114 protein-coding genes, 3 pseudogenes and 1 other annotated feature (1 of these 118 only partly in view) are annotated in these 115,343 nt (G+C 48.8%); of the genes and pseudogenes, 88 read left to right on the forward strand and 29 right to left on the reverse strand.

Annotated features, from left to right (window positions below):
* Nucleotides 1-127 precede the first annotated feature (127 nt).
* From HI950_RS20415 to HI950_RS20485, 15 genes are all read left to right on the forward strand, one after another.
* Nucleotides 128-1,003, forward strand: a complete 876-nt coding sequence (locus HI950_RS20415; protein WP_411268117.1) for an NAD(P)-dependent oxidoreductase — start codon at nucleotides 128-130, stop codon at nucleotides 1,001-1,003.
* 126 nt (nucleotides 1,004-1,129) lie between these two features.
* The gene (locus HI950_RS20420; protein WP_169086649.1) at nucleotides 1,130-1,765 is read left to right on the forward strand and encodes a CBS domain-containing protein; all 636 of its coding nucleotides are present in this window, start codon (nucleotides 1,130-1,132) and stop codon (nucleotides 1,763-1,765) included.
* Complete coding sequence (locus tag HI950_RS20425) at nucleotides 1,762-2,562, forward strand: pyruvate, water dikinase regulatory protein (RefSeq protein ID WP_169086519.1); 801 nt, start codon at nucleotides 1,762-1,764, stop codon at nucleotides 2,560-2,562. The genes HI950_RS20420 and HI950_RS20425 overlap by 4 nt, the downstream gene beginning before the upstream one ends.
* Before the next feature lie 34 nt (nucleotides 2,563-2,596).
* Nucleotides 2,597-2,995, forward strand: a complete 399-nt coding sequence (gene ndk, locus HI950_RS20430) for a nucleoside-diphosphate kinase (protein ID WP_169086517.1) — start codon at nucleotides 2,597-2,599, stop codon at nucleotides 2,993-2,995.
* Nucleotides 2,996-3,014: 19 nt separating this feature from the next.
* Entirely contained in the window at nucleotides 3,015-3,656 is a 642-nt protein-coding gene (fsa, locus tag HI950_RS20435) for a fructose-6-phosphate aldolase (RefSeq protein ID WP_169086515.1), read from the forward strand.
* Nucleotides 3,657-3,803: 147 nt separating this feature from the next.
* On the forward strand, nucleotides 3,804-4,958 hold the full coding sequence (locus HI950_RS20440; protein WP_169086513.1) for a P-loop NTPase family protein: 1,155 nt from the start codon (nucleotides 3,804-3,806) through the stop codon (nucleotides 4,956-4,958).
* A 2-nt stretch (nucleotides 4,959-4,960) separates the two neighbouring features.
* Nucleotides 4,961-6,196, forward strand: coding sequence for a TadA family conjugal transfer-associated ATPase (locus HI950_RS20445; RefSeq protein ID WP_169086647.1), 1,236 nt, complete (start codon nucleotides 4,961-4,963; stop codon nucleotides 6,194-6,196).
* Nucleotides 6,193-7,065 (forward strand): type II secretion system F family protein, encoded by an 873-nt coding sequence (locus tag HI950_RS20450; RefSeq protein ID WP_169086511.1) that lies wholly within the window; start codon nucleotides 6,193-6,195, stop codon nucleotides 7,063-7,065. Before HI950_RS20445 ends, HI950_RS20450 begins: the two co-directional genes overlap by 4 nt.
* 18 nt (nucleotides 7,066-7,083) lie before the next feature.
* A complete protein-coding gene (locus HI950_RS20455) occupies nucleotides 7,084-7,968 on the forward strand; it encodes a type II secretion system F family protein (RefSeq protein WP_169086509.1) in 885 nt (294 codons plus the stop codon).
* 31 nt (nucleotides 7,969-7,999) lie between these two features.
* On the forward strand, nucleotides 8,000-8,185 hold the full coding sequence (locus tag HI950_RS20460) for a Flp1 family type IVb pilin (RefSeq protein ID WP_169086507.1): 186 nt from the start codon (nucleotides 8,000-8,002) through the stop codon (nucleotides 8,183-8,185).
* Between the two features lie 12 nt (nucleotides 8,186-8,197).
* Nucleotides 8,198-8,920, forward strand: a complete 723-nt coding sequence (locus HI950_RS20465; RefSeq protein WP_169086505.1) for a TadE/TadG family type IV pilus assembly protein — start codon at nucleotides 8,198-8,200, stop codon at nucleotides 8,918-8,920.
* A gap of 125 nt (nucleotides 8,921-9,045) precedes the next feature.
* Entirely contained in the window at nucleotides 9,046-11,235 is a 2,190-nt protein-coding gene (locus HI950_RS20470) for a hypothetical protein (protein WP_187768135.1), read from the forward strand.
* 55 nt (nucleotides 11,236-11,290) lie between these two features.
* Nucleotides 11,291-12,172: a hypothetical protein gene (locus HI950_RS20475; protein ID WP_169086501.1), complete on the forward strand. Its 882-nt coding sequence runs from the start codon at nucleotides 11,291-11,293 to the stop codon at nucleotides 12,170-12,172.
* Nucleotides 12,173-12,201: 29 nt separating this feature from the next.
* The gene (locus HI950_RS20480; protein WP_169086499.1) at nucleotides 12,202-12,714 is read left to right on the forward strand and encodes an A24 family peptidase; all 513 of its coding nucleotides are present in this window, start codon (nucleotides 12,202-12,204) and stop codon (nucleotides 12,712-12,714) included.
* Between the two features lie 31 nt (nucleotides 12,715-12,745).
* Nucleotides 12,746-14,452 carry a DUF6382 and FHA domain-containing protein gene (locus HI950_RS20485; protein ID WP_169086497.1) on the forward strand — a complete coding sequence of 569 codons (1,707 nt, stop codon included), beginning with the start codon at nucleotides 12,746-12,748 and terminating at the stop codon, nucleotides 14,450-14,452.
* Nucleotides 14,453-14,463: 11 nt separating this feature from the next.
* Here the strand turns inward: HI950_RS20485 and HI950_RS20490 are convergent, their stop codons facing one another.
* From HI950_RS20490 to HI950_RS20500, 3 genes are all read right to left on the reverse strand, one after another.
* Nucleotides 14,464-15,369, reverse strand: coding sequence for a TIGR01777 family oxidoreductase (locus HI950_RS20490; protein WP_169086495.1), 906 nt, complete (start codon nucleotides 15,367-15,369; stop codon nucleotides 14,464-14,466).
* A gap of 32 nt (nucleotides 15,370-15,401) precedes the next feature.
* Nucleotides 15,402-15,893 (reverse strand): hypothetical protein, encoded by a 492-nt coding sequence (locus HI950_RS20495; protein ID WP_169086493.1) that lies wholly within the window; start codon nucleotides 15,891-15,893, stop codon nucleotides 15,402-15,404.
* A gap of 156 nt (nucleotides 15,894-16,049) precedes the next feature.
* The gene (locus HI950_RS20500) at nucleotides 16,050-16,487 is read right to left on the reverse strand and encodes a DUF2621 domain-containing protein (RefSeq protein WP_169086491.1); all 438 of its coding nucleotides are present in this window, start codon (nucleotides 16,485-16,487) and stop codon (nucleotides 16,050-16,052) included.
* A 101-nt stretch (nucleotides 16,488-16,588) separates the two neighbouring features.
* On the opposite strand from HI950_RS20500, the gene HI950_RS20505 reads away from it, so the two are divergent.
* From HI950_RS20505 to HI950_RS20555, 11 genes are all read left to right on the forward strand, one after another.
* Nucleotides 16,589-17,719 (forward strand): deoxyribonuclease IV, encoded by a 1,131-nt coding sequence (locus tag HI950_RS20505; protein WP_169086489.1) that lies wholly within the window; start codon nucleotides 16,589-16,591, stop codon nucleotides 17,717-17,719.
* Nucleotides 17,720-17,770: 51 nt separating this feature from the next.
* Nucleotides 17,771-18,673, forward strand: a complete 903-nt coding sequence (gene purU / locus HI950_RS20510) for a formyltetrahydrofolate deformylase (protein ID WP_169086487.1) — start codon at nucleotides 17,771-17,773, stop codon at nucleotides 18,671-18,673.
* A 163-nt stretch (nucleotides 18,674-18,836) separates the two neighbouring features.
* Nucleotides 18,837-20,855, forward strand: a complete 2,019-nt coding sequence (gene tkt / locus HI950_RS20515) for a transketolase (RefSeq protein ID WP_169086485.1) — start codon at nucleotides 18,837-18,839, stop codon at nucleotides 20,853-20,855.
* 49 nt (nucleotides 20,856-20,904) lie between these two features.
* Nucleotides 20,905-21,222: a pyrimidine/purine nucleoside phosphorylase gene (gene ppnP / locus HI950_RS20520; RefSeq protein WP_169086483.1), complete on the forward strand. Its 318-nt coding sequence runs from the start codon at nucleotides 20,905-20,907 to the stop codon at nucleotides 21,220-21,222.
* 264 nt (nucleotides 21,223-21,486) lie between these two features.
* Entirely contained in the window at nucleotides 21,487-22,344 is an 858-nt protein-coding gene (locus HI950_RS20525) for an ABC transporter permease (RefSeq protein ID WP_169086645.1), read from the forward strand.
* A gap of 15 nt (nucleotides 22,345-22,359) precedes the next feature.
* Nucleotides 22,360-23,241, forward strand: a complete 882-nt coding sequence (locus HI950_RS20530) for a carbohydrate ABC transporter permease (protein ID WP_169086481.1) — start codon at nucleotides 22,360-22,362, stop codon at nucleotides 23,239-23,241.
* Between the two features lie 39 nt (nucleotides 23,242-23,280).
* Entirely contained in the window at nucleotides 23,281-24,990 is a 1,710-nt protein-coding gene (locus HI950_RS20535; protein ID WP_169086480.1) for an extracellular solute-binding protein, read from the forward strand.
* A gap of 82 nt (nucleotides 24,991-25,072) precedes the next feature.
* Nucleotides 25,073-26,821 (forward strand): histidine kinase, encoded by a 1,749-nt coding sequence (locus tag HI950_RS36790; protein WP_169086478.1) that lies wholly within the window; start codon nucleotides 25,073-25,075, stop codon nucleotides 26,819-26,821.
* Complete coding sequence (locus HI950_RS20545) at nucleotides 26,814-28,445, forward strand: response regulator (RefSeq protein WP_169086476.1); 1,632 nt, start codon at nucleotides 26,814-26,816, stop codon at nucleotides 28,443-28,445. The genes HI950_RS36790 and HI950_RS20545 overlap by 8 nt, the downstream gene beginning before the upstream one ends.
* Before the next feature lie 19 nt (nucleotides 28,446-28,464).
* A complete protein-coding gene (locus HI950_RS20550; protein WP_169086474.1) occupies nucleotides 28,465-29,916 on the forward strand; it encodes a family 43 glycosylhydrolase in 1,452 nt (483 codons plus the stop codon).
* 208 nt (nucleotides 29,917-30,124) lie between these two features.
* On the forward strand, nucleotides 30,125-30,652 hold the full coding sequence (locus HI950_RS20555) for a DUF420 domain-containing protein (RefSeq protein ID WP_169086472.1): 528 nt from the start codon (nucleotides 30,125-30,127) through the stop codon (nucleotides 30,650-30,652).
* Between the two features lie 56 nt (nucleotides 30,653-30,708).
* Here HI950_RS20555 and tatC read toward each other — a convergent pair whose 3' ends face one another.
* A complete protein-coding gene (gene tatC / locus HI950_RS20560; protein ID WP_169086470.1) occupies nucleotides 30,709-31,458 on the reverse strand; it encodes a twin-arginine translocase subunit TatC in 750 nt (249 codons plus the stop codon).
* A 24-nt stretch (nucleotides 31,459-31,482) separates the two neighbouring features.
* Entirely contained in the window at nucleotides 31,483-31,719 is a 237-nt protein-coding gene (locus HI950_RS20565) for a MerR family transcriptional regulator (RefSeq protein WP_169086468.1), read from the reverse strand.
* 339 nt (nucleotides 31,720-32,058) lie between these two features.
* Here HI950_RS20565 and HI950_RS20570 point away from each other — a divergent pair, with 339 nt between their 5' ends.
* From HI950_RS20570 to HI950_RS20580, 3 genes are read left to right on the forward strand one after another with little or no spacing between them, the layout of a single operon-like run.
* On the forward strand, nucleotides 32,059-33,663 hold the full coding sequence (locus tag HI950_RS20570) for a flavin monoamine oxidase family protein (protein WP_169086466.1): 1,605 nt from the start codon (nucleotides 32,059-32,061) through the stop codon (nucleotides 33,661-33,663).
* A 47-nt stretch (nucleotides 33,664-33,710) separates the two neighbouring features.
* On the forward strand, nucleotides 33,711-34,274 hold the full coding sequence (locus HI950_RS20575) for a RidA family protein (RefSeq protein WP_169086464.1): 564 nt from the start codon (nucleotides 33,711-33,713) through the stop codon (nucleotides 34,272-34,274).
* Nucleotides 34,275-34,321: 47 nt separating this feature from the next.
* A complete protein-coding gene (locus HI950_RS20580) occupies nucleotides 34,322-34,513 on the forward strand; it encodes a twin-arginine translocase TatA/TatE family subunit (protein ID WP_114383389.1) in 192 nt (63 codons plus the stop codon).
* Between the two features lie 141 nt (nucleotides 34,514-34,654).
* Here HI950_RS20580 and HI950_RS20585 read toward each other — a convergent pair whose 3' ends face one another.
* Nucleotides 34,655-35,605: an NAD(P)-dependent oxidoreductase gene (locus tag HI950_RS20585; protein ID WP_317618420.1), complete on the reverse strand. Its 951-nt coding sequence runs from the start codon at nucleotides 35,603-35,605 to the stop codon at nucleotides 34,655-34,657.
* A 112-nt stretch (nucleotides 35,606-35,717) separates the two neighbouring features.
* On the opposite strand from HI950_RS20585, the gene HI950_RS20590 reads away from it, so the two are divergent.
* From HI950_RS20590 to HI950_RS20630, 9 genes are all read left to right on the forward strand, one after another.
* The gene (locus HI950_RS20590) at nucleotides 35,718-37,067 is read left to right on the forward strand and encodes a glucose-6-phosphate isomerase (protein ID WP_169086460.1); all 1,350 of its coding nucleotides are present in this window, start codon (nucleotides 35,718-35,720) and stop codon (nucleotides 37,065-37,067) included.
* A gap of 36 nt (nucleotides 37,068-37,103) precedes the next feature.
* A complete protein-coding gene (locus HI950_RS20595) occupies nucleotides 37,104-37,736 on the forward strand; it encodes a YigZ family protein (protein ID WP_169086458.1) in 633 nt (210 codons plus the stop codon).
* Nucleotides 37,737-37,980: 244 nt separating this feature from the next.
* Nucleotides 37,981-38,787 (forward strand): sulfate ABC transporter permease subunit CysT, encoded by an 807-nt coding sequence (gene cysT, locus HI950_RS20600; RefSeq protein ID WP_169086643.1) that lies wholly within the window; start codon nucleotides 37,981-37,983, stop codon nucleotides 38,785-38,787.
* Nucleotides 38,787-39,584 (forward strand): sulfate ABC transporter permease, encoded by a 798-nt coding sequence (locus tag HI950_RS20605; protein ID WP_169086641.1) that lies wholly within the window; start codon nucleotides 38,787-38,789, stop codon nucleotides 39,582-39,584. The genes cysT and HI950_RS20605 overlap by 1 nt, the downstream gene beginning before the upstream one ends.
* A gap of 3 nt (nucleotides 39,585-39,587) precedes the next feature.
* Nucleotides 39,588-40,652 carry a sulfate/molybdate ABC transporter ATP-binding protein gene (locus HI950_RS20610; RefSeq protein ID WP_169086456.1) on the forward strand — a complete coding sequence of 355 codons (1,065 nt, stop codon included), beginning with the start codon at nucleotides 39,588-39,590 and terminating at the stop codon, nucleotides 40,650-40,652.
* A 34-nt stretch (nucleotides 40,653-40,686) separates the two neighbouring features.
* Nucleotides 40,687-41,757 carry a sulfate ABC transporter substrate-binding protein gene (locus HI950_RS20615; protein ID WP_169086454.1) on the forward strand — a complete coding sequence of 357 codons (1,071 nt, stop codon included), beginning with the start codon at nucleotides 40,687-40,689 and terminating at the stop codon, nucleotides 41,755-41,757.
* A 332-nt stretch (nucleotides 41,758-42,089) separates the two neighbouring features.
* A complete protein-coding gene (locus HI950_RS20620) occupies nucleotides 42,090-42,548 on the forward strand; it encodes a DinB family protein (RefSeq protein WP_169086452.1) in 459 nt (152 codons plus the stop codon).
* 36 nt (nucleotides 42,549-42,584) lie between these two features.
* Nucleotides 42,585-42,896, forward strand: coding sequence for a DUF1806 family protein (locus tag HI950_RS20625; RefSeq protein ID WP_169086449.1), 312 nt, complete (start codon nucleotides 42,585-42,587; stop codon nucleotides 42,894-42,896).
* On the forward strand, nucleotides 42,893-43,621 hold the full coding sequence (locus HI950_RS20630) for a PIG-L family deacetylase (protein WP_169086447.1): 729 nt from the start codon (nucleotides 42,893-42,895) through the stop codon (nucleotides 43,619-43,621). Before HI950_RS20625 ends, HI950_RS20630 begins: the two co-directional genes overlap by 4 nt.
* A gap of 4 nt (nucleotides 43,622-43,625) precedes the next feature.
* Here the strand turns inward: HI950_RS20630 and HI950_RS20635 are convergent, their stop codons facing one another.
* Together HI950_RS20635 and HI950_RS20640 are read right to left on the reverse strand one after the other, a co-directional pair.
* Nucleotides 43,626-44,783, reverse strand: coding sequence for an acyl-CoA dehydrogenase family protein (locus HI950_RS20635; protein WP_169086445.1), 1,158 nt, complete (start codon nucleotides 44,781-44,783; stop codon nucleotides 43,626-43,628).
* Between the two features lie 557 nt (nucleotides 44,784-45,340).
* Nucleotides 45,341-45,502: a hypothetical protein gene (locus tag HI950_RS20640; protein ID WP_169086443.1), complete on the reverse strand. Its 162-nt coding sequence runs from the start codon at nucleotides 45,500-45,502 to the stop codon at nucleotides 45,341-45,343.
* A gap of 213 nt (nucleotides 45,503-45,715) precedes the next feature.
* Here HI950_RS20640 and wrbA point away from each other — a divergent pair, with 213 nt between their 5' ends.
* Nucleotides 45,716-46,312, forward strand: coding sequence for an NAD(P)H:quinone oxidoreductase (gene wrbA / locus HI950_RS20645; protein ID WP_169086441.1), 597 nt, complete (start codon nucleotides 45,716-45,718; stop codon nucleotides 46,310-46,312).
* A gap of 355 nt (nucleotides 46,313-46,667) precedes the next feature.
* Here wrbA and HI950_RS20650 read toward each other — a convergent pair whose 3' ends face one another.
* Nucleotides 46,668-46,997: a hypothetical protein gene (locus HI950_RS20650; protein ID WP_169086439.1), complete on the reverse strand. Its 330-nt coding sequence runs from the start codon at nucleotides 46,995-46,997 to the stop codon at nucleotides 46,668-46,670.
* 2 nt (nucleotides 46,998-46,999) lie between these two features.
* Nucleotides 47,000-49,084 (reverse strand): PrsW family intramembrane metalloprotease, encoded by a 2,085-nt coding sequence (locus HI950_RS20655; protein WP_317618416.1) that lies wholly within the window; start codon nucleotides 49,082-49,084, stop codon nucleotides 47,000-47,002.
* Between the two features lie 151 nt (nucleotides 49,085-49,235).
* Between HI950_RS20655 and HI950_RS20660 the strand changes: the two genes are divergently transcribed.
* The 7 genes and pseudogenes from HI950_RS20660 to HI950_RS20690 all read left to right on the forward strand — a co-directional run bounded on the left by HI950_RS20660 (nucleotide 49,236) and on the right by HI950_RS20690 (nucleotide 55,203).
* A complete protein-coding gene (locus HI950_RS20660) occupies nucleotides 49,236-49,481 on the forward strand; it encodes a hypothetical protein (protein WP_187768136.1) in 246 nt (81 codons plus the stop codon).
* A 67-nt stretch (nucleotides 49,482-49,548) separates the two neighbouring features.
* The gene (locus tag HI950_RS20665; RefSeq protein WP_169086437.1) at nucleotides 49,549-49,815 is read left to right on the forward strand and encodes a hypothetical protein; all 267 of its coding nucleotides are present in this window, start codon (nucleotides 49,549-49,551) and stop codon (nucleotides 49,813-49,815) included.
* 172 nt (nucleotides 49,816-49,987) lie between these two features.
* Nucleotides 49,988-51,036, forward strand: a pseudogene (locus tag HI950_RS20670) (LLM class flavin-dependent oxidoreductase).
* A gap of 251 nt (nucleotides 51,037-51,287) precedes the next feature.
* A complete protein-coding gene (locus HI950_RS20675; protein WP_169086435.1) occupies nucleotides 51,288-51,800 on the forward strand; it encodes a GyrI-like domain-containing protein in 513 nt (170 codons plus the stop codon).
* A 28-nt stretch (nucleotides 51,801-51,828) separates the two neighbouring features.
* Nucleotides 51,829-52,341: a GyrI-like domain-containing protein gene (locus tag HI950_RS20680; protein ID WP_169086433.1), complete on the forward strand. Its 513-nt coding sequence runs from the start codon at nucleotides 51,829-51,831 to the stop codon at nucleotides 52,339-52,341.
* A 305-nt stretch (nucleotides 52,342-52,646) separates the two neighbouring features.
* Entirely contained in the window at nucleotides 52,647-52,880 is a 234-nt protein-coding gene (locus tag HI950_RS20685) for a hypothetical protein (RefSeq protein ID WP_169086431.1), read from the forward strand.
* Between the two features lie 229 nt (nucleotides 52,881-53,109).
* Complete coding sequence (locus tag HI950_RS20690; RefSeq protein ID WP_223285406.1) at nucleotides 53,110-55,203, forward strand: transglycosylase domain-containing protein; 2,094 nt, start codon at nucleotides 53,110-53,112, stop codon at nucleotides 55,201-55,203.
* 107 nt (nucleotides 55,204-55,310) lie between these two features.
* Here HI950_RS20690 and HI950_RS20695 read toward each other — a convergent pair whose 3' ends face one another.
* Complete coding sequence (locus tag HI950_RS20695; RefSeq protein WP_169086429.1) at nucleotides 55,311-55,658, reverse strand: hypothetical protein; 348 nt, start codon at nucleotides 55,656-55,658, stop codon at nucleotides 55,311-55,313.
* Between the two features lie 305 nt (nucleotides 55,659-55,963).
* Here HI950_RS20695 and HI950_RS20700 point away from each other — a divergent pair, with 305 nt between their 5' ends.
* The 9 genes from HI950_RS20700 (at nucleotide 55,964) to HI950_RS20740 (ending at nucleotide 64,931) form a co-directional block, all read left to right on the forward strand.
* A complete protein-coding gene (locus tag HI950_RS20700; protein ID WP_411268118.1) occupies nucleotides 55,964-57,820 on the forward strand; it encodes an IucA/IucC family protein in 1,857 nt (618 codons plus the stop codon).
* Nucleotides 57,821-57,838: 18 nt separating this feature from the next.
* Nucleotides 57,839-59,749 (forward strand): IucA/IucC family protein, encoded by a 1,911-nt coding sequence (locus HI950_RS20705; RefSeq protein ID WP_169086427.1) that lies wholly within the window; start codon nucleotides 57,839-57,841, stop codon nucleotides 59,747-59,749.
* The gene (locus HI950_RS20710; protein ID WP_169086425.1) at nucleotides 59,727-60,986 is read left to right on the forward strand and encodes an AMP-binding protein; all 1,260 of its coding nucleotides are present in this window, start codon (nucleotides 59,727-59,729) and stop codon (nucleotides 60,984-60,986) included. Before HI950_RS20705 ends, HI950_RS20710 begins: the two co-directional genes overlap by 23 nt.
* A gap of 38 nt (nucleotides 60,987-61,024) precedes the next feature.
* Nucleotides 61,025-61,276, forward strand: a complete 252-nt coding sequence (locus HI950_RS20715) for an acyl carrier protein (protein ID WP_411268119.1) — start codon at nucleotides 61,025-61,027, stop codon at nucleotides 61,274-61,276.
* Nucleotides 61,273-62,280 carry a DUF6005 family protein gene (locus HI950_RS20720; protein ID WP_223285407.1) on the forward strand — a complete coding sequence of 336 codons (1,008 nt, stop codon included), beginning with the start codon at nucleotides 61,273-61,275 and terminating at the stop codon, nucleotides 62,278-62,280. The genes HI950_RS20715 and HI950_RS20720 overlap by 4 nt, the downstream gene beginning before the upstream one ends.
* Complete coding sequence (locus HI950_RS20725) at nucleotides 62,277-63,143, forward strand: sugar phosphate isomerase/epimerase family protein (RefSeq protein ID WP_169086421.1); 867 nt, start codon at nucleotides 62,277-62,279, stop codon at nucleotides 63,141-63,143. The genes HI950_RS20720 and HI950_RS20725 overlap by 4 nt, the downstream gene beginning before the upstream one ends.
* 231 nt (nucleotides 63,144-63,374) lie before the next feature.
* Nucleotides 63,375-63,671: an antibiotic biosynthesis monooxygenase family protein gene (locus HI950_RS20730; RefSeq protein ID WP_169086419.1), complete on the forward strand. Its 297-nt coding sequence runs from the start codon at nucleotides 63,375-63,377 to the stop codon at nucleotides 63,669-63,671.
* A 36-nt stretch (nucleotides 63,672-63,707) separates the two neighbouring features.
* On the forward strand, nucleotides 63,708-64,118 hold the full coding sequence (locus tag HI950_RS20735; protein WP_169086417.1) for a DUF4265 domain-containing protein: 411 nt from the start codon (nucleotides 63,708-63,710) through the stop codon (nucleotides 64,116-64,118).
* 30 nt (nucleotides 64,119-64,148) lie between these two features.
* Entirely contained in the window at nucleotides 64,149-64,931 is a 783-nt protein-coding gene (locus tag HI950_RS20740; protein ID WP_169086415.1) for an SDR family NAD(P)-dependent oxidoreductase, read from the forward strand.
* 86 nt (nucleotides 64,932-65,017) lie between these two features.
* Here the strand turns inward: HI950_RS20740 and HI950_RS20745 are convergent, their stop codons facing one another.
* Entirely contained in the window at nucleotides 65,018-65,266 is a 249-nt protein-coding gene (locus HI950_RS20745; protein ID WP_053377646.1) for a type B 50S ribosomal protein L31, read from the reverse strand.
* Between the two features lie 230 nt (nucleotides 65,267-65,496).
* Here HI950_RS20745 and fur point away from each other — a divergent pair, with 230 nt between their 5' ends.
* On the forward strand, nucleotides 65,497-65,976 hold the full coding sequence (gene fur / locus HI950_RS20750) for a ferric iron uptake transcriptional regulator (protein WP_169086413.1): 480 nt from the start codon (nucleotides 65,497-65,499) through the stop codon (nucleotides 65,974-65,976).
* Nucleotides 65,977-66,197: 221 nt separating this feature from the next.
* Nucleotides 66,198-66,680, forward strand: coding sequence for an SRPBCC family protein (locus HI950_RS20755; RefSeq protein WP_169086410.1), 483 nt, complete (start codon nucleotides 66,198-66,200; stop codon nucleotides 66,678-66,680).
* A gap of 160 nt (nucleotides 66,681-66,840) precedes the next feature.
* On the opposite strand, the gene HI950_RS20760 is transcribed toward HI950_RS20755, so the two are convergent.
* Nucleotides 66,841-67,251: an MFS transporter gene (locus tag HI950_RS20760; protein WP_187768141.1), complete on the reverse strand. Its 411-nt coding sequence runs from the start codon at nucleotides 67,249-67,251 to the stop codon at nucleotides 66,841-66,843.
* Nucleotides 67,188-68,104, reverse strand: a pseudogene (locus tag HI950_RS37050) (MFS transporter). The gene HI950_RS20760 and the pseudogene HI950_RS37050 overlap by 64 nt, the downstream one beginning before the upstream one ends.
* A 319-nt stretch (nucleotides 68,105-68,423) precedes the next feature.
* Here HI950_RS37050 and HI950_RS20775 point away from each other — a divergent pair.
* On the forward strand, nucleotides 68,424-70,862 hold the full coding sequence (locus HI950_RS20775) for an EAL domain-containing protein (protein ID WP_169086404.1): 2,439 nt from the start codon (nucleotides 68,424-68,426) through the stop codon (nucleotides 70,860-70,862).
* A gap of 13 nt (nucleotides 70,863-70,875) precedes the next feature.
* A pseudogene (locus tag HI950_RS35985) lies at nucleotides 70,876-70,980 on the forward strand (phage tail protein); the annotation flags it as partial.
* On the opposite strand, the gene HI950_RS20780 reads toward HI950_RS35985, so the two are convergent.
* Together HI950_RS20780 and HI950_RS20785 are read right to left on the reverse strand one after the other, a co-directional pair.
* Entirely contained in the window at nucleotides 70,970-71,161 is a 192-nt protein-coding gene (locus HI950_RS20780; RefSeq protein ID WP_169086402.1) for a cysteine-rich CWC family protein, read from the reverse strand. The pseudogene HI950_RS35985 and the gene HI950_RS20780 overlap by 11 nt on opposite strands.
* Before the next feature lie 81 nt (nucleotides 71,162-71,242).
* On the reverse strand, nucleotides 71,243-72,049 hold the full coding sequence (locus HI950_RS20785; protein WP_169086400.1) for a Cof-type HAD-IIB family hydrolase: 807 nt from the start codon (nucleotides 72,047-72,049) through the stop codon (nucleotides 71,243-71,245).
* A 137-nt stretch (nucleotides 72,050-72,186) separates the two neighbouring features.
* On the opposite strand from HI950_RS20785, the gene HI950_RS20790 reads away from it, so the two are divergent.
* From HI950_RS20790 to HI950_RS20800, 3 genes are all read left to right on the forward strand, one after another.
* Complete coding sequence (locus tag HI950_RS20790) at nucleotides 72,187-73,611, forward strand: S41 family peptidase (protein WP_169086399.1); 1,425 nt, start codon at nucleotides 72,187-72,189, stop codon at nucleotides 73,609-73,611.
* Nucleotides 73,612-73,679: 68 nt separating this feature from the next.
* Nucleotides 73,680-73,901: a DUF1450 domain-containing protein gene (locus tag HI950_RS20795; RefSeq protein ID WP_169086397.1), complete on the forward strand. Its 222-nt coding sequence runs from the start codon at nucleotides 73,680-73,682 to the stop codon at nucleotides 73,899-73,901.
* Nucleotides 73,902-73,996: 95 nt separating this feature from the next.
* Nucleotides 73,997-74,500: a ferritin gene (locus HI950_RS20800; RefSeq protein ID WP_169086394.1), complete on the forward strand. Its 504-nt coding sequence runs from the start codon at nucleotides 73,997-73,999 to the stop codon at nucleotides 74,498-74,500.
* Between the two features lie 113 nt (nucleotides 74,501-74,613).
* Here HI950_RS20800 and HI950_RS20805 read toward each other — a convergent pair whose 3' ends face one another.
* Both HI950_RS20805 and HI950_RS20810 read right to left on the reverse strand, forming a co-directional pair.
* The gene (locus HI950_RS20805; RefSeq protein WP_169086392.1) at nucleotides 74,614-75,786 is read right to left on the reverse strand and encodes an MFS transporter; all 1,173 of its coding nucleotides are present in this window, start codon (nucleotides 75,784-75,786) and stop codon (nucleotides 74,614-74,616) included.
* Between the two features lie 261 nt (nucleotides 75,787-76,047).
* A complete protein-coding gene (locus HI950_RS20810; protein ID WP_169086390.1) occupies nucleotides 76,048-76,422 on the reverse strand; it encodes a winged helix-turn-helix transcriptional regulator in 375 nt (124 codons plus the stop codon).
* A gap of 188 nt (nucleotides 76,423-76,610) precedes the next feature.
* Between HI950_RS20810 and HI950_RS20815 the strand changes: the two genes are divergently transcribed.
* Genes HI950_RS20815 through HI950_RS20830 form a run of 4 tightly spaced genes read left to right on the forward strand, consistent with a single transcriptional unit; the run spans nucleotide 76,611 to nucleotide 78,328 of the window.
* A complete protein-coding gene (locus HI950_RS20815) occupies nucleotides 76,611-76,943 on the forward strand; it encodes a pyrophosphohydrolase domain-containing protein (protein ID WP_169086388.1) in 333 nt (110 codons plus the stop codon).
* A gap of 25 nt (nucleotides 76,944-76,968) precedes the next feature.
* Nucleotides 76,969-77,499, forward strand: coding sequence for a GrpB family protein (locus HI950_RS20820; RefSeq protein WP_169086386.1), 531 nt, complete (start codon nucleotides 76,969-76,971; stop codon nucleotides 77,497-77,499).
* A 13-nt stretch (nucleotides 77,500-77,512) separates the two neighbouring features.
* The gene (locus HI950_RS20825) at nucleotides 77,513-77,791 is read left to right on the forward strand and encodes a DUF2277 domain-containing protein (protein WP_169086384.1); all 279 of its coding nucleotides are present in this window, start codon (nucleotides 77,513-77,515) and stop codon (nucleotides 77,789-77,791) included.
* 33 nt (nucleotides 77,792-77,824) lie between these two features.
* Complete coding sequence (locus HI950_RS20830) at nucleotides 77,825-78,328, forward strand: GNAT family N-acetyltransferase (RefSeq protein ID WP_169086382.1); 504 nt, start codon at nucleotides 77,825-77,827, stop codon at nucleotides 78,326-78,328.
* Nucleotides 78,329-78,447: 119 nt separating this feature from the next.
* Here HI950_RS20830 and HI950_RS20835 read toward each other — a convergent pair whose 3' ends face one another.
* Nucleotides 78,448-79,341, reverse strand: a complete 894-nt coding sequence (locus tag HI950_RS20835; protein WP_169086380.1) for a copper amine oxidase N-terminal domain-containing protein — start codon at nucleotides 79,339-79,341, stop codon at nucleotides 78,448-78,450.
* 126 nt (nucleotides 79,342-79,467) lie between these two features.
* Between HI950_RS20835 and HI950_RS20840 the strand changes: the two genes are divergently transcribed.
* Both HI950_RS20840 and HI950_RS20845 read left to right on the forward strand, forming a co-directional pair.
* Nucleotides 79,468-79,650: a DUF4177 domain-containing protein gene (locus HI950_RS20840; RefSeq protein WP_169086378.1), complete on the forward strand. Its 183-nt coding sequence runs from the start codon at nucleotides 79,468-79,470 to the stop codon at nucleotides 79,648-79,650.
* Between the two features lie 63 nt (nucleotides 79,651-79,713).
* Nucleotides 79,714-80,661 (forward strand): hypothetical protein, encoded by a 948-nt coding sequence (locus HI950_RS20845; protein WP_169086376.1) that lies wholly within the window; start codon nucleotides 79,714-79,716, stop codon nucleotides 80,659-80,661.
* A 227-nt stretch (nucleotides 80,662-80,888) separates the two neighbouring features.
* On the opposite strand, the gene HI950_RS20850 is transcribed toward HI950_RS20845, so the two are convergent.
* Entirely contained in the window at nucleotides 80,889-82,934 is a 2,046-nt protein-coding gene (locus HI950_RS20850) for an RICIN domain-containing protein (protein ID WP_169086374.1), read from the reverse strand.
* A 459-nt stretch (nucleotides 82,935-83,393) separates the two neighbouring features.
* Here HI950_RS20850 and HI950_RS20855 point away from each other — a divergent pair, with 459 nt between their 5' ends.
* The 8 genes from HI950_RS20855 to HI950_RS20890 all read left to right on the forward strand — a co-directional run bounded on the left by HI950_RS20855 (nucleotide 83,394) and on the right by HI950_RS20890 (nucleotide 93,614).
* Nucleotides 83,394-84,767 carry an ABC transporter substrate-binding protein gene (locus HI950_RS20855; RefSeq protein WP_169086372.1) on the forward strand — a complete coding sequence of 458 codons (1,374 nt, stop codon included), beginning with the start codon at nucleotides 83,394-83,396 and terminating at the stop codon, nucleotides 84,765-84,767.
* A 148-nt stretch (nucleotides 84,768-84,915) separates the two neighbouring features.
* On the forward strand, nucleotides 84,916-85,974 hold the full coding sequence (locus HI950_RS20860) for a GntR family transcriptional regulator (RefSeq protein ID WP_169086370.1): 1,059 nt from the start codon (nucleotides 84,916-84,918) through the stop codon (nucleotides 85,972-85,974).
* A gap of 253 nt (nucleotides 85,975-86,227) precedes the next feature.
* The gene (locus HI950_RS20865; RefSeq protein WP_169086368.1) at nucleotides 86,228-87,121 is read left to right on the forward strand and encodes a carbohydrate ABC transporter permease; all 894 of its coding nucleotides are present in this window, start codon (nucleotides 86,228-86,230) and stop codon (nucleotides 87,119-87,121) included.
* A 40-nt stretch (nucleotides 87,122-87,161) separates the two neighbouring features.
* Nucleotides 87,162-87,998 carry a carbohydrate ABC transporter permease gene (locus HI950_RS20870; RefSeq protein ID WP_169086366.1) on the forward strand — a complete coding sequence of 279 codons (837 nt, stop codon included), beginning with the start codon at nucleotides 87,162-87,164 and terminating at the stop codon, nucleotides 87,996-87,998.
* Nucleotides 87,999-88,002: 4 nt separating this feature from the next.
* The gene (locus tag HI950_RS20875; RefSeq protein WP_169086364.1) at nucleotides 88,003-90,462 is read left to right on the forward strand and encodes a family 43 glycosylhydrolase; all 2,460 of its coding nucleotides are present in this window, start codon (nucleotides 88,003-88,005) and stop codon (nucleotides 90,460-90,462) included.
* Between the two features lie 35 nt (nucleotides 90,463-90,497).
* Nucleotides 90,498-92,264, forward strand: a complete 1,767-nt coding sequence (locus tag HI950_RS20880; RefSeq protein ID WP_169086362.1) for a glycoside hydrolase family 2 protein — start codon at nucleotides 90,498-90,500, stop codon at nucleotides 92,262-92,264.
* 243 nt (nucleotides 92,265-92,507) lie between these two features.
* Complete coding sequence (locus tag HI950_RS20885) at nucleotides 92,508-92,993, forward strand: DinB family protein (protein ID WP_169086360.1); 486 nt, start codon at nucleotides 92,508-92,510, stop codon at nucleotides 92,991-92,993.
* 54 nt (nucleotides 92,994-93,047) lie between these two features.
* Complete coding sequence (locus HI950_RS20890) at nucleotides 93,048-93,614, forward strand: GNAT family N-acetyltransferase (protein WP_317618417.1); 567 nt, start codon at nucleotides 93,048-93,050, stop codon at nucleotides 93,612-93,614.
* Nucleotides 93,615-93,679: 65 nt separating this feature from the next.
* Here the strand turns inward: HI950_RS20890 and HI950_RS20895 are convergent, their stop codons facing one another.
* Together HI950_RS20895 and HI950_RS20900 are read right to left on the reverse strand one after the other, a co-directional pair.
* Nucleotides 93,680-93,820, reverse strand: coding sequence for a hypothetical protein (locus HI950_RS20895; RefSeq protein WP_169086359.1), 141 nt, complete (start codon nucleotides 93,818-93,820; stop codon nucleotides 93,680-93,682).
* Between the two features lie 19 nt (nucleotides 93,821-93,839).
* Nucleotides 93,840-96,065 carry a UvrD-helicase domain-containing protein gene (locus HI950_RS20900; protein WP_169086358.1) on the reverse strand — a complete coding sequence of 742 codons (2,226 nt, stop codon included), beginning with the start codon at nucleotides 96,063-96,065 and terminating at the stop codon, nucleotides 93,840-93,842.
* Between the two features lie 69 nt (nucleotides 96,066-96,134).
* Here HI950_RS20900 and HI950_RS20905 point away from each other — a divergent pair, with 69 nt between their 5' ends.
* From HI950_RS20905 to HI950_RS20915, 3 genes are all read left to right on the forward strand, one after another.
* Nucleotides 96,135-96,695, forward strand: coding sequence for a GNAT family N-acetyltransferase (locus HI950_RS20905; RefSeq protein ID WP_169086357.1), 561 nt, complete (start codon nucleotides 96,135-96,137; stop codon nucleotides 96,693-96,695).
* A gap of 108 nt (nucleotides 96,696-96,803) precedes the next feature.
* Entirely contained in the window at nucleotides 96,804-98,087 is a 1,284-nt protein-coding gene (locus HI950_RS20910) for an MFS transporter (RefSeq protein WP_169086355.1), read from the forward strand.
* Nucleotides 98,088-98,096: 9 nt separating this feature from the next.
* A complete protein-coding gene (locus HI950_RS20915; RefSeq protein ID WP_169086352.1) occupies nucleotides 98,097-100,061 on the forward strand; it encodes a glycosyltransferase family 39 protein in 1,965 nt (654 codons plus the stop codon).
* A 31-nt stretch (nucleotides 100,062-100,092) separates the two neighbouring features.
* Here HI950_RS20915 and HI950_RS20920 read toward each other — a convergent pair whose 3' ends face one another.
* Together HI950_RS20920 and HI950_RS20925 are read right to left on the reverse strand one after the other, a co-directional pair.
* Entirely contained in the window at nucleotides 100,093-100,428 is a 336-nt protein-coding gene (locus HI950_RS20920; protein ID WP_169086350.1) for a DUF1904 family protein, read from the reverse strand.
* 81 nt (nucleotides 100,429-100,509) lie between these two features.
* Nucleotides 100,510-101,436, reverse strand: coding sequence for an RluA family pseudouridine synthase (locus HI950_RS20925; RefSeq protein WP_169086348.1), 927 nt, complete (start codon nucleotides 101,434-101,436; stop codon nucleotides 100,510-100,512).
* Nucleotides 101,437-101,625: 189 nt separating this feature from the next.
* Here HI950_RS20925 and HI950_RS20930 point away from each other — a divergent pair, with 189 nt between their 5' ends.
* Nucleotides 101,626-103,176 carry a stalk domain-containing protein gene (locus HI950_RS20930; RefSeq protein WP_169086346.1) on the forward strand — a complete coding sequence of 517 codons (1,551 nt, stop codon included), beginning with the start codon at nucleotides 101,626-101,628 and terminating at the stop codon, nucleotides 103,174-103,176.
* A 156-nt stretch (nucleotides 103,177-103,332) separates the two neighbouring features.
* Entirely contained in the window at nucleotides 103,333-105,225 is a 1,893-nt protein-coding gene (locus tag HI950_RS20935) for a B12-binding domain-containing radical SAM protein (RefSeq protein ID WP_169086344.1), read from the forward strand.
* 105 nt (nucleotides 105,226-105,330) lie between these two features.
* Here HI950_RS20935 and HI950_RS20940 read toward each other — a convergent pair whose 3' ends face one another.
* A complete protein-coding gene (locus HI950_RS20940) occupies nucleotides 105,331-106,215 on the reverse strand; it encodes a LysR family transcriptional regulator (protein WP_169086342.1) in 885 nt (294 codons plus the stop codon).
* 205 nt (nucleotides 106,216-106,420) lie between these two features.
* Between HI950_RS20940 and HI950_RS20945 the strand changes: the two genes are divergently transcribed.
* Together HI950_RS20945 and HI950_RS20950 are read left to right on the forward strand one after the other, a co-directional pair.
* A complete protein-coding gene (locus HI950_RS20945) occupies nucleotides 106,421-106,654 on the forward strand; it encodes a DUF1330 domain-containing protein (RefSeq protein ID WP_223285418.1) in 234 nt (77 codons plus the stop codon).
* Between the two features lie 65 nt (nucleotides 106,655-106,719).
* Entirely contained in the window at nucleotides 106,720-107,514 is a 795-nt protein-coding gene (locus tag HI950_RS20950) for an SDR family oxidoreductase (protein ID WP_169086340.1), read from the forward strand.
* Nucleotides 107,515-107,670: 156 nt separating this feature from the next.
* On the opposite strand, the gene HI950_RS20955 is transcribed toward HI950_RS20950, so the two are convergent.
* The 3 genes from HI950_RS20955 to mnmL form a co-directional block, all read right to left on the reverse strand.
* Nucleotides 107,671-108,645 (reverse strand): type I phosphomannose isomerase catalytic subunit, encoded by a 975-nt coding sequence (locus tag HI950_RS20955; RefSeq protein WP_169086338.1) that lies wholly within the window; start codon nucleotides 108,643-108,645, stop codon nucleotides 107,671-107,673.
* A 289-nt stretch (nucleotides 108,646-108,934) separates the two neighbouring features.
* Nucleotides 108,935-109,531: a tRNA 5-(aminomethyl)-2-thiouridylate-methyltransferase MnmM gene (gene mnmM, locus HI950_RS20960; protein WP_169086630.1), complete on the reverse strand. Its 597-nt coding sequence runs from the start codon at nucleotides 109,529-109,531 to the stop codon at nucleotides 108,935-108,937.
* 69 nt (nucleotides 109,532-109,600) lie between these two features.
* On the reverse strand, nucleotides 109,601-110,575 hold the full coding sequence (gene mnmL, locus HI950_RS20965) for a tRNA modification radical SAM protein MnmL/YtqA (protein ID WP_169086336.1): 975 nt from the start codon (nucleotides 110,573-110,575) through the stop codon (nucleotides 109,601-109,603).
* 281 nt (nucleotides 110,576-110,856) lie between these two features.
* Between mnmL and HI950_RS20970 the strand changes: the two genes are divergently transcribed.
* Together HI950_RS20970 and trmB are read left to right on the forward strand one after the other, a co-directional pair.
* Nucleotides 110,857-111,066, forward strand: coding sequence for a hypothetical protein (locus HI950_RS20970; protein ID WP_169086334.1), 210 nt, complete (start codon nucleotides 110,857-110,859; stop codon nucleotides 111,064-111,066).
* Nucleotides 111,067-111,261: 195 nt separating this feature from the next.
* On the forward strand, nucleotides 111,262-112,029 hold the full coding sequence (trmB, locus tag HI950_RS20975) for a tRNA (guanosine(46)-N7)-methyltransferase TrmB (RefSeq protein WP_169086332.1): 768 nt from the start codon (nucleotides 111,262-111,264) through the stop codon (nucleotides 112,027-112,029).
* Here trmB and HI950_RS20980 read toward each other — a convergent pair.
* Entirely contained in the window at nucleotides 112,026-112,598 is a 573-nt protein-coding gene (locus HI950_RS20980) for a phosphatase PAP2 family protein (protein WP_169086330.1), read from the reverse strand. The two genes, trmB and HI950_RS20980, sit on opposite strands and share 4 nt — an antisense overlap.
* Nucleotides 112,599-113,223: 625 nt before the next feature.
* Here HI950_RS20980 and HI950_RS20985 point away from each other — a divergent pair.
* The 3 genes from HI950_RS20985 to rpmI form a co-directional block, all read left to right on the forward strand.
* A complete protein-coding gene (locus HI950_RS20985; protein WP_169086328.1) occupies nucleotides 113,224-114,459 on the forward strand; it encodes a glycosyltransferase family 2 protein in 1,236 nt (411 codons plus the stop codon).
* Between the two features lie 107 nt (nucleotides 114,460-114,566).
* Nucleotides 114,567-114,725: a sequence feature (ribosomal protein L20 leader region), on the forward strand.
* A 56-nt stretch (nucleotides 114,726-114,781) separates the two neighbouring features.
* Entirely contained in the window at nucleotides 114,782-115,279 is a 498-nt protein-coding gene (gene infC, locus HI950_RS20990; RefSeq protein ID WP_169086628.1) for a translation initiation factor IF-3, read from the forward strand.
* Between the two features lie 34 nt (nucleotides 115,280-115,313).
* Nucleotides 115,314-115,343: the 5' end (the start) of a 50S ribosomal protein L35 gene (gene rpmI, locus HI950_RS20995; protein WP_053374531.1), read on the forward strand. It continues 168 nt past the right edge of the window; only the first 30 of its 198 coding nucleotides appear in the window; its start codon is at nucleotides 115,314-115,316; its stop codon lies beyond the right edge, outside the window.

Raw genomic sequence — 115,343 nt, forward strand, 5'->3', positions numbered from 1 at the left:
TCATTACACCGACCGGACAGCCGGAGACAAGTGCAAGAACCCTTGTCTCTGGCTATTTTTTTTCACGCAATATTATAATAAGAATAACCATTCATAGAGAGGCGGAATGAAATTGACAGAATATGCAATCAATCAGGAGAGCGTTATCGGATTTATTGGGACAGGCATTATGGGAGAGAGTATGGCGGGTCATTTGCTCGCAGCAGGGTTTAAAGTAAATGTATATAATCGCACGCGGTCAAGAGCAGATCTCTTAGTTTCAAAAGGTGCCGTGTGGCAGGAGACGCCTAAGGCGGTAGCCGAGCAATCGGATGTCATCATTACGATGCTTGGCTATCCTTCCGATGTTGAAGAGGTGTATTTAGGAGCTTCGGGCTTATTGCAGCATGCAAGGCCTAATAGTCTGCTCATAGATATGACGACCTCAAGTCCATCCCTAGCTAAGCGCATTGAACTGGAAGCTAGAAATAGAGGACTCGCGGCGCTTGATGCACCCATCTCTGGCGGAGATATAGGGGCAAAGGAAGCTAGGCTTTCGATTATGGTCGGCGGTTCGGAGGAAGCCTTTGAAGCGGTGTTGCCGCTGTTTCAGCTTATGGGCAAAAATATTGTGCACCAGGGCGCTGCGGGAGCTGGCCAATTTACTAAAATGTGCAATCAAATTGCGATCGCCTCCAATATGATAGGGGTAAGCGAAGCGCTCGCATATGCGAGTCGTGCGGGTCTGGAGCCAAGCAAGGTGCTGAAGAGCATTGAAGCTGGCGCGGCGGGCAGCTGGTCGTTGTCTAATCTCGGTCCACGCATCATAAACGGAGATTTTGCCCCGGGGTTTTACGTAAAGCATTTTATGAAAGATATTAAAATCGCGATAGAGTCGGCTGATGAGCTCGGATTGCCCTTGCCTGGATTAGCGCTGGCACGCTCCTTATACGAGCAGGTGATTGCGCTTGGCGAAGAAAACAGCGGGACTCAAGCGTTGTACAAAGTAATATTCGCGGAGTAAGGCTACTATTTATTGTGCGTTATACGTTAATATGATATATTATTTATCGAATAATGGTACTATATCAAACAAATATGACTCATATACAGATTGGAGGAGAGTACGATTCAGTTATCATCACGGCAATTGGAGCTTCTTGAGCTCGTGAAGAGGCATGCGCCGATTACCGGTGAACAGCTAGCGGAATATCTAGGTGTCAGCAGACCGACGCTGCGCTCGGATTTATCGCTTCTCGTCATGCTTGGTTTGCTTGATGCGAAGCCAAAGGTCGGTTATTTCCTCGGCAACACCTATCGTTCAAGCAGCGAGCCTTTGCAGCAATTCAACAATATGAAGGTAAGAGAGGTACAAGGGGTTCCTGTCAACGTGCCTGATTCATTGTCGGTGCATGATGCCGTCATTACGTTGTTCACCGAGAATGCAGATACCCTTATAGTCGTGAATGAACAGAAGCGGTTCGTTGGAATCGTAACTCCTAAGGATTTGCTGAAAATAACGCTTGGTAACGCTGGTGCTGCATCCATACCCGTCAGTATGGTGATGACCCGCTATCCGAATATTGTGACGCTTATGCCCGATGAATCCGTAATGGAGGCGATACGCAAAATGTCGCTCCATCAGGTGGATTGTCTGCCAGTCATTGTTCCTCGCGAGGAGCAAGCGGCAGATCCGGAAGTAACCGGCTGGGTATCGAAGTCGAACATTATACGTCTGATGGCGGACATCGCGATGGATGGGGAATTGGGGGAGCCAGAGTTATGAAACAGCAAATCATTTATGTATGCTCCGATGCTGTCGGCGAAACGGCGGAAGCGGTAGCCAAGGCAACCTTGCGTCAATTTGCATCGGAGCATGTAAAAATTAAGCGCTACGGGCATATCAAGTCCGAGGATGAGATATTGCGCATCATAGCCGAAGCGCTCAGCACAGGAGGCTTCATCAGCTACACGCTCGTACAGCCGGAGCTTCGAGAGCTTATGAAGGAAGAGTCGCTTAGAGCCGGCGTTCGAGCAGTAGATGTGATGGGGCCGATGATGCAGGCTTATGTGGACACGTTCGGCACCTTTCCGAAGCGGCAGCCTGGTCTGCTTCATTCCATTGACGATGCCTATCATCGCCGGATGGATGCCATTGAGTTTGCGGTCAAATACGATGACGGCAAGGATGCGCGAGGCTTTGTACAGGCGCAGGTCGTATTAATTGGCGTATCGCGGACGTCGAAGACGCCACTCAGCATATTTTTGTCACACAAAGGCATTAAGACAGCCAACCTGCCGCTTATGCCGGAGGTTAACCCGCCCGAGGAATTAAAGCCTGCTCCTGGACGGCTGATCATTGGACTTACGATGCAAGCAGAGCATCTGCTTGAAATTCGTTCTGAGCGGCTGAAGACGCTAGGGCTTCCTGCATCTGCGCAATATGCGACGACAGAGCGGATTCAAGAGGAGCTGGATTATGCGAAAGCCGTCATGGAATCATTGAATTGTCCCGTAATTGATGTCACAAATCGCGCAATTGAGGAAACAGCCGGAATTATAACTGAATGGCTTAACAAATAAATGGCTATACCGATAGAGACAAGGGGGAATCTTAATGGATAGAACGTTTGTAATGGTGAAGCCGGATGGATATGCTCGAGGTTTGGTTGGTCGTGTTGTTAGTCGATTTGAAGAAAAGGGCTTTACACTTGTAGATGCAAAGGTCATGCAACTATCAAGAGAGCATGCCGAGCACCATTATGAGCATTTGCGCTCTAAGGTGTTTTTTGACGAGTTGGTCGATTTCATTGTTTCGGGCCCAATATTCGCCATGATCTGGGAAGGCAAGGATGCTGTCAAAAACGCGAGAGCGCTAATTGGCGCGACGAATCCGTCAGACGCGCTTTCGGGGACGATTCGCGGAGACTTTGCAATCGATGTAGCTAGCAATATCATCCATGGGTCAGACTCGCCCGAGAGCGCAGAACGGGAAATCAAACTATTTTTCCAATAGGAAAAGGAGATGACCGGACATGAAATTTTTCTTGGATACAGCAAACGTAGATGAAATTAAACGGATTGCCAAGCTTGGACTCGTTGATGGGGTTACGACTAACCCTTCGCTCATTGCGAAGGAGGGACGCGATTTTAAACAAGTCATCCAAGAAATTTGCAGCATCGTATCCGGTCCTGTCAGCGCTGAGGTGATCGGCACAAGTGCCGATGATATGCTGAAGGAAGCATTTGAAATTGCAGAATGGGCTCCAAACGTCGTCATAAAGCTGCCTTTGACGGAGGACGGGCTGTACGCGGCGCACGCTCTTTCGGAGAAAGGCATTCAAACGAACGTAACGCTTGTGTTCTCCGCAGCGCAGGGACTGATGGCGGCAAAAGCCGGCGCCACCTTTATTAGTCCATTCGTTGGTAGACTGGATGATATCGGCGTAGAAGGCTTGAAGCTGGTTCGTGATTTGAATACCATTATTCGCAACTATGGATATTCAACCGAAATCATTGTCGCAAGCATCCGCCATATCGGGCATCTAGAGCAGGCCGCTATCGCTGGGGCGCATATTGCGACCATTCCAGGCTCGCTTCTGCCATCGCTTTGGAAGCACCCGCTTACCGATATCGGTATTGAAAAGTTTTTAAGCGACTGGGGCAAACAGAAGTAAATTGCTAGGTTGACGGATGGAATCAGATTATGGTAAATTTTATACAAAGTTAATGAGTTAACACGGAAGCACCGTAAAAGGCCGCAGCTATCTGCGCCTTCTATGGTGCTTTTTTTGTGTTTTCTTGACCGAAAAGGAGGGAAGAGGTTGAGTAAATATCAGCTGGCAGTTGCAGTGAGAGAGCAAGAATACTTGAGGCGCTTGGCTGATTATATCCGCGACAGCAAGCTTGGCGAGCAATGGCAGGTTACCGCGTTCACAAGCGCGGATGCATGCAGGCGGTATATGAAGCAGGGCTACAAAATTGACCTGCTGGCCGCACAGCCCGAGCTGATTGACGAGATGAAGAATGAGCTGCCAAGTATCCCTATTGTCGCGCTCGTATTGAAGCTGGGAGAAAGCAACAGCGAGAATGAGCTGCATCAATATCAGCCGCTGCCGCTGCTGCAGCAGCGATTAGTAGAGATACATGCCCGCACCGCCGTCCTTCCTGCCCTTACAGGAGGAGCCATTGAATCAGCTGCAGGCGTGAGAGTTATTTCGGTTTACTCGGCGGCAGGCGGGACAGGGAAGACCGCTTTGGCGCTTCACTTGGCACATGCTGCAAGCACGCACCGCTGCCGAACATTTTACCTGAACCTTGAGAGGTGGAATACGTCAGAGAGCTGGCTTGGATCACGGCGTAATGGGGATGGGGGCAACGAAGCGGGGGTACAAGGCGAAGGCTTGTCTGAGTTCTTGTATGGCCTCAAGTCTCAGCCGGATCAAGCGGTGAATTGGCTTCTGGAGCATCGGAAACGTGACTCACTGCTGCAGGCAGATTATTTGGCGGCTTGTACGAATATGGAGGATCGAATGACGCTAAGCGAGGATGATGCTTTAGGCTTAGTGGACGTTATCGTCCGAAGCGGGCAATACGATCTTATCGTTATCGATTTGGAGAGCGGCTTGGAGGAGCTGCATGCCGCCGTTTTCGAAAGGTCGAATCAGGTGCTTTGGGTGTTGAATGAGGAGGCATCGGTGCGGAATAAACATGCAATGGCCCTCCGCTACGGGGTACAGAAGTGGGGAAATCGTTTTAACCGAATATCCTCTAAATTCATCCATGTAAAAAATCATGCCGCACAGGCTGAGATTCACACTAGCGGAGAAATGCATGGTTTAGCCTTTGCTCAGGTTCAGCTTCCGGAAATTTCGCAGTGGAGGGGTACAAGCAGTGCAGCGCTGCTCTCATCTCCGCAATACCGGGCAGCGGTAGCCAAGCTGTTCAGGCAGCTTAGCCCGGAAGGTGGAGAGGACTGATGCTGAGCGAGGAGAAGGTGCTTGCGCTGCGCGACAAGGTACGGGCGAAAATCGATTTCAGCGGCGCGCTGTCTGATGACAGCCTGATGAGAATAGCGGAAGAAATCGTATTCGAATGGTGCGAGAGCCATCCGCTTACAGCGTCAGGGAAGGTGCAGCTGGTACGCAGGCTGTTCCATTCATTCAGAGGGCTTGATATTTTGCAGCCTTTGATGGAGGACCCGTCTATCAGCGAAATCATGATCAACCATCATGCTGAAATCTTTGTTGAACGTAGGGGGCAGATGACGCTGCTGCCAGTTTCGTTCGAGAGCAGAGAACGGCTGGAGGACTTGATTCAGACGGTCGTAGCCAGCGTGAACCGTGTCGTTAATGAGTCTTCTCCCATCGTTGACGCTCGGTTGAAGGACGGTTCAAGGGTACATGTCGTGCTCCCGCCAGTTGCGCTGAAGGGGCCATGCATGACGATTCGAAAGTTTCCTGAGCAGCCGCTTACGATGGAACAGCTTGTTTCGTTAGGTTCCATATCAGACGAGGCTGCATCATTTTTGAAAGTGATGATTGCATCGCAATACAACATCTTCATAAGCGGCGGTACAGGAACAGGCAAGACAACCTTTCTAAATGCGTTGTCGCAGTTTATCGGAGCGGATGAGCGAATCGTGACCATTGAAGATTCCGCGGAGCTGCAAATACGTACCGTTCCGAATTTGGTCTCGATGGAGACGCGGAATGCCAATACAGAGGGCAAAGGCGAAATAACGATTCGTGACCTCATTCGCGCATCTCTAAGGATGCGTCCCAACCGAATTATCGTTGGCGAGGTGCGAGGCGGAGAGGCGCTGGATATGCTGCAAGCCCTTAACACTGGCCATTCCGGAAGCATGTCTACGGGCCACAGTAATGGGGCAAAGGATATGATGGCACGCCTTGAGACGATGGCGCTTAGTGCGGCGGAATTGCCTGTGCAGGTGATCCGCCAGCAAATTGCATCCGCAATCGATATTGTGATTCATATCTCAAGGTTCCGGGATCGAACGCGGAGAGTAACAGAAATTTGCGAGGTCGTAGGCATAGAGGCAGGCGAAGTGCTGCTTAATCCGCTTTTCCTCTATGAGGAGGAGGGGGAACGTAACGGTCAGGTGGCAGGCAAGCTAAAGAGAACAGCCAATCCACTCGTGCAAATGGACAAGCTGATGATGGCTGGTAAGAGCAAAAAGGGAGGAATGGCGATATGAACAGCCCTAGAGGAGCGAGTGCATTAAATAGCCCGCCGCGTTTGCAAGGAAGACGCTTGCAGCGAGCCTTTGAATGGTGCGGCTGGGAGAGTAGCGCTGCAATGGCGCATATCAGGGCTGGCAGATCTTTAACGGATTATAGGCAGTACCACTTGACCCGCAAGCAGTTTATCGTCGCTGCAATAGCCGGAGCGCTGCTGATCCTTGGAGCAGCATATTTATTTTATCATTCGATTTTCGTTTCAATTGCGCTTTCTGGTTTTGGGATAATTGCCCCTAGGTTTAGACGCAGAACGCTGCTGCAGCAGCGTAAAGAGCGATTGAAGCTGCAATTTAAGGAGGCATTGTTTTCCCTTACCTCCTCCCTTGCGGCAGGTCGCTCGCTTGAAAATGCATTTTTATCCACGCTTGACGATTTGTTGCTGCTTTATCTAGATCCGCGTACTGAGCTATTGGTTGAGTTCCAGATCGTCCGCTTCCGATTGGAGAACGCTGAGCCGCTTGAGTATGCGCTTCGCAACTTTGCAGATCGTGCGGGTATCGATGAGATCACACAGTTTGTTGATGCTTTGGCAGCTTGCAAACGCTCGGGCGGGGATCTATTGGAGGTGATGAAACGAACCTCCGTTATTATCGGGGAAAAGCTCGGAATTGAGCAGGAGATTGCTGTCATGATCGCTCAGAAAAGGTTCGAAGGACGAATTATGATGGCGGTGCCTTTTGTTTTTCTTGCTTTTCTTGGCCTCGCTGCCCCCGATTATATGGCTCCCTTATATGGAGGAATCGGTTATTTATTGCTAACAGCAGCGCTGCTGCTTTTAATGACCTGCTTCTGGGTGATGGCCAAAATAATGAACATTCAGATGTAGATGATGGGAGGGAGGAGAATGGCTGCAGCCTTTGCCGCTGTTGCTTTTACCGCAATATGGCTTTACTTGGCTGGAGGAGCGGCACTGCGTTCGATTTGGCTTCGCCTTACGAGCAGGAAGCGGAATGAAAATCAAGCGGAGCAGTATCTGAAGCAGCTTTGCTTAATCCATCCATTTATGCGCCTGCTTGAGCGGCTCCGCTTGTTCGATTCCCTGCAGCTGCCGATAAGCAGCTACCATATGAAGCTGCTTGTATTGATGGAAAGCGATTGGACGATAGAGCGAACGAAGGCAGAAGCGGCAGCTGCATTCGGTACAGGCTATGCGTCCCTAACGGTTTGCGCATGGCTCAGCGTGCTCGGTCAAGAGCCTGTGCTGCTAGCGATGGGTGCCGTATTCGGCATTGTGCTGACGTTGCGCCCATTCGTAGAAGCAGGGAGGCGCGTAGAGCGGCGTAAGCAGCAGATGATCTCCGAGCTTCCGGATATGCTGAGCAAGCTGATGCTGCTGGTAGGTGCAGGGGAAACCGTACAGCAAGCATTAACAAGATGTCTGGAAGGGAAGGATCCCAAGGAGCACCCGCTTTATAAAGAATGGGGTGCTGCGGTGATTTCGCTTCGGAATGGTCAAGCCTTCAGTGCGGCGATTGAGAGATTTAATCGACGCTGTTCCGTTCAGGAAGTATCGATTTTCACGACAGTGCTGCTCCTGAATTATCGGCGAGGCGGGGAGCACTTTGTGCTCGCTCTGCGTGAGCTGTCCTATTCACTGTGGGAGAAGCGAAAGGCAATCGCGAGATCGCGTGGAGAGGAAGCATCGTCCAAGCTGGTGTTCCCCCTCGTAGGCATATTGCTTGTGCTCATGGTTTTAGTAGCTGCACCAGCAGTTCTGCTTATGTCTTAATCAACCAAAAAACAGAGAGGAAGATAAAAAAATGAAAAATCTAGGTCAAGCAGTGCGGTCGTTCTGGTCGGAGGAAGAAGGTCTTGGCACATTGGAAATTATTTTGATTATTGCGGTCGTCATCATTATTGCGCTGCTGTTCAAGGATTGGATTATTGAGCTGATTGAAAGGCTAATGGGCAAAGCGGATGACGAAGCGGACAAAATTTTTAGTTAGCGGGTGATGCTTGTGAGCGGGACAAGGATGAAGGCGCGGCTGCTTCAATGGCTGAAGAAGGAGCAAGGCAGCTTTACGTTAGAGTCGACTATCGTTTTTCCAATGCTTCTTGGGCTTATCTTGCTTTTTATCCTGTTCGGCATGTACATGTATCAGAAGGTGGTTCTGTATTATGCGGCTTCGGCATCCGCGGAACGTGCCGCATTTGGTTGGGATAACAGCTTTCGCGAGGCAAGGAGCGGGATGCTTACAGAGTCTAAGTATGACGGCTTGTACTGGCGGATAGGCGAGGATGAGATGCTTGGCCGCTTGTTCGGACTGGGCGGAGAGAAGCATGCAGCAGCAGTCGCGATTCCTCTAGCTAGGGCAGGCGAAGCTGAGGCAGCATTACCCCTGCGAAAATTGGAGCAGGCGGTAAGGTGGATCGGACAAGCGGGTCTTGCATACGAAGGCCAGATCAGCTATTCGGGCGGCGCCTTAAAGAGAGAGATCGAGGTAAAGCTGAAGTCGCCATTATCTAATCGATCTGTTGAGAAAAGCTGGTTGCGGAGAGAGCCAATGTCGGTATCGACTGCCGCCGTTGTTGATCCGGTAGAGTTTATACGGAGCGTTGATCTTGTCCGCTATTATACAACGAAGTTTGCCAATCGGACAGGCGGAGCAGGCCAGGCAAGGTCTCAGGCAGGTCAAGCGCTGGCTCCCTACAAAGACGCAACAGAAGTGAGGAAGCCATGATTTAAGGTTGTGCCTTACAGAGGATTCAAGATGAGAGGGGCAGAGCAGCTGTGGTCGTGAAGAAGGACAGGAGATACAGGCGAGAATATGGAAAAAGCAGACTGCTGTTTCATGAGGACGGTGCAGTGACGACATTTTCGGTCATCGTATTATCCGCGCTGCTGCTATTTTTCTCTTTGCTCATTGATTATGCCCGGATTGCAGCCTTGCATAAGCTTACTGAAGATGCTGTCCGCTCCAGCGTTCGTTCCGTGCTCTCTGCCTACGATTCTGTTCTTTATGAGAGATATGGGCTGTTCGGGCGCGGCGGAACAGAAGGGAAAATGCTCTTCGCAGAGGCGATGAAAGCTAATGCAGAAGGAGCTATTGATTCGAATAAACAAGGCATGAAGCTGGTTCGCTCGAAGCTAGAGTCCTCTGAGCTGCATGCTGCGTCGTTTCTAGGCAGGCATGATGTGTTTGGCAGGCAGGTGCTTGAGGAGATGAAGTATAAGGCGCCTATTGATTTTACGCTGGAGCTTGCTGCGAGGTTTGTGCCCATGGCAGGGGCGATGAAGGAAGCTTCCGTTGCAGTCAATCTGCTTGAGAAAATGCGCAGGCTTTACGAGAAGCGGGAAGCTCACCTTGCCAGAGTGCTGGTGCTGCAGGAGCAATCCGCTGTAACGGTAGGAGAAAGCGGCATAGCAGCGATGATTCCCGTCCAGACGGGAGGAGTAGCGTTGGCTGGTGAAACCGCTCTTGGCATCGCTAGCGAATACGAAGACTATGCTGAAATGGTTATGCATGATCAATCGCTGCCTCCTGGAGAGAAAGCAAAGTATACGAGTGAGATTGCGGAATATGAGAATAAAGTCAGAGCGTTCGTCATTGAACTTCGCCGTGTGAGCGGAGGGATGCTGAAGCAGCATGTAAAGCTGCATGGAAATGCTATTAAGGAGCTGGAAGCCGCACGATTACTGAATGAGGATATGCTGAGGCTCGTTCAACAAGCGAATCAGCAGTCAAATCTAGCTGATTATGATGCGGTGTCAAGGCGCAGCGTAACAGGCTCGGAGCAGCACTTTGTTCCGGCAAGCGCCGCATCTGATATTAAGCAGGTGAAGGAAGCTGCAACGGAGCTTGTAAAGCCTGATGGTTGGTTTAACGACTATAGGCAGGAGCTAGAGGCGCAAGGAACAGCTGCATCAGCCGTCGATATGGAGGCGGGAGGTTTTCAATCTAGCAGCTTGGCATCCTTGGTGAAGCCGATTAAAAGTAAGGCTCCGGATAGATTGCTGGAAAGTGCGGCTAGCTTGCGATTGGCATACGGTACGTATGAAGAGAAATATATCCTTCCCGCTGGCGTCATTGTTAGTCGCAAGCAGGCGCTTGAGCAAGGCAATATCAAAGCGCAGCTTAAGCAGCAGGAGGAGCAAGCCGGATCGCTGTGGAAGCGGGCGCGCGGCATGCTTCACGGCTTGACAGCCATCCCTCAGACGGAAGAGCATATGCAAACTTTTGAGCAGGTTAAGATGCGTTATAACGAAAACTTAATGTTTAATCAGCAGTCAGACAACACGGCGGCGGCGGCCGGGGCAGGACAAGCGGTCGATGCACATGAGGCTGCCGAACAATCAACTGCCTTGATGGACGGTTTATTTTCGGGTATGTCCGGAATGCTGGAGCGGGCAAGGGATTCGGTTTATTATGGCGAGTACGTGATTAGTCGTTACTCTCATTTTGCTCCGCAGTATTTGCGGTCGATGATGACGGATGGAAATGTATCAGAGCTTTCGCAAGCAGTCTCTTTTAATAATCAGGAGGCGGAGTATATCATCTATGGCTTTCATAATCCAATCGGTAATATTGCAGCGGCATACGGAGAGCTGTTTGCGGCTCGACTTGCTATAAGGACGATGGAAGGTTTGATTGAAAGCAGATCGCTGGGCCATCCGTTACTTATTTTGTCAGCGGCACTTATTTACGGCTTGGAGAAGACGATAGAGGATATGCTTGCCTTCACTGAACGAGGTTCAGCGCCTTTGTCTAAATATGTGAGAGTTGAGCTGTCGTATACGGACTATTTACGGTTGTTCATTCTTATGCATGGCGCGGAGAATGGAGCAAGCCTAGCCCGCATGATTGCGGTCATCGAGCAAAATAGCGGAACGACGCTTTCAGCCGTTCCGAGCGGAGTGACGGGAGAGGGTAAGGTTTCTGCGCAGCTATGGTTTGTGCCTGGCATGATGCAAGTGCTCGGTAAGTTCGGACTTTTGGAAGGAAAGGTTGTCGGCAATCGCTATGAGACGACACAAACGATTGGCTGGTCCTATTAGATGCCGATGCCGCAGAAATGAACAAGGCTCAATCGTTTTAGAAGCTGCGTTAGTTATGCCTATGATAATGATTATACTGCTTGTGTTTGTTATGCTCATTCGTCTATGTGCTGTACAGATGGCACTGCACTCCGCGGCATCTCAGACGGTAAGGCAAATGGCAACAAATATTCATCCTGTAGAGCTGGCATGGCAGCAGGCGGCAGCCCAGATTCCAGTGCCTGTACAAGCGCGATTTCCTTTGTCCTCATGGAGCGAGATTGCGGCAGAAGCGTCGGAGTGGCTTCCATCGCCGGCTGGGGAGATGGTATCGTCCGCGCTGCGTGGTGATTTTAGGCCTCTTCAAAATATGGCCGCAACGGAAATAGGACGAGCCGTCATTGAACCGTTACTAAGAGAATTTGCGGATGCTGCCATTATCGATCCGAAGCGGCTAAGGCTGGACTGGCTAACGCTGCCTGATCTAGGGAAGAAAGATGAGCCTTATTTAGCTATTTCGGTGGAGTATGATTTCCCGTTAAAGCTTCCTTTCTACGGGAGGCCAATCGTGCTTAAGGAGCAAGCCTCCGAGCGTGTTTGGATAAGTGATTCTGCTCCTGCCAGATATGGAATGGAAAGCGTTGAACAAGAAAATATCCCGATCCAAATCGTGGCTATCGAACCGACGCCGCTGCGGCCTGGAAGGAAGGCGACCGTTACGGTCAAGACGGAGCCGAATGCTGCTATATCGCTTGATGTCGCCTACAAAAGCGGCTCAAGCAAAGCGAAGCATCTGGGAGCAGCCGTTGCCGATGCCAATGGCTATGTGACGTGGACTTGGCATGTATCCGGAAATACAACACCCGGCATTTGGGAGCTTACAGCTTCAGAAACGAGCAAGCAGGCCAATCAAGTATCAATGCATTTTGAAGTGAAAAAAAGCAGCGGTGGCAGTTGAAAAAAAACAGAAACGGAGAGGGAGTTAGCATGAGTTTCATGATGACGGCTGCTACAGCCGTGTTGTTGATTATTGCTTTCGTGACGGATTTGAAGGCGCAGATTATTCCGAATCGGCTAACGGTCAGTTTTTTTGCTGCTGCATTTATCTATCATGCTGCCTATAGCGGAATAGATGGATTGGCAAAAGCAGCTGTCGGCGCAGCCGCAGGCTTCGTTCCATTGCTGCTGCTTCACTTGGCGAGAGGGATTGGCGCCGGCGACGTGAAGCTGTTTGGTGCGCTGGGAGCTTGGGTAGGAGTATGTGTCGTGCTGCAAATGATGCTATATGCCATTTTGTACGCAGGGGCGATCGGGGTATGTCTTGTTGTTGTGAATCGTGCTTTCGGCAAGAAAATGACGGCAGGCGTAACTGCCATCCTCGCTCCAGCAGCAGGATGGAAAAGGAGCCAGTGGCTGCAGTGGGCGGACTCAGGCAAGAAGTTTCCGTTTATGCTGGCGGTTGCGCCTGCAGCTATTACGGTATGGTCAATGATCAGCTAAGCTAGCAGATTTGAAGGGAGATGAAGGTGGCGTGCAAAGCTATCGCGTTGATTTTACTATGAATCAAGGGCATGAGATGACGCTTGATCGAGAAGGCGGCATATATAGGAGCGAGCTTGATGAAATCGAAATTCAAATGCTGCAGAGCGAGCGGATTCCTTTTCTGCTGCCAGTTGATTGGTTTGAGCTGGATGGCAAGCTAATCTTTCGATATAAGCTGTCGGGCATGAAAATGCTCCTTCACCGTCTGCAGCAGCAGAAGCTTACGATGGAGCAGTACTATTCGCTAATATTAGCCGTTACGGATGCTCTTTTTGAGTGCAAGCACTATATGCTGCGGCCGGAAGGCTGCTTGCTCGACGAGCAATTTATTTTTTTCGGGCATCATTTGCATGACATTCGCTTAGCATACGTGCCTATGAAAGGAGATGCTGCTGACCAAGCTGTCGGTACAGGCGACCTCTTGTCGTTGATTGTTCGTTTCACCTCGTATATCGATCAAATCGACGGAGAGGGATTAAAGCAGGTTCTGCATCATTTAACGGGTACAAGATGGCCGCTAGCTGAGCTGCGGGCTACGCTTCTGAAGCTGATAGGAGAACCTCCTTCCGTGCAGCATAATGGAGCAGTTCAAACGGTACATAGGCAGCAAGCACAACATTTTCGGCAAGAACATGAGTACCAGCAATCCCAGAACTCTAAGAAAGCGCAAGAGTCCCAGCAATCCCAGCGTTCCCGGCTAGCCGACGAGTCCCAGCAAACTCAGCAAGCCCGGCAAGTGCAAGAAGAATCCCAGCAAGCACAGCATTCCCGACATTCCTTTCAGTCTGTACATACAGAGACCTATTCATGGAAAAGCGATAATCAACAAGCTGAGCCGCCAAGCTTCCAAGACTTGCAGCAGCCACAGCAGACTTTTTCCTCCCAGTTGGAAGCATATACTGACATAAATACTTCCTCTAACGATATTCTGGAGGATTGGGATGATAGCTTTGAAGAGACAACGTCAGATAAAAAGAAAAAATGGCTTCTATCAGCTGGTTTCATCATCGTGATAGCATGCGTATGGCGGTTTGTTTATTTTGTTGCTGAAACGAGGCAAAGCCTGCTGATCAGCTTGGGCATCACTCTGCTGCTTCTAGCTGGTATGCTGCTAGTTTGGAGGAAAACGCATGCCGCCTCATTGGATGCCGAATTTGATATGGACCAATATGAGCCAGACTTGAGAATGTTCCCAGAGCTTGCGAATATATACGATGAACAAAATAAGAGTACGACAGGTTCGAAGCCATCACCGGAAGACCATTATGAAGAGAGCAAGCCCCATTCTAAAGCTTCGCTGCATGTGGTCGCTGCGAATTCGATGTTTCCTATTGTTGAACCAACAGTTCAACTTGCGAGGGAGCAGCAAAAAGAGACTTCTGGCGAGCTTACTGAATGGCTCCAAAGAAGCTGGGAGGGCCAAGCTACGAGACTGGAATTAGTTGAGGGATGCTTTAAAATAGGCCGGATGGGCGAGCAGGTAAGCTATGCGGATATTGCCAGTGGAGTATCGCGCCTTCACTTGGAGATTGAGCGCTTGAAGGGGGAGTTTAAAGCAAAGGATCTGGGGTCCAGGAATGGCAGCCTGCTAAATGGACAAGCGATGATTCCTTACAAAAGCTATAAGCTTTCACTAGGCGACGTTATCCAATTAGCAGGCGAGAAAGGCCCTTCCTACGAGCTTAAATCGGTTTGAAGAGATCTATCTTATCGATGACTGCCTACTAATTCATTCATGGCAGCATCCACGGTCGGATATTTGAAGGTAAATCCGTGCTCAAGCGCCTTGCGAGGCAGCGCCCGCTGCCCGTCTAGTAGCAGCGTTGACATTTCGCCAAACAATACCCGCATTAGTGCGGCTGGCACTGGAAACCAATGCGGCCTTCCCATTGCCTTTCCAATTGCGCGGCCAAAAGCATCATTAGTGACTGGGTCGGGCGAGGAGCCGTTAACAGGTCCGCTTATGTCCTCATTGTCTAATATAAACAAAATAAGCTGGATCATATCCTCGAGATGAATCCAAGAAAGCCACTGCTTTCCGCTGCCGATTTTGCCGCCTCCAAACAAGCGATAGGGCATGGCCATTAACGGGAAGGCGCCCTCCTTCTTGTCCAATACGACGCCAACACGGAGCTTGACCAGCCGCTTGGCAGGAATTGTGTCAGCGGCCTGCTCCCATTTTTGCACGACCTCCGATAAGAAATCAGTCACCTTAGTCGGGCTGGATTCATCGAAAATACCGTCTGGCGAAATGCCGTATGCAGAAATGCCTGAGGCATTCACGACAAGAGGAGGCTTGTACTTGAGCGATTGCATAAGCTTAGCGATGCGGGCTGCTGCTGTCATTCTTGATTGCATGACACGCTGCTTTGCAGCCGAAGTCCAGCGCTGATTAATCGATTCACCTGTAAGATTTACGATTGCGTCGATACCTTCAAGCAGTGCTGGAACAGCTTCAAGCTCGCTCCAGGTAAATCGGGTAACGCCAGAGGGCTCTGAACGCCCACTCGAACTCTGCCGAGAAATAATATAAACCTCATCGTTTCTCTCCAGTAAAGCTTTGGTTAGCGCACGCCCGATAAAGCCAGTTCCACCAGCAATTGCAACCCGCATCCCTGTCCGCTCCTTCATTCACATCTACCTTATTACTTGATTTCCTCGATTTTAACGAGCCAATTTTGTTTGAGGGTCGCTTCGCCTTCAATCGCTTTTTCTTTATATTCGAATTTTACTTTTGCTTGATCAGGCAAAGCTTCAATCGTGCTCTTTTGCTCTTCCGTTATTTGCATCGGAATGGTCCCAGTCGCCGTTTCGATTTCTATGGAGTGCGAGTCGCTCAGACCGCTGTACGTTCCTTCACTAACTTTGACTGGGTCTGCCGGCTCCTCGATTCCACCGTTGTTGGCTGGAGCTTCAGTCGGCTCAGGCGTGGATACATCAGGCTCAAGCACCCCGCTTTCCTCAGGCAATTCGCTGACTGCCGGTCCTTCCTCTATCGTTCCTTGTTGTTCGTTTCCTTTATTTTCATTGTTTGCGTTCGTACCGCTACAAGCTGATGTGGCAAGCATAACAGCTAGAAGAACTGCTCCTGCTGCAACTGCTTTTTTGCTTCTTCTTCGCTTCGATGAGTTCATCATTAGAACCACCTCCTGTATGTAATAACGAAATTAACGCTGGATAGGTTACATTTATATATAACCGAATATGAAAGCTGTGAAGCAAATGGCATACTCAACCTGCCTGCTTCTGCAGAAAGTAATAAATGAGCTTAAGCCGCACGGAGCGGCTCAAACTCATTTATTAAGTAAATGCTTATAGGGTCCGTAGTCAATGCCTTGACGCTCAAGGAAGGTAACTAGGCTGCGGTAATCACGTTTTGGAGTTGCTCGTATGTAGCCTTCGATGCAGTGCTCGCGCGTTACGGTCGATGCGCCGTATTCAATCGCCACCTGGCCGATTTTGGCCGCGATGGAATGTTTAGCTATATCGCGAAAAGCGCTTGGCACTGGAGATACAAGCTCATCCAGCAGCTCTTTGGAATCGTCGTTCCACATGCTGCGGCTGCGCTCTACCCAGTAATTTTGCCAATCGAGCTTAGACTTGCCGTCTCGCATCGGAAGCACCTTGAGAAATTTTCGAAACATGAAAAATCCGCCAATCGACATAGCCCCAACCATGACGATCGCCCAAAAAACGATAAAATACATAAACCAATCGGGCGCAACTTTCATACGTGTCTTTCACCTCAATAATGAATTATACCGTATTCCTAGATTTATTTCGACATTCCTTGTAAAATAAGGTTTGATCAACCGAAAGGGGCGAAAGATTCATGTTGAAAATAGGTTCCCATGTATCATTTTCGGACAAGGGGCTGCTGACTGCAGCGCAAGAAGCATTATCCTATGGCTCAGGTACGTTCATGATCTACACCGGCGCACCGCAGAATACAAGACGGAAGCCGGTCGACACGTTATATATTGAAGAAGGCAAGGCGCTAATGGAGCAATCCGGCATCAATGAAATAGTCGTACATGCTCCGTATATCGTTAACTTAGGCTCGTACAAGGATTCAACGTATGAGCTCGCGGTTTCTTTCTTGCAGGAAGAAATTCGTCGTACAGACTATATCGGTGTTCGTAATATTGTCCTTCATCCGGGCGCTTATACGGATAAGGATGCCGAATATGGCATTGTCCGTATTGCAGAGGGCTTAAATGAAGTGCTTGCCGGTACCAAGGAAACGAATGTGAACATCGCGCTTGAGACGATGGCGGGCAAAGGCACCGAAATCGGCCGCAGCTTTGAAGAGATTGCAGCGATTATCGACAAGGTACAGGATAATCATCGCCTGACCGTATGTATGGACACCTGCCATATGCATGATGCTGGCTATGATCTCGTTAATGATCTGGACGGCGTGCTGGAGCAGTTTGACCGTATAGTTGGTCTTGACCGCGTAGCGGTCGTTCACGTGAATGACAGCAAAAATTCGCGCGGCGCAGGCAAGGACAGGCATGCTCCGGTCGGCGCAGGCTGGCTTGGACATGAAGCAATCCAAAGGATCGTTAGTCATGAAGGGCTAAAAGGTCGTCCTTTCATTTTGGAAACGCCATGGATCGGCAAGGAAGACAAGACGGAGCGGCCAATGTATGAAGCGGAAATCGCCTTGTTAAACGGCAATGGCAGAAGCCGCTTAGGTGAAACGTTCTTCGAGGACGTAGAGCGTCTGCACCATTTCTTCGGCAAGCAAGAAATTGATCCTAGAGTTTTTGTACTGTCCACATGGGATTTGCTGAAAAATGATGCGAAAGCGAAAAAAGCAGACCCGCGCGAGCCAATGGAGCGTCTATACGACCTTGTGATCGCAGGCCAGCCGCTATCTTCCGAATTGACGGAGGAACAAATCAATCAGCGGATTACCGCTTGGTTTGGCGGCAAGGAGCTGCTCGCTAAGGTTTAATATCGATTTAATCATTCATTTTATATCGTTGTGAAAGGAAGTTTGAAGTCCATGTCATCCCAATCCACCCCGTCCGATATCAGCAATGCGTTCGGCGGAAAAAGCGGCCGTGCCCGCATGCTGATTTCTTGCCCGGATCGTTCGGGCATCGTTGCGGCCGTATCGCATTTCCTATATGAGCACGGAGCGAATATCGTACAATCGGATCAATATACGATGGATCCGGAAGGCGGCATGTTTTTTATCCGCTTCGAATTTGATTTGCTTGATTTAGATAAGGAGCTTCCTATTCTCGTAGAGGATTTCGCAAGAGTAGCGGATCGTTTCGATATGAAATGGCATACCTTCCGTGCGAGCCGCAAGAAGCGTCTTGCCGTATTTGTATCCAAGGAGGATCATTGCTTGCTTGAGCTGCTGTGGCAGTGGAAGGCAGGAGATCTCGATGCCGATATCTCAATGGTTATCAGCAATCATCCGGATATGCGGGAGCTTGTCGAATCCTTCGGCATTGCCTACCACCATATCCCGGTCACGGCTGCTACGAAGGCTGAGGCGGAGCGCAAGCAAATGGAGGTTGTCGCGGATAAGGCGGATATCGTCGTATTGGCGCGCTACATGCAAATTATTTCGCCGAAGTTTATCGAGCAGTTTCCGAATCGCATCATTAATATTCACCATTCGTTCCTTCCGGCATTCGTGGGCGGCAAGCCCTATGCACAGGCGTATACGCGCGGCGTGAAAATCATTGGAGCAACAGCACATTACGTGACGGAGGAGCTAGACGGCGGACCAATTATCGAGCAGGACGTTCAGCGCGTCAGCCACCGCGACAATGTGGACGATTTGAAACGTATTGGGCGGACGATTGAGCGTGTTGTGCTTGCTCGGGCTGTAAAATGGCATATTGAAGATCGCGTAATCGTGCATAATAACAAAACGGTTGTATTCAACTAGCTGTATAATTATGCGGGTGTTCTTTTATTTATGATGGAAAACAAGCACCCAGAGTGATACAATATTCAAAGTTATTGCGTACTGGTATGACGCTGCAATCGTTATTGAGAAACCATATGACGAGACGAAATTAGACTAGAGTAGACCATAGGAGGCAAATGGAATGACTGTTACACAAAAATCAATTGAACAGCTATCAATCGATACGATCCGTACACTGGCGATCGACTCCATCGAGAAAGCGAAATCAGGCCACCCTGGTATGCCAATGGGCGCTGCGCCAATGGGCTATCAGCTGTTTGCAAAAAATATGAAGCACAACCCATCGAACCCGACATGGATTAACCGCGACCGCTTTGTTTTGTCAGCTGGCCACGGCTCTATGCTGCTTTACAGCCTTCTTCACCTTTCCGGCTATGACTTGCCGCTTGAAGAGCTGAAAAACTTCCGTCAATGGGGCTCCCTGACACCAGGACACCCTGAGTTTGGCCACACAGCCGGCGTTGATGCAACGACTGGTCCGCTTGGACAAGGTATTGCAATGGCAGTTGGTATGGCGATTGCGGAAGCACAGCTTGGCGCTACTTACAACAAAGAAGGCCACGATCTAATCAACCACTTCACATATTCCATTTGCGGCGACGGCGATTTGATGGAGGGCGTATCCCACGAGGCTGCTTCCTTCGCAGGCCACTTGCAGCTTGGCAAATTGGTTGTTCTATATGATTCCAACGATATCTCGCTTGATGGCGAGCTGAGCCTTTCCTATTCCGAGAGCGTTCAAAAGCGTTTTGAAGGCTACGGCTGGCAAGTGCTTCGCGTAGAAGACGGCAACGACCTTGCTGCCCTTTCCAAAGCGGTTGCTGATGCGCAGGAAGATCTTTCCAAACCGACTTTGATCGAAGTAAAAACGGTTATCGGCTACGGCAGCCCGAACAAAGGCGGCAAAGGCGGACATGCAGGTCCTCACGGATCACCGCTTGGCGCTGATGAAACCAAATTGACGAAGCAAGCTTACGGTTGGTCGGAAGATCTTCAGTTCCATGTGCCTGACGAGGTTCGCGCTCATTTCGCAGATGTGAAAAGCAGCGGCGAGCAAGCCAATGCAGAGTGGGATGCAAGCTTTGCAGCATATAAAGCAGCTTTCCCTGAGCTAGCGGCTCAGTTCGAGCTTGCAATCTCCGGCGCATTGCCAGAGGGCTGGGATGCCGACCTTCCTGCATACACAACGGCAGACAACGCGGTATCGACTCGCGTAGCTTCAGGCAACGCGCTTAACGGTCTTGCGAAAAACGTACCTACGATTTTCGGCGGATCCGCTGACCTTGAGAGCTCGACAATGACTCACTTAAAAGGTTTGACGCAGTTCAAACCAGGCAGCTACGATGGCCGCAATCTGTACTACGGTGTTCGTGAATTCGGTATGGCTGCTGCAATGAACGGTATTGCGCTGCACTCCGGCTTGAAAGTATTCGGCGGTACGTTCTTCGTATTTACGGATTACCTTCGTCCTGCTGTCCGTCTTGCTGCATTGATGAAGCTTCCTGTCGTTTATGTATTGACGCATGACAGTATCGCAGTTGGCGAAGACGGCCCTACGCATGAGCCGATCGAGCAGCTTGCTTCGATCCGCATCATCCCTGACCTTACGGTTATTCGTCCGGCTGATGCTAACGAAACTTCAGCAGCTTGGGCATATGCCGTTGAGAATACAGGCAACCCGGTAGCACTTGTGCTTACTCGTCAAAACCTGCCTATCCTTGAAGGCACAGTGAGCGATGTTCACGCCAACCTTCGCCGCGGAGCATACGTGGTATCCGATGCTGCAAACGGCAAGCCGCAAGCGCAAATTCTTGCAACAGGCTCTGAGGTGCAACTAGCTGTAGCTGCTCAAAAAGCTTTGGCAGAAGAGGGCATTCAAGTGCGTGTCGTCAGCATGCCGAGCTGGGATTTGTTCGAGAAGCAATCGAAGGAATACAAAAACTCTGTCATTCTTCCTGAGGTTAAAGCCCGCCTTGCAATCGAAATGGCTCATCCATTCGGCTGGGATCGTTACACAGGAGACCAAGGCGATATTCTTGCTATCGACCGTTTCGGCGCATCCGCACCTGGCGATCGCGTAATCAAAGAATATGGCTTTACGGTTGAAAATGTTGTTAGCAAAGTAAAAGCAATGCTGTAATAGCGTTTCAAGCTTTAGCATCCGATATATAAGGGAGATCACAGCTACCATGTCTCAATTCGATAACGTATCGATCGTCAAGAAGGCTAACGTCTACTTCGATGGTAAAGTAACGAGCCGCGTTGTATTGTTCGCGGATGGCACTAAAAAAACACTCGGTATTATGTTGCCGGGCGACTACGAGTTTGGAACAGACTGCGTCGAAATCATGGAGATTTTAGCCGGCGATTTGAAAGTGCTGCTGCCTGGCGAAACCGAGTGGCTGCACATTCAAGGCGAAGGCGAATTCAAAGTGCCTGCGAACACGAAATTCAAGCTTCAAGTTGCTGAAGTATCGGATTACTGCTGCTCGTACATTTACGAGTAGACCTGCCTGCCAAGGCTTAAAAGAGGCTTTCCACACCGGATATCAATCACCGGGGGAAGGCCTCTTTTTTTTGCCTGCTCATAATCCCTAATATCGTGCTACCAATCTTAAAACATTGTTATATAAGGACCTGGCTCCGCAGCGCTACAATTAGTCTTGTAATCGCTAACATAGAAAAAACATTAAGGATGGAAGGGGGAGAACCTATTGAAACAACGGATTGCACGGAGGTGGAACTTCAAGCTTACTTGGCCGCTTCATATCATGCTGGTGCCGGGAATTGTGCTAGTTCTTATTTTCTCATATTTGCCGATGCTGGGACTTGTAATGGCCTTTCAGGACTTTCAGCCGCAGTTAGGCTTCTTCCGTTCCGATTGGATCGGCTTTGAGAACTTTAGGCTCATGTTCGAATATCCGGATGCAAGGCAGGTCATTTGGAACACCTTGCTTATCGCAGTCATTAAAATTGTAGCTCACCTGATTGTGCCGCTGGTGTTTGCGCTCTTGCTTAACGAGGTGCGGAAAATGGTATTTAAGCGGTTCGTGCAGACGTTTGTATACTTGCCGCATTTTCTATCCTGGGTCATTCTCGGTGGGATTTTGCTGGACATGCTGTCGACCGACGGCGGACTAGTGAATCAAGCGCTTGGCTGGATAGGAATTGAACCGATCTTCTTCCTCGGCAACGGCGATTGGTTCCGATTCACGATCATCGTCAGTGACGTATGGAAGGACTTTGGTTTTTCGACGATCATCTTTCTGGCTGCGCTTTCCGGCATCAATCCTGACTTTTACGAGGCTGCGCTTATTGACGGAGCAAATCGGTGGCAGCAGACTCTGTCGATCACGATTCCGTCGCTCATTCCGATTACGATTGTGGTCGCAACGCTGTCGCTCGGAAATATTTTGAACGCAGGCTTTGATCAAATCTTCAATCTTTACAATCCGCTGGTCTACGAAAAAGGCGATATCATCGATACTTATGTTTATCGCGTAGGGCTAATCGGCGGGGACTTCGGCTTTGGTACTGCGGTGGGCGTGTTCAAGTCGCTAGTCAGCTTCGTTCTGATCGTCATCTCGTACCGGCTCGCCTATAAGCTGGCCAATTACCGCATCTTCTAAAAAGGGGGGAGTCAGATGCATCATCAATCGTTAACTTATCGTATTTTTTCAGTAGGAAATGGCGTGTTTCTAGCTTTGTTGTCCTTCCTATGTATCGCTCCTCTGCTTCACGTGCTAGCGGTATCGTTCAGCTCATCGGCGGCTGCGGATGCGAACATCGTGAAGCTGTGGCCGATTGGTTTTTCGCTCGAAGCCTATAAGGTGACGTTAACCAATGCCAATTTTGTAGGCTCGTTCGTGAACTCGGTTTTGCGGACCGTGCTCGGTACGTCCATAGCTGTAGGCTTGTCCGTACTGATCGGATATTCGCTGTCGAAGGAAACCAATGAGTTCAAAGGACGCAATATGTATGCTTGGTTCTTCGTGTTCACCATGCTGTTCAGCGGCGGCCTTATTCCCGGATACATGGTCGTTCAGAAGCTTGGCTTGCTGAATTCGATTTGGGCGCTCGTGCTTCCGGGAGCGGTTAGCGTGTATAATACGATCTTGTTGATGAATTTTTTTCGAACCTCGGTGCCGAAGGCGCTGGAGGAAGCCGCGTTTATTGATGGCGCGGGACATTTTCGGGCATTATGGAAAATCTACTTGCCGATCTCGCTGCCTTCCCTTGCCACGATCTCGTTGTTTACGATGGTTGGGCACTGGAATGCTTGGTTCGACGGTCTTATCTATATGACGCAAACGGACAAGTATCCGATGTCGACGCTGCTTCAAACGCTTGTCGTGCAGCGCGATTTGAGCAGCATGAGCGTCAACGCCGACGAGATGAAGGAGCTTTCGAATCGAACGGTGAAGACAGCCCAAATCTTTATCGCTACACTGCCGATCATTGCCGTCTATCCATTTTTGCAAAAGTTTTTCGTTAAAGGAATCGTGCTTGGCTCCGTAAAGGAATAGGGTTGAATCCGATAGAAGAATATGAAGGGGGAAGTTATTTTGAATAAACAATGGATGAAGCTTACGAGTTTATTGACGTCGCTTGTCATCTGCACGAGTCTGTTAGGCGCTTGTGCAAGCTCGAACGGAAACGGCGGCAACGCAGGTGAAGCAACTGCCGATCCAGGTAATCAGGCCGCTGTGGAAAGCGTTATGGAAACGGGGAAATTCAGCGAGCCGGTCAAAATGGATATCGTCCGTCAAATGACGAGCGACGTGAAGTTCCGCGATGGGGAGGATATTAACAACAACCCGCATGTAACCTGGGCGAAAGAGACGTTTAATATCGATCTCAATTACGTATGGACAGCGGACAGCAGCTCGATCGACACAAAAATTAGACTGTTGTTGTCAGCAAATGAAGACCTGCCGGACATCGTGCAATATCGCGGCTCGCAGGATGTAATCGATGCGCTGATCGACTCGGGCAAATTTATCGAGGTTGGCGATTTGTTTGATAAGTACGCCAGCGAGTCTTATAAGTCGGCGATGGCCGAGGATGCGAGCGTCTGGAATCCGTACGTTCGTGACGGCAAGAAATACGCGATTCCTGTACTGGACTATTCCAACAATAACGATACGGTCCTCTGGATTAGAGACGACTGGATGAAAAAATTTAATTTGCAGCCGCCTGCTACGATCGATGATATGGAGAAAATGATGGACGTTTTCGCGAATCAGGATCCTGACGGCAACGGCAATAAAGATACGGTAGGACTCGCGGTCGGCTTGAAAAACGGAATGAACACATGGGGACTTGCGGATGCAGACTTCCTGTTCGGCGCTTACGGCGTCATGCCGGGACAGTGGAATGCTGACAGCGAGGGCAAGCTGGCATATGGCTCGATTCAACCGGCTGTAAAGACGGTGCTTGGCAAGCTGAAGGACTGGATGGAGAAGGGCTATATCCATAAAGAAGCAGGCCTTCATGACGAGGGCAAGGCAGCCGAACTGTTCTCTTCGGCCAAAGCAGGCATCGTAGCTGCGCCATACTGGGCGGGAGGCTGGCCGCTTCCGGCGGTTAAGGAAGTCGACAAAAACGCAGATTACAGCGCTTATCCGCTGCCGGCGGGACCAGACGGGCATATTGGCCGCAGTCAATCGGGCGTGAGCAACGGGGTTATTTTGATCAACAAAAGTTTCGAGCATCCGGAAGCGTTTTTCCTTTATGCGAACTATCTCTATGAGAATCAAGGCGACCCGCAGGCCGGAAGTCCGCTTGAATACGGCTTTGAAGAGGGTTATGATTACTTGATTAAAGACGGAGAGCCGACATGGGATGCTGCAGCGTTCGCTGAAGACAAGCCAATGATGAACCTCGGCAAATACACGCTGTTGTTTGATGGAGCTCGTATACCGTCGCTTGTTATGAAGACGATGAACGATTTGGATGGCGGCAAGGAGCCGGCTACGGCTTTCGAGAAAAAATCGTCGATGGATTTGGATAAAAACATTCATGCCGGCGCTGTTAACTTCAGCCAGATTGAGTATGCGATGCCGAACCTTTACAATGGCTCGCCTACAAAAACCTATAAGAAGCGTTGGGATTTCCTGAATAAGAGCGAGAAGGAAACGTTCAACAAAATTATTTACGGCGAAAGTCCGATCGATGCGTTCGATACGTTCGTGGCGCAGTGGAAATCGTCGGGCGGAGACACGATTACGAATGAAATCAATGAATGGTACAATTCAGTAAAAACCAATGAATAAGTGACATCGGGTTCAAGGCTGGCACCCGTTCCTCCTAAAGGGGAATCGGTGCTTTTCCTTGTCGGAGAGGGCTGCATACCTAGTGGAAAAATCGAATATTTTCAAAAAAATATTAGCCATTATGGGACTGCTGCTCATTCCGTTCGTGGCGCTTTATACGTATTCCAATCAAGTCAGCGTAAAGGTTGTGCAGGAGGAGATCCAGCAAAATAACCGCAATAAGCTTTCTTTTCTTGTCCAGCAGATTGATGATCAATTCGATCAATTGATGACCTCGGTCAACAATCTCGGCATTGAGCCGAGGGTTAAGTCCTTTATCGCAATGGACCCTGCATCCAGCAGCTATTCCTCGTTCCAGCTTAAGCTGGAGCTGCAGGAGGAGCTGGAGCGGCGCGGCAAGACGGGCGGTTGGTCACATTCGTACACGCTTTATGCGCCGCTATCGGATCAGGTCGTCAGCACTCACGGCTCCATCACGTTCAAGAAGCTGTTTCACGACGAGATCGTAAGCAAGCCGGTCGATCCATTTGCATGGAAATTTGAGCCAGTGAATAACTCTCGTGTTCCCGACTCGTTTGTCTTTCGGACGGTGGAGCCGCTATCGGCTTATGATCATACGGAGCAGGCGGACCTGATCGGAGAAATTAGAGTAGGCGTCAAGGATATCGGGGATATGCTGACTTCCTTTAAAGCGGACAGCTCGGGCGACCCGTTTCTATACCATCCGGATTATGCTCCAATTGTGACGCGTACGGCGAATATGGAGCGGATTAAAGAGCTTATTCCTACGTTTGCAACGACAAAAGGAATGACGAAGGAGCAAGGAAGCTTTATTACCTCGCTTCAGGGCGAAAGCTATATGGTTACGTTTACGAAATCAGATACGATTGATTGGTATTTGATCGAATATGTGCCACTTGAGAGCATATTGTACCCGATCACTTCCAGCCGCAATTGGTTTTGGCTATCGATGAGCGTAATTGCCATCATTAGCGTACTTGCTGCTTTTCTTCTCTATAAAAATGTTCAGGTTCCCATACGCGAGCTTTTCCTGGCTGCCAAGCGGCTGCGCAAGGGCGACTACACGGTTCGCGTTGACAGCGGCAAGACGGATGAATTTGGTTATTTATTTGATCAATTCAACCTGATGAGCGAGCAGATCCAAGATCTTATCGACCGCGTATATGAGGAGAAGCTGCGCTCCAGAGAAGCAACGCTCAAGCAGCTGCAATCTCAGATCAATCCACATTTTTTGTACAACTGCCTGTTCTTTATGAAAAATATGACTCGGCTTGGCGAGCGGGAGGCCGTCATGGCGATGGCGGTTAAGCTGGGCGAATATTATCGCTATACGACGCATGTGGATCAGCAGGATACGACCGTCAGAGATGAGATAAAGCTAATCAGCAATTATTTATCGATTCAAAACATGCGCATGAACCGGATTCAGTTCGATATCGATATACCTGAGCAAATGGAGGAGCTTTCGCTGCCGCGCCTGCTGCTTCAGCCAATCGTTGAAAATGCGATCATTCACGGCATTGAGCAGAAGGAGGATGCGGGATCGATTTCAATCAAAGGCTGGTCTTCATCTGACGGTTTTGTTATTACGATTGATGATGACGGCATCGGCATGACTGAGGAAGAACTCGCAGCGCTGCGAGAAACGATAAGCTTGCCTGGCGAGGCGAATGGAAGCTGCGGCATGCGTAACGTCCATCAGCGGCTGATCCATAAGTATGGAAGCCGTTCGGGACTTGAGCTTGACCACTCCCCTGCTGGCGGCTTGCGCGTAACGGTACGTTGGAAGGAGGATGCTGAGCATGTATGAAATACTGATCGTGGATGACGAAAGATCGGTAGTCGAGGGGGTTGCCGCGACACTGCCATGCGAGGATCTGAAAATCGGAACGATTCACAAGGCGTTTTCCGTGACGGATGCGCTTGCCATCATGAGACGGCATCCTGTTGATCTCGTCATTACGGACATCCGAATGCCCGGTATTTCCGGACTTGAGCTCATGGACAAGGTCCATGAAACGTCGCCTTCCACGCAGTGCATATTATTGACAGGCCATGCCGAATTTGAATATGCCAAGCGTGCGATCACTGGCGGAGCATCCGACTACCTGCTGAAGCCGGTGAATGACGATGACTTGATCCAAGCCGTTGATAAGGCGCTGGGCACGGTTCGGCGGGAGTGGGAGGAGCTCATATCCCGCGACAATACGCTGAAGACGATGCGGGAAAACTTGCCGCTGCTGCGAAGAGATCTGCTTATTGAGCTGCTGCAAGGGCACACGATACCTGCGGATGCTTTAACCGATAAGCTATCCCAGCTTATGCTTCCTTTCTCTCGGAACGAGTCAGCCTCGTTGCTGCTCATCCGGCTGGAGGAGCCGTTCGTTCATTATGATTACAAGGATCGGACGCTGCTTGAATATGCCGTCAGCAATGTTGCTGAGGAGGTGCTGCGCGAGTGCTGCCAAGTATGGCTTTGCAAGGAAGCGCATGGTTATTTGGCTGTTGCGGTCAAAAGGGATCAGGCGCAGCTGCAAGGAATGACTGCTGCCGCCGCGAGGGAACAGCTTGAGCGTCTGGGCGAGCTGATTCAGCGGCAAGTGGAGAACTATTTAAAAGGCGCAGTCTCGATTGTAATCGGTGAAGAAGGCCCATTTCCCGAGCATTTGGCTGTCTCCTACAACAGCGCGCTTGCTGCGTTTCGCAAGCATATCGGGACAGGCAAGGGCTACCTGCTGTCGCTCGGCGAGCATCAAGAAAAAGCGGCTGTCCAAACGCTCAGGCAGCTCTATGAGCCGCCGATGCTTTTGGATTTGCTGGAGGCAGGTCGCTGGGATGCTTTCGAGGGAAAGCTTGCCCTTATTTTCAAGGAGCTTGAGCTAGAGTTCGGTGATTCAGCCGAGCATGCTTTCGAGACGTTCTGCGCTGTGACGGGGGCGTTGACTTTTATCGCTCACAAAAGCGGATTTGGATTGTTCGATTTTCTTGATCCGAGCGAGCGGGAAACGCTGACGTTCGAATCGTTCGAGACATACGGACAGCTTCGGGATGGACTGTTCCGCTTGGCAGCGCGTATGCGCTTATCGCTTGAAAGAGAGGCGGCAGATAGCCATTCCAAGCTGATAGCCAAAGTACAGCGATTTATCGAGGAGCATTTGGATAAGCCGATCTCGCTGCAAATGATCGCGGAGCGCGTTCATCTGCATCCCGTCTACATCTCACAAATGTACAAATCGGTTACGGGTGAAGGCTTGACCGACTATATGCTGCGCATTCGGATGGAGAAATCGGCTTATTTGCTAAAAACCTCCAATCTTAAAATATACGAAATCGGAAATAAATGCAGCTATCAGAACGCGCCGTATTTCATTAAGCAGTTCAAGAAGGTGTACGGGATGACCCCTCAAGAATATAGGGATCAGCATTCCATTTAACCGGGAGAGGATGAATGAGATGGGGAACGAGGCAACGATTCATAACGGAGCGGCATGGAAGGATACGAATGGAGAACCCGTAAGGGCACACGGCGGCTGGATGCTGCAGCAGGATGGTTACTTTTACTGGTTCGGAGAGGACCGGACAGAGGGCAGAAAGGTATCCTGCTATCGCTCAAGCGACTTATGCCACTGGGAGAACAGAGGCGCAGTGCTGACGCTTGATTCCAAGGTCCGGCCGGTCTATTACCGAACCTCGCTAGAGCTTTATCCGCCGGAGACATCTGACATAGGCTATGGACAAGGAGCCGTTATCGAGCGTCCGAAGGTGCTTTACAATGAACGAACAGGCAAGTATGTGATGTGGATGCATTGGGAAAATGGCCGCAACTATAACGATGCCCGCTGCGCGGTAGCGACATGCGACACGATCGATGGCGAGTACGTCTACCATGGCAGCTTTAACCCGATCGGACATATGTCGAGGGATTGCACCGTTTTCCAGGATGACGATGGAACCGCATATTTTATATCAGCAGCAAGAGATAATGCCGATCTGCTCGTCTATCGCCTATCGGATGATTATTTAAGCATCGATGAGCTCGTTAAGACGCTTTGGCCCGGGCAATATCGGGAAGCGCCAGCGGTAATGAAACGCAGCGGCGTATATTTCCTTGTTACGTCGGCATGCACGGGCTGGCTGCCCAATCAGGGTGCCTATGCTTATTCCGACAGCTTAACAGGCAGATGGTCGCAGCTGCTGCCGTTTGGCGATTCCACGACCTACGATACGCAGCCGGCTTTTATTGTGCCGATCCAATCGCAAGGAGGCAAGACGGAATATCTGTATGCGGGCGACCGCTGGGACCCTTCAAGCTACCATCATTCCTCCTATGTGTTTTTGCCGCTTAGCTTTCCATCCGATAACGAAGTGAAGGTGGAGTGGGCAGACCGCATCACAATAGACCTCCATACAGGCTTGATTCAGCCGGAGGTGCGGGAGAGCGGCTTGCACCGCATCAAAAGCTGCGGAAGCGAGCGGTACTTGGCAGTCATGCAACCGAAAGGCGAGGATGCCGGAGTGATCGGCAATGTGCTGGCTTACTTGTCTGAGGAACAGAAATGGATCGTGGAGCCATGTCGTGAAGACGGCTATGTTCGGTTAAGAAGCAAGGAAGATGGACGCTGCCTAGCTGTACCTTTATCACCAACTGGTGAACCTCAAAGCGAAGCGCAATTGCGGCTTGTGCAAGAAGAGGAGACGCGATACTCCGTAGAATGGATACTTGAGGATGCGGATGCCGAGGGGAAGGTGCGCATTCGAAGCCGCGCGACCGGCAAGGTACTGAGCGCAGGCTTAGGAGAGGGCGGAAATCGAGCAGCCGCATTCGTCCATATTACGGATGAGGCGGAGCATGACCCGCGCAACGGGCGCGACCCGCAGCGGTTCGAGGTGTTGAAGGTCTATTAGGAAGTGGCTCTAAAAATAGATGCCGCCGCAGGAAAGCCTTGATGAGGGCTTGTCTGCGGCGGTTTTCGTTTGGAGCAATATGGTGCGAAATTCGATTTTTCGTGACATCTATAGGGCAAATCAAATTGATTTGGACTATGCAAATCGGATAAGGTTAAGAGAGAAAAAGGCGCGCATGCTTTGTGCTTTGGCGTTTACTTAGGAGGTTATGTACTTGAAGGAAAAAAACGTTGGACCTCTGGTGGCGATCTTGTCACTAGTCCTAGTGGCGATCATCACGATTTTGTTCTTCTTGCCGGCATATGACGGGGAGATCGGCTTTGACGTTACGATACTGCCGCTGCTTAATGCGATATTCAACTGCTTCACCTTTATCGCGCTGGTTGTAGCGCTGTTTGCGATTTTGAAAAAAAATGTACGTCTTCATCGAACATTCATCGGGGCTGCTTTTACATCAACGACGCTGTTTCTTGTTTCCTACGTTACTTATCATTATTTGACGGAATCAACGAAATACGGCGGAGAAGGCGCGCTGCGCTCCATTTATTTCTTCATTCTGCTCACGCATATTCTGCTCGCGATTGTGGTCGTGCCGCTTGCCTTGCTGTCTGCTGTTCGCGGCTTGCAAATGAAGGTGGACAAGCATCGCAAAATCGCAAGATGGACAATGCCGATCTGGCTGTACGTGAGCTTTACGGGCGTTGTCGTGTATCTGATGATTTCTCCTTATTATTGAGAAAACAATGAAGGCCGCCTGGATCATCCCGGCGGCCTTCATTGTTTTTATAGACGTTAAACAGCTGCGCTTGCGCCTTCTATAAGCTCTTGCCTCTTGCGGTGTACGCTCCGCGAGAGGAAGACGCTGATCTCATAGAGCACGACAAGCGGTATTAAGATGATAAAGGCGGAAACAAAGTCCGGCGGTGAGATTACGTTCGCGACGATAACGAGAATAAGGTAAGCGTAGCGACGCGATTTCTTAAGGCGCTCGGGTGTAAGTAAGCCGATTTTGGTCAGAAACATGACGATAATCGGAAGCTCGAAAGCAAAGGCGATTGGCAGCACAATGTTAATCATGAAGCTGAAGTATTGGGTAATGCCATAGGTTTCAACCAGATTGAGCTTATCGGATACATCCGTGATGAAGGAGAAGCTCATTGGCAGTACGACATAATACCCAAAGCTTAGCCCAAGCAGCAGGCATAACACGCTGTAAGGGATGTATCTGAGCGTGGCGCTTCGCTCATGCTGGTGCAGTCCCTTCTTAACGAAACCCCAGATCAGATAAAGCGTGACGGGCAATGAGGAGGTAACGGCGAATGCAAGGGCAATGTTCATGTACATGCGGATTCCGTCGAAGGGGGAAAAAACATTCCATTCGAGCGTCGAGGCCGGCGGCGTGCTTTTAATATAGTCGAGTATAATCGGCGATACGGCTAGACCGGCGCCAGTGAATACGGCGAATACGGCGAAAATCGAAATCAGCAGCTTGCGAAGCTCGAATATATGCTCCAATAACGGCATAATGGTTCGATTGCTCATTAAGATGCACTCCCTTTCCTGTTATTAGGAACGCACATGGTGGCGAGCGTACGCCTTGCGAAGCTCGAACGTGTGGAAGCCATCTTGAAGCTTCGATTGAATCTCTTTAAGAATATCTACATCCTCGAAAGAGAATGTCCTTGCGCCGCCCCGCGTCCTGTCAGGGAATATGAGCTGCTTCTCCTCGTAATAACGAATCTGCCTCTCGGTTAAACCGGTTAATTCACAAACGGCACCAATTCTAATCACTTTATTATTCATTGCTTCGCCTCCTAGAACGATTAAAAATGGGTGAGTGCTTTCTTGCATGCAAATGATAGGTTAAAGTGAATTTTCATAACATGAGGATGATCTTGATGGAGATTTTAGCAGGCTGAATGATAGAAAACAATGGTCTTGATGGACTAAGAGTAACTTTAAACTAATAAAAAATCCCGTTTCATGCAGGAAAAAGTGACTATAAATAGTCTGTTTATGGATAAGTCAAAAGAGATAAAGAAAATCTATGTTAGTTTTTCTTACATAACATAGAGCCGATTCTGCAGTCCGTGATATCTTTTCGTTGTGATACTTACAAAGCCGACGAATGGAGTGAGCGGAATGGAGTCGACAAAAACGCCTCGTGAGATGTCCAGGCGGCAATTTCTGAGCACAGTGGGGAAGCTAGGAGGGGGGGCAGCCGTATTCAGCGTAATGGGTACGCTTGGACTGCTGTCTCCGGAGACGCTGAAGGCAGCGGACTTCGAGCCGCCAGACGGGAACGAACTGTCGATGAGCAAGAAGGGCGGCAAAAAGATTATTATATTGGGCGCCGGCATCGCGGGGATGACTGCCGCATACGAGCTTAGTCAAGCCGGCTACGATTGTACGATTCTGGAGGCGCGCGCCCGTTCGGGAGGACGCATCTGGTCTGTACGGCGCGGCACGACGGTAGCTGAAATAGGGGCATCCAAGCAAGTGGCGCGATTCGCGGACGGCTTATATTTGAATGGTGGCCCTATGCGCATTCCGCAGTTCCATGTCACGATGGAGTATATCCGGAAGTTCGGCATTCCAATTGAACCATTCAACAATGTGAATGATCACGCTTATTACTATAACGAGGAAGTAGGCGAGCTGTCCGGCAAAAAAATTAGAAAGCGCGAAGCGAAAGCGGATGTTCGGGGATACGTGAACGAATTGATGGCAAAAGCGGTTAACCAGAATGCGCTCGATTTGCCGATTACTGCCGAGGAGAAGGAAAAGCTGGTTGCCTACCTGCGCTCGGAAGGCGGCTTGGATGCCGATTTGTTCTACAAGGCTTCCTCGCGCGGCGGCTACAAGGACGAGCCCGGCGCAAGGCTTGATGCCGGCGTCATTCGGGATCCGTTCAGCATGAAGGCTATTTTGAATTCAGGCTTCGGCAATTATTTCAGCAGCGAATACGGCTATGATCAGCAAATGATGATGTTCCATCCGGTGGGCGGCATGGACGCGATCTCTAATGCTTTCGAGAAAAGGCTAAAAGGTAAAATTAAGTTCCACTCCGAGGTCATTGAGATCAAGCAAAGCGGCAGTGGCGTAACCGTCCTTTATAAAGATCTTGCTTCAGGTGAGGAGCGTAAGATCGAAGGCGAATATTGCATATGCACGATTCCTCTATCCGTGCTGAAATCAGTCAAAGCAGACTTCTCTCCGGAGATGAAAAAGGCTATTGATAGCATAAGCTACGCGTCAGCAGGCAAGATCGGCTTGCAATTCAAGCGCCGATTCTGGGAAGAGGATGAGCAAATCTACGGCGGCAATACGCTGACCAACATGGATATCTCATCAATCTATTACCCGCCGACGGGGTACATGCAGAAGAAAGGGCTGCTGCTCGGCTATTACGCGTTCGGCGGTAGCGCGGATAAGCTAGGCGAGATGTCGTATAATCAGCGGGAAGCGCATGCGCTGCAGCAGGGCGCGAAAATACATCCGCAATATCATAAAGAGTTCGAGGCTTCATTCTCTATAGACTGGAAGCGAATCAAGTACAATCTGGGCGGCTGGGTATCTTACACGGGCGACCAGCGTACGACCGTTTATCCGACGCTGTGCAAGCCGGACCGCAGAGTCTATCTTGCGGGTGAGCACATGAGCTATATTACGGCATGGATGGCAGGGGGCATCGAGTCTGCCCGCGCAGTCGTTACCGATATTCATCAGCGCGTTATGAAAGAGTAGCAAGCTGATTCATGTCGGTTCATGAAACTTTAGGAGGAATGCTAAACATGGAGATTAAGTTGAAGCGCAATGTAAAAATTGCAGTCGGAGCAGCCATATTGTCATGCTTCCTAGGTGCATCCGCCTATGCAAGCGCATTAATGCCTAATAAATTGCCGTTAACGCCGGTGAACGAGCCTGAATTTTACGGAAGCCCAAGCTCGTCTATTGCCAGCGCGGTGGCTTTGCCTGCCGGAGCAGCGACGTTTTCGACGAGCGGTACGGTTCCGCCGCTTCTGAACAAGGATGGCAAGACGGTGTATGAGCGTTACGGAGACACGGAGAAGCAAGGGGAAGGTATCCTTTTGAACATCGAAAAGCAGCTTAAGGAGCAAGGGCTTAGCATGAAGGATGTTATTTATCTCAGGGTATACGTGACTGCTGACGAAGCGAAGAAGGGCGAATTCGATTATCAAGGCTGGTTCAATGCCTATGCGAAGTTCTTCAATACGAAGGAGAACCCTACCAAAGTGGCACGCTCAACAGTAGGCGTCGCTGGCTTGGTCAACAAGGATTGGCTGATCGAGATCGAGGCAGTTGCCGCTTATCCGATCTCTCACAACCAAAATTAATTGCAGTAGCTTAGTCCTATATAATGAAGAAACGGAGATGATGGTTGATGCTGCAAAGTATTGGTTTGCCGGGACTTATTATGATTCTTGTAGTGGTATTGATCATATTTGGGCCTTCCAAGCTGCCGGAGCTGGGCAGAGCGGTAGGACGAACGCTGCATGAGTTCAAGTCGTCCGCTAAGGAGCTTGTTGCGGAGACGAAGGACGATGTCATTGAGAAGCAGGAGGTAGCCAAATAAATAGGTGAAAATAGCCAACTTGTAATGCTGATTGTCCTAATCATACAAAGAGTTGCCCCGATTGCAGATGCATTTGCAATCAAGGCAACTCTTTATTTATGTGATGATTACTTGTATTAAATAGGATTCCTCAACGAAAGCTTAAGCTTTATCGCCAAGCTTGCGGCCGATCCATTGCTCATAGGCTTGAGCTACGCTGCACATATCGAGCTCGCCAAGTCCCATGGTGCCTCCGATCTGGAATTGGCTCTTCGCTGCTTCGAGCAATGGCGTTGGCACCTTCAAGCCGTCCGATAGGACGGAGCTCAGCTTCAAGTCCTTCAGCATCAGCTCAAGCGAGAATTGCACGTCGTAATTGCCTTCCAGCAGCTTGGCGCCCTTGAGCTCCGCTGCTTTGCTTGCTGCGCCGCCCGATTGGACGAGCTCGAGGAACGAAGCGCCGTCAATGCCGCCGCTTGCGGCAATTGCCATGCCTTCGGCCAATGCGACAACATTGATGCCAACGATCGTATTATGTGCAAGCTTTGCCACTGAGCCGCTGCCGTTAGCGCCCATTGGAATGACCTTGCGCCCCATCGCTAACAAAACATCTTCGACGCCGTTAAGCGTGTCTTTAGAACCACCTACCATGAATACAAGCGTACCGCCTTCTGCTGCCGGCTTGCTGCCTGTCACCGGAGCGTCGAGGAACGAGGCGCCTAGAGCCTCCGCTGCCGCGGCGAGTTCCTTCGCCAAAGTCGGCGAGATTGTGCTGCTGTCAATAAGCGTATGGCCGCTGCGTGCTCCGGCAAAGATGCCGTTCTCTCCCCAATAAACCTCGCGGATTGCCGAATCGTTGCTAATCATTGTAATCACAACTTCCGAGGCTTGCGCTACGGCAGAGGGGCTGTCCAATTCTTTTGCGCCAAGGGCGATAAGGGAGTCAGCCTTGCCTGGCGTGCGGTTGTATACCGCGACCTCAAAGCCTTTACGCAATAAATTTGCTGCCATTCCGAGACCCATCACACCTAACCCGATAAAACCGATCTTTTTCATGAAAATTTCCTCCGCTCTGAATCGTTTTTTATTTAAGTATACAGATTTTTCATCAATAATTCATTGTTTGTTGCTTGTTTTTATAAGGTAAATCCGATATTGTAGATGCTAAGTTGAAAAGCATTATCAGGGTTAAATACTGAGAATTTTTTAGGAGGTTTACATTTAAATGAGCAAAACAGTTCAGTTCGATTACAGCAAAGCGCTGGCTTTTGTCGGCAAGCATGAAATTGATTACTTGGCGGAATCCGTTCGCCTCGCGCATGACCAATTACATAACGGAACGGGAGCTGGCTCTGACTATTTGGGCTGGATCGACCTACCGACTAACTATGATAAAGAAGAGTTCGCTCGCATTCAGAAGGCAGCTGAGAAAATTAAATCGGATTCCGAGGTGCTGATCGTAATCGGTATCGGCGGTTCCTATCTAGGAGCTCGCGCGGCAATCGAAGCGCTGTCCCACTCGTTTTATAATATTTTGCCAAAAGAACAGCGCAAAACACCGCAGGTTTTGTTCGCCGGCAACAACATCAGCTCGACTTATGTGACTCACCTTCTGCAATTGGTTGAAGGCCGCGACTGGTCGATCAACGTCATCTCCAAATCCGGCACAACGACTGAGCCTGCCATCGCATTCCGCGTATTCCGCGCAGCGCTTGAGAAGAAATACGGCAAAGAGGAAGCTCGAAAACGCATTTACGCGACAACGGACAGCGAGAAGGGCGCGCTTAAAAAGCTTTCTTCTGAAGAAGGCTACGAATCGTTTATCATTCCTGACGATGTGGGCGGACGCTACTCCGTTCTTACAGCGGTAGGCTTGTTGCCAATCGCAGCTGCAGGCATCAATATCGAATCCATTATGCAGGGCGCAGCGGATGCATCCAAGGAGTACAGCAACCCTAATCTTGCTGAGAACGAGGCTTACCAATATGCAGCAGCACGCAACGCGCTGTACCGCAAAGGCAAAGCTACTGAAATTCTCGTAAACTACGAGCCTTCGCTTCATTTCGTATCCGAGTGGTGGAAACAGCTCTTCGGCGAAAGCGAAGGCAAGGACTATAAAGGTATTTTCCCGGCAGCGGTAGATTTCTCGACAGATTTGCACTCGATGGGACAATTTATCCAAGAGGGTAACCGGAACATTTTCGAAACGGTTATTCAAGTGAATGAAGTGGCTGAGCACATCACAATCGAGCATGACGCAGCGGATCTTGACGGCTTGAACTTCCTAACTGGCAAGACGATGGACTTCGTCAACAAGAAAGCGTTCGAAGGCACGCTTCTTGCGCATACGGACGGACAAGTTCCGAACCTGATCGTCAATATTGCCGACATGACGCCTTACACATTCGGTTATCTTGTTTATTTCTTCGAAAAAGCATGCGGAATCAGCGGTTACCTGCTTGGCGTTAATCCATTCGACCAACCGGGCGTTGAAGCTTACAAAAAGAACATGTTCGCATTGCTCGGCAAGCCGGGCTTCGAGAAGGAAAAAGCCGAGCTGGAAGCTAGGCTGTAATCAACCGGCTTGATCGGAATACGGGAGTTTTAGCCTATGCTTGAGAGGTATAAGACGGTCAGGCTGCAGGCCAGCGCCGAAATCGTCATCAAGAAGTCCCGTTTCATCGGCTATGCGAAACCTGTGGAATCGGAAGAGGAAGCTGTTGCTTTCATCAACGAGATCAAGCAGCTGCACAAGCAGGCGACCCATAACTGCTCGGCTTATATGGTAGGAGAGCGGGACCAGTTCCAGAAGGCCTCCGATGACGGCGAGCCAAGCGGCACGGCGGGCAAACCGATTCTCGAGGTCATCAAGCATAAGGGGCTGAAAAATGTCGCCGTCGTCGTGACGCGGTATTTTGGCGGCATTATGCTTGGTGCAGGCGGGCTTGTCAGAGCATACACGGACGGCGCGGTTGCCGGCATCGAGGCGGCAGATGAAATCGTAAATGTGCTTCATCGCGAAGTGTTCGTTGATGTGGACTATACATGGTACGGCAAGCTGGAGAATGAGCTGCACGGCAAGGGTACTCGGATAGGCGGGACGGATTTCACCGATCGCGTCATCGTGCGCTGCCTGCCGGAAGCGCCTGAGGCAGAAGCGTTTATCGCTTGGATAACCGATCTGACACAAGGACAAGCGGTCATTACAGAAGGCGAAAATGAGTATTATATTGAAGGCGAATAAGATGATGAGGAGTATCGGTATAGGCCGATCTCCTCTTTTTTTATTCACTTGGAATGTTTGCAAAGAATCGGTCATAAGAAAAGGCTATGAAACCCATCAGATTTTCTAAATTTATGATTGACTTAATCCCAGTTTGGATGCTACATTATTAATACCTAGTAACTTAATAGGAATTATGTTATTACTTGTTTGCTACACCTACGGCACGAGCCGACGGTCTGGAGGTTAAGTCACAGTGAATGCTATGTTTCGCGGGAAAGGTTGGAGCTTCGGCTTTCGAAGCGCCATATTACTTTATTTTGTCATCCTTATCGTTCTACCTATCTTCGGCATTTACACGCAATCATTCTCACTTGGATGGACCCCTTTCTGGGAAAGCATTTCTGATCCATTAGCTTGGAAAGCCGTGCTGCTAACAGTGAAGTTGGCAGTGATCGCAACAGTTCTCAACATGTTCCTTGGTACGATGATCGGCTGGGTGCTCATTCGCTATCGCTTTCCCGGACGACGCTTGCTCAACAGTCTGGTTGACTTGCCTTTTGCACTGCCTACGGCGGTTGGCGGCCTTATGATTTTGCTGCTGCTTGGACCTAACAGTCTAGTAGGAGGCTTGGCAGAGAAGATCGGTATCGAGATCGTATTCCACGAGCCAGCGATTATCGTAGCGATGCTGTTCGTTACGTTTCCTTTCGTCATTCGCGCTATTCAGCCGCTGCTGGAGGAAATGGACAAATCGGAAGAGGAAGCGGCTTATACGCTGGGCGCTACACGCTCGAAGACGTTTTTTAGCGTTATTTTGCCTACGATGCTGCCAGGAATTTTGAGCGGCGCCATGCTGGCCTTCTCACGCGGAATTGCGGAATTCGGCGCAGTCGTGCTCGTAGCCGGCAACATTCCGGGCAAAACATTAATCGCATCGGTTTATATTTTCGGAGAAATTGAAAGCAGTAATCCGCAGGGAGCGGCCGCCGTATCGGTGCTGCTGCTCACGCTATCGTTCCTCATCCTATGGACGGTTAACCTCATTCAAGGCAGGAGGAGCGGCCAATGATGAGAAGATTGTGGATTACGCTAACTTATATTGTGTTTGGTTTATTGCTCATCGCGCCGCTGGTTAAAATTTTTACAGGCTCATGGGCAGATGGCTGGAGCGGTTTCATAGAGGGGATTACAAGACCTCAGTCGCTGCATGCGCTTATGATGACGGGAATTATTGTCGTAGTTGTAACAGCTTTGAATACGGTATTCGGCATTATGCTTGCCATGTATCTCGTTCGCGCCGAATGGATCGGGCGGCGGATGAAGCGGTTGCTCAACAGCTTGGTTGATTTGCCGTTCGCGGTATCGCCGGTTATCGGCGGCTTGATGATCGTTCTAATTCTTGGCCCGAATACAGTTATCGGCACCATGTTCGAGGACGCGGGCTTTAAAATCGTATATGCGCTGCCTGGGATGATTCTAGCGACCTTGTTCGTGACGTTTCCGCTTATGGTGCGCGAGGTGATGCCGGTGCTTCAGGAAATTGGAGCGCAGCAGGAGGAAGCGGCGTCAACGCTTGGCGCCTACTCCTGGTATACGTTCTGGAAGGTGACGTGGCCTTCGATCCGTTGGGGCGTTATCTATGGCGTAGTGCTGACGGTAGCGCGGTCTCTCGGCGAATTCGGCGCGGTTCTCGTTGTGTCCGGCAATATTATGAATAAAACGCAAACCGCGACAACGCTCGTTTATCAGGATGTCGAAAATTTCAACGTGGTTGCCGCCAATGGCGTTGCACTAGTTCTTGCGGCATTTTCCGTCGGGCTGCTGCTGCTTATGGAATGGGCGAAAAAACGAAAGGAAGTGCATTAGGCCATGCATATAGAAGTACGGAACTTAAACAAGAACTTTGGCGATTTTCATGCCGTGAAGGATGTCAGCTTTGAAATCGAAAAAGGTCATTTGATCGGCTTGCTTGGACCGAGCGGCGGCGGTAAAACGTCCATACTTCGTATGCTGGCGGGACTTGAGTCCCCTTCCTCGGGCGATATTATTTTCCACGGGAAGCGGGTAAACGACCTGCCCCCTCAGGAGCGCGGAATAGGCTTCGTGTTTCAAAACTATGCGTTGTTCAAGCATATGACCGTATATGACAACATTGCTTTTGGCCTCAAAGTGAAGAAGCAATCGAAGGAGCAAATCCGCGAGCGAGTCATGTACTTGGTCGAGCTTACCGGCCTTAAAGGGTTTGAGCATCGTTATGCGCATCAGCTGTCCGGCGGACAACGCCAGCGCGTTGCTTTCGCCAGAGCGCTAGCGCCAGAGCCGCAGCTGCTGCTTCTCGATGAGCCGTTCGCTGCGATCGATGCGAAGATCCGTACAGAGCTTCGGACTTGGCTGAAGGAAATGATCGAGCGCGTAGGCATTACATCCATCTTCGTTACGCATGACCAAGAGGAAGCGATCGAAGTTGCAGATGAAATTATGATAATAAGCAAGGGCAAGCTAGAGCAAAAGGGCAGCCCATGGGACATTTATAAAAATCCGGAAACGCCTTTTGTCGCGAGCTTTATTGGCGAATCCACGATTGTAGACAATATTGCGCAGCTCAAAGGTTTTGAGGATGCGGCTAGCCGTCCTGGCACCAAAGCACTTATTCGTCCAGAATATATCGAGATCGGCAAGCCGGGAGAAATAAAACTGGCTAGCGCTACGCTTCCTGGCAAAGTGAAGCATTTGCATTTCCGCGGCAGCGAGTGGATGGTGGAGCTGCTCGTTGGAGATACGAAGCTGATCACCTACCGTTCGCTTGAGAAGGAAGTGCTGCATCCAGGCGATCAAGTAAGCGTGCTTGTGCACCGTGCCTACTTGTTCAATGACAACGAGAGCTGGATTGCGGAAAATAAATTGAAGGTCGATCCGATGCCTATTCATATTTAACCAATACGCGATGTAGAAAGAGTTGTATGCGAACATGAAAATCAATCGAGCAACAAGTCAGCGCATGTTGGTGCTGCTGCTTGCTGCGGTTATGCTGCTCGTTGCGGCAGGCTGCGGCAAGGCTGGGCAGACGGGCGAACATGGAGCTGGGTCTACCGTACAAGACGGCGATGTAACACTTGTAATCGGTGCATATTCGGTGGTGAAGGATGCGTTCGCTGAGCTGCTGCCTGCATTCCAAGCCTATTGGCTGAGGGAGACGGGGCAGAAGGTAGCTTTTCAGGAATCATACGAGGCTTCAGGCACGCAAGCACGCGCTATAGCAGGAGGCTTCGAGGCGGATGTCGCGATTTTAGCGATGGAAGGCGACCTCGACAAAATAGCCGACGCCGGCTTTATCACGCATGACTGGAAAGCCCAGAGCAATAGCGGAATGATTACGAACTCCATCGTCGTATTAGGAACAAGGACCGGCAATCCGTTAGGGATTAAGGACTGGAATGATTTGACGCGCGAGGGCGTTAAGGTGCTCTATCCGAATCCGAAGACATCCGGCGGTGCGCAGTGGGATATCAACGCTATTTATGGCGCTGGACTAAAGCAGTCGGAGGAGAAGAACGGCAAGAAGGATACGGAGTATGCGAAAAGCTTTCTAAAATCGGTTCACGCTAACGTAGAGTCGCTCGACAAGAGCGGACGCGCATCGATGGCTGCTTTCGAATATGGCGTAGGCGATGTCATTGTGACTTATGAGAATGAGCTGCTGGCACGAATTAAGAAGGGCGTCGATTACGACATTGTCGTTCCTAAGAGCACGATTCTTATCGAGAACCCGGCTGCGATAGTTGATAAAAATGCGGATAAGCATGGCACCCGCAAAGTAGCTGAAGCTTTTATCGCCTATCTACATAGCGAAGAAGCGCAGCGTTTGTTTGTCGAGCATGGCTTCCGCGCGGTTGACGAGAGGGTTGCTGCCGATACGAAGGATCGTTACACCGTGCCGGAGCAGCTATTTGATATTTCGTATCTGGGCGGCTGGTCTGAGGTCAGAGCTAACCTTTATTCAAAGAAGGGTGTCTGGTATCAGGTATTGGCGGATCTTTAACAGAGCGAATGAAGGATATGAAACAAAAAGGAAAACCTCAGTTCCATGCGACTCGAAAATGGAGTCAGACGCATTGGAGCTGAGGTTTTTTTGCTTGTACAAAAGCCAGCAGTATTCAAATGACTATCACGCGTATTGCATTCATTGATCAAAACTGGTTAATAATAGTGCTCGACGAGGAAGTTATCGAAAGAAATAGGAAAGAAGCTGTATTTTACAGCAGAGACAGAAAAAATGTATGTTGCAGGGTAAATCTTGTATAATGATAAAGTTGACTGCTATTATTTTTAACGTTAATTTACTTTTGAACGAAAAAGGAGAGCTGCAAAACTATGGCGAAACAAAATGATTTTATTACGGGATGGTACAACCATCGAAAAGTGCTGCTTGCATTACTGGATACCGTTCGTGATGAGCATCTACAATACAAGCCTTGGGAAAAAGCGATGTCGTTGTCCGGGCTTGTTCTCCATATCAATGGAGCGATGAGTATGTTTGCGAATACAGTGAAGAACGGGGAGTTCACGCCTCCTGCAGCACCAAAGCCTTTTGAGTCGATTGAGGAGCTGAAAGCCATCGTACATGCCGATACAGAGGCGACGAAAGCTGTGCTTGAAGGGCTCTCCGATGAACAATTAGAGGGCATTGTTGAATTTAAAGGATTGAAGATGCCTGGAATCGCTCTTCTCGAAAACGGCAAGGATCATGAGATTCATCATAAAGGCCAATTGTTTACATATCTTCGCTTGCTCGGAATCGAAGAACTGCCGTTTTTCGTAAGCCGCTCTTAGGCTGCAGTTAAATTACAGAATTGGGATGAAGCGACGATGGATAAAATAAATAAAATAGCGCTGGACGCGGCATTTCAAGCTTTTCTCGCGCAGGAGATCTTCGTGCATAGTGAAGCGACCTCCTTCGTTTTTGTCCGAAATTTCAAGGTTAATCTGACCGACGCCTTTACGGCTGGAGATGGTCCCTATCGGGTTGCTCTGCGCTTTGACGGGCTTGGCTGGCTGCGTATGGAAGGGCTTACCCATTTTGAAGTGGCTTCGGATGGGAAGCTGCTGCTTGCTGGTTTTGATGATAGAGGCAGGATGAACGTAGCGCTGCAGCTAGGGAAGGAGCCGTTTCCGGAATGAATGGTGAAGCTGTGAAGACAAAGCGAAAACTGTTGGCTGTGTTTGCGCACCCGGATGACGAATCGTTTATTTGCGGCGGGACGCTGGCAAAGTACGCAAGCCTGGGGGTAGAAATCACGCTCGTAAGCGCCACGCGGGGTGAAATGGGTCGCCGGATGGGCAATCCTCCTTATGTGAACAGAGAGTCTATGCCGGCCATACGCGAGCAAGAGCTTCGAAAAGCCTGTGAAGCGTTAGGCATCAAGCGACTTATTTTTTTTGATATTCGTGACAAGCTGGTCGAATTTTATGATTCGGAGAGCTTAATTAATAAAATAGCTGTTCTCATGGATGAGATTAAGCCCGATGTGGTTCTTACCTTTCATGAAAGATTTGGCGGGCATCCTGACCACTGTGCGATCGGCAAAGCAACGAACGAGGCGTTTCATCGCACGCGCCAGCAGGGAGCTCTCTATTTCATCAGCTTTGGCGATGCCATGGAGAGCCCCGAGCGATATGGCTACACGAAGCAGGAAGTGGTCAAAATCGATGTTCGTCATCATTTGGAAGCAAAACTTGCTGCTTTCCGCGCGCACCGCTGTCAAACCGAAATCGACGAGTGGGTGTGGAAGCCGGATCGCGACGCGTTGGCAAGGCTTGGCTCGCATGAGTATTTTCTAGCTGGAAGTCAATTTCATTCGCTTGTCATTCATCATGATTTGTTTCAACCGCCTCGCGCGCTTTAAAGGTTCACTTCGTTTCGTTCAAAGCATCCGCTGCGAGTGTATGCAGCACCGTATTGTCCATGGGCGGGTTGTGTAGACCCGCTCGAACATCGCGGTAATACCGCTCCAGCGGCAATGTTTTGGATAAGCTCGCCCCGCCTACAATACGCATCGCAATATCCACCACTTTAATCGCATTATTCACGGCAACATATTTGGCTAGCCCAAGCTCCGGCTTCAAGAATGGCCGGTTATCGACCTCTTGATCCCAACGGTCGGCCGCCGCGTACAGTAGACTGCGGGCCGTTCGGAGCTCGGCTTCCATTTGTCCGATTGACTGCTGAACCATGGGAAGCTCTGCTATTGGGCCTTGAAGGTGGTTGGGACGGTACGTCTTAGCAAAGTTAATGGCGAAATCACGTGCAGCCATTGCAATGCCTACATAGCAAGCAGGGATATGGAGGAGCCAGCCGCCGCCATCGTCCGCTCCTTTTCCGGAGAGACGGGAGTCATCGGAAGCGAAGACGCCGTTTAATACGACATCATGGCTGCCGGTACCTCGCATCCCAATCGTATCCCAGGTTTCGATAATGGTGACCCGCTCGTTTTTGTATATCAGAAAGTCTGCGGTCGTTTCTTCTTCTGGGATATAAGCCGTTACGACAAAACGATCGAGAATCGGAGATAAGGTGCTGAACGTTTTGCGTCCTGTAATGAGCCAGCCGCCATCCTGTCGAATGGCAGTGGTTTCGGGCTTGCCGCCGCGACTTGGGCTTCCAGAGGCCGCTTCACTGGCGAAGGTATTGATCATAGCGCCATCGGCAACGATCGCTTGGCATAGCTCGCTGAACAACCGATCCGGCCATTTGCGGGTCGTTCTAAGATGCAGCACTTGTCCGATGTGCCAGCCGACAGCGAGTGCTGTCGAACCGTCACCGTAAGCTAATCGCTCCTGGAGCGCTACTAATTCGTGAAGCGATGCCTCATCGCCCCCAAATTCGCTCGGAACCGTAAGCTTTAAGTAACCGGCTTCGCGGAGTTCTGCAAAGTTTTCATGCGGAAAGGAGCCTTCCCGGTCGTGTTCTGCCGCTCTTTCGGCAAAACGCGCTGCGAGTGCCTCTATTTTCTCAGCTCGAGCTCTCTCCTCAGCATTACGTATATATTGATCGATTATCCGCCCCAATTATGAAACACTCCTTCAATAAAAACAAAATTCCCTTATCCGCATTTTACCATAATCTCCGACTACGATGTAGTTTGAAAGTGAACGCTCAGCTCATCTTAACGCTATGAAAGACGGTATATTTATATTAGTTGAGGAGAATGTTCTCCGTTGAACGAAGCAGCTTTATTCGACCGTTTGAATGCGATTCTATCGAAAATAAATAGATCTAAAATCTAGATTTATTTTTCGGCAAACCAGCCCCTTTCGAACAAATAAGTCTAGAAAATAGACTTAACATAGCGAGCATCCCACCGATTGACCTTATGTCGGCCATTTCATCGAAAATAGATCCAAAATCTAGATTTAATTTTCCCAAACCAGGCCCATCTACAAAAATAAGACTAAAAAATAGACCTAAAGTTAAGAGCAACCCGCCAAATGCCCATATGGATAATTAGCGCATATAAGATAACTATTGTTGCGCATAGTTAAAATAGAAATAGGACGGAGCAGTTATCGTACTTTGCTCCGTCCTATTTTCAAAAGCAAGCTGTCTCTTCAATTTCATTTTACGATTAAAACATCGGGAACACGTAGCGTACTAAGAAGTACAATGCTCCGAAGAAGATGATAACGTAGGCAGCATATTTAATGAATGTAGAAGCAACCAAGCTTGAGTCAGATTTCTTCTCTACATGGCGTTCTTCAATTTCAAGATTTCGTTGATTGGTTGTCATTTGAACCACTCCCTTTAGTGAATTGGTTAATCTCCAATACCCGGTATAGAGAATGTTGAATCAGGACGAGTTATATCATGGTGCATATCTCGAGCTTTTTCGATTATTGCTCGGGAAATAGTCGAACCTATGCCCAGCACGATCTTTTCTTGATTAATCACTGCGGGAATAGGGTAAATAGTAAGTAGTAAAAGTGAGGAGGAATAAGGAGAAATGGTGAAATTAGCAATCATATATTACAGTGCGACAGGTACGAATTATGAAATGGCGAAGGCTGCTCAAGAGGCAGCTTCGAAGCAGGATGCTGAGGTTAGACTTTTGCGGGTTGCGGAGCTGGCACCGGAAAAAGCAATAGCTTCTAATGCTGCATGGAAAGAGCATATTGAGGCAGCAAAGGATGTTCCCCTTGCGACAACAGATGATTTGGATTGGGCGGATGCGATTCTATTTGGCACACCAACCCGGTTCGGCAATGCTGCAGCGCCACTGCGACAGTTTATCGATACAACAGGCGGTTTGTGGGCAAAAGGAAAGCTGGCGAATAAGGTCGTATCCGCCTTCACTTCTGCTCAAAATCCTCATGGAGGCCAGGAAGCAACCATTCTCTCGCTCTATACGACCTTCTATCATTGGGGAGCGATCGTGGTCGCTCCCGGCTATACCGATCCCCTATTGTTCAAAGCAGGCGGCAATCCTTACGGTGCAAGTGCTACGGTAGGGGAGAAAGGTCATTTTGATCCGATCGTGCTTGATGCAGTTAAGGTACAGACCAAGCGAATGGTTGATATTGCAGAGCGCTTGAACAAGTAAGAGCTTTGCGTCAATGAAAAAGCTCCGCAGCTGCAGAGCTTCAGACTATAGAGAAACCCCACGTTTTTTAACGCAGGGTTTCTTCTTTTGTTTTTAAGATGCGCTATAGAGAGTTGCAGAAAGCATAAATCTTCCCCTTAAACCCTCCTATCTAGATGGAGGGCAATCTTTTTCATGTTCTGCACCGCAGCGGGCATCAACGCTTGTTCCATTTCGTTGTTTACTATATTAACGCGGTGTCGTGTTAAAAAATATATATAAAGAAGGCTGTCGAGACTTTCTCGACAGCCTGACAGTCCAACTAGACTAGTTGGACTGTTTTTTATTTGCGGATAAAACCGAACCCTGCCATGCGTCAACCGATATAAACAACCGCGCCCCCGCGCCGAAACGCACCCGGCAGCTCTCTTTCCAGCAGCTCCAGCCTGCGCAGCATATGCTCATGGGCATCGCCGCTCATCTTAGAGGCTGCCCAGTCCTTCAACAGGGAGATTTCTTCTAGGATCGAGGGCACATCCTCTCTCTCCACATCCGTGCCCCCTTGGAACAATGCGGTCCACTGGAGACCCAGCTCCTCGGCGGCTGGCTCCCAGTATTTTTTATAGAAGGCCTCCGTCGCAACCGGCAGCATGAACGAGCGTTCGAATTCATCTTCGGGATCGATGATAATAGCGCTTATCGACATCGTTACTTCACTCCAAATCTTATAGTAAATGTGTAGTCCGGGAATTCCTGGCGAAGACGGTTCAGGCTGTTCTCTGCCGCGGCACGCAGCTCCGGCGAGTCGCCGTCAAGCTGGAACTGGAAGTTGCGGATTCCCTTGATTTCCTCCAAGGTCGGGAGTTCGGATGTTCCGTCCGGCGTTGTTCTTGTACCGACCGCCTTTTCCATCAGGTTGTTGATCCGCGTCCGCGTTTTCTGGTAAAGCTGTTTATCCGTAAACTGCTGCGGCGTCTGCTGCGGCTTGCCGGTTTTGGGATGAATGCGATTCAGGCCTTCGGCCGACTTGGCTTCATAGAAAATGCCGTTCTCGACATCAATGCCGTCGAACTCTCCTAGCGCGCCGTTGCGGCTGTCGTACAATTCAACACCTTTGTACTTCGCCTTACTCCAGTGCACGTAATCGTCCGAGTCTTTCGGCGGGGCCTGCTCTTGCCCATCGGGATCGGGTTTCTCTCCCGGCCCATCCCCGTCCGGCTTGCGGGGGACGTCCGGTTCAGGCTTGGTCCGGCGCCCGAGCAGCTTCTCCAGCCAGTTCTTGAGCCGCTCACCGCCTTTTTTGGCCAGATGGCCGAACGGCACCCGGCTGAGCGCGAGTGCGAGCAAAGCCGCGACGGCATTCTCAGGCGTGAGCAGCCGCTTCGGATCTCGAATATTCTTCGCGATCTCGTGGCCGCTGCCCGGAATGCTTGCCGCGGTCAGCGCGATGCCGAGCGCCGGCCAGAAGCCGACGAACAGCAGGGAGAGGGCGAACGCCCCAAGCACGATGGCCCCCTTTTCACTGAAGCTGAGGCGGTCCCACCAATTTTGCAGCGAGTCGAACATGCAGGAGAAGCAGGCGGCGGCGTCAGGTTGTACGGGTGCCTGCCAATAGGCCGCGAAGCCCGCAAGCAGGCCTGCCCCGATCAGCAGCGCGGTCAGTCCTGCCGCCATCCGGTAATGAAGCTGCATCCGGCCGCGCAGATCTTCTTGGACGGAAACGGCCTCAGTATTGCCGTACAGCAAAGAAAATCCCATTTCCCGGCGCTCCCTCGTCCAGGCCATTACGCTGGCGAATCTCTCCCTCCTCCGGAAGAAGGCAGCCGACATATGCCGCAGCTCGGTGAGCGGATCTATGAACCGTTCGCCTGTCATCATCGGTAGCCGGCTCCTTACCCGATTGAGCGCCATGTAATCCAGAATTAACCCCAGGACTAGCATCAGCAGAAAAACGTCCTTCGTTTGATAGCCGCTCCCGGTCCATTCGTGGATCTTCATGACCCAGTCCGGCAAAGAGTACTGTCCGTTATAAGCGGTATGGTCCAGGATCGACCAGGCGAGCAGCAGCGCAGGCAGGGAATAGATCGCGTTCGTCAGCCGCTTGCGGAATCGCACGGCCATCCCGACTCCGAGAGCGACCATCGCTGTGTGCACGGGATGGCTGACCGTCATGAGGGTCGGGAAAAAGCTTTCTTCGAACCGACCGGGAAATAGCGTCCAGAAATCCCAGTGGATCGTCTCTCCTCCCAGCATTGTCGTGCTGTAACCGTACGTCCGACCAATGATCCCGGAGTTGAGCCACCTGCGGCTCAACTCTTCCATGAGCTGGAAGCCGACGCCCGCTGCCGCTCCCGCCAGCGTATAGTCGCCCAGGCTCATCGATGATGCCCGGCGCGAGAAGAAAAGATACAGGCAGAGAGGAAGCAGCTTCCACACCTCCTCCACGATGGGGGTGACCACCGCGACCGACCAGGTGTCCGACGTTTGGCCGCCGATCAAGCCGTGTGCCGCCATAAGCGTCCATGCCGTAATCGGGATCACGAGAACGATACCGAGCAGCATGAACATGGCGGTCTTCTTCCAAGTAAAGGTTTTACTCCGGCATAACAGCCAGAACTGCAGCATCACGTAGAACGACCACAGATACTGCACCAGCATCGTTCGCGAATCGCGAAAAAAGAACAAGCCCGCGATGAACAGAAGCAGCGACAGCCAGCACCATACCGCATAGACGGTTTTGAGCCACGGATAACGCTTCGGTATTTCTCGTGCGAATTGGTAAATAGCTTCCACGTAGTCTCTGATCCCGTTTCGGATCCGCCATATCGTATCCGTCTCAATCCCTCCTTACTCGACTTTCCCCGAGAAAGCCGGTAAATCCTCTTTCCAAATCATACTCGATAATCCGGTCATTGAATCATGAATAAGAAGAGATTATTAAAAATTGGACTTTATTCCCAATCCAATCGAACCACGTGACGTTTTTGTAGACGTTCAGAAGGCTGCAGTTGACAAAGAAAAAGGAGCATTGACGGAAGCTACCAACTTCACCCCTATACCGTTCACTTTACGCTTGAAGAGGAGCCGATTTCATCGTACCTCATGCAGCTGCATTATATCGACGCCGCGCATTCCCTATGTAGAGCTGAGTGCCAACGGAGTGCCGGGCAGCGGCTTTCTACGGCCGTAGCCCTCCGGTTCAGGGATAATGAAGCCGAAGCATTCGCTGCATACGACCATATACAGCAAAGGCACGATTGATTTCAGAATCCCCGGCAGCCTGCTTAAGAAACGATGTTGTTCTACTTGCTCAACTCGCATCGCTGGAGGATTTGATTCGCAACGCAGAATTTACCGACTCTGTGTTTCGGGAGCTTGGTTTGAAAGCGGATATTGCCGCCATTGTCGGCGGTGCTTTCTACTACCGGCTCGCTGCCTGCCATCATGGAGTGAATGCACTTTATATAAAAAGCGGTAAGGAATTAAATGCAATATGGCTTACGCTAACGGGACACGATAGTTGAATGAAAGGGTAGCTTCTTTTTAGGAGAGGGATGGCTCTTGCATGAGACTCGTTCTTGTCCCTCTGAGTCCCTAGCCACATAAATTGCTTACTAAAGTTGAGAAACCATAAATAAATTAGTAAACTATAGGTATTGAAGGGGGAGAGTAAAAATGGCCGATTTGGCAGCTAAGATGGAAATAGGAATCAGTACATTTTTGGAGACAACACCGGACCCGGTGACGGGCGAGGTCATCAGCCATGCTGAACGGCTGCGCAATGCGGTCGAGGAGATCGTACTCGCCGATCAGGTGGGCCTGGATGTTTATGGAATTGGGGAGCACCATCGAGCGGATTATGCAGGCACCTCGCCTGCTGTCGTACTAGCAGCTGCGGCTGCTATGACTAAGAAGATTAGACTAACGTTAGTGCGGTTACCGTATTGTCTTCAGACGATCCTGTTCGCGTCTATCAAGCCTTTTCCACGCTTGACGGCATCTCTAACGGACGCGCTGAAATTATGGCGGGCCGGGGTTCGTTTATTGAATCCTTTCCGCTCTTCGGATATAGTCTGGACGATTATGAACAATTATTCGATGAGAAGCTAGAGCTGCTCCTTGCGATTAGAGATTCCGAGAAAGTAACTTGGCGCGGCGGTCACCGCCCAGCTATCGATAATCTTGCCGTTTATCCAAGATCCGTTCAGAGCCCGCTGCCGGTATGGATTGCAAGCGGCGGGAATACACAGTCAGCGGTTCGAGCGGGAATGCTTGGCCTTCCTATCGCCTTCGCCATCATTGGCGGAATGCCTGAAAGTTTTGCACCGTTAGTTGCCCTTTATAAGGAAGCTGCTGCACGTGCCGGACATGATCCTGAAAAGCTGGAAATTGCGACGCATTCGCACGGATTTGTCGCCGACACAACGGAGCAGGCGGCTGATTTGTTTTTCCCTTCAACGCAGGCTCAAATGAACGTCATCGGGCGTGAGCGCGGCTGGAGACAGCATTATGACCGTGCAGCTTATGATACCGCCCGCAGCCTGCGAGGCGCACTCTATGTCGGAGATCCCGAATATGTAGCGGAAAAGATTCTTCTGCTGCGTAAAAATTTAGGGATTACCCGTTTCTTCCTGCATGTCAATGTCGGTACGATGCCGCACCGTGAAGTTCTGCGCGCCATCGAGCTTCTCGGCACCAAAGTTGCGCCGATTGTTCGTAAGGAGCTTGCCCGAAACGAGGCATAGTCTGAGGTTTGTGCTATAGGTAACATAAAATGTGTAGCCGCAAGCGGGCTGCACATTTTTTTGTATACAAGGAAAAATTATGCTTCTCCATTTGTAGGTTGATGATAATATAGAAAAAGAGCGATCATTTTTTGAAAGCTTGGTTAGATATTTGTCATCAATGGCATCTCACATATATAGTAGCTGTTTTTCTAATTTCAACGCTAGGAAGCAAAGGCACAAATACGTGTATAGGGAGCGATTAAACGATCATGATCATTGAAGCCAAAATCATTGAAAAGCCGGCTTTTACCGTTGTTGGCATGACCGATTCGATTCAATTTGATTCGTCTTTGCCGCCATCGGAGAACAAAATTGCGAAGCTGTGGGGCGTATTCGGAAAGCGTATTCCGGAAGTGCAGGGCCAGCTCGGCTGGCGCAGCTTTGGACTTATGCTGCAAAACCCGGATAACCCGCCTGGTGCGCCGTTCGAGTACACTGCCGCTGTACAAGTCAATCCTGGCAGCGACATCCCTGACGGCATGATGCGTATCGAGGTGCCGGCAGCGCGCTATATCGTGCTGACTCTTCGCGGCGAGCTTGATTGCATCAGCGAAGGTTTTAGTCATTTCTGGGGTGAATGGCTGCCGAACAGTGCCTATGAATATGACGGAGGCACCAACACTGGCAAATATGAATTCGAGTTTTATGACCAGCGTTACACGCAGCCGGACGACCCGAATTCCGAGATTGATCTATATTTCCCTATCCGCGCAAAAGCTTGATATGGTTTGAAGAAGGGAGCAGCTAAAAATGCAAGAGACAATAGCGGTTGAGTTAGTAGAAGTGGCGCCATTCAAGGCGCTGGCGGTACGGACGGGGATGACGCCAGACAAAAGCGGTACGAGAGTCGCGTGGAGCAAGCTGACGGAGCTTCTCCCGCTAGATGATACACGGCTGGCAGCAGGGCGAAGTGCATATGTATTCATTCCGCAGGAGCAATGGGGCAAGGAAGTGGACACGCTCTGGGTTGGGCTGGCGGTTAGCGACTTCGGCGATGTGCCGGATGGTGTCGAGAAGCTGGAGGTGAGCGGAGGACTGTGCGCAAGCGCCCGCGTGCATGGTGATGAGAAACAGATGTGGCGCGTTTACGAAACGATGTTCTCCTGGCTGGAGCAATCGCAGGACTATGAGCTGGATACTGGCGTGCTCGGGATGGAGACGGTTCCGCTCGAACCCATCAATGCGCTAACGATCCCATATGCGGATATCGAGACCTTTGATTTCACGATGTTGTACCCGGTACGCAAGAAATTGGCGGTGTGACATCCGCCATTAACTTAAGCAGGTATCAAGGCTGTCGGTTCTTCCGGTAGCCTTGTCGCGTTTACTCGCAAATGTGCTCCACTCGCGCCGGTTTGGCTTCAAAAGTTGGGTTAAGGAGTCCGATGTGAGAAAAAAATGCTGGGTACTCCTTTTGCTTAGAAGCTGCATCCGTAAACAACTATTTTTTAATATTCAAGGTTCTATTTTTTGGTGCCCTGAATATAGTAGTTAACGAAGCCCTATTGTTGCAGGTCTGCCGTAATGATTGCAAAAACAATAGAATAGGGCAGCAGGAGGCAGAAAAGTTGAACGAGGCATGGAAGCAGATGCAGATGAACGAAGAGAAAAGCTATAGCAACAGGGACGTACTGTATGAGATTGAACAAACGATCGAGGAGCTGGAAATTTATTTAGAATCGAATCCGGATGATGAGATCGCGCAGGTGCAGTATCGGCAGTTTTTAAACAAACGGGAGGACTTTACGCTTTTTTTGTCGGAATCCGACGATAGGATTTATCATTCCGAAATGCAGGCATAACCAAATAGAGTGAAACGGTCATAAACTTTGCTAAGCAGCTTGCTTCAAACGATGATAAACAAAGAGGGTTGTTTACGATTTGCCAAATAGGTCTAAAAAATGCTGGGAGCAGGCAACTGTTTCCCGGCATTTTTTTGTGCAAATAAGCAGCTAATGAGTCGAACGTACTAAAAACGACAACCTTCTACGAATGGTTTAGAACAGACAGAAGCAAGAGCATGGGGGAGAAATGATGAAGATCAATCAAGCTATTCGAATGAAAAAGATAAATGTAAAACGACTGCTGCTCATAGGTGCAGCCTTGATCGTCGTCGCCTTGCTTGGCGGATGGGCGGTTTTTCGCTATTTTGTAAGTGTGCAGGATATTGGGCAGCTTGAGGTGCCGCTGCCAGCGGCCACGATTTTGTACGATCAAAATGGAACGGAAGCTACCCGTATTTCATTCAATAAAATTGAAGAAATCGGGTATGATGCCATTCCGAAGCATATGGTGGATGCCGTTGTTGCGGTTGAGGATCGACGCTATTTCGAACATGATGGGATGGATATGCGTGCGATCGGGCGTGCTTTTTGGACGAATATCATCAAAGGCGGTACCGTACAGGGCGGCAGTACGATTACACAGCAGCTGGCCAAAAACGTCTTTCTGTCGCATGAGCGGACGTGGTCACGGAAATGGAATGAGGTGCTTCTCGCTAAGAAGATTGAGGAGAACTATAACAAGCAGGAAATTATAGGGATGTACCTTAATCAGATCTACTACGGCGAAGGAGCTTGGGGAATCGAGAGGGCGGCGAACACCTATTTCGGCAAGCAGCCTAAGCAGCTTACGGTAGCGGAGGCAGCTCTGCTCGCAGGCCTTATTAAGGCACCTTCCGCGCTTACTCCTTATAAGCATTTGGATAAAGCGCAAGAGAGAAGGAATGTTGTCCTTCAGCTCATGAAGGATCAGGCGTTGATTAGCGAGGAAGTATACAATAAGGCCATTCGTGAGCCCATTCAACTTCTAAGCTCGAAGCCTAATCGTGTAGATGACATCAGCTATCCCTTCTATGTTGATCAAATCATCCGTGAGGCCATGTCGCAATATGGATTATCGGAAAATGAGGTGCTGCAGGGCGGACTGCGGATTTATACGGAATTGGATACGAAAATGCAGCAGTCGGCGGAACAGGTTTATGCGACGGAGTCGCTGTTTCCGGAAAGCGCCGCAGACCAGCTTATCCAAAGCGGCGCTGTCCTCGTTGATCCGCGTGATGGCGGCATTCGGGCGCTAGTGGGAGGAAGAGGGGAGCAGCCGTTTCGCGGCTTCAATCGGGCGACGCAGCTAAAGCGCCAGCCTGGCTCAACAATCAAGCCTATAGCCGTTTATACGCCTGCATTGGAGCTTGGCTATAAGCCAAGTGACGAGCTTGTGGATGAGCCGATAAACATTAACGGATATGAGCCAATGAACGCAGATGGTTCCTTTCATGGGAAAGTGTCGCTGTATGAAGCATTGATTCACTCTTATAATATACCAGCTGTGAAGCTGTTGAATGAGATGGGAATCGACAATGGAATCGATGCGGCAACGCGTTTCGGCATTCCTTTGACGGAGCAGGATCGTACGCTGGGACTTGCGCTTGGCGGTCTGCATGATGGCGTATCGCCGCTCAACATGGCCGAAGCCTTCGGGGCATTCGCGAATGATGGCGTACGCCAAAATGCGCATGCCATTACGCGCATCGAGTCGGCTGACGGAGAAGTGCTGGCTGTATTTGAACAGAGTACGGGCAGCGAGAAAGTGACGGATTCTAATATAGCACGCACGATGACCGCTATGCTGGAGGGAGTCATTAAGGATGGAACGGGTGTGGCTGCAAAGCTGCAGGATCGCCCGCTTGCCGGCAAGTCGGGTACGACACAAATGCTCGGAACGACAGGCTATGGCGCGAAGGACAATTGGTTCGTCGGATACACGCCTCAGCTAGTTGGCGCAGTTTGGCTGGGCTACGATCAGAGCGACAGCAGCCATTATTTGTCGACAAGCTCCAAGGCTGCGGCCGTCGTGTTCCAAGCTTTGTTCGAGGGAGCTTTAAAGGATGAGCCTGTCATGCCGTTTCCGAAGGCTCCGGATCTTTTGCCGAAGAAGAAGGATAAGGACAAGGACAAGGACAAGGACAAGGACAAGGATGATAACTCAGATAAGGAAAAGGAGAAGGAAGACAAGAAGGAACGGAAAGAAAGAGAAAAGGATAAAAAGAAGGATAGAGACGAAGACGACGATGATAGGGGAAAGGGACGTAACCGTGAGGACGAAAATAGGGACGACAATGATTAAAGAACGATTGGCATTATAGTAGGGAGCAGAGGGAGGTGAAGCCTCGAAATGCGCTGGCAGCCATTTCAAGGCGGATACCTCTCTTTTTTATGCCCGCCTATGCTGCTTTATTTCCCTTTCGCTACAACGAACCCGATCAGGACGATCGCAAGACCGGCCCATATGCGCCAGGTAGGCGATTCCCTCAAAAAGATAAATCCCATAAGCAGCGAAATGAACATTTCCAATCCCTTCGAAGCAAGCAGCACATACCCAAGATTCCCAATTGCTTTGTACCCCAGCTTTATCCCGTAGCCAATGCAGAGATTCGCACTAAGGAACAAAGGCAATGCCAATAACTGAAACTTTAGCGTAGACCAGAACTGCGGATCGATATGCTTGCTTTGATAAGAGAAAACGACATTTACAATGAGCAGTCCAGTCAAAAGCAGCGAAGAGCTATAAATGTAATACAAGGCGACCTCCAGATTTTTTTGTCCTCTACAAATAATGTTTCCATCAGCCAACACTTTTATGAACAAAATAGCTTACGCAAAAAATAATAATAGATGTGAGCCCAAAGGGGGGCTACAGCCTCCTATCAGGATAAAGTAGGAAAAAAGGACCATTTTTATCCAGAGTATTGAATTGATAATGATAATCATTTACAATAACGCATGAGTAAGCATCCGGTTTTCATTCATGCTTGAACAGGGAGGTTTTTTCAATCGTTCACAATTTGCACAGCGGCGATGCGGAGGGGAAGCTTCGGAATCCTTCGATAGAAGCGCTGAACCGCTCTCAAGCTAAGCGATCGGCCGAGGAGGCGACGATAACCAATTTGCTCAATTGCTATTTGCGAGAGGCAGGATCTGAGCATGAGATTACAGTGAATTCATCCATCGACATCCCTCGAAAGGGAAGCGCAAATGAGCAAGCACATTACCTGCACCTGCCTCTTGTAAATCAGCATGTCGATGTATATATGGCTGTTCAATATGTTTCAGCGACAGGCAGGCATCTATACCATTTTCCTATTTACTATCGGAATTCAGCGCTGGGAGCTATGCTTGAGGCTGACTTCTTGACACTGACGGCTCTCATCGTGAAGGAATTGTCCATCGTTAACGATAACGGGCAATTTGCCGGAGAATTCGTATATCGTGTTATTCAGAGCTGCCATAACATTCAAGCTTTTATCGAAGCGAGAATGATGGATCAGGCGAGCTTGTATGGCACAGCATTTTCCTTCATGGATGCCGAGCAAGCGCTTCTCTTCGGGCATTCCATGCATCCTACTCCAAAAAGCAGGCAAGGTATTCCAGATACTAAACAATCGCAATACTCCCCCGAATTAAAAGGACATTTCCGCATGCATTATTTTGCTGCTAAGCGAACGATCGTGAGGGAAGGCTCGAGCATGGAGCAATCCGCATCCGATTGGATAAAAGGGCATATTCGCAAACAGATCTCATTGAAATCACATCCCATTCAAAATTACATAAAAGCAGAGGATTGGTCGATCATTCCGGTACATCCGCTGCAAGCTGACTGGCTAGCGGGTCGTCCCGAGGTCATAAGATGGCTCGAGCTCGGAGAGCTTCGTGATCTAGGCCCACTGGGCGAGGAATATAAGGCGACCTCATCTATCCGCACCGTTTACAACGAGGAAGCGCCATTTATGTTGAAGGTATCCGTACCGATCAAGGTGACGAATTCGCTTCGGATGAACAAGAGCAGGGAGCTCGAAAGCGGCGGGGAGGTCAAGCGGCTGCTGGATACGGCCGTAGGCGATGTAAGCAAGCTGTATCCCGCTTTTACGATTGTGAACGATCCGGCGTATATTACGCTGCAATCACAGGAGCAAGCCGAATCCGGCTTCGAGGTTGTCCTTCGCATGAATCCTTTCATGAAGGAGGAAGCATCACAAGCAACGGTAATAGCGGCACTCGTTCAGCAGCCTATTCCCGGCAGCAAATCAAGACTCGGCAACATCGTTCATTCCATTGCCCAGAGGGAGGGCAAAACAACTGCCGAGATAAGCGTGGAATGGTTCAGGCGTTACTTGAACATGTCGCTATCCCCGATGCTGTGGCTCTACATGAAGTATGGGATCGCGTTAGAGGCACATCAACAGAACAGCGTCGTACGGCTGCATGAAGGTTACCCGGTTCATTATTATTACCGGGACAATCAAGGCTATTATTTCTGTGAATCGACTAGAGAGCTGCTGGAGCAGGCTTTGCCGGGAATCGGAAAGAGAACAGGCAATTTCTATGCCGATGCTATTGTCGATGAGCGAATTTGCTACTACTTAATCGTGAACCATTTATTTGGACTCATACAAGGCTTTGGCGCAGAAGGGCTTATCGAGGAAAAAGCTTTGCTCCAAGAACTGATAGAAGTATTGGAAGCCCACATTCCAATGGGGCGATCCTGCTCATCCTTGTTTGAAATGCTTTTGGGCAAGGAGAAGCTGCCGTGCAAAGCAAATCTGCTTACTCGCTTCTACGATGTGGATGAGCTTGCGGGCAGCAATGAAACGCCGGCTATTTATGTGCAAATTGATAATCCCATCTTTCGAGTCGTACAAGAGGCTAAGCTATCTGCTGCGCGCAAAATGGCTGCTATTCATTAATTATTGAGGAGGAAAGTGATGCTGCTGCTGCAAGCTTATCGTGTAAATGAAGCCATTCGTTCGCCAATCTATAATCAAGTGACTGAAAGAGTGGTCAGACAGCTGCTTGAATCGCTGCTATACGAGCAAATCGTTTCTCCGCAACTAAGGGAAGAAGGGAAACCGTTCATTTTTACGCTGAATGGATTGCATGCTTCCGGCAAGCGGGTCGTGTATGTCTGCAAAGGCAGAAGGACGATGACCTTTGGAAGAATTCGTATTGCTAAGCATTCCATCATTCGCATGGTCGAGGGGGTTATCGAGCCGATAACGCATCCAGGCCAGCTGTTGATCGAGCTTTTGCCTGAGAGCGGGAGCAGCGGAGAAGAGAGCCATATCGCTGCGATGGCCAAGGAACTGGAGCAAACGAGGCTTAATGATGTGCTGGCCCAATATGAGCGAATGCTTAACGGAAGACCGTTAATCGGCTTGTCTTTTGATGAGCTGGAGGCTGAGGCGATGGATGGGCATCCCTATCATCCTTGCTATAAATCGAGAATGGGCTTTCATTATGAGCAAAATTATGAATATGGCCCGGAATTTAAGCAGCCTGTATTTCCACTATGGGTAGCGATAGATCATTCGATTGCTTTTGCCTCCATCGACGTGGAGATGAGCTATGGACAGCTTCTGCTGGAGGAACTGGGCGAGGGACAACGTTTAGCTTTTCAGCAGGTGCTGCTTCAGCAAGACTGCGTACCGGCGGATTATGTATGGCTTCCGGTTCATCCTTGGCAGTGGATGAACAAAATTGTTCCTGCTTTCACGCAGGAGCTGCACAGCAAACAGCTTGTGCTGCTCGGCAGCTCGACTTACTCCTATAATGCGCAGCAGTCCATTCGGACGCTGTCAAATGCAGTCAATCCGAAGAAAGCAAGCGTGAAGCTTTCGCTGCATATTCGAAATACATCCTCCTATCGGTATCTTACGCCTCATTCAGTCGCCAGCGCGCCGGCAGTATCACACTGGCTGAGTAAGCTGGCTGAAGCAGACCCTTATTTAAAGCAGGAGGCACGCCTTGTTATTTTGAAGGAATATGCAGGCGTAACCTATGAGGCGAAATCGGAAGAGGCGATGCAATACGATCTCCTGCATGGCAGATATGGGGCGTTGGGCTGCATCTGGCGCGAGAGCATTCACTCCTATTTGGAGGAAGGCGAGCAAGCGGTACCTTTCCATGCGCTTTATGCGCTTGATTCGGATCAGAGGCCATTCATTGACGCATGGATCGATCAGCATGGTCTGGAAAATTGGCTTAGGCACTTGCTAGAGGCCAGCATGCTCCCAATCGTGCAATTGCTCGTTATGCATGGCATTGCACTTGAATCCCATGCGCAGAATATGATTCTTATCCATCATAACGGCTTGCCGGTACGCACAGCTTTGAAGGATTTCCACGAGGGAGTCGAATACTGCAACGAGGATGTAACGAAGCTCGTGCCGCTGCCGAATTTCAGCCAAATCCATCCCGTCTATGCACAGGGGAAGCTGGATGACTATTACGAGATGAAGGAGCGCTCGTCGCTTGTCGCCATGACGCTGGATGCGTTCTTCATGATTAATTTAGGGGAATTGGCGCTTATGTTAAGCGATAATTACGGCTACGAGGAGCAAGATTTTTGGCAGCTTGCCGCAGCAATTATGGAGGCTCATGAGGCGAGATATCCGGATGAGCAGGAGCGCTTCGTCCAATTTGATCTTTACGCGCCGTCCTGCATCGTCGAGCAGCTTGCTGGCAATAGGCTGTATGCTGCAGCGGTTGAGCGCAATCATACGGTTGCCAATCCGCTTCACCTTGCGAGGAAAGCACTTGCTCAGGCTGGGCGGGGAGAAGGTTTGGAAAATAACGGAAAAGGGATGTTAAGCTATGCTGCAGTTCAATCGCGATGAAATGTCCATCTCCGAGCTGGAAACGAGGTGGCGGTCCTATAAGCAAACGCCGCATCTTCAAAACCCGCTTGGCAAGCGTTATGCCTTGTGCTTTAACGATTCATCTGAGCTTGTACCGCTTGTGCTTTATTTAAAAGAAATCGGCGGCTCGGTATTGCTGATGCATGGCAGTACTCCGTTCCATACGGCTAAATCAACTGCCGACGCAGCGGGTTGTCACGGGCTGCTATTCCATGAATACGGACAATATTTCCCGAATCTAGAGCTGCAAGCCTCGGTGGAGAAAGAGCCTAAGGTGTACCAATTCAGCTCAGGCACGACGGGGAACGCCAAGCTGATTGGCCGCAGCTGGGCTGCGATAGATAAGGAAATTTCAAGCTACAACGAGGCGGTTTCACTGGAGGCTGGCTGTACTCCTATCGTCATAGCGCCGGTTAGCCACTCCTATGGGTTAATTTGCGGCGTACTCGCCTCGCTTGCCAGAGGGAGTAAGCCTGTCATTGTATCGAATGCGAATCCAAAGCTTGCCATCGGCTTGATTCGTGATTTTCCCAATCATATTGTATACGGGGTTCCGGTTCAGCTGCAGGCGCTTGCTTCTTTAAACCAGTCGCAGGCCAAGCTGCACAAGCTGATGAGCTCGGGTGTACCGATGTCTGTTCAGCTATTCGAGCAGCTAAGCCATACCGGAGTTACGCTCATGCAGCAATACGGCTGCTCGGAGGCGGGCTGTATCAGCGTAAGCACCTCGATGCAATCCCATCATGATCTTGGCCTTCCCTTGAGCAAGTGGAACGTATTCGCGGATAGCTCTCGTATCGGGGAGCTGATGCCGGCAGAGCTGGTTGCTTCATCCGCGGATCAGATTGTGCGGACAGGCGATCTTGGCATTGTGAATAAGGACGGCTCGCTCGCGTTCGTCTCTCGTATCGACGATGTGATCAACGTAGCAGGGTTAAAGGTATATCCGCTTGAGGTCGAGGAGGTTATCTCCTCTATGCCCGGCATCAAGGAGATTGTGATATACCGGGGAAGCCACCCGATCTCGGGAGATAAAGTGAGAGGAATGGCTATTGCGGATGAAGGGCTGCTGCCTGAGGCTGTTCGGGAGTGGTGCTTGCAGCGGCTGCCTGCCTACAAGGTTCCGCTAGAAATTTCATTCGTAAACGAAATACCGAAGAGTGCAACTGGCAAAATTAGCAGGCGGCAATTGGAGCTGGGGGAGGTCGTACAATGATCAGAGCGCAGGTGAAGGAGCAGCTTGAGCAATTGCTAATGTATCGTCTTGAATGCAAGAGAGTGCGCAAGCTGAAGCCTTTGGAGGAGAGCATTCGGCTTAACGAGGACTTATATCTCGATTCGGTTATGATTCTTCAGCTTATGGTTTATATCGAAGAGGATATGAAATTGTTTGTTCCTGAGGATGAGGTCGATCCAAGCGTGTTCGGAACAATCGGCTCACTGCTTGATTTTATGATGAAGCTGGAATCATTGGATTTGAATAGGGCAGGTGACCTTGGCAGATGATGGAGCAAACGCTTGAAGGAGAAGAATCAATAAAGGTGCATTGCCTACTAAGCTGTCTGTGCGACATTGTGAAGAGATCCAGCAGCGTCGACTATCGGCCTTTTTATTTTGGCGTATGGGATGGAGATTTTGAGGTGAATGAGAACGATGAGCTCTCTTATTTCTCCAAGGGGATTACCCATGAGTTTTATTTAAAATGGTATGAGGAGCTGTTCGGCCTGCCTGTTCAGGAATGGTATGACTTCTCTCGCAGCAAGGCGGCTAATGTCGATGTGCTGCTTCAGCTTCTGGATGAGAAGCCGGACCACCGGTCGATCATCGTCCATATCGATATGGCGCTTATGCCGGAGCGGGAAAATAAGTTTCATCAGAAGCCGTTCCCGCACTTCCTTATGGTGGAGAAAACCGATAACGAAGAGGAATGGCTGATGCGCGATCCTGATTTTCGCTGGGAGGGCATCGTGAGCCGCGAACGGGTGCTTGAAGCGGTTAGGGGCAATGCGTTTGGCGGCGGCTATTATATCGATGCCGTTCATATTAAGGAGCCATCGAAGGAAGCGATTGAGCGGCTTTTTTGGGCGACGTTTAAGGGCGAGCGCAATGAGCTGACTGAGCAGATCAAAGGAATCGTCGCTAGGCTGTCGGCATCTGGAGATGCAGCGCAGCTCCGCAAGCTCACGCCTGCACTGCGACAGCTTAAAGTGCTTGCTATCCGAAAATACGGCTACGAGCATGCATTCATGTATTTGATGCCGGAGCGTGATCCCAGCAATGCGGAATTTTTGACTTATTGCGATCTAATCGAAGAGCTGGTGCAGGGCTATACGACCGTACAGTTTTTGGCGATCAAATTAGCGACGACGCATAGGCTTGCGCTAGTCAAGCAACTGGCTGCTCATTTGGAGCGAATAGACGATGTGGAGAAAAGAATCAAGCAGGGACTGGAGCGCTCCTTCATGAAGTGGCGTGAGCAGGCGGCCGTACAAGCGGGAGGGTTGATATGAAAATAGCGTTATGCACCATTTCGTTCCGCCATCAGCTCATTTCCATTAAGGGGCTAATCGCTTTCGCGAGCGCTAACGGTTTTGATGGGATCGAGCTATGGGGGGCGCATGCCCGCAACCTGTATGAAACGAGCGAGGCGTATCCTTGGTCGGAGGATCCGAGAGCTATGCTTGCGCAAAGCGGGCTTGAAATCTCCATGATTACGGATTATTTAAACATTGCGGCGGATGTTCCGCTTCCTCAAATCGAGGAACAGACGAAGCGGATTATTGCGCTTGCCGATTGGTTCGGCGTAAGCCGCATCCGCACATTTGCGGGAGAGCGCCCAAGCGCCGCGGTATCGCTGCAGCAGCGAGCGCAATATGTAGAGCGGCTTAGGAGGATTGGCGATATTTGTGCTGCCCATGGCAAAAAGCTGCTCCTAGAGACGCATACGAACACGTTAGCCGATTGTCTGGACTCTACGCAGAGGCTCATGGAGGAGCTTGCGCATCCCGCAATCGGTCTTAATCTGGATTTCTTCCACCTCTGGGAATCGGGAACGGCCCCTATGACTGCGCTGAATCGCCTTAATCCTTGGGTCCACTATTATCATTTGAAAAACATTAGCTCGCTTCAGCAGGCAAAGCTGTTCGAGCCGCAAAACGTATATGCCCCTAGCGGTGACCGCAGTGGAATGGTTTCCTTATCGCGAGGAGCGATTGATTACCGTCCGGTCCTTGACCAGATGCAGCATTCGCCTGCCTTCAACCAGACGGAGCGATTTGCATCGCTGGAGTGGTTCGGGGCAAAACCGGCGGAGGTGCTTGCCAAAGATATTCAGTTCATTCGGAATGTGCATGCCGCACAGTCTATCGGGTAGCTAATAGCCAGTCATTACGGAGAGCATCATGCCGCTTAAGGATGAAGAACACATACGACTATGATTGTGAGCTAGACAAGTCCATAGGAATAGCGTTATGAAACAAGCCCTGACTGGGGCTTGTTTTTTTGTTGCACGAATCGAACGCCTTATGGCGAAATGATTAGGGATCGCTTATGGTGTTTTTTTGACAATTCGTATATGCTAGTTTTAAATGAAGGGACTGATTCTATGATTCTGGAAGTTGCAATCTTGCAGGTTAAGGCGGGAATGACAGACGATTTTGAGCATAGTTTCAAGAAAGCCTCGGCGATCATTTCCAGCATGAAGGGCTATATTAGCCATGAGCTTCAAAAATGCATGGAAGAAGACCGTAAATACATATTGCTAGTGAAATGGGAGACGCTTCAGGATCATACGGAGGGCTTTCGGGGATCAGAAGCGTATTTGGAGTGGAAAAGCTTGCTTCACCATTTCTACGATCCGTTTCCAACTGTTGAGCACTACGAAGCCGTGGATCTGAGCTAGCGGGCTCCAAACATGAAATGAAAATAGGCATAGAGGGTGAAGAGCATTCAAGATTTTATACCATTGCATCTCTGCTTCGATGGTGTTGGTCGAGAGGTTGAAGTATTAGATGTCATTCAAGTGGATGATAATATTTATAGAGTCGAGGAAAATCCTGTTTTTACGGAAAAGGTCGCTTTCGGTGACGTTATCCGCGTGAAAACAACAAACGATGTATCCATCTATATAGAAACGATTGAAAAATCAAAGTTTACCAGACATAACTGGCTCCTTAGCAAAGAAGTGATTTATTCCCTGGAGCTGAAAATTTTAAAAAATAAAATTCGTGACTGGGAAGGCAAGAGCCAGCAAGTATTCGGAGGCATCTTTATCGTGAATTTGCCAGCGAATACGAATGTCGATATAAATGGCGAGGTGCAAAGAGTCATAAAAATGGTTCAAAAATAAGCAACGTGCGAAGCGGAGGCGAAAAAAACGATGGAGCTTGGACTAAAAGGCAAGGTGGCTATCGTTACGGGCGGCAGCAAGGGAATTGGGCTGGCAACGGCATTGCTGCTGGCTGCGGAAGGCGCTGAGGTAGCGATTGTCGCTAGGGAGCTAAAGTCGCTGCAGCAAGCTGCAGAGCAAATTAAGGAGCAGACAGGCAAAGTGGCTTTGGTTATTAGCGCCGACGTATCGAAGCCGGAAGATGCCGATCGAGCGGTTGCTTTGGCGGCAGCGCGTTTTGGGGGCGTCAACATTCTTATAAATAATGCAGGAACGTCGGCCGCTCGGCCATTCGAGCAGGTAGGAGCTGAGGCTTGGACGGCTGATCTTGATTTGAAGCTGCTCGGAGCCGCTCAATTCTCACGCGCGGTGCTGCCGCATATGCGGCAAGCAGGCGGCGGAGCTATCGTCAACGTAACGGCAATCGGCGGCAAAACGCCAGGCGCTTCCTCGCTGCCGACATCGGTCAGCCGTGCAGCAGGTTTAGCGCTGACCAAAGCGATGAGCAAGGATTTGGCAGCGGACCGCATACGCGTTAACGCGGTGTGCATCGGACTGATTCGCAGCGCGCAAATCGAGCGCATGTGGCAGGCCAAAGCACCTGAGCTGAGCTGGGACGAGTTCGCAGCCGACAAGCGCCACGGCATACCGCTTGGGCGGATCGGAAATGCGCAGGAGGCGGCCAATGTCATCGGCTTTCTCGTATCGGATGCGGCATCCTTCGTGACAGGAACCTCCGTCAATATTGACGGCGGCCTATCTGCGGTGCTGTAAGCAGCTGCAATATAGAGAAGAAAAGCTCCATGCAGATTCCCGTTTCGTACGGCTGTCGGCAGGAGCTTTTTTTCACGATTTGCTGTTTATTTCTTTTGTTGAATCCGTTGGTTGAAGCGGTCAACACGTCCACCTTTGTCTGTGTTGCGCTGTTTGCCCGTGTAGAACGGATGCGAGGCGGAGCTTGTATCGACGCGGATTACAGGATAGCTGTTGCCATCCTCCCACTCCATTTTCTCATTAGACGATTTGGTGGAGCCTGTCAAAAATTTGTAGCCGCTGCTGACATCAAAAAACAAAACCTGATGATAAACCGGATGTATGCCGTCCTTCATTATATTCACCTGTCCTTTATTAGTAATGGTTACGAAAAAACTATAGACTAAGCATATCGATAATCGTTATCAATGTCAAGGAGACTCATTTACGGTCCAATTAAAATATGGTATTTGCTAATTTTGAAAAAGTATACTACCATTAAATTATAATCATTCTAAAAGTAAGCCCTTGCATGAAGGAAATGGTTTCTAGGTGCAGGCTTTTTAATAAAAGGAGGTATCCCTGCATGTTAAACATCACGGCGGAAATGGACCGAATCAATCGGCATTTGATGGCGAACGGATACAAACTCACGACGCAGCGCGAGATCATATTGCGCGTACTGCTTGAGAACGAAATGGATCATTTGAGCGCAGAAGGCGTCTTCATGCTCGTGAAGCAAAAATATTCCGAGATTGGCCTTGCTACGGTATATCGGACGCTTGAGCTTCTGGCTGAGCTGCATGTTGTGGAGAAAATGAATTTCGGAGACGGCGTAGCCCGCTATGATCTTCGCGGCGACGTGAATGAGCATATGCATCATCATCTCATATGCGACGAATGCGGCTCGCTCAAGGAAATTAAAGAAGATTGGCTGTACGAGATCGAGCAGCGGATTGAACGGGAGTTCGGCTTTAAGGTAACGGACCATCGGCTTGATTTTACAGGAACATACAAATCATGCAATAAAGGCGAGTGCAAGAAAACGCGTAAAGCCGTTTCTTAATCGAATCGCCAGCGTACAAACGTAAGGAGTCTTTCCACCGAGGTGGAGGGGCTCTTTGTTTATTGTCGACCGCCCTTCATTTCTTGACGGGTATATAACTGAATGGTAATATAACGATATAAAAAAGCAGTGTAATTCAGCGCTTGGGAAAAGCTATGATTGGATAATGGATGCAGGAATCGCTTGAGCTGAAGCATAGGCCAATGAGGAGGAATAATAATATGCTCGCGGTTGTCCGGAAAACGGAGAATGGTTATATCGCTAAGTTCGAGAGGCATTTAAAGCATCCTATTGAGAAGGTATGGGCTTCTATTACAGAGCCGGAAATGCTTCGAAAGTGGCTGGCAGCGGCCAAGGTTGATTTAAGGGAAGGCGGCAATTTAGAGCTTTCCTTTGATTTGACAGAGGGAAATGCCTTCACCGGGAAAATTACTGAGCTCAAGCAACATGCCGTGTTTGAATTTGAATGGGGAACGGAGCGAGTCCGTTTTGAGCTGTACCCGGAAGAGGGAGGCTGCTTGCTCATATTAAAGCAAATCTTCGAGAAAATCAGCAAGCAAACGCCAATGGATCTTGCTGGCTGGCACGAGCATTTAAATGTCTTAATTGCGGAGCTGAGCGGGCAACCGACGTTATTTTCCTACGCGAATTGGGAAATCGTCCACCAAAAATATGCACAAATATTTGAAGGGAGCATGACATAAAGCTTCTGATTCGTTTGCAGTCCGGAATGCTTCTGGAATTGAAGGAATGCAGGCTATGCGAAGCATCACAATGGACGAAAGAGCTGCCTTAGGCCAATAACCTAAAGCAGCTCTTTTTCATTTCATTGGATTAGCTTAACCGGTAAAGACACTATGCTAATTAGGCCTGAGTTTCGTCGTTTAAATGCTGCAGCTCATCCAGATTTCGAACGGAAGGAATAACATAAGCTCCGATGCCGACGATTGCAATAAGCGCACCAGAAATGGCGAACCATGTTGCGACACCAAGCACCTCGGCCATCGGTCCCGCAATCATAAGTCCAATGGGAGTGGCAATTAATGAGATCGTGCCGATGAGCGACATCACTCTTCCGAGCGCTGCTGGCTCAACGACTGTCTGGACAAATGCCATATAGGAGCCGCCGAACAGGGGGCCACTTAAGCCCATAATGGACGAGAATAAGATAAACCACATAAATCCAGACGGAGGCAGAAGGCCAGCGCCTACTAGACCGAAACCAAGCAGGACAATACCGCCGCAGACTGCGCTTTTTTCTTTTTCGCTCCCCATGTTCCGAGTAAAAGTCCGCCAAGCAGCATCCCAATTGCAAAGGCTGCCTCCACAGAGCCTGCCTGAAGCGCATCTCCTCCGAAGTGATTCCTCATCATTAGCGGAAACAGCGGGCTGACCGGGACATAAATAACGGTGACTGCTGCAATCGCCAGCGTAACAACGAGCAAGCTTCGAGATTTGGTGAGCTCCTTTATTCCGTAGCGGATCTCTTTCCACATCCCCTGTCCGGCAGTATCCTCAGCTTGCCGCTGCGGCTGCGGAATGTGAACGAGAAGCAGCGCTGTATTTGCGATTAAAGCACCAAGCACATCAATAAAAAGCACGTATTCGATGGACCAAAATCCAAGAATGGCTACGCCTAGCATAGGTCCAGCCAGATTCGAGCCCGAAAAAACTAGCTGATTCCAGCCCGCAATTCTTGTGGCTCTTCGGTCGGAGCAAGAAGCGGCACAGAGGACTGCATCGCAGGCATATGGAAAGCAGTGGCAATAGAGCGAACGGAAAGGACGATATAGATCATCCATATGAACGGCTCGCCTATTATAAAACAGAAGGCCAGAAGCATGCTTGAGACCGCGATAGCGCTGTCCGCAACAATCATAATCTTTTTGCGATTAAATCGATCGACGAGTGTGCCAATAAAAGGACCGAGCAGCGCTTGAGGCAAAAAGCCCGCTGCTGCGGCTATCGACAGAACGACAGCTGAGCCCGTTGAATCCGTTAACCACCAGATTAAGCTGAATTGCACCATCGCACTGCTTAGCAGAGAAAATGCCTGACCTGAAAATATAATAAAAAAAGTTTGGCGCCAATTGGCGGCTTTAGTAGTTGTCATGTGTAAGGTCTCCATTCGTTTGTTTTAAAGTAAGATAAACGAATTAGGCACACAACAAATACGCCAAGGCCCGCTATTCAATTATAGGGGCGAGGAGCATTGCTCTGCACCTCGCCTTAACGTAAACGCATGGATTGAATAAGCATTTGGACAAACCTCGCATTCGAATTAAATTTAAGCTGGCTGAGCCGCAAGCGGCCTTTGGAGCCTGAAAGCGATAACCATGCTTTAATTTAAACTATAGCATAAATTTTCAAAAATATTTCAAATCAATCATGTATAATGGAATAATGCTCTGTCATAAAGTTATTTTACATAGAATAGAGGGGATGAAATGGAGCATATTCACGGTTCGTACGATAGTATATTGGTTTTTTTCTCATATATTATTGCAGTGATGGCTTCGTATACAGCGCTTGATTTAGCCGGAAGAGTAAGCACTTCCAAGGGGAAGACGCGGCTCGGCTGGCTTTTGTTTGGCGCGGCAGCGATGGGGATGGGAATTTGGTCGATGCATTTTGTCGGCATGCTAGCCTTCAACCTGCCCATCACGATCAAATATGATTTAATTATCGTGCTGTTATCGGTTGTTGCAGCTATTGTTGCTTCGTTTATTGCGTTGTACGTTGTCGGCCGAAGCAAGTTAACAGGCGTGCAATTGCTCAGCGGCGCTTTATTGCTTGCCACGGGGATATCCATCATGCATTATGTCGGCATGTCTGCCATGCTCATCCATATTACATATACTCCGATCATTTTTATTTTATCTGTTCTTATTGCATTTGGTGCATCCGTTGCCGCACTATGGCTAGCGTTCTATTTCCGCAAAGGCGGCCAGCGCGGGGAGCTTTGGAAGAAGCTTGGAAGCGGTGCGATAATGGGGGCTGCGATCGTCGGCATGCATTATACAGGCATGGTAGCGGCTAATTTTCATAACAGCAGCAAGTCTGCCCTTTTCTACGGCGTAATTTTGGACCAAAAATGGCTGGCTTATTTCATTGCGGGCGGGACATTGTTTACTCTCGGTCTATCTTTGTTCGGCATCTATATTTCGAAGCGGCTTGCCAGCAAAGATTTGGAGATTGAGCAAAACGAGAAATGGTATAAGTCCTTATATGAAAATAGTCAGGATGGCATCGTTTCCGTTGATCTGCAGCATCGCGTCATTAGCTTTAATTCTGTTGCCTTGCAATTAACGGGCTATAGCGGCAAAAAAGTTATCAATCAGCCCATTTCTGCGTTGAGTACCATTATTGTCAGCGAGGATCAGGAGAAGGTTAAGCAGATGTTCCAAAGTACCTTTCAGGGAGAGCGTTCAAATCTCGAAACGGCGATTATCCGCCCTGATGGGATCAGACTTGATCTTAACGTCTCCTATGTACCGGTGATCGTGGAAGGCAACGTGGTCGGGAGCTATATTATTTTTAAAGACATAACAGAAGAGTTACGGGCGAAGCAGAAAATTAGCCATTTGGCGTTCCATGACGAGCTTACAGGCTTGCCGAATCGCCGTATGTTCAATCAAGCCATCGCTCAAGCAATTGAAGACAGCAGCATAAGCAAGTCATCCTTTGCCGTCATGGTGCTTGATATCGACCGCTTTAAAATGATCAACGATTCGCTTGGCCACACAGTCGGCGACCAATTTTTGAAAGAGGTCAGCAAGCGCATTGAGAAATCGGCTGAAGAGTATAACGTCATCCTTGCGCGAATGGGCGGCGATGAGTTTACGCTGCTCTGCCGCGAATACGAATCGCATGAGACGGTCAAGGCGCTAGCCAAGCAGATTATAAGCAGCATCCAAGCTCCTTACAGGCTGAAGGACAGCGATTTTTATGTGTCTGCAAGCATTGGCATTTCACTGTTTCCTGGCCATGGTCACGATGCCATCCAATTGCTGAAAAATGCCGATACAGCCATGTATGAGGTGAAGAAAAGAGGGAAAAACGGCTATCAGTTTTTCACTAACGAGCTTGACCACATATTGCAAGAGAAAATCGAATTAGAGGGCGATCTGAGAAAAGCTGTCGAACGAGGCGAGCTGCTGCTGCATTACCAGCCGCAAATTCGGACAGAGGATCATGCGATGATCGGAATAGAGGCGCTTGTACGCTGGGAGCATCCGTCCAAGGGCATGTTATCTCCGGGCATTTTTATTCCGATTGCTGAGGAGACAGGGCTCATTTACGAGATAGGAACGTGGGTGCTGCGGGAGGCTTGCCAGCAAATGCGCAAATGGCATGCAGAGGGAGGACCGCTCATCCCTATTTCGGTGAACTTGTCCTCGCAGCAGTTCCATCAGCCTAAACTTGCGGAATATATAATGGCTATTTTAGAGGAAACAGGTCTTGAATCGCAATATTTGGAGCTGGAAATAACGGAAAGCATGATGATGGACGCCTCCGTATCAAGCAGTATTTTGAACCAATTAAACGATTTTGGCATTAAAATCAGCTTGGATGATTTTGGAACGGGTTACAGCTCGCTTAGCTATTTAAAAATGTTCCCGATTCACAAGGTTAAAATCGACCGCTCCTTTATCCGTGATATTACAGAGAATAACGATGATAAAGCGATAGTATCAACGATTATAGCGATGGCGCAGCATTTGAACATGGAGGTCATTGCGGAAGGCATTGAGACGAAGGACCAGCTCGATATTTTGATGGATAATGAATGCAGAAAGATTCAGGGGTACTATTTCAGCAAGCCGTTGTCGGCAAATGACGTGGAGCAAGCTTTTTTCATACCTAGTCGCGTAGTAGTCGGTTAGTTGCATCTGTGCAGCAATCGGAGCAACCGGTCAAAACATGCCTCATAATGATATGCAGCCTTATTTGGGATTAAATTTCATCATCGCCCTAGGAGGTATATTTCCTCCTAGGTTTTAGACGATTTTTGATAGGCTATTACACATGACTTGCAAATGCAGGCTTTATTGCGTTTTTCCTCTGGAACCTGCTCGAGAAGAGTCTCGGGGAATTTTTCGCGAAAGCACCAGCAATCCGCTGCTTCTTCTTGTACAGCTTGGATCCCGCACTTATTTGGCTTACCGCATATCGGACAATTCATGGTTATGTTCTCCTATCTTAAAGAAACAGCCCTTTCGCTGCTGGCGAAGGGGCTGTTTCGCATATTGCGCCAATCGTATGCCTATTCAGCGGATGCTTGAAGGACAAACTTCTCGATAACGTGGCGCACGCCTTCTTCATTATTCGATAGCGTGACATAATCCGCGATGTCTTTAAGAGATTGAATCGCATTGCCCATCGCTACGCCAAGGCCAGCGGCTATAATCATTTCATTGTCATTCCACGCATCGCCAAGGGCAATCGTTTGGTCCATCGTACAGCCTAAGTGCTCAGCCATAAATCGCAGGGCATGTCCCTTCGTGCCTTCCTTATGCATAAACTCCAGATAGTGCGCTTTCGATTTTGTAATATGAACGCGATCGCCAATGAGCAGCTTTAGCTCCTCGGCTATCATGTCAAGACGAGCGGGATCGTCGATGATCAGCATTTTGTTCATCGGAAAATCAAGCAATTTATTAAAGTCAGGCTCTATTTTGTAAGGGATATTGGAAAGCTTGGAATAGGCTTTTATTTTATCGTTATCCTCTGTTCCGTACAGCTCGTCATCTACATAAAGCTGCAGGTGAAGCCCATTTGCTTCTGCGTAGGCGTGAAGCTCCTTGGCCGCGTCGATAGGGACGTTTCTCTCATATAATACTTGCCCGTCCAGCAGTGTTTTGACGAGGGCTCCCTGATAAGTAATAATAGGAACATTGAGTTCAATTTGCCTGGCGATCTTTTGGGCGGAAGCGAACATGCGTCCCGTTGCGAGTGTCACGGTCACTCCCTTCGCAATGGCAGCCTCCATCGCACGCTTCGTGCCTTCCGTTACGGTTAGGTCATCCGTTAATAACGTGTCGTCAACATCAATTGCTATAAGTTTATACATGCTAGCGGTGAAGCTCCTCTCCAGCTCTCTATATTTTAGATTAGGTTGATTGTAGCTAAAATGATCCACACATACAAGACTTTGCGTATGCTTTCGAAGCAAGTTTTGCTTCACAAAACTTTGTAGGAGATGAACAGATGAACAATTTTACATCAGCGGCATCAAAACAACGATTTCTGACTCTTTGCGTGCTGGGCGCTGTTTTGTTTACAGCCGTCGGCTTTGCACTGGGCCTGCTATGGATGGGTAATCGATATCCAATGCTGAAGGAGCCGGCATTCAAGCAATTTACAGTGTCCTACAACAAAATTATAAATGATTATTTAAACGGCGCGGAGCCGAAAAAGCTTATAAACGGTGCGGTAGAAGGGATGGTTGCTTCACTTGAGGACCCGTATTCCCGCTATTTGGCCGAGGAGAAGGGCAACGCTTATACGGAATCCTATGAAGGCCAAATTTATGGTATTGGCGCTGAAATACGCGAGGAGGAGGGGCAGTTCGTCATCAGCGGACTTACGAAGGGCGCTCCTGCCGAACGCGGCGGCTTGCTGCCGGGCGATACGATCATCTCGGTAGATGATCAAAAGCTGAGCGGAAAGACGTTTGAGGAGCTGCTGGGCGTCATTAGAGGCGAAGAAGGAACCTCGGTCTCGCTCAAGGTTCAGCGGCCGAATCAGGCCGAACACATTGCGCTGACGCTGAAGCGGGAAGCGATTCCGATTCATACGGTAACTTCTGAGCTGCTGGAGGGCGGAATCGGCCATGTGACGATCAGCCGTTTTGCTGACAAAACAGCGGATGAATTTGAGGCAGCACTTACCGAGCTGCAGGCGAAGCAGCCGCTTAAAGGTTTACTGCTTGATATGCGCTCGAATCCGGGGGGCTTGCTGCAGCCGACCATCAAGATTGCAAGCACGCTTATTCCGAAGGACAAAGTTATTCTGAACGTTGTATACAAAAACGAGCGCCAGACGATTACGTATAAATCTAAGCAAGAGAAGGAATGGACCGTACCGATTGCAGTGCTCGTAAACGGGCAATCCGCAAGTGCCAGCGAGGTGCTGACAGCGGCTTTGAAGGAATCGGCGGGGGCTACTGTTATTGGGGAGAAAACGTACGGCAAAGGCGTCGTTCAAGCCTTTAATCAATTTAAGGACGGCTCGGTTCTAAGCTTAACGGAGGCACAGTGGAAGACGCCTGGAGGAACCTGGATTAATAAAACGGGCGTATCGCCGGATTTTGCAGTAAATTTGCCCGCATACACGCAGCTAAGACCGCTTGCAATCGGATCGGATATGAAAGTGGGAAGCTACGGCGAGGATGTGAAGACACTGCAGCAGATGCTGAAGGTGCTGGGCTATACGCCTACGGGTCAAGAAGGCCTGTTCGATAAGCAGACTGCTGAGGCTATGCGCAAGTTTCAAACGGATGAGAAGCTGGAGGCTACAGGCAGCTTTAATGATAAGACAGGCTATAAACTGCTGGAGCGGCTGCGCGAGAAGCTTGGACGTGAAGACAGCCAGCTGCTTAAAGGATTAGATGTTCTAAAAAATCGCAGTTGACAACGGGGATGATAATCATTATCATCAAGTAGGAAGCAAATCCTTCGTTGCGCTGCGGGGTGAATCGGATGAAGAAGATTAAATATTGCAAACGGAATTTAAAGAATGGTTCAGAGCCGATTTATAAGGCAATGAAAAGCAAATATCCGGACATTAAGCAGAAGAAAAGCGATTGTCTCGGCGATTGCAAAACCTGCAAGCTAGAGTGCTTCGTCGTCGTTAAGTCGAAGACGGTAAGCGCGCCGTCTCCAGAGAAGCTCTATAAACGATTGAAAAAAATGATTGGCTAACGATTAAATATGGATACATTTACAAGAACGGCATTTGCCGTTCTTTATTTTTATGTTAGAATAAGTACAATCTAGGAAAGCTGAGGTGCACGAGCATGAATGATGGATTAGCAGAAGCATTAAATGAACAGATGAATTTTGAATTTTATTCAGCGCATGTATATCTTGCAATGGCAGCGTATTGTTCGGGCGAGAGCTTGGATGGTTTCGCTAACTTCTTCATTGTACAAGCTGAGGAAGAACGGTTTCATGCTATGAAAATATACAAATTTCTGAACGACCGCGGCCGTCGTGCGACGCTTTCCGCTCTAGGAGAGCCAAATAACGATTACGCGTCCATCTTGGACACATTTGAGCAAGGCTACGGGCATGAGCAGCAAAATACGAAACGCTTCTACAATTTGTCTGACCTTGCGATGAGTGATCGTGAGCATGCGACGATTAACTTCCTCAAATGGTTTATCGATGAGCAGGTTGAAGAAGAGGCGCTGTTTGATAATATCATTCATAAGCTGAAGCGGATCGACAAAGACAGCAACGCTTTCTATATGCTCGACGCTGAGTTCGCTACTCGCTCCTTCACGCCGCCGGCGCTGTAAGGAAGACTTGCTTACGCTTAGCAAATAAAGAAGAGGCCGTCCTTTTCGGGTAGAATATTCTATCTGAGAAAGACGGTCTTTTTTTTGAAGTGAAAAGCGGGTATTCGTAATGGTTACTGAATAGAGGGGATGCTGATCATTCTTTTGCTCTTCCGGAAGGAGATGAATGCAGCGATGAAAGCCAGAAACAGCGAAGTGCTAGCAATCCATGGATTGTATAAAACAGACTCGTTCCATGTCACGGCCATGCCCCCGACTCCGGCGCCCATCGCGAGACCGATCTGGGTCACAGAGGTGTTCAGGCTGATGACGAGATTAGCGGATTGAGGCACTTTCTCGATGAAGTAGGTTTGCGTGGCAGGGCCCATAATGAACATGGACATAACCCAAATCGATAAAAGTGTTATGGCAAGAGGGAATGAGTGAATAGCCAGCGGAAGCAGGGCAAGCGTTATGACATGAGCGAACATGCTGATGGCCATTACGCGTACGCTTCCCCACTTGTCGACAGCGGAGCCCCCGATGCGGGAGCCGATTGCGCCAGCAATTCCGAATGCGAGCATGATGATCCCGATTGAGGTAACGCTCCTGTGCAAAATCGAGTCAAGAAAAGGAGTTAAATATGTGAACATGATGGAGTTCCCGGCTTCCCTGAACAGGACGAGCACTAGCGCAAACAGAATAACGGGATTTGCAAGCACGGTGAACTGTTTACGGAATGGAACATAGGCGTCTCCTTCGATTTCCGGCAGCAAAAGCGCCATGCCGATCAGGATGGCGAGGCTGCCTGCGGCCAGAAAGAGGAAGATCATGCGCCAGCTGAACATATCGGTAAGGGCGATTCCAATTGGTATTCCAAGAATCATAGCCGTGCTGAAGCCGAGAATAATGGTTCCGATTGCGCTGCCGATCTTCTCAGGCGCAGACATCTTGGCAGCAGCGCTGAAGGCAGCGACCAACATGACGCCGGAGCTTGCGCCGAGTATCAACCGCGAAATAAGCAGCATGGTAAAGTTGAAGCTGAGGAATGAGGCGAGATTGCCGGCAATGAAGAAAAGCATCGCAAGGAGCAGCAGCTTTTTTCGTCCCATTCGCGAAGTCACCGATACGACGATCGGAGTTCCAATCGCGAAAGCGAGTGAATAGACGGTAATAAGCTGCCCAGCCAGAGCAACGGTGACTTGCATTTGCTCTGCCAATACATTCAAAATGCCAGCAACGACTAGTTCCGAGGTAGCGGTGAAGAAGACAGCTATCGTTAAAATATAAATGACAATCCGGTTCATAAGGGTTTAGTCCTCTCTATTTGTGTATGATGGCTTCCCTGCTTTTGCATGAAGCCGATGTTGTTATTCAAGCAGTCGGCCGCGTCCGGCAAATGCTTAACTGAATTATAATCAAGTTACTTTAGATAAGTAAGAACGCAAAACAATTGGACATCATCCAATTATGCGGACTTACTAACTTTTAGTAAGTGCAAAAACATACGCCCATAACAAAAAACCGCCAAGGGATCGTATCCCCTGGCGGTTTCGTACACAACGCGGTTATGATGATTTTTCAGCAGGTTCAGCGGTCTGCACCGTGTTGCCCCACTTTTGCACCCATTTGTCCATTTCCTTCAAAGCCGTTTGGAAATCGCTGCCCTTCGCAGTTAGTGAGTATTCCACTGTGACAGGGACTGTTGGAAAGACTTCACGTAATACTAGGCCGTTTTTTTCCAAGTGACGAAGGGTATCGGTAAGGGATTGGGTCTTGACGATAGCTACATTTCGCTGGAGCTGATTGAACCGCTGCGGTCCCCTCAGCAGCTCTTCAAGTACGAGGAAAGCCCATTTGGCGCCCAAAATCTGCAGCACCTCGCAGATGCTTGAGCCGGCACTCTCCTTGCAGTCGTTATGCTGGCTGGCTTGATCGGCCATGGGATACCACTCCTCATTCATCGTTAATCAAATTCGAGCAAAGAACGACACGTTAACATTATTTTATGCTACCATTATGATCCAGCGCTTTTGATCGTGTCAATCGTTTGAGGAACTTTTTCGCGTTAGGCACGTCTATTTGGGTAGATAGGGTATGGTAAAATGATAACGAGTTGGAGGAATTTTTTGTGAAAAGATATAATAAGCTCATTCGAGATAAAATTCCTCAAATGCTGGATGCAAAAAGTGTTTCTTACGAAGTAAGAGAGCTTGATCATGAGCAGTATATGAAGAAGCTAAACGAAAAGCTTGAGGAAGAGCTGGATGAATATCGCTTAGCGACGACTATAGAAGAGCAGATCGAAGAGCTCGCCGATTTTGTGGAAGTGGCTTATGCTATTGCAGCGCACAAAGGTATTTCCATTGAACATTTTGAGACAGTCAGAATCAAAAAGAAAGAAAAGCGCGGCGGATTTGAGAAGAAGCTGCTGCTTATTTCTACAGAGGATTCCAGTGATTAATAGGGAATAGAAATGGAGAAAAAGAATGCGAAGAACGGTTATAGCTCCATGGACAGAACAGTGGAATAAGCTGTACCTTTTAGAAGCGAGTGATATTAATCGAATCCTGCAAAAGGAACAGATAGACATTTTTCATATTGGAAGTACGGCAGTTCCAGCAATTGGGCATGCAAAACCGACGATCGACCTATTAGTCGTCGTCAGGGAGATCGGTAGAGTTGACTTATATGAGAAAGAAATGGCTGGGCTAGGTTACTCCTGCAGAGGGGAGAATGGAATTGCCGGAAGGCGATATTTCACAAAAGGCGGAAGCAGCAGAACCCATCATGTGCATATGTTCGAGGCAGGAAATATAAACATTAAAAAACATCTGGATTTTAAAGCGTACATGCTCGCTCATCCTAAGGAAGCTAAGCAATACGGCGAGCTAAAACTAGCATTAGCTGAAAAGTTTCCAGATGATATTCATCTGTATCAGAAGGCTAAAGAAGCATTTGTTGATGCTCTAATTGAGAAGTCGGTCAGCTATGCTTCGGAACGACAAAACATGGATTGAAAAGGAGAAAGACATGTGCAGAAATATTAAGACGTTATTTAACTTTGACCCGCCAGCGACAGAGGAAGAGATCCATTCGGCGTCGCTTCAATTTGTTAGAAAGCTCTCCGGCTTCAATAAGCCTTCACAGGCGAATGAGGAAGCCTTTCATCGTGCTGTCGAGGAGGTGGCCTCAGCTGCCCGAACGTTGCTGGATTCACTTGTAACAAACGCAGAGTCTCGCAATCGCGAGGTGGAGATTGAGCGTGCGCGCGCCAGAAATGCACAAAGGTTCGGAACTAGTACGGATTAGCATCATAGCGGAACCATTAGGGAGAGTCGGCAAATGAATATACGTGTATTGGGAGAATCAGATGCTCATTTGTACCAGCAATTACGATTAAGCTCGCTCAAGGTCAACCCAGAAGCCTTTGGATCAACGTTTGAGAGAGAAGCGGAATTTAAAATTGAAACGGTAGTAGATCGAATAAAACCGACGAAGGATAAATTTGTTCTAGGGGCTTTTGATGCTAGAGGCACGCTAGTTGGCATTGTGACTTTTATGCGAGAAGCCGGCTTGAAAACTGCCCATAAAGGCAATGTTTACGGGATGTACGTAGCGCCAGAAATGCGAGGCAGGGGCTTAGCGAAGCTGCTCATGCTTGAACTGATCGTATTGGCAAAAGCTTGTGATGGTTTGGAGCAGGTTAACTTAACCGTAGTATCTAATAACGACTCCGCGAAGAAGCTTTATGAATCCGTGGGGTTTGAGGTTTATGGTTTGGAGCGCAACGCATTGAAATTCAACGGGCAATATTTTGATGAGGATTTAATGGTTTTAAAGCTTTAATGTTCATCTAAAGATAACATGAGCATGAAAGCCAGAATAAAAATCAAACGGAGAACGACGGCAGCCATGAACATATGTTCAGATTCTAGGTCGCCGCCGTTGCTCATTTATTTTCCTTTCTATGTCTGCTTGTCAGTTCGGACTTCTCCCTCGATGGGCACGATAATGACATCTGCCAAATCTTTGTTTAAGCTGTAGTCGTTAAAGCCAAGCTCGGTGCTTTTACCCTGATTATCAATCGTTCCGAATACATTTTTTTCAAGCATCAAATGTTTAGTGAAAAAGACGGATTCGCCAAAATCCTCATGCCGAGTGCCGACTTCTCCATTGCTTCCCATAGAATCATTTTGCCATTTCACCACCGCAATGCCATCCTGATTAATCTCGGTATAATGGATTAGTCCTTTATATTGAATCTCAAAACGCAGTGCTTCTCCCTTTGGGAAAGTATAAGAGAAAGTAAACCCTTCTCCGGATGCTTCAATTTCTTTACCCGCATACGTTTTTGGGTAATGAATGGCCATTTCGCGAGCTTTTGCCAAATCTCCGTGCATAAGGATGTTGAAGCGCTCCTCACCAGACGGTGTACGCACAATTACGCTCTTATCCGTATTGTTGTATTTCAATACTCCTCCCAATGTGTCTGAGATAAACCGCAGAGGAAGATAGGTTCTGCCGGCTTTAATCGTGACAGGGGCATCAAGCTTAACGCTTTTACCGTTAACCTCAGCAGTTGTGGCTCCGCTTTTAAGGCGCACGGTCGTATTCTTTTCTTTATGGACTATAATGATCGTTTTGGTGGCTTGTTCATAGGAATACGTAAGATTTGCCGGGTCGTTAAAAGCTTTTAGCTGCACCATTGTCCTTTGATTTACGGTTAATACATTCTCTTGAAGCACGCCATCCATATAAACCAAGGTTGGTTTTTGCGGCGCAGCGTAGACCGTTGCTCCTGAAGCCAGCATTCCAATGATCAAAAGCGAAGCTGCTGTTGTTTTTATCCATTTTTTCAAAAGCGATGCCTCCTACTTGTATACAAATTTTTACTAATTTCAATAACGAAATTCATTGTAAAAAGTTGCACACTTAGTCTTTAATGTGGAAGAATGCAAGTATGAAATGAGAAGGCGGGGAAGAGCATGTACGAATATAAGTATGTTGAAACTTCATTAGGCGGATTTTTCACAGATGCACAGCACCGAGAAACCATTGACGAACATGCCAAAGAAGGCTGGAGACTGGTGCAGGTTTTACCTACACACTATAATGGCCATGGAAAACCTACAGCTTATGAAATTATTTTTGAACGGCTAATTAAATAAGAGGTTAAGAGAATAGGTAAAGCTGTTGAACAGCAGAAATAGCAGAATGGGGGATAAATATTCATGCTGGATCAGGGAATACTGGGAGACGGGCTTTCGGTCATTGCAACCTGTAAAAAAGAAACTGGCAATATCTGGCATGCTCATTTAGGTGCTGCAGCTATAGCTAGTTATTTTTTTGTTAAAGATAATAGTTTGGTTGTGGAGCTTGCGCAAAACGTACTTTCTCAATCGAGAGCTATGCTCGCAAATAATGGTGTAACAAGTAGAAAACATCGTCTTGGCTCCGATATAGGAAGAGCTGAGGCCGTCTTACTTGGGTCTCTTGATAAAACGATCGATCAACTTCACTGGGTGGGTCATAATGTGATTTATTGCTCGCTGAGCTTATTGGCTATTCATGAGCTTAAAGGATGGGGAGCAGAAGACGATCTTTCAGGAATATCCGATCTCATTCGCTCATTTGAAAAAACCATTCCAGGACGATCATGGATAGGCTACTCGGCTTCTGAAGTAAAAAGATTGGAAATAACAGAGGAAGATAACTTTCCAAGAATTGAAGATGCAAAGGATCTTTCACATTTGGTGCTGGAGCAATTATCAGATTTTCCAATCATATATCGGGCGGAATCGCATCATGATTTAATTGGTCATATGCTAACTTTTTCTCATGCATTGAACATTTTATATGATCTAGGCCACGTTTCCTATTTCAAGAGAGGTTTGCCGCCGCTTCTCAAAATGATAAAAGTTTTGCGCAGCAGCCGCCACATAAAGCCGGGAGATCAAGTAAAGCTGATTTCACCCGTTGATCATCTGCCGCTGCAGCAGTCAGCAAGGGCGGAGTTTCTGCCAGCCGAGTATAAGTTTTGGGAAAAAGACTATAGCGAGAGCAATTGGGATTTCGGACATATTTTCAAATTTTCTTTTAGTTTCTATGATCATATAAGGCGAGTAGATGGAGGACGATTTTCCTATTTCGAAAATTTCAGGCATGTAATCAGTCATTAAGTTGGTCGGATTGGTGCACCGAAGAGCTTCTATTGAAAAAGCAGCAACGGACCTATATAAACAGCTGAGCGAAGCCATTTACCTTTACGGGCTTCGTTCAGCCTTTCCTAAGCAGGATCGTTTTTCCTGCCTAGGTCAGGCGAAGATGCTTTCTTATGGGTAAAAATCGCGAAAATCCAGTGAATTAGCTTATATCGGTCGATTTCTCCGATACCATTACAACTCGGTCAACTTACCCGAATAAGCTTCCATCTTTGGGCGCCATTTCCGAGATCATCCCAAATTTGAACGTTGGAACCATTGGCCGTGCCAGAGCCGGAAACGTCAAGAGCCTTGCCGCTGTTCGAATCGATTACTTTCATAAAACCGCTGCCAGTATCGATCAGCTTCCAATGTTGATTGGCGCTTCCTGCATAATCCCAGATTTGGACGTTGGAGCCGTTCGCTGTTCCTAAGCTGCTGACATCGAGCGCTTTTCCACTGTGCACGTTAATAAGCTTGTACGCCCCGCCCCCGACATGCGTCAATTGCCAAAGCTGATTCGCTTGGCTGCTGCCCTCCGTCCAAATTTGAACGTTAGCGCCGTTTGTGGTCCCCCATCCGTCAACCTCAAGCGCTTTGCCGCTGTTTGAATTCACGAGCTTATACACGCCGCCTGAAACGACCCCGTTATAGATGTCATTTCGCACAAATTCAACCCGGTCAATGTCCGCCCATTGGTTTGCATTCGTATTGGATACAAAAAAGCCAATGGTTGCTTGCCCATTCGTAACGGTAAGGTTGGGCAGGGTAATTGGCGTCCATGCCGTTGTTACCGGACAGCTTTCTTGGCGCATCGCTCCCCCATAATCTTTAGCTTCTATGACACATGAGCTTTGCCCTCCGCTGCTTCGCATATACGCCCGGAGCGTATAGCTGCCGGTATCAAGACCGCTAATGGTTTGTCCGATATAGGCGGTTGCAGGCCCGCTTGTTCCGGCTAATCCGATAAAATGATTGCCATGGGCGGCAGGCACACCGACGCCATCATTCGTGCCATGTACTTTAATGCGCGCGGGATAATCATCGCTATACGTCGTCCAGCCGCTTGCGTTAGCCGTTTCAAAACTCCAATTCGTAAGCAGATTGGTGTTCGAAGGCGTGACGGCATGGCCGAAGCGAACATAAACGCCGCTGCTTGGATAGTCAGAGCTTGTAGCAGCAAGCACATGAGTGGAGTCAACAGGCAGCAAGGAGTTCCAATTAGAACTAGTTGAGTCGCTGACCGGGAAAATGTTGGAGCGGTATTGCCACGTTGCTCCATGATCTGAACTAATCATGGTATACATGGACGAGTAGGCGTCGCCAGTATTTGTACTGTCATTATCGGTTTGGAAAGAGGCGAGCAGCCGTCCATCCCCCAGCTTTACGACAAAAGGCGCGCCGGCTTTCTTGCCTGGCTTGGATGGAACATACATCGTCTGACGGGGTACATTCCAGTTGTAGCCATCGGATGAAATTTTATATTTGATGACAAATGGATGGCCCGCCACATCTGTTGCTTCGAAGACAAGAATATATCTGCCGTCTGCCATCTGAGTAATGACGGGCATGCCATCTCTTGAGCCTGCGGCAACGCCATCGCTGACTACCGTTTCTGCGCTCCAGCCATTTCCAGTCCATGTTTTCATGATGAGCTTTTGAAGTCCTGTAATGCCGGCAGCCACCGGGCCGTCATCTGCATAATATACAGCTATCGTATTCCCAAGCAATTGAAGATGCGGCTCCCATAATCCTTTGAAGGAATTTGCGGTGGTAGATCCGATTTGACCGTTCGCCAGCACCGACCATGTGTTGCCGCCGTCCGTACTTTTGCTTGTTCTAAGGGAAGTGGTGTAGGTGGAGCCGGATTGGATGACGAGACGATAAGAGAGCCAAATATCACCGTTAGGAAGTTGGAGCATTTGGCCGTTGCCCACTTCGCCGCTCGGATCTGCAGCAGCTTGCGCAGCAGGGGACCAGCTATGACCGCCGTCTGTGCTGCGTGAAATCATAATCCGTGTTTTACCGCCACCAACATTCGTGTCAAATGAAGCGAGAATATCGTTATTGCTCAGCTTGAGCAATCGTGGATACCATACGCCGCCATCAGCTGGAGTGAATACGGCTGCGGTATTGGTAGGCCAAGCCAGTCCTGCTGCTGCAAAAGCTTGAAAAGCAGGCAGCATAATGCTGATTATAAGAAGTAAGCCGAGCGAGAATGCGGTTAAACGTATCTTCTTCTGTAAGAACATATTTTACCGTCTCCTTCATGTGAGGCTAAAGTCATTCAAGTTATTGAATAAACGTAGGTTTGATCATCTCCTTCAAGATTCATGTAAGCGCTTCAAAATGGATTATAAATTATGTTAGTATTTAAATATATATTGAAATTAGTATAATACCGAATAAATGCGGCTTGAAACGTTCGAAAGATAGCTCATATGTGTGTTTTTATATAAAAACGAAAGGATAAAGTGCTTCTTATTCAAGATGGCTTACATAAGAAAAAGGTGATTTCGTATTTTTTATACTAAATATAGTATTTTAAAATATAACAATATAATTTAGAATGAGTTTCATCAGGGAAGCGCTTGCATAGTTGATCGGATTACGTAAGCGCTGCTCATTAATTGGACGATAGGTAGTATCTATCTTATCCCTGATGAGCAGTAGGCATTGCGCAGTAAATATAAAAGGGAGGCGTTATCGTAATGAAGAAAATAATACCGGTAAAGCTCGGATTCGTACTTATTCTATGCTTCGTCATGCTGCTTACGGCTTGCTCATCGGGCAATAATGGTGGTTCCGCAGCGAACGGAAATACGGGGAATAAAGAGACGAACGCAGCAAACGCGCCGAAAGAGAACGTGAAGATTTCGTTTATGGGTCACGGCAGTCCGCAGGAGAAAGATATCTTCGCGAAGCTTATTAAATCGTATGAGGCGAAATATCCGAACGTAAAGGTTGAATACACTAGCGTGCCGCCGGCAGAGTACAACCAAAAGCTGTCTACGTTAATCGCATCAGGCAAAACGCCGGACGTATTTTACGTATCCGGACCGCAATTTTTCAAATATGCGGAAGCAGGCACGATTCAAAACTTGCAGCCGTTTCTAGAAACGACAGAGCTGTTCCAAGAGGACAACGTATGGAAGCAAGCGCTGGATCGCTACCGTTATGACGGCAAGATGGTTGGTCAAGGCGACCTTTATGGCTTGCCGAAGGATGTAGGTCCTTGGGCAATGGCGTACAACAAAACGATGTTTGAAGCTGCTGGTGTAGAGTTGCCGCCTGCAGAGGTTGGCAAATGGACATGGGATAACTGGCTTGATGCCGCGAAGAAGCTGACGAAGGACGAGAATGGGGACGGTAAAGTCGACATTTACGGCGGAGCGAACTTCACGCTTGAAGGCGCGGTATGGGCAAGCGGCGGAGATTTCTTGGACTACAAAACAGGGAAGATAACGATCGATACACCTGAATTTGCAAGCGCTATGCAGTGGGTAGCGGACCTTCGTCTGAAGCACAATGTGACACCGTCGCCAGAGGATGAGAAAGCAATGAACGCTTACTCTCGTTTCGTAGCAGGAAAAGTAGGGATGTTCCCAATGGGGCCATGGGATCAACCGGGCTTCTGGGACTTGCCGTTCGATTGGGATATCGCGGCATGGCCGGTGAACCCTGCAACAGGCAAATCGGGGACATGGGTTGGATCGATGGGCTACTCGGTATCGAGCAAATCCAAGCATTCCCAGGAAGCATTTAACTTAGCAGCGTTCCTCGCGCTTGATAAAGAAGGACAGAAGCAAAACTATGAGCTGGGACAAGCGGTGCCTAATTTAATTGACATGGCAAAAGGCGAGTTTGTCAGCTATGATAAAGCACCGGCAAATCGCAAAGTATTCCTGGATATTATTGAAGACTACGGTCACCCGACGATTGATTTTGGCTCAAAGGACACCAAGTGGATCGATACGATGTGGCAGGAGGCCGGCAAAGTTTATGACGGCAAGATGACAGCTGCGGATTGGGCGAAGGAATTGCAGCCGAAGCTTCAAGAGCTGTATGACAAGGGCAATAAATAAGTTGTGTATGTAATCAAAAAAGCTGCTCCTTATGGTTATTAACCTAAGGGAGCAGCTTTTTTTGAACCTATCATAACTAAACTTCATGCTGACAGATTACGATTAATTTAGTATACTTAATATATTAATATAAGAAAGGGGCGGCGCCATGAAAAATCATCCTTTGTATAAGCAAATTCAAGTTGATATTCTAGGTCAAATTAAATCTGGCAAGCTGCGTCCCGGCGATCGTGTCCCTTCCGAGAAAGAACTTGCGGAGCTATATAGGGTTAGCCAAATTACGAGTAAAAACGCATTGATAGGATTAGCGGATGAAGGTGTGCTTGTCCGGGTGCAGGGCAAAGGTACGTTTGTGAGGCAGCATGGTGAAGCTGCAACAGCCATAGATATTCCAAGCAGCGCACGAGACGTCATCGGACTTATTTTGCCATGCATGAAGACTAAGGTTGACCAGAAAATACTCGATTCGATCGAGAAGTACGTGACGGCCAGCGGTTACAACTTGCAGGTCCGGATTACGAGAGAATCTCAAGTGGAAGAGAGTGCGGCCATTGAATCGATGGTGGCTTCCGGAGTACGCGGGCTCATTGTGTTCCCTACGGAAGAGGAGCGCTATAACGACAGTATTTTGCGGCTATCGCTTGATAAGTTTCCGCATGTGTTGATCGATCGTTTTTTGAAAGAGATTCGAACTTACAGCGTCAGCTCGGATAATGTTAATGGTACGGAGCAAGCCATTACTCATTTGCTGGACAATGGTCATGAGCAAATCGCGCTCATTACTCCTGAAATTACGAATACGGCTACCGAGGAGAGGTTAATTGGGTTTGAAAAAGCCTATCTTTCTAAGAAGCTTCCGATAGATAAGGATTTGTGGTGCATCCTGAAAATTGAGGATATATCCAACGGGAATGCCCAGTCTATTATCGAGTCGTTCATGAGTGAGCGGCCATCGGTTTCAGCGGCATTTGTCGTCAATGTGGAGCTGACAAACTATACTTATTATGCAGCTAAGCGGTTGAAAAAATCGGTGCCAGACGACATGGAGCTCGTTTGCTTCGATCAGCCGGATTTTCAGGACGTATCGTATTTGCAGCAAAATGAAGATGAGATTTGCAGAGTTACGGTTGAACTGCTTCATGCGCAATTACAGGGAGAGTACGAGCCGCAGCGCATCGTTGTGCCGGTGAAATTTTGTAAAAAGTAAGCGATAGAATAAGAAAAATACCTTCGTACAGCTTTTATGTATGGGGTATTTTTTATATTATATTTAGTATATAAACATATAACAATATAATTTATAATAAATCCATGATGTTAAGCGCTTACAGCATTTAGAAAGCACCTATACATAACAAGGGGAGGCTTCAACGCAGTAAAGAGAAAATCAGAAGTAAGCCAATGCTTTCATATTCAATTCAAACCTAAATAACGAATAGCTAGTGCGAGGATGTGTACGCATGAAAAAAAGTAAACCTAGTTATATCCGCAAAGAATATGCATGGGCCTATTTGTTTGTAGCGCCCCCTGCGCTCGGCTTTCTCATTTTTGGAGTGGCACCGCTTCTCTACTCGGTTTGGCTTAGCTTCACGTCATGGGATTTGGTTACGCCGCCTAAGTTTGTAGGTTTTGAAAACTATGTAGAAGTATTTCACGATGAGAAGGTATACAAATCACTGTATAACACCGTATTTATGATGCTCGGAATCCCGATTGGGATGGTTGTGGCGCTGCTGCTTGCGATTATGATGAATCGTCCGCTCAAAGGCATATCGTTCCTTCGGACGATCTATTATTTGCCCGTCATCTCACCGATCATAGCGGTATCCCTGCTGTGGCAATGGATTTTGAACCAAGATTTTGGACTGCTTAATCAATCCCTTTGGGATTGGTTTGGCATTCAAGGGCCTAACTGGCTTGGCGACGCGGATTGGATTAAGCCTTCCATGATATTGATGGGGGTATGGGGCGGCGTTGGCGGCACGATGGTTCTTTACTTAGCGGGCCTTCAATCGATTTCGTCTACTTATTACGAGGCGGCAGAAGTAGATGGCGCGAACGCATTCCAAAAGATGTGGCTAATTACGATTCCACTGCTGACGAACATTCATTTTTTCGTCGTTGTTATGGGCGTGATCGGGGCGTTTCAGTCGTTTAGCCAAATCTATGTGCTGGCAGGCGATGGCGGCCCGGAATACAGCGCTGCAACCGTTGTGTTTTATATTTTCGAAAATGCGTTCAAGTATTTCAACATGGGTTATGCCAGCGCAATTGCATGGGTGCTTGGACTGATTATCTTCATCGTTACGCTCATTCAATTTCGGCTGTCGAAAAAATGGGTGTATAACGATTAATGCTTTACCGTCACAGTTTGCGAGGGGAGTTTGATTTCAAATGCAGCAGAAACGTTTAACAAACCTATGGGTGGCACTAATTCTTTGTATCGGCTCGATCGTTATGCTGGCGCCGTTCGTATGGACCATATCCACTTCCTTAAAAGATCAACGCAACGTATTTGAAATACCGCCAAAGTGGATTCCAGACCCGGCTACATTTAAAAACTATGCTACCGCTTGGAACGATTCGCCGCTGCTTAGCGGATTTATGAATTCCATGATTATTGTTGTATTCGTTCTTGTCATTGGCTTATTCGTTTCCACGATGGCGGCATATGCTTTTGCGAAGATTGATTTCCCATTTAAGGACGCCATATTTCTATCCTTGCTTGGCACGATGATGATTCCTTTTTCGGTTGTTATGATTCCTCAGTTCATCGGCTTCTCGTCGATCAACTGGACCGATTCACTCCTGCCGTTAATCGTGCCGGGACTATTCGGGAATATCGTCGTTATTTTCTTCCTGAGGCAGTTTTTGGCAGGCGGCCTTCCCAATGAACTCGTTGAAGCGGCCAAGCTTGACGGCAGCAGCTTCTTCCGAACCTTTTGGACCATTGCATTACCGGTTGCAAAACCAGCGATTGCTGCTCAGGCAGCGCTTAGCTTCATGGGCATTTGGAATGATTTTATGGGACCGCTTATCTATTTAAGCTCTCCACAGAAGCAAACGATTCAAGTGCTCATAGCATCCATGCAAGCGCAATATATGGGCTCCTCCAATTATCCGGTAATATTGGCAGCCTCCATGATTTCCATGGTACCTGTCATTCTCGTATTTTTCTTCTGTCAACGCTATTTCATAGAGTCGATGGCGATTAGCGGTTTGAAGGGTTAATAGAATGAGGACGAGTAGATTAGAAAATAAGAGGACGATGATAGTCGTCCTCCTAGCCGTATCGTTATTGCTAACGCTGAGCGGATGTCAATCAGAGCCGGAGGAAGCGGAGGTTGTCTTGTTGAAGGAGGATGCGAAGGTGTACACAAACTCGTTTAAGCTCGATCAGGAATGGGAGGATTATGGGATTGGCGATCCTTTCATCATGCGGTACAATGGCAAATTTTATTTATATTGCAGCACAAAGGATTGGCGTCCGGGGATTAAGGCTTGGAGCTCTGACAACTTGGTGGATTGGCGCTATGAAGGGCTAGTAACGGAGGATGCTATAACGACAGGAGCATACGCTCCTGAAGTATTCTACTGGAACGGCAGCTTCTACTTATATACATCGCCTGCGGGTCAAGGGCATTATGTGCTGCAGAGCGATAGCCCAACGGGTCCTTTCGTAGTCAAGACAGACAATTTAGGCAATACCATTGACGGCTCTGTCTTTATCGATGATGACGGCAAATGGTATTTCACGAACGCAGGAACGCAGGGCATAGTTGCTCATGAAATGCCTGATCCGTTTACCATCGATGTTGGCATCACGACTAATGCTTTTCTTGGGCATTGGACGGAGGGCTCCATGATATGGAAGCGTAATGGCTTGTACTATATGACGTATACCGGCAATCATGTATTTAGTAACGGCTATCGAGTCCATTATGCCATTTCAAAGGATGGACCTTTCGGTGATTATACCGTTCCGTCAAACAACCCGATCGTTATTAACGTGAAGGATGAGTTTAAAGGCCTTGGCCATAGCGCGACTGTGCTCGGCCCGGACATGGATTCCTACTATTTAACTTACCATAATTTAGTTGGGCGCTCCGCGGAGGGTCCGCCAGTCCGTGAACTGAACATTGATCGGCTTGCTTATAACGGTGACAAGCTGGTTGTCATGGGACCGACGCATGACCATCAACAACCCGCGCCTGCGATGCCTGCATGGTATGGCTGGCTGTCAGAAGGAAGCTCGAACTTAACCGAGTCTCCAAAAGAAGGAACGGTAATCAGCAGCGAATCGACAGCAGAGACGTTTATTGCTGAATATAATTTTCGATTGAATAATACTGACGCAAAGGAAGACAAGGGCAGCATTGCAGCCGTTTTTTCATATCTAGATGAGACTAATTATTCAGCAGTTAAGCTGCTGCCAGCCAAACATGAAATTCAATACGTCTCGGTGAAAAATGGTGCGGAGCAGCAGGTCGCTCACGCAGCGCTTCCAAGCGAATTTGATTATACGAAGCTGCATGCGATTCGGGTTGAGAGGCGTGAGGGCACCGTTCTCGTTTTCTTCGATGGGATGATGAAGATCGAGGAACATGCGGCTGAGTCGGCCGGAGGCAAAATCGGTTACATTACTGATCAATCGGCACCGATCTATGAATATACCGCATTTACGAATGACGCCGATGGCAGCAGTGATTTTGAAGCATATAAGCCTGTGCCTGGAGCAATAGAAGCTGTTCATTATTTGAAGGAAGCGGAGCGAGGCTTCCATCTGGAGCAGAAGACAAAAGAGACCAGTGACTACCGGAGAGCAGATGGCGTGCCGATTCGCAAGCAGGAGGACGGCAGTTATTCTGTCAGCTTGCTGCAGAGCGGGGACTGGTTGAAATATAAGATCAATGCCAAGGAAGCAGCCAATTACGGAGTTGGACTCACCCTTCGGAAGCCGAAAAAGGATGTTGTGCTGGAATGGTCAATAGACGGCGGAGAAGCGGTAAAAACGACGATTAAAGCAGATCATCCTGCCTTTACCGAGAACTTAGCGAAGCTTCGAATCGGAACATTGGACATCGCGGCAGGTTTTCATGAGCTTAAAGTGAAACTCAAATCCGGGCAAGCCGAGCTTCAGGCCTTTGAACTCTTTGCAGCCGAGAAGCTGGAGACGCAGCAGCTGTTCGATCAATCGCTAAGCCAAACAGGCTTTGGATTGTTTGGACAGATTGAAGGCGGTTATAAAGGCAGCGGTTTAGAGGATGACATGCTCTTCATTGGCAGCGATAACTGGGACGACTACGAATTGTCGGTTGATGTTCAGTTAAATGAAGCAACAGATACCGGAGGTATATTTGTTCGCGAGACGAATGAATCCTACCATCCAGACCAAGTCAGGGATGCGGCAATGGGCTATTACATCGGCATTTCATCTTCACAATTGACCTTGAACCGCATGAATTATGACATGATGCTAATGACAAGTGAAACCGTAGAGCTAGAGACAGGTCGGAGGTATCCGCTGAAAGTCGCCGTAAAAGGCGGCAGCATTCAAGTATTCCTAGACGGCGAATCTAAGCCGCTAATTGACTATACGGATGCTAATCCGTTTTTGTATGGCAAAGCAGGGATACGTTCCGAACGATCTACGATGGCATTCTACAATATGATGGTGAAGCCGCTAGAGGATTAATATAAAAACATAAGCAATGGAACTGGAGTGGGAGTATGACATATCCTTTACGAAATGAATATCCAAGACCGCAATTTGAGCGTTCAGCCTGGTTAAATCTGAATGGGGAATGGGAATTTGCTTACGATGATGCGAATGTAGGAAGCGATAATAAATGGTATGAAGCAAAGTCGTTTGATCGTAAGATTCAAGTTCCTTTTTGTTACCAAAGCGAACGGAGTGGAATTAATGAGCAAGCGTTCCACGATATTGTATGGTATCGCAAAGATGTACGGCTTCCTCTTGAGTTTGCCGGTAAACGAGTGATCCTTCATTTTGGAGCTGTCGACTATGAGGCGAAGGTATGGGTGAACGGACACTTAGTAGCAAGCCATGAGGGCGGACATACGCCATTCCAAGCGGATATTACAGCCGCTTTGAATACGCTAGGCGCGAATACGATAGTCGTACGTGCTCAAGATTATAGCAAGGACGTCACGCTGCCTAGAGGAAAGCAGTACTGGAAGGAACAGTCGGAGCAGGTTTTCTATACGCGAACGACTGGTATTTGGCAAACGGTCTGGATCGAGGCGGTGAGTGCCGCACATGTGAGCAGCATCAGGCTAACACCGGATATTGATACGAACAGAATACATATTCGCAGCTTTATAAAAGGAATGGAATTATATGATGGCTTGCGCCTCAGCATTAAAATAACTTTTAAAGGTGAATTAATAGCTGAGGATGTTATCCGGGTGATGGCTGAGGAAGAGGAAGTATCGATTAAGCTGCACGACTTCAACGATCATGGACTCGGACGTTGGTGGTCGCCGGAGAAGCCGAACTTGTATGACGTGGAATTGCTGCTGCTGGACGGCGAAAGAGCTCTCGATCAAGTGAAAAGTTATTTTGGCATGAGGAAAATTTCGATCGAGGATGGTGTTATTTGTTTAAATAATCGACCTTATTACATGAAGCTTATTTTGGATCAAGGTTATTTTCCAGGTGGCGTCCTCACAGCTCCAACCGATGAGATGCTTCGTTCTGACGTCGAGCTGACCAAGCAGATGGGCTTCAATGGGGCAAGGAAGCATCAGAAAATCGAGGACCCGCGCTATCTCTATTGGTGTGATAAGCTTGGACTCCTTGTCTGGGGGGAGATGGCAAATGCTTATCAATTCTCTGAGCAATACGTGAGCCGTATGATGAATGAATGGCAAGAGGCGGTTCATCGTGATTATAATCATCCTTGTGTAGTCGTATGGGTTCCGCTTAATGAAAGCTGGGGTACTCCTAATATCCTAATCGATAAAAGGCAGCAGCATCATGCGTCGTCGCTCTATTATTTGACCAAATCGCTCGATGATACGCGTCCGGTTATTTCGAATGACGGATGGGAGCATGTGAAATCAGACATCTACACCGTTCATGACTACGAGAGCAGGCAAGAGATATTGGAGGGCAGGTATGCGACCAAGGAGCTGTCGGTCAAAAGCGACCCGCAAGGAAGAAAAATTATTTTGCCTGGGTACTCGTATCAGGGCGAGCCGGTGCAACTGTCGGAGTTCGGAGGCATTTCATACATTCAAGATAACGGCGAAGGCTGGGGGTACTCGGCTGCAAAGGATGATCAAGATTTCTTAAATCGGTTGCTTGCCGTCATGCGTCCGGTTATTGCAGCGGGAGGACTTCAGGGCTATTGCTATACGCAGCTTACCGACGTGGAGCAAGAGAAGAATGGATTGCTTGATTTCAACCGTAGACCTAAGCTTCCAATTGAAGTCTATCGACAATTAAACGCAGGCGAGACTCCTCGTTTATAGAATGATCCCCTTAGGGCAGGCAGTGACTAAAAAGTTCATGTTAGAATGAACTTAGCGCTGTTGACCAAAGGGGATTTTCTGTATGTATAGTATTTCTTATAAGGGTCAAGTCATTTCTTATAATTGTTTTCTACATAGTACTAAGCTTTCAGTTATAGTAAGCTGATATCAATTAATGTCGATGAGAAGTTAACAAGCAAGCTCCAGAATAATAGTTGCAAATATGAAAAGGAGGTTTTCCTATTGAACACAATGTTCCATTACAATTGGCTGGTCAGGGAAGAGTGGTATCGGTGGTGCGAGGATGTACCGGAGGAGGAGCTGCTTCGCGGCCGAACAGGCGGCGTTGGCGGCATTTTGCACACGCTGTTCCACATTGTTGATGTGGAGTGGAGCTGGATTCGAGCCATCCAAGGGAAATCTGATTTCCAAGAAAACTTTGAGGACTACAGCACTTTGGAAAAGGTGCGAAAGCTGGACGCTGCATTTCACGCAGAAGTCGAACCATTCGTACGCTCTTGGGACGCTAGCATGGAGCATCGTCCTTTTTATAACAATAAGGCGGACGGGAGCGTCGAGATGCACGCTTGGGGAGAAATCATGCGGCATGTAATCGCTCACGAAATCCACCATATCGGTCAATTGTCTGTCTGGTCGCGCGAAATCGGGAAAGAGCCTGTTTCTGCCAACCTAATCAGAAAAGGACTTATGAAGGTATCCGAGAGCTGAATCTGATTAGGCAAAAAAAGCGGATGCTGCTGAAGGAATAGGGGGAGATACATCGTGCAAGAACAATTAAAGAAGCCGCATATAAAGGGCACGATGATTGATTTGCGAATGGCGCGGGAATCTGATTGGGATGCCTATTATACTTTTTTACATGATGCTGAGATGAACCGGCTGACTGGCTCACAAACGGATTTTACCCGCGAGGCAATAGAAGCATGGATTCATAAAATCAGCGTTATAAATGATGACCGCGTCGATTTTATGATCATTTTAAAGGAAACGGATGAGCTGCTGGGCGAGGTTGTATTGAATGAAATTGATCCAGTCAATCGCAGCGCGAATATACGGATAGGCATGCAAGGGTCGCAGCATCGCGGCAAAGGCTACGGCTCGGAGGCGATGCTCCATATGCTTCGGTACGGGTTTGACACACTGAAGCTGCATCGGATTCATCTGGGCGTATACGCCTTTAACCCTCGTGCCATCCATGTGTATGAGAAGCTTGGCTTTCAACGTGAGGGGATAGAGAGGGATGCTCTTTATTTGGACGGAAAGTTTCATGATATGATCACGATGGCTATGCTGGAGGATGAGTTCCGTGCCTTGTATGGAGCGGAGTAGATGGTATGAACAAAAAACAGTAGCAGCCTAAAACATGATTTTCATGTTTTAGGCTGCTACTGTTTTTATGGCTTTGTAGTGATGAGCGCAAGGAAAGAGTCGACAAGCTCCTGTTTAAATAAACCATCATTCAGCTCGGCATAGATTTTATCGATAATAACGACACCGATTGGCTTATGCATTTCAATGATTTGCTTCTTTTCCATTCTTCTACTTACTTCTTATTTACTTCTTCTTTGGCAGTACCTTCGTTCCTTGCTCCATAGGCGATTGGCACAACGGGCATGCGCGAGTCTCTGCTTGCGAGTCCTCGTACGTTATAATCCGCTGCCACACCTCGCAGGAATCGCTGGTGCAAAGCCATGCGAGAGCCGATTCGGAATCTCCCTCTTCCTCCTTCATAAAGGCAGAGCGGATAAAGCGCGATAGCTCAGCGGGCTTGCCGCGATATAGAGCAGGCGAGCTAATGTACAGCTCCTCTTGGGCTCTTGTTACTGCAACGTATGCGAGGCGTCGTTCCTCCTCCATCGCTTCGGCAAGCGCATCATCGCCAGTCTGGATGGAGCTCCGGTCGCTGTGCTTGTCGGCAGCAAGCGCAGAGCTGTGGGGGAGAATGCCCTCCGACGCGCCGATCACGAATACGACCGGAAACTCGAGTCCCTTGGATTTGTGGATCGACATCAGCGATATGGCGCTGCGGTTATGCGCATGCTTCTGGAGCTGCTGCACGGCCGCATGCTTGTCCGTAATATCATCAATGTAGGCGAGGAACGCCTCGATCGTATCGTAGGTGCTTGCTGCAGCCTCGAATTCATCGAGTACCTCCTTAAGGCCTTCCTTATGCTCCGTCATTTCATGGCGCTTGCTCGTTTCTAGAAATTGGTCATAAAAGGCTTGACGAAGCTGCATAATAGCGGAAGCAGGCGACGCATCGGCCAACGATTTAATGAGCTTGATGCGCTCTTTGATTTTGTCCTTCTGAAAATCCTTTAATTGCGGAAACTCGAGAAGGTGAATGAGCGGCCACTTCTTCGCACGCTGCTTGTCCTGGTTCCAAATGAAGGCCATTGCCTGCTCGCGGTTGACATAAAGGGACGGTAGCAAAATTTCCATCGCATCGAAGTTTCGGCGATCCTGGGCAAGCCTTAGATGCGCAAGCAGAGGCTTAATGGCCCATTGATCATAAAAGAGCTGGCCGTCGCCGAAGTCGATGAACGGAAGCTCCTTGGTTAGAAGCAGCTCGATTAGCGCTCTGCTGCTGCTCGCTGTACGGAACAAAACGGCAAAGTCTCCAAAGGAGCGTTTGCCTTGTGTTGTTTGCGACATAATGGTATCTACGATAAGCTTTGCTTCGTCCTGCGTCGTTTTGAGCCGCGCGTAGGATGGGCTAGCGCCTTTTGGCTTCACAGCCAGTAACGATTTCTCCTTGCGCAGCTTATTATATTGAATGATCGCATTGCCAAGCCCAACGATCGTGCTGGTCGAGCGGTAGTTGATATCCAAAATATAAGTTGCCGCACCGGGATATTGATGCTCGAAGTTTAAAATATAATCGTTCTTCGCTCCGTTGAAGGAATAGATCGTCTGATCGTCATCGCCTACGACCATTAGGTTGCAATGCTTGTCAGCGAGCATCTGGATGAGCACGTATTGGACTTGATTCGTGTCTTGGAACTCATCGATCATGACGTACTGAAAGCGTCTTTGCAGCGTTGCAAGCAGCTCCGGGTCATCCTTGAGAAGCTTGTACGCTTCCAGCAGAAGATCATCGTAATCGAGCTTATCCAGCTCCTTCTTCCACTGCTCGTAACGGGTGAAGAGCAGCTTTAGCTCTCTCTCTTCCGTTGTCGCTGAAGGAAGATCGCTTACGTTGATCATTTGCAGTTTAATCGCTGACAGCTGGGCGAGCAGCGTCTCGGGTTCATAGTCGTTTTGCAGCAGCAGCTCACGCATGAGCCGCTTGAAGAAAATATGCTTTTGCCCGGTTTCGCCCAGTATGCCTTGGCGATAGCCGCGCCCCCTCAGCAGCTGGAGGCAGAAGGAATGAAAGGTTCGCGCCTCTACGCCGCTTGCCGCCTGCGGGTTCAGCACAGGAAGCGAGCGAATGCGGCTTCGCATCTCATCTGCCGCTTTTTTGGAGAAGGTCATCAGCAAAATATGCTGAGGTTGAACATGCTGGACGGCAAGCAAATAAGCAGTCCGGCATACGAGTACGGATGTCTTGCCCGAGCCGGCTCCCGCAAGCGTAAGCGCAGGACCTTTATCATGGCGCACCGCAGCAATTTGGGGGCGATTGAGCGAGATGCCGTACTGCTCCAAGGCGCGGAAAAAACCGGCATCCACTGCACTAGCGTCAACAAGCTGGCGGCTTGTCTCGGCCTCCGCCCGGGGGGCGAAGGGTACCTTGCTGTCACGAATGCCTATGGGAAATGTATAATAGTCATTACTCACTACTTCATCACCTTCAGAAACAATATTTATCTATTATAACAGAACATAAAAAGAATGAGGGATGCCACCATGATAGGACCAGCCAAAAAAGAAGACGTACAGGAAGTATTGCCGCTTATGCTTGCCGCGATAGGCAACATTGCTTACACGCTGGCGGGAACCGATGACCAAGCGGAGGCTGAGCGTATATTAGCCGATTTTTTTACACGTGAAGACAATCGGATCAGCTATAAGCATGTGCTCGTTGATAGAAGGGAAGAGGGCGTTGCAGGCATGCTGATCAGCTATGCAGGCGATGGAGCGGCAGTGCTCGATGAGCCTTTTGTGACGCGGCCCGGACGGGAGAAGGGTGCGCGCTCTGGCGAGATTATTGCCGTGGAGGCTGAAGCGGGCGAATACTATTTGGATTCCATCGCTGTGGATGAACGTTTTCAAGGGCAAGGGATTGCCAAATCGCTAATTAGCGCCTTTGAGCAAAAGGGCTTGGAGGAAGGCTATAACAAGCTGTCGCTAATTGTTGAGCCATACAATACGAGAGCGTACGCGCTTTACAAAAAGCTGAATTTCACCGAGGCGGGCACTATTAAGGTGAGTGGAAGCGAGTATATTCGAATGGTGAAGCATATCTAAATTAATTTAAAAGTTATATATGGAATAATAAGGGTTTGTACGGTAAGATGAGAGAGTTATTAACTAGATTTGTAATAGACTTTCATCGTAACCGGGAGCGTGTTATTTATGGCTACTGCAAGCTTTAAATCGAAATTAGCTTACAGCTCAGGAAATTTATCTGTTAATTTAATTGCGCAAGCTTTTGCATCCTACATCATCTTTTATTATGTGGATGTACTTGGCGTAAGACCGGCCTTAATTAGCGTTGCCATGGTTATTCACGGTATCGTGAATGCGGTATTAAATCCGCTCTTTGGACATCTTTCCGACCGGACGAGCTCCCGCTTTGGCAGGCGGATACCTTATATGCTGTTTGGTATGGTGCCGCTGGCGGCATTATTTACGGCAATCTGGTTTCCGATCGGCACTGGCTCCGCCTTGTTCTGGTATTTTCTAACGATAGTTTTGCTTTACGATATATTGTTCGTTATGGTCGTCCTTAATTACTCGGCGCTATTTCCTGAAATGTTCACGACGATCAAGGAGCGTGCGCAGGTATCCTCGTGGCGGCAAATGTTCGGCATACTCGGGATGATTATTGGCGTGGCGCTGCCTCCGCTCGTATACGGAAAGCTAGGCTGGGGACCGATGGGGGCGATTTTTGCTGGCATTGCACTTGTTTTCTTTATTGTCATGGTATCGGCAAGCAAGGAGAAAACCGTCGTTCAACGCGAAGAAATCGGGTTTCTGCAGTCTTTGAAATTTACGTTCTCTAATAAAGCGTTTGTTTTATTCGTCATTGGCAGCTTTTTCGCGCAGTTTACGTTTGCGATGCTGCCGGCTGCCATCCCTTTCTTTACCAAATACGTGCTCGGAGCTTCGGAAGACAGCAATACGATTATGCTAGGCGCTATCTTCGTTGCAGCTATTCCTTTCGTATACATATGGGGGAGATTGCTTCAAAAATGGGGAGCGCGAAAAACGGTTATGGCTGCAATTAGCATCTATGCGGTTGCCATGATTCCGTTTTTATTCGTATCAAGCGTTGCCGCAGCGGCGGCAGCGGCGGCGGTAATTGGCGTTGGCCTAGCGGGTCTGCTCGTTTTGCTGGACGTGCTGCTGTCCGAGATTATCGACGAGGATGAGACGCGCACGCGGGTTCGCCGGGAAGGCATGTACTTTGGAATGAACGGCTTTATCGTCAAATGGGGCATTTCGCTGCAAGCGGTTGTGCTGGGCTTTATATTGGAAGCTACTGGCTACGTGAAGGATGCCGTGCAATCGGAAGCGTCCGTATGGGGCATCCGCTCGATGCTTAGCGTTATTCCTTTCCTGGCGCTGCTCATTGCGCTTCTCTTCTTCTATTTATATCCGATTCGTCAGTCTAATACTTTATACAAGAAGCGGTGAACTGCAGGAATGACGAGTACGATCGATTGGGTGAAAAAAAACAAACTGCTCCTGCTATTATTCCTGATAGGAGCAGCGGTGAGAGTGTTATACGCAGGCTCAATACCTGGCGGCTTGAATCAGGACGAGGCATCGATCGGCTACGAGGCTTATTCCCTTCTCCATTATGGAATCGATCGGAACGGCGTATCGCTGCCGATTCATCTGATCGCATGGGGAAGCGGTCAAAATGCGCTTTATGCGTATTTATCGATGCCTTTTATCTATTTATTCGGATTAAATCCGTTATCGGTTCGAATGGTCAGCGTCCTGCTAGGGCTGCTGAGTATGGTTCTATTCTATTTGATCGCAGTCCAGCTGTTTAAGCGAAAGGTTGCGGCAGCTGCAGCTGCTTTCTTTATCGTCATCTGTCCATGGCATATTATGATGTCCAGATGGGCGCTCAAGTCGAATATTTTCCCTTCTCTGGTGCTGCTTGCCGTATTTTTCTTGTTTAAAGCGATCCATCAGCCGAAGTGGCTGATTGGCTTTACGCTAACGCTTGCCGCATCTCTTTATGCATACGGCACAGCCTATTTTTTTGTTCCGGTATTTGGCCTAGGCGTGCTTAGCTTGCTCATTGCAGGAAAGGTGTTCAAGCTGCGCAGCCTGCTGTGGAATAGCGTCGTCTTCGTTATTTTAGCATTGCCAATCGGCTTGTTTCTTCTAATTAACAGGTTCAGCCTGTCGCCGATTCCATTCATTTTCACGATACCCAAGCTTACCGTTCCTCGGGTAGAGCAAGTATCATCGGCGTTTGAAAGCAATGCCTTCGCGATGTTCGTTCAACACTTCAAGCTATTTTTGAACTTGTTTATCACTCAAAACGATGGCCTGCTTTGGAATGCGATACCTGGCTATGGCTATATGTATCCGTTGGCGTTGCCGCTTATCGCTATAGGCATTCTGTATGGCAGCTTCAAATTAGTGAAGCAGTTTCGCGCGGAGACAGCGATTATCGCCATTTGGTTCGGAGCAGCCGTCTTTATGACGCTCATTACGGATGTGAACATCAACCGGATCAATATTATTTTTTACCCGACAGTGTACTTAGCTGTTGCTGGCCTGATGTGGCTGCATAAGCAAATCAAATATTCGCTGGCCGTTGCAGCCTGCGCCTTCGCCGTTTTCTTTATTTTGTTCTGCGGACATTATTTCACCGCCTACGCGAAGCAAATTAGTCCCATCTTCTATGAGTCCTTTGGCGAAGCCATAACGTACGCCTCGGATGAGACGGAGGGCAATATTTATGTAACGGACCAAGTGATGATGCCTTATATTTATGTATTGTTCTATGAAAAAATCGAGCCGCAGCAGTTTATCCGCACAGTCGACTATATAAATCCCGGACAGCCCTTTCAGTTCGTTCGCTCCTTCGGCAGATATCATTTCGGAAAGCCTGAGCTCAGGCCAAACGAGAATGCCGCTTATATTTTTAGCAACAACGACTCTCTTCCTGACGAGAATTCGGGCTATAGGATCAAGCGCTTTAAGCACTACACGGTGGTCAGCGGTAAAGGAATGATTAAGCCGCCTGAGGCTCATGATGCTTTTCGAAACGGCGGCTTTGAGGAAGGACAGCGGTATTGGTCGTTTACGGCTGGCGCTGGAATCGGAACAAATCGACCGTTTGGCGGCTCTAATCTCATGTACGTAGATTCCGGCTCAGAGCATAGCGCCACCCAGATGTTCATAAGTTCTCTTGCCGGGGAATACGTACTATCCGCAAGAGTAAGCGCTGGCGCGGCTGGCGGCAAGGTCGGAATCTCGATAAATGGAGCGATGGTTCAAGAGCTGGAAGTCCCGGCTCAAGAAGATTACGCAGAGATTAGGCTGCCAGCCGTGCCGGTTGCTGTGAACGATACGGTTTCTGTTTATTTTGTCGGGGGAGCGGGCTGGTTGAATGTCGATGATTTGGTGTGGAGCAAGCAGTGAGCCTCATCATCGCTAAAATCAGGGATGGATGCTACTCTTCCACAGGCTCGCCGTTAATATAGTAGCTGTCTTCGCGGTACGCATGAAACACGATTTCGATCTCGGATATGCCGAGCTGGCGGACATAGTTGGTGATCGCTTGCGCGAAGCGATTCCGGGTCTGCTGACCGCGCTCGAACCAGCCAACCTCGATGAAGGCAAAGTCGGCTACACTTTCTTGACTGCCGAAGACGTTGGTCGTATGCAGGCAAGCCATCGTGAAATTATCGGTGCCGCATTCGCATAGGGCGGCTAGCTCATCCGCAAGCGGAGAAGTGACGGATTGCAGCTTCTCGGCTGGCACCCCGCGAAAAAATAGATGTGGCATAGCAATCATCCTCCTGGTTTATTAAATAGAAGCATCAGCTGCGGGAATAATAGGCGGCCGATGCTTCTTTATGTGGTTCTTCTACTCGTTTGCGTGGAATGGCTTGAGAAACAGCTTCGGAATTTCCGTTTCGAAGCGCACAAGCTTGCCTGTAATCGGGTGCGTGAAAGCGAGTACGCGAGCATGAAGTCCAAGCCTGCCGATAATTCGCGTACGCGCGCCGTACTTTTTGTCGCCGACGACCGGGTGGCCAATGTCCTCCATATGAACGCGAATTTGGTTTTTGCGGCCGGTTTCGAGATTCACTTCGAGCAGAGAGAAGTTTTTATTGGCGCGCAGCACCTTATAATGGGTAACGGCATGCAGACCGTCATTCGGGTGGGAGCTTGAGTACATTTTGAGCGTCTTGCTTTCCTTCAGCCATGAGGTGACGGTTCCCTGCTCCTTCTTAACGGCTCCCTCTACAAGCGCAACATAGATCCGCTCTTGAACCGAATCCTGCCAGCTGTTTTGCAGCTGCTGCTGAACCGCTTCGCTCTTTGCGAACATCATGACGCCCGACGTGTCGCGGTCGAGCCGATGCACGACAAAAATCCGGTTTTTCGTATTTTCTACCCGTACATGCGCCGTTAGCTGGCGATAGGCGGTAACTTCATGCTCCGGTGCAGCGTCTGATGATATGGACAGAAGTCCGGCTTCCTTCTTAATGACGATAATATGCTCATCCTCGAACATAATGGTGAGCCCTTCAAGCGGAATCTTCTCCTGCGGCCGATCTCTGCCTACAGTAACCGTCTGTCCAGGCTGGAGCGGATAATTGTACGCGGTAGTCGATTTTCCGCTAACGGATACCTGTCCGTGCGCCAAAATCGATTTAACGACATTGCGGCCTGCCCCGGATATGTTTTTTATAAGAAAAGGCAGCAGCTCCATCGGTTCGGTGACCGGATAGGACTTGCTCTTATCTGCCTGAGATTGAGGAGCTCCGCGCTTTTTTCCTCTGTGCATGCTTAAAAACCTCCTAGATTCAATGCTCCTACTATACCACGAGTGATGGCTTCAGTTCTAATCTTCTATTTGGCTTCTTTCTGCTAGCTATGAAAACCGATTTCATAGACAAAGCATAAGTAGGAATGGTAGGATAAATGGTAGAGATATCATATGGTGAAATTGTGAAATATTGGAGGAAACTACCGCGTGAAAATCAAACTTTATCAGACTTTGCTCAGTCCCCTTCTAGTAGCTGGCTTATTGCTTGCACCATTGCCAGGACTCAGCGACAGCTCAGCTGCGGCGGCAAGCGCCTCAAGCAAGGCGACCGCTTCCAAGGCTCAGCAATTGCAGGTTGTAGTAGACGGCAAGAAGCTTTCGCTCTCTGCAGCGGCTTATGCAGAGAAAGGCGTAACCTTCGTACCGATGCGTGATATTTTTACAGCGCTTAGCGCTTCCGTAACCTGGGAGAGCAAGACGCAGACAATAATCGGACGTAAAGGCAATTTATCTATATCCCTTAAAGTAGGCAATAAGCAAGCGGTCATTAATGGTAAAACAGTGAAGCTCGATGCTCCGGCAGTCGTTCGCAAGGGCGTTACATTCGTACCGGTTCGTTTCATTTCCGAAGCTTTCAGTGCTGCAGTCAAATGGGATAGCGTCGCTAACGCCGTTCGGATTACATCGCCGGAGGCCGCTGAGGAAGCCGAATATAACGAGTGGCTCGAACAGCAAAAAAATCGTCCTAAGCTCACAAGCCAACAAATCGTAGAGAAATATGACGAGAGCATCGTGATGATCATGACAAATCGCGGTCAGGGCAGCGGGGTAGTCATTGGCGATAATCTTATTCTTACGAATTATCATGTTATCGCTGACGCAGCCTCCGCAACGGCGCTTTCCCTGGATGGCGAGGAGCTTAAAATTATCGGCGTAGCCAACTATGACGAGAAAGCGGATCTGGCCATCATCAAAACGGAAAATATGATTGGCCTGCCGGCGATTGAGCTGGGCTATGGCTTAAACACCTATAAAGGAAACAGAGTCATCGCGATAGGAAGTCCATTAGGCTTGCAAAATACGGTTTCCGATGGCCTTGTCAGCAGCATTTTTTTCGAAGATGACGTTCGTTACATACAAACAAGCGCGCCAATCGACCATGGAAGCTCTGGCGGAGCGTTGTTTAACGAGTATGGCGACCTAGTAGCCATTACATCAAGCGGCTATTCGGATGCGAGTGCGGATTTAAACTTTGCTGTTTCGGTTATTCACGCGGCTAATCTACAAAGCGAAACGACTGATGAACAAATAGCAGACGCTAAGTTTTTGCCTCCGAGCTTGCCTGAGACGCTGGTGGGCGCATCGCTGACAGATATTGAGAAGCTGCTTAAGGATCAATATTCCTCCTTGTCCACAAATGATGGCGAAGCGGCGTTTACCAAATGGGAAGCGAAGCAAGATGCTCCTGGATGGCTTGTCCTGACAGCTGATATTGATCCTTTATTCTATATGTATTACGGACCCAAATCGGCTGAGGAGCTTCGGGCTTGGACGATTAATTTAGGCTATGAATTCCACAGGATGCTGCCTGACGTTAAAATTCAGGTCGTTATTTCCTTCCAGCGCGATTACGGCTTCGAGCCGCGCGGTTTTGCTGCGGGCGAGGTTGCATCATTAGGCAGCGATAAATGGCGGGTTCGTTTTCCGGTCATCGACATGCAGCTTAAGGATGAGCTTTTTATAAAAGTTAGAGATTAATGGAAGCGAGGTATCAGCTGCCGCGATATGCGGCAGCGGGTGCCTCTTCTTTTTTTCTTTTTTTTTCGGTACAATAGAAGGCATCTTGCTATGGGCGCTGTGAGCTGTCACACAACGCGCTTCATAAGCAAATGCTTAAGTTAGAGAGGTTATGCTATGAAAGTGGTACTGTCCACCTTAAATGCTAAGTTTATACACACGTCACTGGCGCTGCGCTGCTTGAAGGCGTTCAGCGGAGACCGATTCGATATCGATATTGCTGAGTATACGATCAAAGATCCGGTGATGAACATCGTGTCGGATATTTTTTCGCGCAAGCCTGATGTAGTAGGATTCTCCTGTTATATTTGGAATATTGAAGAGACGATTACCGTCATTAATATGCTGCGCAAAATTATGCCGGAAATTAAGATCATACTCGGCGGGCCAGAAGTCAGCTACGATATGGATTATTGGATGGAGCGCGTGCAAGAGGTCGACTTTATTGTAGTTGGAGAAGGCGAGGAGACGTTCCATCATTTGCTGGCCGAGATTGAAGGAGACGGCAAATACCATATGGTATTTGGCATTACCTACCGGAAGCAGCGCGAGGACCGCGTCGAGGTGCTTATTAATCCGCCCCGTCCGAAGCTGAACCTGAACGAGCTGCCTTCGCCGCATCGATTTGAGGAGGATATCCCTCATTTGGGAAGCCGTGTCGTTTATTTTGAGACAAGCCGCGGCTGTCCGTTTAGCTGTCAATTTTGCCTATCCAGCATCGAGGTTGGCGTTCGTTACTATGATATGGAGCGGACGAAGGCCGATATTTTGTATTTGATCGAAAAAGGCGCAAAGCTCATTAAATTCGTCGATCGAACCTTTAATATCAAACGGGACTACGCGCTCGAAATTTTCGAGTTTTTGATCAAGAACCATCAAGGCTGCGTCTTCCAATTTGAAATTACGGCAGATATTATGAGGCCTGAAGTGCTTGATTACTTGGCTGAAAATGCGCCTCCTGGCATATTCCGCTTCGAAATCGGCGTACAGTCAACAAATGATCCGACGAATGAAGCGGTTCAGCGCCGCCAAAACTGGATGAAGCTCGTTCGTACGGTCATGAAGGTGAAAAACTCGCAAAAAATCGATCAGCATCTCGATTTGATTGCCGGTTTGCCGCTTGAGAATTACGATACGTTCCGCGGCACGTTCAACGATGTGTTCGAGCTGCGTCCCGAGGAGCTGCAGCTTGGCTTCCTCAAAATGCTGAGAGGAACCGGCCTGCGCCGCGAAGCGGACAAATGGGGCTATATTTATATGGATAGATCGCCATATGAAATGCTCGGCAACGATCTGATGCCCTTTGGCGATATCGTTCGCATCAAGCGAGTAGAGGACGTGCTCGAGAAATACTGGAATGCGCATCGGATGGATCATACGCTGCTTTATTTAGTAGATCGCGTATTCCCTTCGCCGTTTGATTTCTTCCAGGCGTTCGGCGATTTCTGGGAGCGGAGCGGCTGGCAGAAGATCGGTCACCAGCTTGAGGATTTGTACGCCAGGCTGTGGGCGTTTCTTCAAACGCTGCCGTTGCCTGGGAAGAAGGAAATCGCTTCTCTTCCGTCGCAGCAGGATGATTCGAAGAATGTGTCCTATACATTCGACGAGGTGCTAGCAATTGCTGGATCGCGCCTTGATACCGATGTCGTGCTCGGGCTTATGAAATATGATTATTTCCTTAATCATAATTACAAGCCGCGCAAAACGTGGTGGGAGTTTACGATGGACAAGTCCATATGGAGCGGCTGGATGCGCCGCCTAGCGGAACGTCCAGACGATGTGTCCGCTGAATTTGCAGCTCTGCGCTTTGGCGAGAAGGAGCTTCATAAGCATGCGGTTATCGAGAGGCTGCCATTTGATCTGGCAACATTCCTAGCAACCGGAGAGGTTGTACGGGAGAATCATACGCTGCTTGTCGTCTTGTACGCGCTTGAGGCTGGCAGCAGCAAGCCGAAGCCGCGTCCGTTCACATTGTCGATCGAAGTGGGGCAGGGCGCTTTACAAGGGTAATAGAAATAGAAGGGGCGTGCCAAAGGTCTTAGTTGACCTATTGGCACGCCCCTTTCATTAACGCGAATTCCGTTTTTTGACGTATAACGGAACATGAATTTGTCATCAGAGTGCTGATTCGCAATGAAGCTCTACATATTCAATAAATCGTTTGGCCGCTGGCGACAAGTAGCGGTCCTCCCTCCATTTTAGACCAATCTCCCAAAACCACCCTTCGTCTGAAATCGGAATCCAGACCAGTCCGTCCAGCATTAGTCCGACCGTTTTCGGAAGCACCGATACGCCAAGCCCTGCCTTAATGAACCCCGCGACAGTAGCTAGATCTTCAGCATCATAGGTTGAAGCCAGCGTAAAGCCGGAATGTTGAAACCGTGCTAAAATCGTTGCTTTGAGTCCGCAGTTGTTCTTTAGGCCGACGAACGGCTCGCCTGATAAATCCATGAGACTTAGCGATGAACGTTCCGCGAGCTGATGCTGAGCTGGAACAACAATGTATAAAGGCATCGTCCTAATTACGAGCCATCTATGATTATCCATAATGGATTCTCTGGAAGTAATCATCAGGTCCGAATATCCTTTCTCCAGCTGCTCATCGATGTCCCCGAGATTTCCCTGATTCAGCTCAAAACGAACTTTTGCATGTATAAGCTGATAATCCCTGACGAGAGTAGGAACCAAATCAACGCCTAAAATGTTCAAGTAAGAAATCGAAACGACCCCCGTTTCCGGATTGGACCATTCTTCAATTTCTTGCATGCCGTTCTGGATATTTTGCAAGGCTTGCTCCACCCATTTGCCAAACATGATTCCATATCGGTTAAGCCGAACATTTCGGCCATTCCGTTCAAATAACGGAACGCCTAGTTCGTTTTCCAGCTTGGATATGGAATGGCTTAATGCAGGCTGCGTAATGCTCAGTGCTTTCGATGCCATTGTCATATGCTGCAGACGAGACACCGTCAAAAAGTATTCAAGCTGTGTAAGCTCCAAACCAACACCTACCCTATATGAATTTTATTCATCAATTTTATTATTATTATAAATTGGACGTTATAAAGGGGTCAAGGTAAGATAGCTTTGAGCTTGAATAGCAAATGAAAGAAGGGAAGTAATTGTCGGCTTATGTCCTTTTTATACGTGAAAAAACGATCGATAAGACAGAGCTCGGAATTATGCGCAAAAAGCGCCAGCGGGTCTGGACGGGCATTCCGTTACGCCTCTTGCAGTATATGGTACCCATCAAGTGATCGAAGGACCGGATGTTGAAGGTGCTGCTATCCTATCGTTTCCGTCTTTGGAGGAAGCAAAAGCGTGGTATTATAGCCCGGCTTATCAAGAAGCAGTGCAGCATCGGCTTCGTGGCGGTATATATCGGGGCATTATCGTAGAAGGCATTTTGAAGGACGGAAGTGAGAGGGATGAACAATGAACAGCTTCATGAAAATATGCTAGAAGGCTAAGAGAGTTTGAAAAAATATATGTGGAGGTTCCATCATGAAACAATTACATGTAAGTCCATGGAATGAATTTGAAGGCAAAAAGGTGTTGGTTACCGGCGGAACAAAAGGAATGGGGCAGGCGGTCGTCAAAAGGCTTTCCGATGCCGGTGCAAACGTGCTGACTACGGCCCGTTCGATGCCAGAAAATGTGATCGGGCCTGATTTGTTTATACAAGCGGATCTCGCGACACTAGAGGGGACTCAAAAGGTCATTCAAGGCGTAAAGGAGCGATTTGGCGGAATTGACATCATTATTCATTGTGTCGGCGGTTCGACGACGCCGCCGGGTGGAGCGCTCGCCTTGCGTGACGAGGATTGGATTCATACCTTGAACTGGAATCTCCTCGCCGCTGTACGCTTGGATCGTGGGCTGCTGCCGCTAATGGTCGAGAAGGGAAGCGGCGTCATTATACACGTTACCTCGATCCAAAGACGGCTGCCTCTTTATGAGACGACACTGGCTTATGCCGCTTCCAAGGCCGCGCTTGCCAACTACAGCAAAGGGCTGTCCAATGAATTTTCCCCGCGAGGCATCCGAATCAATACGGTATCGCCTGGTTTTATTCAAACTGAGGCCGCGGATGCTATGATTGACCGAATAGCAACGGCGACAGGAAGCCGGGAAAGCGCGCTGCAGGAATTGATGGACTCGCTCGGGGGCATTCCGATTGGTCGACCGGGACTTCCGGAAGAGGTTGCCGAGCTTGTGGCATTTCTAGTTTCCGACCGTGCAGCTTCGATTACGGGCAGCGAATATGTGATTGATGGCGGCACGATACCGACCGTTTAAACGATATTTGGCATATAGGAGAAAATAAATGAAAAACGACTCTGAGGATAATTCCTTCAGAGTCGTTTTTGATTCAAGTAATAGTGGCTGGTGTACAGGATGTTTGCATGATTCGAAATCGTAACCGGTTGTCAGTCTTCGACTTTTTGCAGCCGTTTAAGCGGGAACAACGCTGCGAAGAACCGTCATGCTGCCCGAAAGCGTGTAGTCGCCAAGATTAGCTGGAAGCAGGAAGCACTCGCCCGCTTTGACAGACTGCTCGCCGTCCGCCCATTTCAAACGGCCTTCACCTTCCGCAATGACTAGAATAACGAAGCTCTCTAGCGAAGTAGATAGCTCCCAAGGAGCGGCTACGATCCCTTTTTCTACGATAAAGTAAGGGGATGAAGCGATATTGAGCCATTCGCCTGCGACAGCATTGTCGGTTTTCATACGCTGAGCGCCGGCGCCTTTATAAGCGATAACGTTTAGTGAATCTTCAATGTGAAGCTCGCGCAGCTGACCGTCAAGACCTGGACGATCATAGTCGAACAGACGATACGTGGTATCGGAGTTTTGCTGAATCTCAGCTACTACAACACCTGAGCATAGTGCATGAACAGTACCGGCTGGAATATAAAACGCATCACCTGCTTCGACGGATACCTCCTGCAGCGTATCCATAATGCGACCTTCCGCAATAGCGGCTTCCATCGCGGCGCGGTCTACGCCGTCCTTCAGGCCGTAAATGATTTTGGCGCCCGGCTTAGCATCGAGAATGTACCACATTTCGGTCTTGCCGAGCTCACCTTTTGGCAGGCCTTCGTAGACGTCTGTAGGGTGCACTTGAATGGATAGATCGTCATTGCAATCGAGCAGTTTAATCAGGAGCGGGAAACGTCCGTTTTTCTCAGAGAAGCCCTGTGTGCCGAACCAAACGCGGCCGTAGTTTTCACGGATTTGGTCAAGGCCGGCGCCAGCAAGCTCGCCGTTCATCACTTTCGTTGTGCCGTTCGGGTGATCGCCAATCATCCAACCTTCACCGATTGAGCCTTCAGGCAGCTCAAGCCCAAAGCCCTCAAGCGCGCGTCCTCCCCAAATGCGTTCTTTCATTTCCGGCTTGAATTGTAAAGGATAAGGTTTTACTGTCATAAGTTATCTCTCCCATGTCGGTTGTATGTATTCGTGTTTTTTTTCAACTACCCTTAAGCATAGGTTGAACAGGATACGGTGAAAAGGGGCGTAATGACCAAAATAATGACATTAACTACCTATTTATAAGGAACAATGGGCACTATTTCTTTGGTTAAGCGTAACTGGCTGCACCATTTAATGAAACAGCGCCCATATTGTCTTTTATTGAAGTTGTTGCAAATTATTTTCTTCGATAATAATGCCTTTATTTTACCGCTATGTTAATCATCTGTTGTCTCGCACTTCGTTACTTAGCGGCTATCGGACGTTTCTCAAGAGCGACGAGATAAGGTGCCGCTGGTCGCTGCGACTGGCGGTAAGTTACCGCCTGTGCAAGTGATTGTGGAAGCTGCGCAGCCCAAGCTTCAACGGAGGCCGCTTCCTCAGCGCCGCCGGGGTGGCCTGGATATAATACGCAGGTTACGATACCGCCCGGGCGCAGCAGCCGTATAGCTGCATCTAATGCCGCCAGCGTCGTAGCAGGCTCCGTAATGATCGTTAGATCGCTGCTTCCTGGCAAGTAGCCAAGGTTGAACATAACCGCGGAGACTTGTCCAACGATTGCGGGATCAACCGCCTCAACCATCCTTGCATGATTCTCAAGCACCAGCGTCACGTCAGGCAGCTTGCTGCCGCCTTCATGAGCGGATAGACGCTCATAGGTACGATCAAGCGCCTCCTGCTGGATATCGAAGGCATACACCGTGCCGTTTGGCCCGACGAGCGCTGCAAGCGCCTGCGTATCGACGCCTCCGCCAGCGGTTGCGTCAATGACGATATCGCCAGGAGAGGTACGCTCGGCGATCCACTTGTGAGCCATGCTCAGCACCGAAAGAAAGCCCATCATACACCTCCAATCGCTGCTGCTGATAGGCATAAGTCTTTGCTAATGCAGCAAGAGCTGCTCATTTTCCTATTGTGCATTCCGAACCTCCGGCTGCCATAGCCTGCCTTGCCAAGTTTTGCGGCGCTTTAGCTCATCATCGAAGGCGTTCAGCACAACCCATTTCTTTAGGCTCCACATAGGACCGATCAACAGATCGCGCGGGGCATCGCCTGTCAGGCGGTGAACGATCATCTCGGGCGGCAGAAATTCCAGCGTGTCGACGATCAAATTCACATATTCATCCTGCTCAAGAAATTGGAGCAGCCCAGCCTCGTACTGACGGACCATTGGCGTCTTGCGCATAAGGTGGAGCAAATGAATCTTGATTCCCTGCACATCCATATTGGCAACAGCGCGACCGGTGTCTAGCATCATTTCATGGGTTTCCTGAGGAAGTCCATAAATAATATGCGCGCATACGCGAATGCCGCGCTCGCGCAGACGCCTTACGGCATCGACATAGCAGGCCGTATCATGCGCCCTGTTGATCAGCTCGGAAGTAGATTCATGCACCGTCTGAAGCCCCATCTCCACCCATAGGTAGGTTCGCTCATTCAACTCCGCCAAATAATCGACGACATCATCAGGCAAGCAATCGGGACGTGTAGCAATCGATAGGCCGACTACGCCGGGCTGCTGCAAAATGACTTCATAATATTCGCGCAGCTCCTCAACGGGCGCATACGTATTCGTATAAGCCTGGAAGTAGCCGATGTACTGGGCATCGGGCCATTTCTGATGCTGGCGATCACGTATATTATTGAACTGCGTAACGAGATCATCCCGCCTGCTGCCGGCAAAATCGCCTGAGCCGCGAGCGCTGCAAAATGTACAGCCGCCCTTCGCAATCGAGCCGTCGCGGTTAGGGCAAGTAAAGCCGGCATCAAGCATCACTTTGAATACTTTGCCGCCAAACTGCTTCCGCATTTCGTAATTCCATGTATGAAATCGTTTATCGCCCCATAGCATTGGATCTTGCGGCGACGTTTGTAATTCAATCATCGTTTTCCCCTTCTTCCAAGACTTACAACCTATATTTTAGCGAAAAACGACTGGAAAAGCCACGTTTGTTATAGGAGAGGCTGAAGAATGTTCGGAAACCGCTTTATTTGGAAATTATTTTTGAAAATGGTCATTTGGGGCTTGCGTAACCTTACATGAAGTGTTATATTAAAAGTGCGACAAAACAACAAATAAACCTGACATAGCCCATTTGAACCTGCATTCATGAAACGTCGATTAAATGGAAATACTTTTTTAATAAATCGATGAGGTGATTAGAGATGAGTCATGTATCCAAAATTTTACGCGGCGACGACACGGTTACGGTCGAGCTGACTGTCAAAGAACTGATGGCGCTTACGGGTGTCCGTTTTCACAATAACCATGGCGTAGAAATTTCTGCACGCAAGAAATTGAACGAAGTGTTGGTCGAAACTTATGAGCGCGACCAGCAAGAGAATGGACCGATCCCTTACCAACTGCTGCTCTAAAGCGTAAGCCGTGCAGCAAAATACACAACATGCAAGCCGCAGCGCCGTGATATGGCCGCGGCTTTTTTCTATAATAAAAACGTTTGCCCACGTTGCTTGCTTTACCGTTCCTCTTTACTTTGCACCCATTCTTGGGCACAATAAGGACTAGTCTATTCGTTGCATCGTCTACGATAAATGGAGGAATCACTGCATATGCGTTTAAGAGGAAGAAAAGGTATTCGCGAGAGTCTTGAGGGACAGCCGGAGCTAGTTGTGCTAGATGCCGCGCCCCACAAAGGAAAATGGAACGAGTTTTTCGGTAATGATCAGCCTATTTATGTAGAGCTAGGTATGGGGAAGGGCCGTTTCATCAGCCAGATGAGCGCGCGTTATCCACACATCAACTTTATTGGCGTTGACATGTACGACGAGCTGCTTCGCCGCGCGAGCGAGAAAGCACGCATCGTTTGGGAGCAAAAAGGGGAGTCGCATCCGCCGAACCTCGCGCTGCTGCGCGCCAATATTGAAGGCATTGAGACGATGTTCGCGCCAGGCGAGATCGAGCGCGTTCATCTTAACTTTAGCGATCCATGGCCAAAGAGCAAGCATGCGCGCCGGAGACTAACGCATCCTAGGCTCGTTGCGAAATATATCGAGCTGCTGAACGAGCGCGGCGAGATTCATTTTAAGACGGATTCGCAATCGTTGTTTGAGTTTTCATTGAACAGCTTTGCGGAAATGGAACTCGTCATGCGTAATATTTCGCTCCATTTACACAAAGAAGGTCCTAGAGAGGACCTTGTGTTTACCGAGTATGAGATGAAGTTTATGGAAAAAGGGCAAAATATTTATCGCGTTGAAGCCGTAATCGGCTCCGAAGCGCTGCGGAAGCACCGCGAGGCGAAGCATGAGAAGTCGATTAAGGAAGAGGCGGAAGCGATCGAAGCGGATGCGAACGATTCCGATGATGATGATAACTAGTTGAGTCCAATAGCCGGTCCAACCCAGGAATAATTGACCGCGAGAGCGGTCACCGTTCCGATGAGTGCGCCTGCCGCAACGTCGGACGGATAATGCAAGCCAAGGTACATCCTCGACCATCCAACCGATACTCCGATTATTAAGGCTAAAGGCACCATCAGCGTGAGCCAAATGCCGCTCGTGAGCAAGATAGGTACAAGCCAGGCAAAAATAGCTGTTGTATGGCCGGATGGGAAGGAAGAGTCTACCAGCGGCTTATGGCCGGTATTGACTCCCTGCAATGCCTGATAAGGTCGAAGCCGCTTGAACTTACGTTTGACGATTGCAACTGGCAAATGGCTAATGATGACGGCAGTCAAGCATTGCCAGCCAGTTATGCTCCAAGGTGCCGGTGCTAGAATTGCATATATCAGGGCGGTTGCAAGCGTAAAGGTGGCGCCGCCCATATGTGTGACCGTACTTAACCATTTGCCAAGGAGTCGATGTCTTTTTCCCCCTGCAGGTCTCCGATTTGCCCAAATCAGCATCTTTTGCTCACTTGTCTTCAGCCAGCCTATCATTCGTTCCATCGCTGTCGTCCTCCTAACGGTGGCTAAGATTGAAACTTATTTCTTCTTATATTGTAATAAATCAATTTTAGCATGTTTTTGTTCGCTGAGCGTAAACTATTTCTTGTCCCATTATTAAAGTTTAACATAGCTGGCTTATAAATATTGATTTTCAAATTGCTGTTTAATAATGTGCAGTTGATGGTAAAACTGTAATGGACATATTTCCAGGCGTTAAGGCAAATAATGTCGAAATAGCGAAAGGTGTCATTTTGATTCCTCGTGTTCACCTGTTCGTCACATAGTCGCTACTCAATCCCAGAAACATTTTCACACATTTTATCGTAAATAAGGACGTTAGTGCTAAAAAGTCAGCAAATGGTTGAAAATAAGACTGAGTCGTCGTAAAAGGAGGTAATGCATACATTGGTGTGCCATGCAAGCGTTTTTCTGACGAGATTAAGCATAATCGAGACTAATTCAACTTTTGACAAAGAAGTTGTTTCTGTGGAGAATCAATAAAGGTCCGCGAGTGTTTGCAGAGAAACACTCATAACAGAGAGAAAATATATAATAAAAGCTTGCAGCAGCCGTGAACAATGCTGAAAAGAGCAAAAAAAATGGGGTCTCAAGGGGGCAGTACCGCATGGTTCTAAGTGTTATTTTTATTGCATTTCAGGTAGTAATGGCGTTAATCGCGGTTTATCAATTCAGCATTTCTATTTTCGGCTTGGCCAAAAACAAAAGCCGGAAGCATCACGCACCGCAAAAATCATTTGCCGTGCTAGTCGCAGCTCACAACGAAGAAAAAGTAGTCGGAGCGCTTATCGAGAATTTGAAAAAAATGGACTATCCAGAGGAACTATACGATATATTTGTTATTTGCGATAACTGCACAGACGGTACGGCTGATATAAGCCGGAGCCATGGCGTCAACGCTTGCGAGAGAACGAATCAACTGCTGCGCGGTAAAGGCTATGCGATTGAGTGGATGCTCAAAGAGCTGTGGGCTTTGCCCCGCCAATACGATGCAATTGTCATGTTCGATGCGGATAATTTAGTAAATCCCGATTTCTTGCAATTGATGAACAACGATTTATGCGAGGGCCATCAGGTCATCCAAGGTTATTTGGATACCAAAAACCCGGATGATTCATGGGTTACCGCAGCATATGGCATTACTTACTGGTATTGCAACAGATTGTGGCAGCTGTCCAGAACGAATTTGAAAATGGCCAACTTTCTCGGCGGAACCGGCATGTGCTTTGATTCGTTACTGCTGAAGGATATGGGCTGGGGAGCAACAAGCCTCGTTGAGGATTTGGAGTTCTCGATGCGCTGCGTGCAGCGCGGCGTCTACCCGGTACTGAACTACGATGCCAAAGTGTATGACGAGAAGCCGGTTACGTTCAAAGCTTCCGCCAGACAGCGTCTGCGCTGGATGCAGGGACATTTTAACGTGGCGCGCAATTATTTTTTTCCGCTGCTATGGGCGAGCATCAAGGAGCGCAACTTTGTAAAGTTTGATTCGGCAATCTACTCGATCTCCGTCTATAACACATTGCTCGGCTTTGTATTGACGATGATTATTTGGATCGATATCGCGCTGCCGTCTTCGAATTACTTGGATTCTCTGTACAACTACGTGCCATGGTGGGTAGTCGGTATCGCTGCTGTTGCGTCGATCATCCAATTCCCGCTTGCGCTTATGCTTGAAGGCGTGAAATCGTGGAAGATGTACGCACATCTGCTTACATTGCCGCTGTTCCTAATTTCTTGGTGGCCGATTACGTTCTATGCTTTCTTTACTCAAAACAACAAAACGTGGAGCCATACACAGCATACGCGCGTCGTTCGTATCGAGGAAGTACAAAGCAAATAGAGAAAAGCGGGCTTTAAAGTAGCTTGAAAAATCATTTGCGGCAACTGTTGACACAGCTTCGTAGGCCATGGTATAGTAACACGGTAACATTTTCAACTAACTAAATGACGCACAAGCAGAAGCACCCGCTTCTCACCTTTCGGCTTAAGCTGGCTGGTTCGCGATAATCGATTGGTCACTCCATTGTTTCGAATAGAAATGATGCACTGACATACATGTACGGTTATGAGATGCGGGTTCGAGCGAACCCGCATTTTTTTATTGCGTAAAAACATGAAAAAACCATTTTTGGAGGTGGCACGTTATTAGCAGAGAACATCAAATCAATGATGAAATCCGGGCCAGAGAAGTACGTTTAGTAGGCGCTGACGGTGAGCAAATCGGCATCAAATCGATTCGCGATGCCTTGCAGATGGCTATAGAGCTTAATTTGGACCTGGTGAACGTCGCTCCGACGGCTAAGCCGCCGGTATGCCGCATCATGGACTACGGCAAGTTCCGTTATGAGCAGCAAAAGAAAGAAAAAGAAGCTCGCAAAAACCAAAAGATCGTTGATCTTAAGGAAGTTTGGTTCCGCGCCAACATTGATGAAAATGACTACCAAACGAAATATCGCAACGTCGTTAAGTTTCTGGGTGAAGGCGATAAAGTGAAAGCATCCGTAAGATTCCGCGGCCGTGAGATTGCACATGCATCTCTAGGACAAAAGATTTTGGATCGCCTTTCAAAAGAGGTTGCCGAATTATGCAGCGTTGAGCGCGCTCCTAAGCTGGAAGGCCGGAGCATGATTATGATTTTGGCACCCAAAACCAACAGCTAACAACTGATGAAGAACTTTAAGGAGGATAACTGATATGCCTAAGATGAAAACTCACAGCAGTCTG

This window comes from Paenibacillus sp. PL91 (assembly GCF_012935325.2).
GTDB lineage: Bacteria > Bacillota > Bacilli > Paenibacillales > Paenibacillaceae > Pristimantibacillus.

Excerpts from the sequence above, each read along its gene's own strand:
- HI950_RS20425 (WP_169086519.1), top strand. The coding sequence starts at position 1,762 with ATGAAACAGCAAATCATTTATGTATGCTCCGATGCTGTCGGCGAAACG.
- ndk (WP_169086517.1), top strand. The coding sequence starts at position 2,597 with ATGGATAGAACGTTTGTAATGGTGAAGCCGGATGGATATGCTCGAGGT.
- fsa (WP_169086515.1), top strand. The coding sequence starts at position 3,015 with ATGAAATTTTTCTTGGATACAGCAAACGTAGATGAAATTAAACGGATT.
- HI950_RS20450 (WP_169086511.1), top strand. The coding sequence starts at position 6,193 with ATGAACAGCCCTAGAGGAGCGAGTGCATTAAATAGCCCGCCGCGTTTG.
- HI950_RS20455 (WP_169086509.1), top strand. The coding sequence starts at position 7,084 with ATGGCTGCAGCCTTTGCCGCTGTTGCTTTTACCGCAATATGGCTTTAC.
- HI950_RS20460 (WP_169086507.1), top strand. The coding sequence starts at position 8,000 with ATGAAAAATCTAGGTCAAGCAGTGCGGTCGTTCTGGTCGGAGGAAGAA.
- HI950_RS20475 (WP_169086501.1), top strand. The coding sequence starts at position 11,291 with ATGCCTATGATAATGATTATACTGCTTGTGTTTGTTATGCTCATTCGT.
- HI950_RS20480 (WP_169086499.1), top strand. The coding sequence starts at position 12,202 with ATGAGTTTCATGATGACGGCTGCTACAGCCGTGTTGTTGATTATTGCT.
- HI950_RS20490 (WP_169086495.1), bottom strand. The coding sequence starts at position 15,369 with ATGCGGGTTGCAATTGCTGGTGGAACTGGCTTTATCGGGCGTGCGCTA.
- HI950_RS20495 (WP_169086493.1), bottom strand. The coding sequence starts at position 15,893 with ATGATGAACTCATCGAAGCGAAGAAGAAGCAAAAAAGCAGTTGCAGCA.
- HI950_RS20500 (WP_169086491.1), bottom strand. The coding sequence starts at position 16,487 with ATGAAAGTTGCGCCCGATTGGTTTATGTATTTTATCGTTTTTTGGGCG.
- HI950_RS20505 (WP_169086489.1), top strand. The coding sequence starts at position 16,589 with ATGTTGAAAATAGGTTCCCATGTATCATTTTCGGACAAGGGGCTGCTG.
- purU (WP_169086487.1), top strand. The coding sequence starts at position 17,771 with ATGTCATCCCAATCCACCCCGTCCGATATCAGCAATGCGTTCGGCGGA.
- tkt (WP_169086485.1), top strand. The coding sequence starts at position 18,837 with ATGACTGTTACACAAAAATCAATTGAACAGCTATCAATCGATACGATC.
- ppnP (WP_169086483.1), top strand. The coding sequence starts at position 20,905 with ATGTCTCAATTCGATAACGTATCGATCGTCAAGAAGGCTAACGTCTAC.
- HI950_RS20525 (WP_169086645.1), top strand. The coding sequence starts at position 21,487 with ATGCTGGTGCCGGGAATTGTGCTAGTTCTTATTTTCTCATATTTGCCG.
- HI950_RS20530 (WP_169086481.1), top strand. The coding sequence starts at position 22,360 with ATGCATCATCAATCGTTAACTTATCGTATTTTTTCAGTAGGAAATGGC.
- HI950_RS20545 (WP_169086476.1), top strand. The coding sequence starts at position 26,814 with ATGTATGAAATACTGATCGTGGATGACGAAAGATCGGTAGTCGAGGGG.
- HI950_RS20550 (WP_169086474.1), top strand. The coding sequence starts at position 28,465 with ATGGGGAACGAGGCAACGATTCATAACGGAGCGGCATGGAAGGATACG.
- HI950_RS20555 (WP_169086472.1), top strand. The coding sequence starts at position 30,125 with ATGTACTTGAAGGAAAAAAACGTTGGACCTCTGGTGGCGATCTTGTCA.
- tatC (WP_169086470.1), bottom strand. The coding sequence starts at position 31,458 with ATGAGCAATCGAACCATTATGCCGTTATTGGAGCATATATTCGAGCTT.
- HI950_RS20565 (WP_169086468.1), bottom strand. The coding sequence starts at position 31,719 with ATGAATAATAAAGTGATTAGAATTGGTGCCGTTTGTGAATTAACCGGT.
- HI950_RS20570 (WP_169086466.1), top strand. The coding sequence starts at position 32,059 with ATGGAGTCGACAAAAACGCCTCGTGAGATGTCCAGGCGGCAATTTCTG.
- HI950_RS20575 (WP_169086464.1), top strand. The coding sequence starts at position 33,711 with ATGGAGATTAAGTTGAAGCGCAATGTAAAAATTGCAGTCGGAGCAGCC.
- HI950_RS20580 (WP_114383389.1), top strand. The coding sequence starts at position 34,322 with ATGCTGCAAAGTATTGGTTTGCCGGGACTTATTATGATTCTTGTAGTG.
- HI950_RS20590 (WP_169086460.1), top strand. The coding sequence starts at position 35,718 with ATGAGCAAAACAGTTCAGTTCGATTACAGCAAAGCGCTGGCTTTTGTC.
- HI950_RS20595 (WP_169086458.1), top strand. The coding sequence starts at position 37,104 with ATGCTTGAGAGGTATAAGACGGTCAGGCTGCAGGCCAGCGCCGAAATC.
- cysT (WP_169086643.1), top strand. The coding sequence starts at position 37,981 with ATGTTTCGCGGGAAAGGTTGGAGCTTCGGCTTTCGAAGCGCCATATTA.
- HI950_RS20605 (WP_169086641.1), top strand. The coding sequence starts at position 38,787 with ATGAGAAGATTGTGGATTACGCTAACTTATATTGTGTTTGGTTTATTG.
- HI950_RS20610 (WP_169086456.1), top strand. The coding sequence starts at position 39,588 with ATGCATATAGAAGTACGGAACTTAAACAAGAACTTTGGCGATTTTCAT.
- HI950_RS20615 (WP_169086454.1), top strand. The coding sequence starts at position 40,687 with ATGAAAATCAATCGAGCAACAAGTCAGCGCATGTTGGTGCTGCTGCTT.
- HI950_RS20620 (WP_169086452.1), top strand. The coding sequence starts at position 42,090 with ATGGCGAAACAAAATGATTTTATTACGGGATGGTACAACCATCGAAAA.
- HI950_RS20625 (WP_169086449.1), top strand. The coding sequence starts at position 42,585 with ATGGATAAAATAAATAAAATAGCGCTGGACGCGGCATTTCAAGCTTTT.
- HI950_RS20630 (WP_169086447.1), top strand. The coding sequence starts at position 42,893 with ATGAATGGTGAAGCTGTGAAGACAAAGCGAAAACTGTTGGCTGTGTTT.
- HI950_RS20640 (WP_169086443.1), bottom strand. The coding sequence starts at position 45,502 with ATGACAACCAATCAACGAAATCTTGAAATTGAAGAACGCCATGTAGAG.
- wrbA (WP_169086441.1), top strand. The coding sequence starts at position 45,716 with ATGGTGAAATTAGCAATCATATATTACAGTGCGACAGGTACGAATTAT.
- HI950_RS20650 (WP_169086439.1), bottom strand. The coding sequence starts at position 46,997 with ATGTCGATAAGCGCTATTATCATCGATCCCGAAGATGAATTCGAACGC.
- HI950_RS20675 (WP_169086435.1), top strand. The coding sequence starts at position 51,288 with ATGATCATTGAAGCCAAAATCATTGAAAAGCCGGCTTTTACCGTTGTT.
- HI950_RS20680 (WP_169086433.1), top strand. The coding sequence starts at position 51,829 with ATGCAAGAGACAATAGCGGTTGAGTTAGTAGAAGTGGCGCCATTCAAG.
- HI950_RS20690 (WP_223285406.1), top strand. The coding sequence starts at position 53,110 with ATGATGAAGATCAATCAAGCTATTCGAATGAAAAAGATAAATGTAAAA.
- HI950_RS20705 (WP_169086427.1), top strand. The coding sequence starts at position 57,839 with ATGCTGCTGCTGCAAGCTTATCGTGTAAATGAAGCCATTCGTTCGCCA.
- HI950_RS20710 (WP_169086425.1), top strand. The coding sequence starts at position 59,727 with ATGCTGCAGTTCAATCGCGATGAAATGTCCATCTCCGAGCTGGAAACG.
- HI950_RS20715 (WP_411268119.1), top strand. The coding sequence starts at position 61,025 with ATGTATCGTCTTGAATGCAAGAGAGTGCGCAAGCTGAAGCCTTTGGAG.
- HI950_RS20720 (WP_223285407.1), top strand. The coding sequence starts at position 61,273 with ATGATGGAGCAAACGCTTGAAGGAGAAGAATCAATAAAGGTGCATTGC.
- HI950_RS20725 (WP_169086421.1), top strand. The coding sequence starts at position 62,277 with ATGAAAATAGCGTTATGCACCATTTCGTTCCGCCATCAGCTCATTTCC.
- HI950_RS20730 (WP_169086419.1), top strand. The coding sequence starts at position 63,375 with ATGATTCTGGAAGTTGCAATCTTGCAGGTTAAGGCGGGAATGACAGAC.
- HI950_RS20740 (WP_169086415.1), top strand. The coding sequence starts at position 64,149 with ATGGAGCTTGGACTAAAAGGCAAGGTGGCTATCGTTACGGGCGGCAGC.
- HI950_RS20745 (WP_053377646.1), bottom strand. The coding sequence starts at position 65,266 with ATGAAGGACGGCATACATCCGGTTTATCATCAGGTTTTGTTTTTTGAT.
- fur (WP_169086413.1), top strand. The coding sequence starts at position 65,497 with ATGTTAAACATCACGGCGGAAATGGACCGAATCAATCGGCATTTGATG.
- HI950_RS20755 (WP_169086410.1), top strand. The coding sequence starts at position 66,198 with ATGCTCGCGGTTGTCCGGAAAACGGAGAATGGTTATATCGCTAAGTTC.
- HI950_RS20760 (WP_187768141.1), bottom strand. The coding sequence starts at position 67,251 with ATGGGGAGCGAAAAAGAAAAAAGCGCAGTCTGCGGCGGTATTGTCCTG.
- HI950_RS20775 (WP_169086404.1), top strand. The coding sequence starts at position 68,424 with ATGGAGCATATTCACGGTTCGTACGATAGTATATTGGTTTTTTTCTCA.
- HI950_RS20780 (WP_169086402.1), bottom strand. The coding sequence starts at position 71,161 with ATGAATTGTCCGATATGCGGTAAGCCAAATAAGTGCGGGATCCAAGCT.
- HI950_RS20785 (WP_169086400.1), bottom strand. The coding sequence starts at position 72,049 with ATGTATAAACTTATAGCAATTGATGTTGACGACACGTTATTAACGGAT.
- HI950_RS20790 (WP_169086399.1), top strand. The coding sequence starts at position 72,187 with ATGAACAATTTTACATCAGCGGCATCAAAACAACGATTTCTGACTCTT.
- HI950_RS20795 (WP_169086397.1), top strand. The coding sequence starts at position 73,680 with ATGAAGAAGATTAAATATTGCAAACGGAATTTAAAGAATGGTTCAGAG.
- HI950_RS20800 (WP_169086394.1), top strand. The coding sequence starts at position 73,997 with ATGAATGATGGATTAGCAGAAGCATTAAATGAACAGATGAATTTTGAA.
- HI950_RS20805 (WP_169086392.1), bottom strand. The coding sequence starts at position 75,786 with ATGAACCGGATTGTCATTTATATTTTAACGATAGCTGTCTTCTTCACC.
- HI950_RS20810 (WP_169086390.1), bottom strand. The coding sequence starts at position 76,422 with ATGGCCGATCAAGCCAGCCAGCATAACGACTGCAAGGAGAGTGCCGGC.
- HI950_RS20820 (WP_169086386.1), top strand. The coding sequence starts at position 76,969 with ATGCGAAGAACGGTTATAGCTCCATGGACAGAACAGTGGAATAAGCTG.
- HI950_RS20825 (WP_169086384.1), top strand. The coding sequence starts at position 77,513 with ATGTGCAGAAATATTAAGACGTTATTTAACTTTGACCCGCCAGCGACA.
- HI950_RS20830 (WP_169086382.1), top strand. The coding sequence starts at position 77,825 with ATGAATATACGTGTATTGGGAGAATCAGATGCTCATTTGTACCAGCAA.
- HI950_RS20840 (WP_169086378.1), top strand. The coding sequence starts at position 79,468 with ATGTACGAATATAAGTATGTTGAAACTTCATTAGGCGGATTTTTCACA.
- HI950_RS20845 (WP_169086376.1), top strand. The coding sequence starts at position 79,714 with ATGCTGGATCAGGGAATACTGGGAGACGGGCTTTCGGTCATTGCAACC.
- HI950_RS20850 (WP_169086374.1), bottom strand. The coding sequence starts at position 82,934 with ATGTTCTTACAGAAGAAGATACGTTTAACCGCATTCTCGCTCGGCTTA.
- HI950_RS20855 (WP_169086372.1), top strand. The coding sequence starts at position 83,394 with ATGAAGAAAATAATACCGGTAAAGCTCGGATTCGTACTTATTCTATGC.
- HI950_RS20860 (WP_169086370.1), top strand. The coding sequence starts at position 84,916 with ATGAAAAATCATCCTTTGTATAAGCAAATTCAAGTTGATATTCTAGGT.
- HI950_RS20865 (WP_169086368.1), top strand. The coding sequence starts at position 86,228 with ATGAAAAAAAGTAAACCTAGTTATATCCGCAAAGAATATGCATGGGCC.
- HI950_RS20870 (WP_169086366.1), top strand. The coding sequence starts at position 87,162 with ATGCAGCAGAAACGTTTAACAAACCTATGGGTGGCACTAATTCTTTGT.
- HI950_RS20875 (WP_169086364.1), top strand. The coding sequence starts at position 88,003 with ATGAGGACGAGTAGATTAGAAAATAAGAGGACGATGATAGTCGTCCTC.
- HI950_RS20880 (WP_169086362.1), top strand. The coding sequence starts at position 90,498 with ATGACATATCCTTTACGAAATGAATATCCAAGACCGCAATTTGAGCGT.
- HI950_RS20895 (WP_169086359.1), bottom strand. The coding sequence starts at position 93,820 with ATGGAAAAGAAGCAAATCATTGAAATGCATAAGCCAATCGGTGTCGTT.
- HI950_RS20905 (WP_169086357.1), top strand. The coding sequence starts at position 96,135 with ATGATAGGACCAGCCAAAAAAGAAGACGTACAGGAAGTATTGCCGCTT.
- HI950_RS20910 (WP_169086355.1), top strand. The coding sequence starts at position 96,804 with ATGGCTACTGCAAGCTTTAAATCGAAATTAGCTTACAGCTCAGGAAAT.
- HI950_RS20915 (WP_169086352.1), top strand. The coding sequence starts at position 98,097 with ATGACGAGTACGATCGATTGGGTGAAAAAAAACAAACTGCTCCTGCTA.
- HI950_RS20920 (WP_169086350.1), bottom strand. The coding sequence starts at position 100,428 with ATGCCACATCTATTTTTTCGCGGGGTGCCAGCCGAGAAGCTGCAATCC.
- HI950_RS20925 (WP_169086348.1), bottom strand. The coding sequence starts at position 101,436 with ATGCACAGAGGAAAAAAGCGCGGAGCTCCTCAATCTCAGGCAGATAAG.
- HI950_RS20935 (WP_169086344.1), top strand. The coding sequence starts at position 103,333 with ATGAAAGTGGTACTGTCCACCTTAAATGCTAAGTTTATACACACGTCA.
- HI950_RS20950 (WP_169086340.1), top strand. The coding sequence starts at position 106,720 with ATGAAACAATTACATGTAAGTCCATGGAATGAATTTGAAGGCAAAAAG.
- HI950_RS20955 (WP_169086338.1), bottom strand. The coding sequence starts at position 108,645 with ATGACAGTAAAACCTTATCCTTTACAATTCAAGCCGGAAATGAAAGAA.
- mnmM (WP_169086630.1), bottom strand. The coding sequence starts at position 109,531 with ATGGGCTTTCTTTCGGTGCTGAGCATGGCTCACAAGTGGATCGCCGAG.
- mnmL (WP_169086336.1), bottom strand. The coding sequence starts at position 110,575 with ATGATTGAATTACAAACGTCGCCGCAAGATCCAATGCTATGGGGCGAT.
- HI950_RS20970 (WP_169086334.1), top strand. The coding sequence starts at position 110,857 with ATGAGTCATGTATCCAAAATTTTACGCGGCGACGACACGGTTACGGTC.
- trmB (WP_169086332.1), top strand. The coding sequence starts at position 111,262 with ATGCGTTTAAGAGGAAGAAAAGGTATTCGCGAGAGTCTTGAGGGACAG.
- HI950_RS20980 (WP_169086330.1), bottom strand. The coding sequence starts at position 112,598 with ATGGAACGAATGATAGGCTGGCTGAAGACAAGTGAGCAAAAGATGCTG.
- HI950_RS20985 (WP_169086328.1), top strand. The coding sequence starts at position 113,224 with ATGGTTCTAAGTGTTATTTTTATTGCATTTCAGGTAGTAATGGCGTTA.